This is a genomic window from Nitrosomonas sp. Is37 (assembly GCF_033063275.1).
Classification (GTDB): Bacteria; Pseudomonadota; Gammaproteobacteria; order Burkholderiales; family Nitrosomonadaceae; genus Nitrosomonas.
Genome location: NZ_JAWJYP010000001.1, coordinates 57672 through 171135, shown reverse-complemented (window position 1 = coordinate 171135; position 113464 = coordinate 57672). Strand labels below are relative to the sequence as shown.

General features: G+C 45.7%; 123 protein-coding genes, 1 other RNA gene, 2 pseudogenes and 1 riboswitch (2 of these 127 only partly in view). Of the genes and pseudogenes, 81 read left to right on the top strand and 45 right to left on the bottom strand.

The genetic code is table 11. The annotated features are described in order from the left end of the window. Positions 1-17: pseudogene (locus R2Q26_RS15400) on the bottom strand (DUF6978 family protein); it reaches 307 nt to the left of the window's first position. Between the two features lie 546 nt (positions 18-563). On the opposite strand from R2Q26_RS15400, the gene R2Q26_RS00835 reads away from it, so the two are divergent. The 4 genes from R2Q26_RS00835 (at position 564) to R2Q26_RS00820 (ending at position 4408) form a co-directional block, all read left to right on the top strand. Then, complete coding sequence (locus R2Q26_RS00835) at positions 564-1514, top strand: CoA ester lyase (protein ID WP_317534510.1); 951 nt, start codon at positions 564-566, stop codon at positions 1512-1514. A 48-nt stretch (positions 1515-1562) separates the two neighbouring features. Further along, the gene (locus R2Q26_RS00830; protein ID WP_317534509.1) at positions 1563-2744 is read left to right on the top strand and encodes a malate--CoA ligase subunit beta; all 1182 of its coding nucleotides are present in this window, start codon (positions 1563-1565) and stop codon (positions 2742-2744) included. Between the two features lie 11 nt (positions 2745-2755). Next, a complete protein-coding gene (sucD, locus tag R2Q26_RS00825) occupies positions 2756-3643 on the top strand; it encodes a succinate--CoA ligase subunit alpha (RefSeq protein ID WP_090571955.1) in 888 nt (295 codons plus the stop codon). A gap of 147 nt (positions 3644-3790) precedes the next feature. After that, positions 3791-4408 (top strand): YqhA family protein, encoded by a 618-nt coding sequence (locus R2Q26_RS00820; protein ID WP_317534508.1) that lies wholly within the window; start codon positions 3791-3793, stop codon positions 4406-4408. Here the strand turns inward: R2Q26_RS00820 and R2Q26_RS00815 are convergent. The 8 genes from R2Q26_RS00815 to R2Q26_RS00780 all read right to left on the bottom strand — a co-directional run bounded on the left by R2Q26_RS00815 (position 4397) and on the right by R2Q26_RS00780 (position 9833). Continuing rightward, a complete protein-coding gene (locus R2Q26_RS00815) occupies positions 4397-4909 on the bottom strand; it encodes a nicotinamide-nucleotide amidohydrolase family protein (RefSeq protein WP_317534507.1) in 513 nt (170 codons plus the stop codon). The two genes, R2Q26_RS00820 and R2Q26_RS00815, sit on opposite strands and share 12 nt — an antisense overlap. Before the next feature lie 88 nt (positions 4910-4997). Beyond that, positions 4998-5543 (bottom strand): phosphatidylglycerophosphatase A, encoded by a 546-nt coding sequence (locus R2Q26_RS00810; RefSeq protein WP_317534506.1) that lies wholly within the window; start codon positions 5541-5543, stop codon positions 4998-5000. After that, on the bottom strand, positions 5524-6495 hold the full coding sequence (gene thiL, locus R2Q26_RS00805) for a thiamine-phosphate kinase (RefSeq protein WP_317534505.1): 972 nt from the start codon (positions 6493-6495) through the stop codon (positions 5524-5526). The genes R2Q26_RS00810 and thiL overlap by 20 nt, the downstream gene beginning before the upstream one ends. 63 nt (positions 6496-6558) lie before the next feature. Continuing rightward, positions 6559-7053, bottom strand: coding sequence for a transcription antitermination factor NusB (gene nusB, locus R2Q26_RS00800; RefSeq protein ID WP_317534504.1), 495 nt, complete (start codon positions 7051-7053; stop codon positions 6559-6561). Between the two features lie 10 nt (positions 7054-7063). Continuing rightward, positions 7064-7543: a 6,7-dimethyl-8-ribityllumazine synthase gene (gene ribH, locus R2Q26_RS00795; RefSeq protein ID WP_090571961.1), complete on the bottom strand. Its 480-nt coding sequence runs from the start codon at positions 7541-7543 to the stop codon at positions 7064-7066. Positions 7544-7594: 51 nt separating this feature from the next. Continuing rightward, the gene (gene ribBA / locus R2Q26_RS00790) at positions 7595-8710 is read right to left on the bottom strand and encodes a bifunctional 3,4-dihydroxy-2-butanone-4-phosphate synthase/GTP cyclohydrolase II (protein WP_317534503.1); all 1116 of its coding nucleotides are present in this window, start codon (positions 8708-8710) and stop codon (positions 7595-7597) included. 2 nt (positions 8711-8712) lie between these two features. Continuing rightward, positions 8713-9321, bottom strand: a complete 609-nt coding sequence (locus tag R2Q26_RS00785) for a riboflavin synthase (RefSeq protein ID WP_317534502.1) — start codon at positions 9319-9321, stop codon at positions 8713-8715. A gap of 284 nt (positions 9322-9605) precedes the next feature. After that, positions 9606-9833: a hypothetical protein gene (locus tag R2Q26_RS00780; RefSeq protein WP_317534501.1), complete on the bottom strand. Its 228-nt coding sequence runs from the start codon at positions 9831-9833 to the stop codon at positions 9606-9608. Between the two features lie 210 nt (positions 9834-10043). Here R2Q26_RS00780 and typA point away from each other — a divergent pair, with 210 nt between their 5' ends. The 8 genes from typA to glgA all read left to right on the top strand — a co-directional run bounded on the left by typA (position 10044) and on the right by glgA (position 18920). Then, positions 10044-11858: a translational GTPase TypA gene (typA, locus tag R2Q26_RS00775; RefSeq protein WP_317534500.1), complete on the top strand. Its 1815-nt coding sequence runs from the start codon at positions 10044-10046 to the stop codon at positions 11856-11858. Positions 11859-11887: 29 nt separating this feature from the next. Further along, positions 11888-12583, top strand: a complete 696-nt coding sequence (locus tag R2Q26_RS00770) for a DsbA family protein (RefSeq protein WP_317534499.1) — start codon at positions 11888-11890, stop codon at positions 12581-12583. A gap of 359 nt (positions 12584-12942) precedes the next feature. After that, entirely contained in the window at positions 12943-13092 is a 150-nt protein-coding gene (locus tag R2Q26_RS00765; protein WP_317534498.1) for a hypothetical protein, read from the top strand. Positions 13093-13567: 475 nt separating this feature from the next. After that, the gene (locus tag R2Q26_RS15395) at positions 13568-13783 is read left to right on the top strand and encodes a DUF4372 domain-containing protein (protein WP_411182301.1); all 216 of its coding nucleotides are present in this window, start codon (positions 13568-13570) and stop codon (positions 13781-13783) included. A gap of 520 nt (positions 13784-14303) precedes the next feature. Continuing rightward, a complete protein-coding gene (gene hslV / locus R2Q26_RS00755) occupies positions 14304-14825 on the top strand; it encodes an ATP-dependent protease subunit HslV (RefSeq protein WP_317534496.1) in 522 nt (173 codons plus the stop codon). Between the two features lie 31 nt (positions 14826-14856). Further along, complete coding sequence (gene hslU / locus R2Q26_RS00750) at positions 14857-16185, top strand: ATP-dependent protease ATPase subunit HslU (RefSeq protein ID WP_317534495.1); 1329 nt, start codon at positions 14857-14859, stop codon at positions 16183-16185. A 33-nt stretch (positions 16186-16218) separates the two neighbouring features. Next, on the top strand, positions 16219-17397 hold the full coding sequence (locus R2Q26_RS00745) for an acetyl-CoA C-acyltransferase family protein (RefSeq protein ID WP_317534560.1): 1179 nt from the start codon (positions 16219-16221) through the stop codon (positions 17395-17397). A 32-nt stretch (positions 17398-17429) separates the two neighbouring features. Further along, positions 17430-18920 carry a glycogen synthase GlgA gene (gene glgA, locus R2Q26_RS00740; RefSeq protein WP_317534494.1) on the top strand — a complete coding sequence of 497 codons (1491 nt, stop codon included), beginning with the start codon at positions 17430-17432 and terminating at the stop codon, positions 18918-18920. A gap of 16 nt (positions 18921-18936) precedes the next feature. On the opposite strand, the gene rsgA is transcribed toward glgA, so the two are convergent. The 3 genes from rsgA to R2Q26_RS00725 are packed head-to-tail and all read right to left on the bottom strand — an operon-like array spanning position 18937 to position 21454. Beyond that, positions 18937-19854 (bottom strand): ribosome small subunit-dependent GTPase A, encoded by a 918-nt coding sequence (gene rsgA / locus R2Q26_RS00735; RefSeq protein ID WP_317534493.1) that lies wholly within the window; start codon positions 19852-19854, stop codon positions 18937-18939. Next, entirely contained in the window at positions 19851-20189 is a 339-nt protein-coding gene (locus R2Q26_RS00730; protein ID WP_317534492.1) for a 4a-hydroxytetrahydrobiopterin dehydratase, read from the bottom strand. Before R2Q26_RS00730 ends, rsgA begins: the two co-directional genes overlap by 4 nt. Before the next feature lie 8 nt (positions 20190-20197). Further along, positions 20198-21454 carry a M48 family metallopeptidase gene (locus tag R2Q26_RS00725; RefSeq protein ID WP_317534491.1) on the bottom strand — a complete coding sequence of 419 codons (1257 nt, stop codon included), beginning with the start codon at positions 21452-21454 and terminating at the stop codon, positions 20198-20200. A 240-nt stretch (positions 21455-21694) separates the two neighbouring features. On the opposite strand from R2Q26_RS00725, the gene orn reads away from it, so the two are divergent. The 7 genes from orn (at position 21695) to R2Q26_RS00690 (ending at position 31214) form a co-directional block, all read left to right on the top strand. After that, positions 21695-22240, top strand: a complete 546-nt coding sequence (gene orn, locus R2Q26_RS00720) for an oligoribonuclease (protein ID WP_317534490.1) — start codon at positions 21695-21697, stop codon at positions 22238-22240. 36 nt (positions 22241-22276) lie between these two features. Beyond that, positions 22277-24832 carry an alpha-glucan family phosphorylase gene (glgP, locus tag R2Q26_RS00715; RefSeq protein ID WP_317534489.1) on the top strand — a complete coding sequence of 852 codons (2556 nt, stop codon included), beginning with the start codon at positions 22277-22279 and terminating at the stop codon, positions 24830-24832. 946 nt (positions 24833-25778) lie between these two features. Next, positions 25779-26816 (top strand): cytochrome c oxidase subunit II, encoded by a 1038-nt coding sequence (gene coxB / locus R2Q26_RS00710; protein WP_317534488.1) that lies wholly within the window; start codon positions 25779-25781, stop codon positions 26814-26816. Between the two features lie 21 nt (positions 26817-26837). Beyond that, entirely contained in the window at positions 26838-28826 is a 1989-nt protein-coding gene (gene ctaD / locus R2Q26_RS00705) for a cytochrome c oxidase subunit I (RefSeq protein ID WP_317534487.1), read from the top strand. A gap of 1 nt (position 28827) precedes the next feature. Continuing rightward, positions 28828-29418, top strand: coding sequence for a cytochrome c oxidase subunit 3 (locus R2Q26_RS00700; protein WP_317534486.1), 591 nt, complete (start codon positions 28828-28830; stop codon positions 29416-29418). A gap of 63 nt (positions 29419-29481) precedes the next feature. Then, on the top strand, positions 29482-29880 hold the full coding sequence (locus tag R2Q26_RS00695; protein WP_317534485.1) for a hypothetical protein: 399 nt from the start codon (positions 29482-29484) through the stop codon (positions 29878-29880). A gap of 5 nt (positions 29881-29885) precedes the next feature. Further along, positions 29886-31214, top strand: coding sequence for a cytochrome c (locus R2Q26_RS00690; protein WP_317534484.1), 1329 nt, complete (start codon positions 29886-29888; stop codon positions 31212-31214). Between the two features lie 272 nt (positions 31215-31486). Here R2Q26_RS00690 and R2Q26_RS00685 read toward each other — a convergent pair whose 3' ends face one another. The 9 genes from R2Q26_RS00685 to R2Q26_RS00645 form a co-directional block, all read right to left on the bottom strand. Beyond that, entirely contained in the window at positions 31487-32380 is an 894-nt protein-coding gene (locus R2Q26_RS00685; RefSeq protein WP_317534483.1) for a cation diffusion facilitator family transporter, read from the bottom strand. A gap of 687 nt (positions 32381-33067) precedes the next feature. Beyond that, entirely contained in the window at positions 33068-33922 is an 855-nt protein-coding gene (gene panC, locus R2Q26_RS00680) for a pantoate--beta-alanine ligase (RefSeq protein ID WP_317534482.1), read from the bottom strand. Positions 33923-34058: 136 nt separating this feature from the next. Next, entirely contained in the window at positions 34059-34850 is a 792-nt protein-coding gene (panB, locus tag R2Q26_RS00675; RefSeq protein WP_090569932.1) for a 3-methyl-2-oxobutanoate hydroxymethyltransferase, read from the bottom strand. Between the two features lie 21 nt (positions 34851-34871). Next, entirely contained in the window at positions 34872-35540 is a 669-nt protein-coding gene (locus R2Q26_RS00670) for a deoxynucleoside kinase (protein WP_317534481.1), read from the bottom strand. Then, positions 35522-36031 (bottom strand): 2-amino-4-hydroxy-6-hydroxymethyldihydropteridine diphosphokinase, encoded by a 510-nt coding sequence (gene folK, locus R2Q26_RS00665; protein ID WP_317534480.1) that lies wholly within the window; start codon positions 36029-36031, stop codon positions 35522-35524. Before folK ends, R2Q26_RS00670 begins: the two co-directional genes overlap by 19 nt. Positions 36032-36035: 4 nt before the next feature. Next, positions 36036-37433, bottom strand: coding sequence for a polynucleotide adenylyltransferase PcnB (pcnB, locus tag R2Q26_RS00660; protein WP_317534479.1), 1398 nt, complete (start codon positions 37431-37433; stop codon positions 36036-36038). Between the two features lie 539 nt (positions 37434-37972). Then, positions 37973-38263, bottom strand: an RNA gene (rnpB, locus tag R2Q26_RS00655) — RNase P RNA component class A. A gap of 47 nt (positions 38264-38310) precedes the next feature. Further along, positions 38311-39633: a TolC family outer membrane protein gene (locus tag R2Q26_RS00650; RefSeq protein WP_317534478.1), complete on the bottom strand. Its 1323-nt coding sequence runs from the start codon at positions 39631-39633 to the stop codon at positions 38311-38313. An 89-nt stretch (positions 39634-39722) separates the two neighbouring features. Then, the gene (locus tag R2Q26_RS00645; RefSeq protein WP_317534477.1) at positions 39723-40388 is read right to left on the bottom strand and encodes a protein-L-isoaspartate O-methyltransferase; all 666 of its coding nucleotides are present in this window, start codon (positions 40386-40388) and stop codon (positions 39723-39725) included. Positions 40389-40452: 64 nt separating this feature from the next. Further along, positions 40453-40626, top strand: a riboswitch (TPP riboswitch). Positions 40627-40657: 31 nt separating this feature from the next. Between R2Q26_RS00645 and thiC the strand changes: the two genes are divergently transcribed. Then, positions 40658-42544 (top strand): phosphomethylpyrimidine synthase ThiC, encoded by a 1887-nt coding sequence (thiC, locus tag R2Q26_RS00640; protein ID WP_317534476.1) that lies wholly within the window; start codon positions 40658-40660, stop codon positions 42542-42544. A gap of 55 nt (positions 42545-42599) precedes the next feature. Then, entirely contained in the window at positions 42600-43421 is an 822-nt protein-coding gene (locus R2Q26_RS00635; RefSeq protein ID WP_317534475.1) for an undecaprenyl-diphosphate phosphatase, read from the top strand. 230 nt (positions 43422-43651) lie between these two features. On the opposite strand, the gene R2Q26_RS00630 is transcribed toward R2Q26_RS00635, so the two are convergent. Next, the gene (locus tag R2Q26_RS00630; RefSeq protein ID WP_317534474.1) at positions 43652-44104 is read right to left on the bottom strand and encodes a rhodanese-like domain-containing protein; all 453 of its coding nucleotides are present in this window, start codon (positions 44102-44104) and stop codon (positions 43652-43654) included. 156 nt (positions 44105-44260) lie between these two features. Here R2Q26_RS00630 and R2Q26_RS00625 point away from each other — a divergent pair, with 156 nt between their 5' ends. Then, complete coding sequence (locus R2Q26_RS00625) at positions 44261-44944, top strand: zinc metallopeptidase (protein WP_317534559.1); 684 nt, start codon at positions 44261-44263, stop codon at positions 44942-44944. Positions 44945-45125: 181 nt separating this feature from the next. After that, positions 45126-46148 (top strand): NAD(P)-dependent alcohol dehydrogenase, encoded by a 1023-nt coding sequence (locus tag R2Q26_RS00620; RefSeq protein WP_317534473.1) that lies wholly within the window; start codon positions 45126-45128, stop codon positions 46146-46148. A gap of 362 nt (positions 46149-46510) precedes the next feature. Here the strand turns inward: R2Q26_RS00620 and xerC are convergent, their stop codons facing one another. Next, complete coding sequence (xerC, locus tag R2Q26_RS00615) at positions 46511-47425, bottom strand: tyrosine recombinase XerC (RefSeq protein WP_317534472.1); 915 nt, start codon at positions 47423-47425, stop codon at positions 46511-46513. Then, complete coding sequence (locus R2Q26_RS00610; RefSeq protein WP_317534471.1) at positions 47406-48101, bottom strand: DUF484 family protein; 696 nt, start codon at positions 48099-48101, stop codon at positions 47406-47408. The genes xerC and R2Q26_RS00610 overlap by 20 nt, the downstream gene beginning before the upstream one ends. A gap of 700 nt (positions 48102-48801) precedes the next feature. On the opposite strand from R2Q26_RS00610, the gene R2Q26_RS00605 reads away from it, so the two are divergent. From R2Q26_RS00605 to R2Q26_RS00585, 5 genes are all read left to right on the top strand, one after another. Then, positions 48802-51468, top strand: coding sequence for a hypothetical protein (locus R2Q26_RS00605; RefSeq protein ID WP_317534470.1), 2667 nt, complete (start codon positions 48802-48804; stop codon positions 51466-51468). 298 nt (positions 51469-51766) lie between these two features. Next, a complete protein-coding gene (locus R2Q26_RS00600) occupies positions 51767-51973 on the top strand; it encodes a hypothetical protein (protein ID WP_317534469.1) in 207 nt (68 codons plus the stop codon). A gap of 111 nt (positions 51974-52084) precedes the next feature. Continuing rightward, positions 52085-52231, top strand: coding sequence for a hypothetical protein (locus R2Q26_RS00595; protein WP_317534468.1), 147 nt, complete (start codon positions 52085-52087; stop codon positions 52229-52231). Further along, the gene (locus R2Q26_RS00590) at positions 52224-53759 is read left to right on the top strand and encodes a class I SAM-dependent methyltransferase (protein WP_317534467.1); all 1536 of its coding nucleotides are present in this window, start codon (positions 52224-52226) and stop codon (positions 53757-53759) included. Before R2Q26_RS00595 ends, R2Q26_RS00590 begins: the two co-directional genes overlap by 8 nt. A gap of 218 nt (positions 53760-53977) precedes the next feature. Then, positions 53978-54187, top strand: coding sequence for a hypothetical protein (locus R2Q26_RS00585; RefSeq protein ID WP_317534466.1), 210 nt, complete (start codon positions 53978-53980; stop codon positions 54185-54187). 234 nt (positions 54188-54421) lie between these two features. Here R2Q26_RS00585 and R2Q26_RS00580 read toward each other — a convergent pair whose 3' ends face one another. The 5 genes from R2Q26_RS00580 to R2Q26_RS00560 all read right to left on the bottom strand — a co-directional run bounded on the left by R2Q26_RS00580 (position 54422) and on the right by R2Q26_RS00560 (position 57627). After that, positions 54422-55243: a sulfite exporter TauE/SafE family protein gene (locus R2Q26_RS00580; RefSeq protein ID WP_090569903.1), complete on the bottom strand. Its 822-nt coding sequence runs from the start codon at positions 55241-55243 to the stop codon at positions 54422-54424. 7 nt (positions 55244-55250) lie between these two features. Continuing rightward, positions 55251-56597 carry an FAD/NAD(P)-binding oxidoreductase gene (locus R2Q26_RS00575; protein WP_317534465.1) on the bottom strand — a complete coding sequence of 449 codons (1347 nt, stop codon included), beginning with the start codon at positions 56595-56597 and terminating at the stop codon, positions 55251-55253. Positions 56598-56615: 18 nt separating this feature from the next. Next, complete coding sequence (locus R2Q26_RS00570) at positions 56616-56921, bottom strand: beta-lactamase hydrolase domain-containing protein (RefSeq protein ID WP_317534464.1); 306 nt, start codon at positions 56919-56921, stop codon at positions 56616-56618. Continuing rightward, positions 56893-57339 (bottom strand): ArsR/SmtB family transcription factor, encoded by a 447-nt coding sequence (locus tag R2Q26_RS00565; protein WP_411182300.1) that lies wholly within the window; start codon positions 57337-57339, stop codon positions 56893-56895. The genes R2Q26_RS00570 and R2Q26_RS00565 overlap by 29 nt, the downstream gene beginning before the upstream one ends. 66 nt (positions 57340-57405) lie before the next feature. Beyond that, positions 57406-57627, bottom strand: coding sequence for a DUF6691 family protein (locus tag R2Q26_RS00560; RefSeq protein WP_317534463.1), 222 nt, complete (start codon positions 57625-57627; stop codon positions 57406-57408). A 321-nt stretch (positions 57628-57948) separates the two neighbouring features. Between R2Q26_RS00560 and R2Q26_RS00555 the strand changes: the two genes are divergently transcribed. Together R2Q26_RS00555 and R2Q26_RS00550 are read left to right on the top strand one after the other, a co-directional pair. Continuing rightward, positions 57949-58095, top strand: a complete 147-nt coding sequence (locus R2Q26_RS00555) for a hypothetical protein (RefSeq protein ID WP_317534462.1) — start codon at positions 57949-57951, stop codon at positions 58093-58095. 84 nt (positions 58096-58179) lie between these two features. Continuing rightward, the gene (locus R2Q26_RS00550) at positions 58180-58563 is read left to right on the top strand and encodes a surface-adhesin E family protein (protein ID WP_317534461.1); all 384 of its coding nucleotides are present in this window, start codon (positions 58180-58182) and stop codon (positions 58561-58563) included. 61 nt (positions 58564-58624) lie between these two features. Here the strand turns inward: R2Q26_RS00550 and R2Q26_RS00545 are convergent, their stop codons facing one another. The 3 genes from R2Q26_RS00545 to R2Q26_RS00535 all read right to left on the bottom strand — a co-directional run bounded on the left by R2Q26_RS00545 (position 58625) and on the right by R2Q26_RS00535 (position 61388). Further along, complete coding sequence (locus tag R2Q26_RS00545) at positions 58625-59926, bottom strand: aminotransferase class I/II-fold pyridoxal phosphate-dependent enzyme (RefSeq protein ID WP_317534460.1); 1302 nt, start codon at positions 59924-59926, stop codon at positions 58625-58627. A 12-nt stretch (positions 59927-59938) separates the two neighbouring features. Next, positions 59939-60898, bottom strand: coding sequence for an L-threonine 3-dehydrogenase (locus R2Q26_RS00540; protein ID WP_317534459.1), 960 nt, complete (start codon positions 60896-60898; stop codon positions 59939-59941). A gap of 190 nt (positions 60899-61088) precedes the next feature. Then, entirely contained in the window at positions 61089-61388 is a 300-nt protein-coding gene (locus tag R2Q26_RS00535) for a hypothetical protein (RefSeq protein ID WP_317534458.1), read from the bottom strand. A gap of 81 nt (positions 61389-61469) precedes the next feature. Between R2Q26_RS00535 and R2Q26_RS00530 the strand changes: the two genes are divergently transcribed. The 10 genes and pseudogenes from R2Q26_RS00530 to R2Q26_RS00485 all read left to right on the top strand — a co-directional run bounded on the left by R2Q26_RS00530 (position 61470) and on the right by R2Q26_RS00485 (position 65757). Next, on the top strand, positions 61470-61739 hold the full coding sequence (locus R2Q26_RS00530; RefSeq protein WP_176969705.1) for a hypothetical protein: 270 nt from the start codon (positions 61470-61472) through the stop codon (positions 61737-61739). Between the two features lie 102 nt (positions 61740-61841). Beyond that, a complete protein-coding gene (locus tag R2Q26_RS00525; RefSeq protein ID WP_317534457.1) occupies positions 61842-62366 on the top strand; it encodes a hypothetical protein in 525 nt (174 codons plus the stop codon). A gap of 81 nt (positions 62367-62447) precedes the next feature. After that, positions 62448-62918, top strand: coding sequence for a hypothetical protein (locus R2Q26_RS00520; RefSeq protein WP_317534456.1), 471 nt, complete (start codon positions 62448-62450; stop codon positions 62916-62918). Next, positions 62905-63114, top strand: a complete 210-nt coding sequence (locus tag R2Q26_RS00515; protein ID WP_317534455.1) for a hypothetical protein — start codon at positions 62905-62907, stop codon at positions 63112-63114. The genes R2Q26_RS00520 and R2Q26_RS00515 overlap by 14 nt, the downstream gene beginning before the upstream one ends. Continuing rightward, positions 63104-63259, top strand: coding sequence for a hypothetical protein (locus R2Q26_RS00510; protein ID WP_317534454.1), 156 nt, complete (start codon positions 63104-63106; stop codon positions 63257-63259). The genes R2Q26_RS00515 and R2Q26_RS00510 overlap by 11 nt, the downstream gene beginning before the upstream one ends. Positions 63260-63373: 114 nt before the next feature. Then, on the top strand, positions 63374-63580 hold the full coding sequence (locus R2Q26_RS00505; protein WP_317534453.1) for a hypothetical protein: 207 nt from the start codon (positions 63374-63376) through the stop codon (positions 63578-63580). A gap of 491 nt (positions 63581-64071) precedes the next feature. Next, positions 64072-64275 (top strand): hypothetical protein, encoded by a 204-nt coding sequence (locus R2Q26_RS00500; RefSeq protein ID WP_317534557.1) that lies wholly within the window; start codon positions 64072-64074, stop codon positions 64273-64275. A 468-nt stretch (positions 64276-64743) separates the two neighbouring features. Continuing rightward, a complete protein-coding gene (locus R2Q26_RS00495) occupies positions 64744-65118 on the top strand; it encodes a hypothetical protein (protein ID WP_317534452.1) in 375 nt (124 codons plus the stop codon). A gap of 345 nt (positions 65119-65463) precedes the next feature. Further along, positions 65464-65550: pseudogene (locus R2Q26_RS00490) on the top strand (transposase); the annotation flags it as partial. An 81-nt stretch (positions 65551-65631) separates the two neighbouring features. Next, positions 65632-65757 (top strand): hypothetical protein, encoded by a 126-nt coding sequence (locus tag R2Q26_RS00485; RefSeq protein ID WP_256329437.1) that lies wholly within the window; start codon positions 65632-65634, stop codon positions 65755-65757. A gap of 433 nt (positions 65758-66190) precedes the next feature. Here the strand turns inward: R2Q26_RS00485 and R2Q26_RS00480 are convergent, their stop codons facing one another. Then, positions 66191-67387, bottom strand: a complete 1197-nt coding sequence (locus tag R2Q26_RS00480) for a porin (RefSeq protein WP_317534451.1) — start codon at positions 67385-67387, stop codon at positions 66191-66193. 873 nt (positions 67388-68260) lie between these two features. Continuing rightward, entirely contained in the window at positions 68261-68719 is a 459-nt protein-coding gene (locus tag R2Q26_RS00475; RefSeq protein WP_317534450.1) for a hypothetical protein, read from the bottom strand. 436 nt (positions 68720-69155) lie between these two features. Here R2Q26_RS00475 and R2Q26_RS00470 point away from each other — a divergent pair, with 436 nt between their 5' ends. Together R2Q26_RS00470 and R2Q26_RS00465 are read left to right on the top strand one after the other, a co-directional pair. Then, the gene (locus R2Q26_RS00470; protein ID WP_317534449.1) at positions 69156-69416 is read left to right on the top strand and encodes a hypothetical protein; all 261 of its coding nucleotides are present in this window, start codon (positions 69156-69158) and stop codon (positions 69414-69416) included. A gap of 506 nt (positions 69417-69922) precedes the next feature. Continuing rightward, the gene (locus R2Q26_RS00465) at positions 69923-70114 is read left to right on the top strand and encodes a hypothetical protein (protein ID WP_317534448.1); all 192 of its coding nucleotides are present in this window, start codon (positions 69923-69925) and stop codon (positions 70112-70114) included. Positions 70115-70819: 705 nt separating this feature from the next. Here the strand turns inward: R2Q26_RS00465 and R2Q26_RS00460 are convergent. Then, a complete protein-coding gene (locus tag R2Q26_RS00460; protein ID WP_317534447.1) occupies positions 70820-70972 on the bottom strand; it encodes a hypothetical protein in 153 nt (50 codons plus the stop codon). Positions 70973-71355: 383 nt separating this feature from the next. On the opposite strand from R2Q26_RS00460, the gene R2Q26_RS00455 reads away from it, so the two are divergent. The 6 genes from R2Q26_RS00455 to R2Q26_RS00430 all read left to right on the top strand — a co-directional run bounded on the left by R2Q26_RS00455 (position 71356) and on the right by R2Q26_RS00430 (position 74940). Then, positions 71356-71670 (top strand): transposase, encoded by a 315-nt coding sequence (locus R2Q26_RS00455; protein WP_317534446.1) that lies wholly within the window; start codon positions 71356-71358, stop codon positions 71668-71670. Between the two features lie 338 nt (positions 71671-72008). Further along, the gene (locus R2Q26_RS00450; protein WP_090571870.1) at positions 72009-72245 is read left to right on the top strand and encodes a hypothetical protein; all 237 of its coding nucleotides are present in this window, start codon (positions 72009-72011) and stop codon (positions 72243-72245) included. A gap of 117 nt (positions 72246-72362) precedes the next feature. After that, the gene (locus R2Q26_RS00445) at positions 72363-72590 is read left to right on the top strand and encodes a transposase (protein ID WP_317534445.1); all 228 of its coding nucleotides are present in this window, start codon (positions 72363-72365) and stop codon (positions 72588-72590) included. A gap of 382 nt (positions 72591-72972) precedes the next feature. Further along, complete coding sequence (locus tag R2Q26_RS00440; protein ID WP_317534444.1) at positions 72973-73620, top strand: MotA/TolQ/ExbB proton channel family protein; 648 nt, start codon at positions 72973-72975, stop codon at positions 73618-73620. Continuing rightward, on the top strand, positions 73607-74008 hold the full coding sequence (locus R2Q26_RS00435; protein WP_317534443.1) for a biopolymer transporter ExbD: 402 nt from the start codon (positions 73607-73609) through the stop codon (positions 74006-74008). Before R2Q26_RS00440 ends, R2Q26_RS00435 begins: the two co-directional genes overlap by 14 nt. Before the next feature lie 38 nt (positions 74009-74046). Then, entirely contained in the window at positions 74047-74940 is an 894-nt protein-coding gene (locus R2Q26_RS00430) for a hypothetical protein (protein WP_317534442.1), read from the top strand. Positions 74941-75090: 150 nt separating this feature from the next. On the opposite strand, the gene R2Q26_RS00425 is transcribed toward R2Q26_RS00430, so the two are convergent. Together R2Q26_RS00425 and R2Q26_RS15390 are read right to left on the bottom strand one after the other, a co-directional pair. Beyond that, positions 75091-75318, bottom strand: a complete 228-nt coding sequence (locus R2Q26_RS00425; RefSeq protein WP_317534441.1) for a transposase — start codon at positions 75316-75318, stop codon at positions 75091-75093. A 14-nt stretch (positions 75319-75332) separates the two neighbouring features. Further along, complete coding sequence (locus R2Q26_RS15390) at positions 75333-75614, bottom strand: phage integrase N-terminal SAM-like domain-containing protein (RefSeq protein ID WP_411182299.1); 282 nt, start codon at positions 75612-75614, stop codon at positions 75333-75335. 199 nt (positions 75615-75813) lie between these two features. Here R2Q26_RS15390 and R2Q26_RS00420 point away from each other — a divergent pair, with 199 nt between their 5' ends. Next, positions 75814-76467, top strand: coding sequence for an isochorismatase family protein (locus R2Q26_RS00420; RefSeq protein WP_317534440.1), 654 nt, complete (start codon positions 75814-75816; stop codon positions 76465-76467). Here the strand turns inward: R2Q26_RS00420 and R2Q26_RS00415 are convergent. Continuing rightward, on the bottom strand, positions 76414-76842 hold the full coding sequence (locus R2Q26_RS00415) for a hypothetical protein (RefSeq protein WP_317534564.1): 429 nt from the start codon (positions 76840-76842) through the stop codon (positions 76414-76416). The genes R2Q26_RS00420 and R2Q26_RS00415 overlap by 54 nt on opposite strands. On the opposite strand from R2Q26_RS00415, the gene R2Q26_RS00410 reads away from it, so the two are divergent. From R2Q26_RS00410 to R2Q26_RS00390, 6 genes are all read left to right on the top strand, one after another. Continuing rightward, positions 76731-77234 carry a class I SAM-dependent methyltransferase gene (locus R2Q26_RS00410; RefSeq protein ID WP_317534556.1) on the top strand — a complete coding sequence of 168 codons (504 nt, stop codon included), beginning with the start codon at positions 76731-76733 and terminating at the stop codon, positions 77232-77234. The genes R2Q26_RS00415 and R2Q26_RS00410 overlap by 112 nt on opposite strands. Positions 77235-78147: 913 nt before the next feature. Further along, positions 78148-78369 (top strand): HNH endonuclease, encoded by a 222-nt coding sequence (locus R2Q26_RS15385; RefSeq protein ID WP_411182298.1) that lies wholly within the window; start codon positions 78148-78150, stop codon positions 78367-78369. A gap of 135 nt (positions 78370-78504) precedes the next feature. Next, entirely contained in the window at positions 78505-78885 is a 381-nt protein-coding gene (locus tag R2Q26_RS00405) for a hypothetical protein (RefSeq protein ID WP_317534439.1), read from the top strand. 642 nt (positions 78886-79527) lie between these two features. After that, a complete protein-coding gene (locus tag R2Q26_RS00400) occupies positions 79528-79716 on the top strand; it encodes a hypothetical protein (protein WP_317534438.1) in 189 nt (62 codons plus the stop codon). Between the two features lie 94 nt (positions 79717-79810). Then, the gene (locus R2Q26_RS00395; protein WP_317534437.1) at positions 79811-80614 is read left to right on the top strand and encodes a hypothetical protein; all 804 of its coding nucleotides are present in this window, start codon (positions 79811-79813) and stop codon (positions 80612-80614) included. Positions 80615-80769: 155 nt separating this feature from the next. Further along, positions 80770-81756 (top strand): zinc-binding alcohol dehydrogenase family protein, encoded by a 987-nt coding sequence (locus R2Q26_RS00390; protein ID WP_317534436.1) that lies wholly within the window; start codon positions 80770-80772, stop codon positions 81754-81756. Positions 81757-81818: 62 nt separating this feature from the next. Here the strand turns inward: R2Q26_RS00390 and R2Q26_RS00385 are convergent, their stop codons facing one another. Beyond that, on the bottom strand, positions 81819-83147 hold the full coding sequence (locus R2Q26_RS00385) for a TRAFs-binding domain-containing protein (protein ID WP_317534435.1): 1329 nt from the start codon (positions 83145-83147) through the stop codon (positions 81819-81821). A gap of 296 nt (positions 83148-83443) precedes the next feature. Between R2Q26_RS00385 and hemP the strand changes: the two genes are divergently transcribed. From hemP to rfbD, 8 genes are all read left to right on the top strand, one after another. Then, positions 83444-83629: a hemin uptake protein HemP gene (gene hemP, locus R2Q26_RS00380; protein ID WP_090568779.1), complete on the top strand. Its 186-nt coding sequence runs from the start codon at positions 83444-83446 to the stop codon at positions 83627-83629. A 173-nt stretch (positions 83630-83802) separates the two neighbouring features. Then, the gene (locus R2Q26_RS00375; protein WP_317534434.1) at positions 83803-84480 is read left to right on the top strand and encodes a DUF2325 domain-containing protein; all 678 of its coding nucleotides are present in this window, start codon (positions 83803-83805) and stop codon (positions 84478-84480) included. 1145 nt (positions 84481-85625) lie between these two features. Continuing rightward, positions 85626-85961 carry a hypothetical protein gene (locus R2Q26_RS00370; protein ID WP_317534433.1) on the top strand — a complete coding sequence of 112 codons (336 nt, stop codon included), beginning with the start codon at positions 85626-85628 and terminating at the stop codon, positions 85959-85961. A 152-nt stretch (positions 85962-86113) separates the two neighbouring features. Then, positions 86114-87025 carry a hypothetical protein gene (locus R2Q26_RS00365; RefSeq protein WP_317534432.1) on the top strand — a complete coding sequence of 304 codons (912 nt, stop codon included), beginning with the start codon at positions 86114-86116 and terminating at the stop codon, positions 87023-87025. Positions 87026-87463: 438 nt separating this feature from the next. Beyond that, on the top strand, positions 87464-88441 hold the full coding sequence (locus R2Q26_RS00360) for an acetyl-CoA carboxylase carboxyltransferase subunit alpha (RefSeq protein ID WP_317534431.1): 978 nt from the start codon (positions 87464-87466) through the stop codon (positions 88439-88441). Continuing rightward, positions 88401-89762: a tRNA lysidine(34) synthetase TilS gene (tilS, locus tag R2Q26_RS00355; protein ID WP_317534430.1), complete on the top strand. Its 1362-nt coding sequence runs from the start codon at positions 88401-88403 to the stop codon at positions 89760-89762. The genes R2Q26_RS00360 and tilS overlap by 41 nt, the downstream gene beginning before the upstream one ends. Positions 89763-89806: 44 nt before the next feature. After that, positions 89807-90862, top strand: coding sequence for a dTDP-glucose 4,6-dehydratase (rfbB, locus tag R2Q26_RS00350; protein WP_317534429.1), 1056 nt, complete (start codon positions 89807-89809; stop codon positions 90860-90862). Beyond that, complete coding sequence (gene rfbD / locus R2Q26_RS00345; protein WP_317534428.1) at positions 90859-91755, top strand: dTDP-4-dehydrorhamnose reductase; 897 nt, start codon at positions 90859-90861, stop codon at positions 91753-91755. The genes rfbB and rfbD overlap by 4 nt, the downstream gene beginning before the upstream one ends. Before the next feature lie 7 nt (positions 91756-91762). On the opposite strand, the gene R2Q26_RS00340 is transcribed toward rfbD, so the two are convergent. Further along, on the bottom strand, positions 91763-92713 hold the full coding sequence (locus tag R2Q26_RS00340) for a S49 family peptidase (protein ID WP_317534427.1): 951 nt from the start codon (positions 92711-92713) through the stop codon (positions 91763-91765). A 352-nt stretch (positions 92714-93065) separates the two neighbouring features. Further along, positions 93066-93734, bottom strand: a complete 669-nt coding sequence (locus R2Q26_RS00335) for an OmpA family protein (RefSeq protein WP_317534426.1) — start codon at positions 93732-93734, stop codon at positions 93066-93068. A gap of 141 nt (positions 93735-93875) precedes the next feature. On the opposite strand from R2Q26_RS00335, the gene R2Q26_RS00330 reads away from it, so the two are divergent. The 5 genes from R2Q26_RS00330 to R2Q26_RS00310 all read left to right on the top strand — a co-directional run bounded on the left by R2Q26_RS00330 (position 93876) and on the right by R2Q26_RS00310 (position 97271). Beyond that, the gene (locus tag R2Q26_RS00330) at positions 93876-94130 is read left to right on the top strand and encodes a Rho-binding antiterminator (RefSeq protein WP_317534425.1); all 255 of its coding nucleotides are present in this window, start codon (positions 93876-93878) and stop codon (positions 94128-94130) included. Between the two features lie 506 nt (positions 94131-94636). Then, the gene (gene hpf / locus R2Q26_RS00325; protein ID WP_317534424.1) at positions 94637-94969 is read left to right on the top strand and encodes a ribosome hibernation-promoting factor, HPF/YfiA family; all 333 of its coding nucleotides are present in this window, start codon (positions 94637-94639) and stop codon (positions 94967-94969) included. Between the two features lie 260 nt (positions 94970-95229). After that, a complete protein-coding gene (locus tag R2Q26_RS00320; RefSeq protein WP_317534423.1) occupies positions 95230-95700 on the top strand; it encodes a PTS sugar transporter subunit IIA in 471 nt (156 codons plus the stop codon). Next, a complete protein-coding gene (hprK, locus tag R2Q26_RS00315) occupies positions 95687-96634 on the top strand; it encodes an HPr(Ser) kinase/phosphatase (RefSeq protein WP_317534422.1) in 948 nt (315 codons plus the stop codon). The genes R2Q26_RS00320 and hprK overlap by 14 nt, the downstream gene beginning before the upstream one ends. A 22-nt stretch (positions 96635-96656) precedes the next feature. Continuing rightward, on the top strand, positions 96657-97271 hold the full coding sequence (locus tag R2Q26_RS00310) for a flavin prenyltransferase UbiX (RefSeq protein WP_317534421.1): 615 nt from the start codon (positions 96657-96659) through the stop codon (positions 97269-97271). 45 nt (positions 97272-97316) lie between these two features. On the opposite strand, the gene R2Q26_RS00305 is transcribed toward R2Q26_RS00310, so the two are convergent. From R2Q26_RS00305 to R2Q26_RS00290, 4 genes are all read right to left on the bottom strand, one after another. Further along, positions 97317-97943 carry a 5-formyltetrahydrofolate cyclo-ligase gene (locus R2Q26_RS00305; protein WP_090568826.1) on the bottom strand — a complete coding sequence of 209 codons (627 nt, stop codon included), beginning with the start codon at positions 97941-97943 and terminating at the stop codon, positions 97317-97319. Between the two features lie 11 nt (positions 97944-97954). After that, entirely contained in the window at positions 97955-99022 is a 1068-nt protein-coding gene (gene mutY / locus R2Q26_RS00300) for an A/G-specific adenine glycosylase (protein WP_317534420.1), read from the bottom strand. 73 nt (positions 99023-99095) lie between these two features. Next, positions 99096-102428: a DUF748 domain-containing protein gene (locus tag R2Q26_RS00295; RefSeq protein ID WP_317534419.1), complete on the bottom strand. Its 3333-nt coding sequence runs from the start codon at positions 102426-102428 to the stop codon at positions 99096-99098. Positions 102429-102539: 111 nt separating this feature from the next. Further along, positions 102540-103007, bottom strand: coding sequence for an FKBP-type peptidyl-prolyl cis-trans isomerase (locus tag R2Q26_RS00290; RefSeq protein ID WP_317534418.1), 468 nt, complete (start codon positions 103005-103007; stop codon positions 102540-102542). A 199-nt stretch (positions 103008-103206) separates the two neighbouring features. Between R2Q26_RS00290 and R2Q26_RS00285 the strand changes: the two genes are divergently transcribed. The 13 genes from R2Q26_RS00285 to bamA all read left to right on the top strand — a co-directional run. Beyond that, entirely contained in the window at positions 103207-103659 is a 453-nt protein-coding gene (locus tag R2Q26_RS00285; RefSeq protein ID WP_317534417.1) for a YbaN family protein, read from the top strand. Positions 103660-103954: 295 nt separating this feature from the next. Further along, positions 103955-104077 carry a hypothetical protein gene (locus tag R2Q26_RS00280; RefSeq protein ID WP_317534416.1) on the top strand — a complete coding sequence of 41 codons (123 nt, stop codon included), beginning with the start codon at positions 103955-103957 and terminating at the stop codon, positions 104075-104077. 239 nt (positions 104078-104316) lie between these two features. Beyond that, complete coding sequence (locus tag R2Q26_RS00275) at positions 104317-104625, top strand: c-type cytochrome (RefSeq protein ID WP_317534415.1); 309 nt, start codon at positions 104317-104319, stop codon at positions 104623-104625. Between the two features lie 164 nt (positions 104626-104789). Next, the gene (gene fnr, locus R2Q26_RS00270) at positions 104790-105533 is read left to right on the top strand and encodes a fumarate/nitrate reduction transcriptional regulator Fnr (protein WP_317534555.1); all 744 of its coding nucleotides are present in this window, start codon (positions 104790-104792) and stop codon (positions 105531-105533) included. A 256-nt stretch (positions 105534-105789) separates the two neighbouring features. After that, the gene (rpsB, locus tag R2Q26_RS00265; RefSeq protein WP_317534414.1) at positions 105790-106515 is read left to right on the top strand and encodes a 30S ribosomal protein S2; all 726 of its coding nucleotides are present in this window, start codon (positions 105790-105792) and stop codon (positions 106513-106515) included. 179 nt (positions 106516-106694) lie between these two features. Then, positions 106695-107591 carry a translation elongation factor Ts gene (gene tsf / locus R2Q26_RS00260; protein ID WP_090568849.1) on the top strand — a complete coding sequence of 299 codons (897 nt, stop codon included), beginning with the start codon at positions 106695-106697 and terminating at the stop codon, positions 107589-107591. 23 nt (positions 107592-107614) lie between these two features. Then, complete coding sequence (gene pyrH, locus R2Q26_RS00255; RefSeq protein WP_090568852.1) at positions 107615-108328, top strand: UMP kinase; 714 nt, start codon at positions 107615-107617, stop codon at positions 108326-108328. Between the two features lie 25 nt (positions 108329-108353). Then, on the top strand, positions 108354-108911 hold the full coding sequence (gene frr / locus R2Q26_RS00250) for a ribosome recycling factor (RefSeq protein ID WP_317534413.1): 558 nt from the start codon (positions 108354-108356) through the stop codon (positions 108909-108911). A gap of 4 nt (positions 108912-108915) precedes the next feature. After that, on the top strand, positions 108916-109713 hold the full coding sequence (locus R2Q26_RS00245) for an isoprenyl transferase (RefSeq protein ID WP_317534412.1): 798 nt from the start codon (positions 108916-108918) through the stop codon (positions 109711-109713). A gap of 38 nt (positions 109714-109751) precedes the next feature. Continuing rightward, complete coding sequence (locus R2Q26_RS00240; protein ID WP_317534411.1) at positions 109752-110573, top strand: phosphatidate cytidylyltransferase; 822 nt, start codon at positions 109752-109754, stop codon at positions 110571-110573. A gap of 4 nt (positions 110574-110577) precedes the next feature. Further along, positions 110578-111765, top strand: a complete 1188-nt coding sequence (gene ispC / locus R2Q26_RS00235; RefSeq protein WP_317534410.1) for a 1-deoxy-D-xylulose-5-phosphate reductoisomerase — start codon at positions 110578-110580, stop codon at positions 111763-111765. Between the two features lie 113 nt (positions 111766-111878). Next, entirely contained in the window at positions 111879-113246 is a 1368-nt protein-coding gene (gene rseP / locus R2Q26_RS00230) for an RIP metalloprotease RseP (protein WP_317534409.1), read from the top strand. Positions 113247-113248: 2 nt separating this feature from the next. Further along, on the top strand, positions 113249-113464 hold the beginning of the coding sequence (bamA, locus tag R2Q26_RS00225; protein ID WP_317534408.1) for an outer membrane protein assembly factor BamA. 2124 nt of this gene lie beyond the right edge of the window; only the first 216 of its 2340 coding nucleotides appear in the window; its start codon is at positions 113249-113251; its stop codon lies beyond the right edge, outside the window.

Genomic DNA, 113464 nt, shown 5'->3' with positions numbered 1-113464 from the left:
GTTAACAAAAGACTCATGAGTATATTTTCCTATTAGTTTGACAGGATTTTTTGATCACATTGACCTGGCACTCATATAAAGTTTCATAACCTTTACTGGGATTTTTTGCATCTAAAGATTTCGATAAGTTAGTATGGGGCTACATAGAAAATTATCCAAATCTTTCTGCTTTTATCAAATCAATAATCTACTGCAGTAAATACTTTTCTTCTTAGTTTTCGATGACAGCATATTCTTTGTTATCAACTATGGCTAGGCAGAATCACTTTAATAAATTCTATAGCACGATCTGTTTCTCCTTATGATTTGCTGTTGAAACTCAAATCCAACCCCAGCCAGTGATATAATTACGCTTAAATCAAACTACTAGACAACCTGATTACCCGGAAATACCAGCTTGAACGTACCAGAATCGCTAGAAACGAACACAGTCATTTACCCGCTTTACGCATATCATCACTTGTCTCAAAAGAAAAAATTCTAAACATGCTTCATCACTTCCACTTCCCGTTTTTGATTCAGCGCTACGGACCTATCGATTTATATTATTTATTGGAGGAGAAATGAGTCACACATTGTATGAAACCAAGATTCAGCGCGTGCAACGTTGCGAGCTGGCCGTGCCAGGTTCGCGTCCGGAAATGTTTGAAAAGGCGCTGAAAAGCGGGGTGGATTTCATCTTTCTGGATCTGGAGGATGCGGTTGCGCCAGACGATAAAATACAAGCTCGTAAAAATATCATCCAGGCGATCAACGATCTGGACTGGAAAGGGCATGGCATCACCCTTTCTGTGCGCATCAACGGGTTGGATACGCAATTCATGGTACGTGATGTGGTCGATCTGGTTGAACAGGCTGGCCATAAGATCGACACCATTCTGATTCCCAAAGTAGGTGTTTATGCAGATGTTTACATGGTTGAAGCCATGCTCAATCAGCTGGAAATGCAGCAAAGGCTGAAAAACAGAATCGGCATCGAGGCATTGATTGAAACTGCGCTGGGTATGGCTAATGTTGAGGATATCGCGCGCAATGGCGCTTCCGGGCGCCTGGAGGCACTACATTTTGGTGTGGCAGATTATGCAGCCAGCAATCGTGCCCGCACGACTAATATTGGCGGACTCAATCCGGATTATCCCGGCGATCAATGGCATGCGGCCATCAGTCGCATGACTGTGGCATGTCGTGCATTTGGCTTGCGACCGATCGATGGACCATTCGGTGATATACAGGATCCGGAAGGTTATAAACAGGCTGCACGACGGGCGGCTGCGCTAGGTTGTGAAGGGAAATGGGCGATTCATCCGAGCCAAATTGCGTTGGCCAACGAGGTATTTACGCCGCCTCCAGCCGAAATTGAAAAAGCCAAGCGGATTCTGGCTGCCTTGAAAGAAGCTGCTGCACAAGGTAAAGGTGCCGCTTCACTCGATGGTCGCTTGATCGATGCGGCTTCGGAAAGAATGGCTAACAATATTGTGAAAGCTGCTGAGGCAATTGCTGCCAAAAATAAATAACCAGAAGACAGGTTTTTAAACAGTTTTTTAAATAGAAGGGAGTAGGCATTGGATATTCACGAGTATCAAGCAAAAGAAATCTTGGCGGAGTATGGTGTCAAGATTGCCGAAGGTGGTTTGGCATATACAGTGGAAGAAGCGGTACAGCGTAGCCGGGAAATCGATGGCAATGTTTGGGTAGTTAAGGCGCAGATTCATTCTGGTGCACGCGGGAAAGCAGGTGGCATCAAAGTTTGTAGAACCCATGATGAAGTGGAGGCGGCAGCCGAAGCACTCTTGGGCAAGAAGCTGGTGACCCATCAAACCGGGCCGGCTGGCAAGATATGTAGCCGGCTTTATATCGAGGCGGGTACCGATATTGCCCGAGAGCTCTATCTGTCTTTCATGATAGACCGCAGCCATGAGCGCGTTATCATGGTGGGCTCTGCCCAGGGTGGTATGGAAATTGAAAGTCTTGCTGCCACTAATCCAAAAGCAATCGTTAAAATCCATGTAGAACCTGCAGTAGGATTACAGGATTTTCAGGCGCGGACCATGGCTTTTGCCTTAGGTCTCGGAGAAGATTTGCTCAACCACGCAGTTAAAACCATCAAGGGATGTTATCGTGCCCTGCGCGATCTGGATGCTAACATTCTGGAAATCAATCCGTTGGTCGTGACCAAAAGCAACGAGTTGATTGCGCTGGATGCAAAAATGAGTTTCGATGAAAACGCTTTGTTCCGTCGCCATAGAATCGCCGAATTGCGTGACAAGACACAAATTGATTCGCGCGAGGTTGCTGCAGCAGAGGCTAGTTTGAGCTATGTGGGTTTGGATGGAGATATCGGCTGCATGATTAACGGTGCTGGTCTGGCGATGGCCACCATGGACATGATTAAGTTGGCAGGTGGTGAGCCCGCCAATTTCCTGGATGTAGGCGGGGGTGCCTCGGCGGAGCGTACCGAGAAAGCATTCCGTCTGGTGCTGGCTGATGCAGGCGTCAAGGCAATGTTGGTCAATATCTTTGCCGGAATCAATCGCTGTGATTGGATTGCAGAAGGAGTTGTGCAAGCGGTTAGAAATATCGACATGAAAGTGCCGTTGGTGGTACGTTTATCCGGGACGAACGTCGAAGAAGGTCGCAAGATCATTGCAGACAGTGGTTTGCCGATCATTACCGCGGAAACATTGGCGGAGGCAGCAGAAAAAGTCGTTCAGGCACGCAACGAAATGGTTGCAAAACAAGGTTAAGGGAGAGCAGAGTGGCCGTTTTAATTAACGAGAATACGCGCATTATTGTGCAAGGGTTTACGGGTAGAATCGGTACCTTTCATGCGCAGGAAATGATCGAATATGGATCGAAAGTGGTAGGGGGTGTTACCCCAGGTAAGGGTGGACAAAAGCATTTAGGACTGCCGGTTTTCAATACTGTGAGAGAAGCAGTTGAACAAGTCGGTGCCGAAGCAAGCATCGTGTTTGTACCGCCAGCATTTGCCGCTGATTCGATCATGGAAGCAGCCGAAGCGGGCATCAAATATTGTGTCTCCATCACAGATGGTATTCCGACGCAGGATATGATGACGGTCAAGAGTTTTTTGCGCCGTTTCCCCAAGGAGCAAAGAATGATGCTAACAGGGCCGAATTGTTCGGGCACGATCAGCCCGGAGCGCGCTATGCTGGGTATCATGCCTGGTCATATTTATAGCCGAGGCAATGTAGGCGTAGTTGGCCGTTCAGGCACGCTGGGTTATGAGGCTGCCGATCAAATGCGGCGACTGGGGATTGGTATTTCGACTTCTGTCGGCATTGGCGGTGATCCGATCATTGGTAGCTCCCATCGTGATGTGTTGGAGAAACTGGAGCAGGATCCTGATACCAAAGTAGCGCTGATGATTGGTGAAATCGGTGGGCCGCAAGAAGTGGAAGCAGGTATTTTTGCTAAAGAGAATATGAGCAAACCACTCGTAGCCTATATTGCTGGGTTGACAGCTCCTGCCGGTCGACGAATGGGACATGCCGGTGCGATCATTTCTTCTGCGGGTGAAAGTGCTGCAGAGAAAGTGGAGCGACTGAAAGAACTGGGTGTCACCATCTGCCCAACGCCATCCTTGATGGGACAAACGGTGGCGTCAGTATTGGCTAAATTGTAAGTCAAATATTGTTTCCTAAGCTTACTGGCCAGATTTTGCAATTACTTTGTCATAAGTCTGGTCAGTTTTCTTGAATCTGACACAAGCATTCACACAATAAATGCACGTTATCGTGCGAAAAACTAAAGTTACTGAATTTCTGATGTTATGGACATTAATCAAAAGACTGAAAGAAAAAGAATTTCAACAACAGCCCGTTTTCTCTTTTTATCACGTTGGCTGCAATTACCGCTTTATCTAGGCTTAGTGCTGGCACAATGTATCTATGTTTTTCATTTCTGGGTCGAGCTGACCGATCTATTAGGTGCCATGATGGGTGACAAAGAATCGCTGAAGCATATTCTGCATATCGTTTCGCATGAAGATGATACCGATATACCCATGAAAATTACTGAAACAGCGATCATGCTGGTCGTGCTGGGGTTGATTGATGTGGTAATGATTTCGAATCTGCTGATCATGGTAATTATTGGAGGATATGAAACGTTTGTTTCACGCATGAATCTGGAAGGTCATCCCGATCAACCTGAATGGCTATCGCATGTTAATGCTTCTGTCTTAAAAATCAAACTCGCTACCGCCATCATTGGTATTTCGTCTATTCACCTGCTTAAAACTTTTATCAATGCCAGTGCCTATGATGAAAAGACATTGATTGCCCAAACTGTCATTCATATTGCTTTCTTGCTATCCGCAATTGCAATTGCCTTCACAGATCGCCTGATGGCGGCGGCGGAGCCTAACAATGCAGAATCAGGCGAGTGAAGGTGGCATATTTTCTAACAGCTTGATAATACCCAGTAAGGCGGCTCCAACAGCTTGCCGCCTTACTGCTTCACGATCTCCTGAAAAAAAATGGGTTTCGCTGCGTGCGAGCCCTTGCTTGGATGCCCAAGCAAAGCATACCATTCCCACAGGTTTTTCCTTCGATCCACCTGTAGGGCCGGCAATGCCGGTTACCGCCACCGCTAGCTGAGCATCACTCATTTTAATGGCACCCGCAGCCATTTCTTGTGCGGTTTGTTCGGATGCTGCGCCATATTGAGTCAGGGTTGCGGGCTGCACTCCAAGCATTTGTTGTTTAGCGTGGTTACTATAGGTAATAAAACCACGATCGTACCAGGCTGAACTGCCCGCAACGGCAGTAACCGCTTGACCTATCCAACCACCTGTACATGATTCCGCACTAGCCAGCATAAGGCCCTTTTCAGCAAGTGCCTCACCCAGCTGCTCAGCATAAGTTAGCAGTATTTGATCATCGACCATAAAACCACCTCTAAAAATTCATTTTGTGGGTGAATCGCTGCGTGCTGCACTTTACCCCTGACCAAATAAACAAGTTGTTAGGTTAAGTCTAAAAGTAACTTTCGAACAATACGAGTGACTTCCAGCCAGCAAGGCAAAGTAAGGTATAGAATGCTGCCAGTAAATCATCAAACATCACCCCAAATCCACTGCGTAACTTGCGCTCAAAGTATTTGATGGGAGGCGGTTTAAGGATGTCAAAAAAACGAAATAATATAAACGCGGCTACATACCATAACCAATGATCAGGAATGAAATAAAGCACCAGCATGAAAGCGACGATTTCATCCCATACCATACCGTGATGATCGGGGGCACCTAATACCCGGCCAGTAATACCGCACGCCCAGATACCTAGAATAAACAGGATATCGATAACAAGTAACAGTGCGATCGGTTCGAGCAACGGTTCTAGGGTCCAGAATAATGGAAAAGCAACCAGTGTGCCAAAAGTACCGGGTGCCAGCCGGATTAACCCTACCCCGGCACCAAATGCGACAAAGTGGGCAAAGCGGCTATGAACAAACGCTAAATCAGGTTGCAAAGGAGGAAGTTTGAAATTGGATTGATAGGGTTCAGGTAAGGAAGTGGTCATAGCCTTTTTTCTCGTGTGTGATCGCGTTGCCGTTTGCATCAAGAATGAACAATCCTTTGCCCTGGGAAATTTTTCCAATGCGAGTAAGGGGAATAGTCAATTCCTGGGATAGTTGTTCTATTTCGATACGCTTTTCCTCGGGTGCCGTAAAACAGAGTTCATAATCATCGCCTCCTGCTAGTAAACAGTCAACTGCAAGCGATAAAGATAAGTATTTTTGCATGACCCATGAGCATGCAATTTTTTCTAAATGGATCGTGGCGGCCACATGAGAGCATTCCAGAATATGTCCAAGATCAGCCAGCAATCCGTCGGAAATATCGATGGCACTGTGCGCAAGATCGATTAATCGCTGCCCGAGTTCGACGCGCGCTACAGGCGTATCAAGTGCAGCTAAACACACAGCCAGTTCTTCTGGATCCAGTGAGATGCGTTGTTGCAGGTGAGCCAGCGCTAATGCGGCATTACCTAAATACCCGGAAATCCAGATATCATCGCCCAGCATGGCACCACTTCTTCTCAATGCTTTACCTTTAGGGACTTCTCCCATGATTTGTATGCCTATATTCAGCGGACCGCGGGTCGTGTCGCCACCAATGAGTTCCACTTGATATTTGCTGGCTAGCGTAAAAAAACCATCGATAAACGCTTCCAGCCAGCCGTTATTCATGTTGACCAAATTGGCAGGTAATGTCAGTGCGAGTGTGCTCCAACGGGGAATGGCCCCCATTGCTGCCATATCAGAGAGATTGACAGCTAATGCTTTTTGACCAAGCTTGCGAGGATCGGTATCGGCGAAGAAATGCTGATCTGCTACCAGCGTATCAGTAGAAATAGCTAAATCAGTCGTCGCGGTGTAGGGAATGAGAGCAGCATCATCGCCTATACCAAGTATCGCCCGATGAGTCGGTCGTGTGAAATAGCGACGGATAATATCAAACTCGGAACTCACGACCTATTTATGGAAAAAATTAATCAAAATTCATTATCGAAAAATAACATAACGAAAAGGAAGCTACACCGATTCAATTTTTTTCTTGGCTCGCGCCTGAATTTCTATGGAGCGTAATTGTGCCGCGAGCTTATCCAGCACGCCATTCACATATTTGTATCCGTCGGTTCCTCCATATGTTTTGGCGAGCTCTATCGCTTCGTTGATAATGGCACGATAAGGAATTTCCAGGTGATAAATGAGCTCATAGGTACTGAGTAAAAGAATGGAAGACTCAATAGGGCTGAGATCGGTCAGGGAACGATCAAGATATGGTTGTATGTGTTGTTCCAGCGTGGTTGCATTTTTAAGTACACCACGAAGTAACTCGGAGAAAAAAGATTCATCTACTTTGGGAAAAAGGCTGGTTTCACGTAATTGTGTTTCAATGAAACTTGCATCGCTCCCAGCGACACGCCACTGATAAATACCTTGTAGCACGAGTTCGCGCGAAAGATGGCGACGTTTCTTGTATTTAAAGCCGGGTTTTGATTGTGAAGTTGATTGTGCATCAGTCATGAACGAGTTCTTATGTCATTTCATCAAGTTTTGCCAGAAGATTGGCCATTTCGATCGCTGCGCGTGCAGCTTCTGTTCCTTTTTGGATCATGCGGGTGAGTGCTTGATCATCGTTGTCAGTCGTGAGTATGCCATTTACCATAGGAATACCCGTATCGAGCTGAACAGAGGTTAAGCCTCTGGCTGATTCATTTGCTACGATTTCAAAATGATAGGTATCACCCCGTATGACAGCCCCTAATGCGATCAAGGCATCAAACTGATCAGACAGGGCCATTTTTTGTAATGCTAGCGGGATTTCCAATGCGCCAGGTACGGTAGTCAATAACATATTTGATCCTTGGACGCCCTGTTTGGTTAATTCAGCAATACAAGCGCCAAGTAATCCTTCTCCTACTTCAATGTTAAAGCGGCTCATCACGATACCGATGCGGAGCTCGGCTCCAACGAGCCTGGTTTCAACTTCTGGGATATTGTCATAATACGCCATGCTTACTCCAGTAAGGGTACTAATGGTTGAAAAAATAGAAAAAATTAGATTTTATTGTAAAGCAGTTAGTTTATTTTGGGTTTCCAGATATCCCGTCACTTCCAGACCAAAACCCGTCATGCTGGGCATTTTGCGTGGCGTCGCAAGCAAACGCATCTTACCTACGCCAAGATCTTTCAGTATTTGGGCACCGATACCATGATCACGTAAATCTGTCTTGAACTGATGCTGGTGCTGTGTTTTGCTCTGTAAGAGCCGCTCTGTCAAAATGGTTGCATCTCCTTTGCGATGCAACAGCACGATTACCCCTTGCCCCGCCTCAGCAATGGCATGCATGGCATCATTGATGCTCCAGGAATGCGTACGATCATTGACATCCAGAACATCAATGACGGATAAAGGCTCATGCACGCGAACGAGCACTTCTTGATCGGGATGAAGTATGCCTTTTACCAGGGCAAGATGAGTAGTATTCGCTGTTTTATCATGGTAAGCAGTCAGATGAAATTCACCATAGATAGTTTGAATGGGTCGCTCAGCCACGCGTGTTACTAAGCTTTCCGTCAGACTGCGATGATGAATGAGATCCGCGATGGTACCAATTTTGAGTTGATGCTTGGCGGCAAATTCAATGAGATCTGGGAGGCGCGCCATTTCACCATCATCTTTCAGAATTTCACAGATTACTGCAGCAGGGGTCAATCCTGCCATATGCGCCAGATCGCACCCTGCTTCAGTATGCCCGGCGCGTACCAATACGCCCCCTTTTTGTGCCTTGAGCGGGAAAATATGACCGGGCTGGACAATATCTTCAGGTTTTGCGTCCACTTTAACGGCAACTTGAATGGTGCGAGCGCGATCAGCCGCAGAAATCCCTGTCGTTACACCCTTTGCAGCTTCAATAGAAACAGTAAAGTTGGTGCCATGGGATGAATAGTTAGCCGAAACCATCATCGGCAATTTGAGTTGATGGCAGCGTTCTTCGGTCAGCGTTAAACAGACCAATCCACGGCCATATTTAACCATAAAATTGATTGCCTCCGCTGTCACAAAATCAGCTGCCAGAACCAAATCACCTTCATTCTCACGGTCTTCTTCATCGATGAGAATGACCATTTTTCCAGCTGTGAAGTCTGCAATGATCTCATCGGTAGTGCTAATTGCCATATTTATTTAATTATAATTCCAGAAGATAGTTCCATCAGACGCGCTACATAGCGTGCTAGCATGTCCGACTCCAAATTTAATCGCTCACCCGGTTTAAGATATTTCAGGTTTGTTTCAGCTAATGTATGGGGAATGAGATTGATTTCCAAGATATCGTCATGGATACGATTGACGGTCAGACTGACACCATTGACCGTGATCGACCCTTTTACTGCAATATATTTTAACAGCGATGGCGGTGATTTGATCGTTAGCAGATAATTTTCTCCAACTTGCTCAAATTTTGTGACTTCACCTACCCCATCCACATGACCACTAACCAGATGACCGCCTAATCGATCCGTTAACCGCATTGCCTTTTCCAGATTGACATAATTGCCCACTTTATTCAGGCCATATGTGCAACGCAAAGTTTCCTCGGAAATATCGACAGTAAAAAAATCATTGGCTAATGAAGTCACTGTCAGACATACGCCATTAACCGCAATACTGTCACCCGCCTTGACATCACTCATCTCGAGCTTGCCTGGTGCAATCTGCAGGCCGAGCGCATTGGGTTTCTGCGTAGTCTGTTTAATTTCCCCGATTGCTTCGATGATTCCTGTAAACATCTTTTATTTTTCCACTATTGAGATTCCGTCATCTTGTTGACGATGTTTCTTAGCGAAACAATCCACAGCATACGCCATCCTGAAAGTTTTTTTCTATTCAGGCTTTCCAAACAATGTGGGCGACGCCAGCTTTATCAATACCGCGCACTATTGCTGAAATATTTTTCGCCTCCTAAGGGGTATTTATTCCCTTTGGCGAGATCTGCTTCGCCAGATCTCATGACTCTGCTTTTTTGCCATCAGTCAGGATCGCTTAATTATTCCATTTATTCTCAATTTATTAGCTAATTTTCTAAGCCGGGTGTTCTGGCAACAATCATTTCTGGCGCGATCTTTATGCGAGCTTCCCAAGATGTCAGAAGCACGTCAGAATCGCCTGCTTCCAATAGCTGCCAGACTGCATCACCCGGAATGGTTGCATCACAACAGGCAAGCACGGCTATCTGATCATTACGGTTAAGTTCGCGTAATTGCACGCAGATTTTTGGCGTGATCTCATTACTAAAAAGCACTCCGGCAATGCAGGAAAGACCCTCATCATAGTCTTGAACTCGATCCTCTGTTGATTCAAGAGATCAACGATTTCCTGAGCAGCTTGTTTCTGATAGCCACTCATCCAGTGAAGCCAGACTTTGATAATCATCTAATTATGTTACTGATTTGGTGGTATAATTATGCCCTTGTTCGCATCAATTTCAAGTTAATTCTTAGGTACTTATTATATGTCACGTCCACTCCGTAACATCGCTATTATTGCTCACGTCGATCACGGCAAAACCACAATGGTTGACAAGCTACTCCATCAGGCAGGAACGTTTGCCGCGCATCAGACTATTGCTGAACGCGTCATGGATTCTAACGATATCGAACGCGAGCGTGGCATCACGATCTTTTCCAAGAATTGCGCAGTCGATTATGAGGGCGTGCATATCAATATCGTCGATACGCCTGGTCATGCCGATTTTGGTGGCGAGGTCGAGCGCGTTTTGTCGATGGTGGATGGAGTGCTGTTGTTAGTGGATGCCGTGGAAGGACCTATGCCGCAAACGCGTTTTGTCACCAAAAAAGCGTTGGCGCTGGGGTTACGGCCGATTGTGGTCATTAACAAGATCGATCGTCCTGGTGCGCGTCCGGATTGGGTGATCAATCATACTTTCGATCTGTTTGATAAATTGAATGCGACAGAAGCACAATTGGATTTTCCAGTAGTGTATGCTTCAGCGCTCAACGGCTATGCCACATTGGATCCGAAACAAGTAAGCACCGATATGCGCCCGCTGTTCGAAACCATTCTCAAGCATGTGCCTGAACCCTCTGGCAATCCTGACGAGCCTCTGCAATTACAAATTAGCGCACTTGATTATTCGAGCTTCGTTGGACGCATTGGTGTGGGGCGGATTGCACGCGGACGACTCAAGCCTGCTCAGGAGGTGATGGTTATGACGGGTAATCAAACACCCAAGAAAGCGCGTGTCAACCAAGTGTTTGGTTTCCGTGGCCTTGAACGCGTGCCGCTGAGTGAAGCATTGGCAGGTGATATCGTGTTAGTGAATGGAATTGAAGAGCTCAGCATAGGCACTACCCTGGCAGATATCGATCATCCTGAGGCGCTGCCGATGCCGAAGGTAGATGAACCTACCTTGTCCATGACTTTTCAAGTCAATACTTCCCCCTTTGCGGGTAAAGAGGGAAAATTTGTTACCAGCCGGCAGTTACGCGAACGTCTGGAAAAAGAACTGCTCACCAATGTTGCGCTCAAGCTGGAGGAAACGGGTGAGACTGATTCTTTCCTGGTTTCTGGGCGTGGTGAATTGCATTTGACTATCTTATTGGAGAATATGCGGCGCGAGGGTTATGAGCTGGCTGTTTCACGTCCTAAGGTGGTTATTCGTGAAATTGATGGTGAAAAATGCGAGCCTTTCGAAGTGCTCACGGTGGATGTCGAGGAAGAAAATCAGGGTGCCGTGATGGAAGCGCTGGGTGCGCGTCGCGGTGATTTGCTTGATATGGTATCAGATGGAAATGGTCGGGTCAGACTGGATTATCGTATCCCTGCACGTGGTTTGATTGGCTTTCAGTCTGAATTCATGACTATGACGCGTGGTACCGGCATGATGAGTCATGTTTTCGATGAATACGCACCGATGCGACCGGAGATCGCAGCGCGCAGAAATGGCGTGCTGATTTCTGCCGAGCATGGCGAAGCAGTAGCCTATGCACTGTGGAAGCTGCAAGAGCGTGGTCGCATGTTTGTCAGCCCGGGCGATCCAGTTTATGAAGGAATGGTCATCGGGATTCATAGCCGCGATAACGATCTGGTCGTCAATCCGATCAAGGGCAAGCAATTGACCAATATTCGTGCCTCAGGTCATGACGAAGCCGTGGTGTTAACACCGCCGATCCAACTGACTTTGGAATCCGCCATTGAATTCATAGCCGATGACGAACTGGCAGAAATTACGCCAAAAAGCATTCGTATACGTAAACGCTTTCTGCTGGAGCATGAACGTAAAAGAGCATCGCGTACAGCCGCATAACCTATCTTTCTCTTGCGTTGCCTACCGGCATGAATGAGCGCACGTTGTGGTATATCGCTGATCCGATGTGCTCCTGGTGCTGGGGGTTTTCGCCAGTCATCGAAGCAATCAGGCATGAATATGGTGAGCGCTTGGCAATCAGGCTGGTAGTGGGCGGACTACGCCCTGGCACAGCCGACCCGCTTGCACCCGAGAAACGTGCAGAGATATTGCATCACTGGCATAACGTACAGCGTATCACCGGACAACCGTTCATGTTTGAAGGCGCTATGCCGGAAGGATTTGTCTATGATACTGAACCAGCTTGCCGCGCTGTGGTCAGCGCTTCGCTCATCGATTCATCGTATACCTTTCCGCTGCTAGCTGCTATTCAGCATGCCTTTTATGTTGAGCAGGCCAATGTGACGCAAACGGATACACTGACGCAATTGGCAGCGGTTGTGGGCATACCTGCTACGCAATTCTCACAAGTATTTGCCTCGGATGCGGTCAAACAAGCGACCCAACAGCATTTTCGTCAGGCTATCCAATGGGGGGTGCGAGGTTTTCCTACTGTTATCGGGCAAGATGTTGCCGGCCTTCATTTATTGACTAATGGCTATTGCACCATTGAAACCATGCGTCAGCGCATCGATGCCTGGTTAAATACTGCATCAGCTAGTGAGTGTAAGGGGGCAAGTCTTACATTTGACATTCTCACTCTCTCCTTCAGTTCGTTCGACTGACTGGCTCACGATCACGGGAGTTGTATCAAAATATTTATCCACTTGTCTATGTCAAATGTAAGGCCTGACCCTAAGGTGCTTTAACCTAAATTCCTCAGTTGGAATTTAGAATGAAAATAGCTGTAATCTAATACTATCAACGGTTCACAGCCAAAAATGTTAACTGCTCCTCAGTTACAGTAAACAAGCTGAGAGCAAGGTGTGGCAACACTTTCAGCAGATTTTGATTATTTCACTAAAATCTCATCTGATTGGTAATGCCATGGATCTTTCAAAGAACCTTAATCAATAGGGTTCTTGAGCGATTTAGGAGTCTTCAACTGAGGAATTTAGGTTTAAGGCTTGACCATGAGGTATTTGTGGCTACGTATCATAAATGTACTTCATTGCACTATGCAATGACTGACACTTTTTGCTTAATGACTCAACTGGCAGCGAGTGTTGGCATCCATGCTGTTCCATTCTCGCAAGTATTTGCGACGGATGCAGCTAAACAAGCAGCACAATAGCATTTTCGGCAGTCCATCCAGTGGGGGCGTGAGAGGTGATGTCAAATGTAAGGCCTGAACACCGTTATTCTTTAACTTACATTTCACAACTGTTGGAAAGATTGTGCGATCAGCAAAAGCAAGTAATGGGAAAACAGATGGGTAGTTATTACTGCGTGCCGCGAATCTAGACCTGACCCTGACTCGGTGGTGTAAAACCATTCTTCTTCATATTCATTTATGGCTACGTTTCATAAATGTACTTCATGCACTATGCAATGACTGGCACCTTTTTCTCGCTTGTCTTCTTCGTCAATTACAACCACTACCTGATTATTTGCGTGTAAATCAATTCCACAGTAATGTTGCATGTCAGTCTCCTCGTCGTTATTGGAGCAACCAGTTTAACAACTGGCTGCGAGGAGGCTGGCTAGAGGATTATCAGGTTTGATTTAGAAATGGAATAATACGGTTTTGTCGCAACTGCTTAAAATAGTTGGTAGATGAATTTGAAACGATCGCTTCTGCTCATCATCTAGGCCAAAAGTTGCGTAAGAGAAGTCGGTGGGCACAGCTTGTAGCCATGGTATTTGTGCAGCTAAGTGGGCGGGCAAGTGCAAATGTACGGGCGATCCTATACCCCGAGTCCGTTCAATTCTGCACCCCCACTCGTATGCTTCTTCAGAACCCTGCGCCACTAGCTGTTGAGTAGTAATCATCGATTGATCCAACAAGCTGTATGCTGCTCTCGAAAAAGGTGTCAGTCATTGTATAGTGCATGAAGTGCATTTATGATGCGTAGTGCCGGTCCGAAAGCCATCTGTCCCAATAAGAAACAAGGGATTGCATCTAATTTTAGGAATGTACCTCCGGGTCAAGCCTTACATTTGAAATTTCCGTTCCCTCCTTTCAGTGAAGCAGTTTTGTATCCATCGTATATAAAGTTGTATTGTATTAACTTGCTCTTGCCATAATAGGATCAAGTCTTCCTTGATATGCATCCTTTTCCTTTTCTTAGCTATAACGAATGATTGCATTCTGTATAGAAATCCCTGCGGTACTTGTTGATCGAAATGAGGTGACAGAAAAAAGTTGAATTAAAGGTTGATACATCCCATCTTTGGAATAATCGATTATTTTTGCCAAAGTAAGCGGTTCTCATTATTTCAACTACGTGTCACTTTTGAATCAGCGTTATAATTAATACTTTATTTAGATACAGAGTAGTTGATATGACCACCATAGTATCCGTACGACGGGGCAAACAAGTTGCATTGGGGGGCGATGGCCAAGTAACGCTCGGTGCGGTCGTTGCCAAAGCCAGCGCGCGCAAAGTGCGTAGGCTTTATCATGGCAAGATTCTGGCGGGGTTTGCTGGCGGAACAGCCGATGCGTTTACCTTGTTTGAGCGTTTTGAAGGCAAATTAGAGAAACATCAAGGTCACCTCTTGCGCTCTGCGGTTGAACTTGCCAAGGATTGGCGCACCGACCGTATTTTGCGGCGCCTTGAGGCGATGCTGGTAGTGGCCGACGGTGAGGCTACACTGGTTATCACCGGTGCGGGTGATGTGATTGAACCTGAGCAAAGTTTAGCTGCGATTGGCAGCGGTGGCGCCTATGCCCAGGCTGCAGCTCGGGCGCTGCTGGAGAATACGGATTTGTCTGCCAAGGAGATTGTTGCCAAAGCCCTCACCATTGCGGGTGATATTTGTATTTATACCAATCAGACTCACGTCATCGAGTCGTTCGATTAATTTGATTCATTCCTTCTAAGAAGCTATTACTATGTCACAAATGACGCCACAGGAAATCGTTCACGAACTGGACAAGCATATCATCGGCCAAGTTAGCGCCAAGCATGCCGTTGCGATTGCACTCAGAAATCGCTGGCGCAGACAGCAAGTGGCTGAGCCATTGCGGCATGAAATCACGCCCAAGAATATCCTGATGATTGGTCCCACCGGTGTTGGCAAAACAGAAATTGCGCGACGGCTGGCGAAGCTCGCAGATGCGCCGTTTATCAAGGTGGAAGCGACTAAGTTTACAGAGGTGGGTTATGTTGGGCGCGATGTCGATTCCATTATTCGCGATTTAGTGGAATCCGCCATCAAACAGGGGCGAGAACGGGAAATCAGAAAAATGCGTCCGCTTGCGGAAGATCGTGCCGAAGAACGGATTCTCGATGTTTTGTTACCGCCTGCACGTGATCTCGATTTTCGGGCAGAGAGCGAGGATAGCAGTGCAACCCGGCAAAAATTCCGCAAAAAATTGCGTGAAGGCGACCTGGATGACAAGGAAATAGAAATCGAAGTCGCTATGCAGCAGGCGAGCATGGAAATCTTCGCACCACCGGGAATGGAAGAACTCACTTCACAGATTCAGGGCATGTTCCAGACGATGGGAGGAGGTAAAAAGAAAACACGCAAACTCACGATACGTGAGGCCAGAAAAATCCTGATCGATGAAGAGGCTGCCCGCCTCATCAATGACGAAGAGCTGAAGCTGCGTGCCGTGCAGAATGTCGAACAGAATGGCATTGTGTTTCTCGATGAAATCGACAAGATCACCAGCCGTTCTGAGGTATCGGGCGCTGATGTTTCGCGGCAGGGGGTGCAACGCGATTTATTGCCGTTGGTTGAAGGTACCACGATTTCCACCAAGTATGGCATGATCAAGACCGATCACATTCTATTCATTGCCAGTGGCGCATTTCATCTCTCCAAGCCTTCTGATCTGATTCCCGAGTTACAGGGGCGTTTTCCGATCCGGGTTGAATTGGGGAGTTTGAGTGCAGCTGATTTCGAACAGATTCTCACCAATACCGATGCTTGCCTGACACGGCAATATCAGGCGCTTCTGAAAACAGAGGGGATTGAGCTGAGCTTTTCAGAGGATGCCATCAAGCGATTGGCGGAAATTGCTTATTTTGTCAACGAGAGAACTGAGAATATCGGGGCCAGAAGACTGCATACCGTCATGGAAAAACTGTTGGAAGAAATCTCTTTCAACGCGAGCAAGCGCAGCGGCGAATCGATCGTCATCGATGCTATTTATGTTGATTCGCGTCTCAAAGAGCTCTCTCAGAGTGAAGATTTGGCCAGATATGTGCTTTAGAAGTAGTTTCCTGGAAAGGGATTTTTCGTGCCAATACATGAGGTTGTGATACTCAGTGGTGTGCGCACCGCAATTGGAGATTATGGCGGGGCGCTCAAGGATATTGCTCCTGCTGCTTTAGCAGCAAAGGTGGTGCGCGAAGCTGTTGCACGCGCGAGCGTTGACCCTGCTGAGATTGGTCATCTGGTTTTTGGTCAGGTGATCCACAGTGAGGCACGCGATATGTATCTTGCCCGTGTAGCAGCCCTGCAAGGAGGGTTGCCGCAATCAACTGCCGCCCTGACGCTGAATCGAGTTTGTGGCAGCGGTTTACAAGCTATTCTATCCGCTGCTCAAGCGGTCTTGTTAGGCGATACTGAGATCGCGGTTGCAGGTGGCGTTGAATCGATGAGTCGAGCAGGTTATTTGTTACCAGCACTTCGCTGGGGGCAGCGCATGAAAGATAGCCAAGCGGTGGATATGATGGTCGGCGCATTGACTGATCCGTTCGATCAAGTTCATATGGGTGTGACAGCTGAAAATATCGCCAAGAAATGGGGAATTAGCCGCGAAGAGCAGGATCAATTTGCCATGGAGAGTCATCGGCGTGCAATAACTGCAATCAAGCAGGGTTACTTTAAAACGCAGATCCTGCCAATTGAAATCCCCACGCGTAAGGGAATTACGTTGTTCGATACCGATGAGCATCCGCGCGAGCAAATTAGTCTGGAAAAACTGGCTGGGCTTTCCAGCGTTTTTCAGGAGAATGGCACAGTCACCGCAGGTAATGCTTCAGGTATCAACGATGGTGCAGCCGCTATGGTGCTTATGAATGCGCGAAGTGCTGAACAAAAGAATCTGAAGCCATTGGCGCGCCTAGTTGCTTATGGTCATGCTGGGGTCGATCCAAGCTATATGGGGATCGGGCCGGTCCCGGCTGTTAAGCAGGCGCTGAACCGGGCCGGGCTCAAGCTTGCCGATATGGATGTGATTGAATCCAATGAAGCTTTTGCTGTTCAGGCCTGTGCAGTTGCACGTGAACTCGGATTTGATTCAGCCAGAACGAATCCCAATGGGGGTGCCGTGGCATTCGGGCATCCGATTGGGGCAACCGGTTGCATTTTATCAATCAAGGCAGTCTATGAGCTGCATCGGACAGGTGGGCGCTATGCTTTAGTTACGCTATGTATAGGTGGAGGGCAAGGGATTGCCGCGATTTTTGAACGGCTTTAATCGCTGCACTTGCAACCGTTTATTCAGCAAACATGCCACCTTCTTCCCGTCATGGTCTTCAAGTACTGTTTATTACACCAGAAGTCTATCCATTGTGTAAGACCGGTGGTTTGGGTGATGTCAGCGCCGCATTACCCGCTGCTTTGCGTGAATTGAACGTAGATATTCGTTTGTTATTGCCTGGCTATCCCTCCGTTATGTCAGGACTCAAATACAAACGAAAAGTGGCAGAATTCAATGATCTACTCCATTTTCCACCTGCTACGCTATGGTCAGCCAAACTGTCAGTCAACCATTCGAAGAATGTACCGGTATACATCATCGACTGCCCTGCGTTGTATCAACGTGAAGGCGGAATTTATCTTGATACCGCTGGACAAGGCTGGTCGGACAATGCATTGCGTTTTGGCTTGCTCTCAAAAATAGGTGCCATTCTGGCAAGTGACGCCAGTCCGCTGACTTGGTTTCCTGAGATCGTACATTGCAATGATTGGCAAACTGGGCTGACTCCTGCTTACCTTCATTTTCATCCTGGAAAAAAAGCGGCTACCATCATGACTATCCATAATCTTGCCTTTCAGGGTTGCTTTCCGCCAGATACAGTCGCTCAACTAGGATTACCTGCCGTCAGTTTTAATATGAACGGTGTGGAATATTACGGTAATCTGTCGTTTATCAAGGCTGGGCTTTATTATGCTGATCGTATCTCGACAGTCAGTCCTAGTTATGCCCGGGAAATCCAGCAGGCACCGCTTGGCTTTGGTTTACAAGGGTTACTGGCTGCACGCAGCCAGCATATTTATGGCATTGTCAACGGTATTGATACGATGGAATGGGATCCTGCCACTGATTCTCATCTCAGCAAAAACTATTCCAGCAACAATCTGACTGCTAAAAAGGCCAACAAGCTTGCGCTCCAGCAAGTCATAGGACTTGAAGTCGATAGCGATATTTTGTTGTTTGCTGCTATCAGTCGTTTCACCGAACAAAAAGGCTATGATCTCATACTGGAGATTGCACCGCAGCTTGTGCAGATACCGGCGCAACTGGTGTTGCTGGGAAGCGGAAATGCCATCCTGGAAGAGCGTGTGATCAAGCTGGCAGATACTTATCCTGGCAAGATTGCCGCGCACATTGGGTTTAACGAAGCGTTATCTCACCTGGTTGAGGCTGGTGCTGACAGCTTCCTGATGCCGTCACGTTTTGAACCCTGTGGTCTGAATCAGATGTATAGCCAGCGTTATGGCACGCCTCCGCTGGTACATGCTACAGGCGGGCTGATCGATACAGTGGTGGATTGTACGCCCGCCACACTGGCGGATGGCAGCGCTAGTGGATTTCAATTCCATGACATGACTCCCGAGGCATTTCTAGTCGGTATCCAGCGTGTTGTGGCAGCCTATCGTAATAAGCCAGTTTGGCGGCAGTTGCAGAAAAATGGTATGCGCAAGGATTTTAGCTGGCGAGCCAGTGCGATGGCATATCTTGAAATTTATCAATCGTTGCTGATGGGGTCAGCTTGATGACAAGTGAAGCGATTTACCACGCCTTCTGATTTTCTGCCAATGTCATCAGTTTGTGGTAGACAGCTAGACGCCGTGCATTGATTTTCCCATTCTGAGCTGCTAGCAACAATGCACAATCCGGTTCCGTTATGTGCCGACAGTTATGGAAGTGGCATTGTCCTAAATAGGGGCGGAATTCAATGAAACATCCTGCCAGCTCCCTACTATCAATATGATGCAAGCCAAATTCCTGCAAACCTGGTGAATCGATAACGCAACTTTCCGCATCAAGACGATAGAGGCGTGTATGCGTTGTGGTATGCCGTCCACTATCGAGCGCGGTGGAAATTTCCATGGTGGCGCGTCGAGCATCTGGGATCAACGCATTGATGATAGTTGATTTGCCCATACCGGACTGGCCAGTCAGCACACTGATCTGACCTTGCAGATAAGATCTAAGCGGTGCAATATCTTGGGCGGCACTGATGGATAGCATGGGATAACCAAGGAATTGGTAATACGATAGCATGGTGGCAGCCGCACGTGTCTGTTCCAGCAAATCAGCTTTGTTTAACAAGATGAGCACTTTGATATGTTGATTTTCCGCTGCAATCAGACAACGATCAATTAATTCTTCACTGAAACTGGGTACTGCAGCAACCACGATAATGAGCTGGGTGACGTTAGCAGCAATCAATTTCTGACGAAATACATCACTGCGATACAACAAATTTGAGCGCGGTAAGATAGTTTCGATGACACCCTGGCCTGGTGTGGTAGGCAGGATTTCAACATGATCGCCACAGGCGATACCGCCTTTCTTGCCACGCATGACACAGGTTAACACTGAACCGTTGCTTGTTTTGACTTCGTATTGCCTGCCGTAGGTAGCAATGACCTGACCTACGACTGGCTGAGTAAGTTTTTTAGAGAAAGGACGTTTTGAGCTCAAATTTTAAATAACCAATCAATTTTGGCTGCGCAAATGAAATCATTTTCAGACAGCCCGTTGATGGCATGTGTCATGTACTCAACATGACATTTGTTATAGCCTACCATCATGTCTGGGTGATGGTCCTCACGATGGGAAAGCCACGCTACTGCATTGACAAATGCCATGGTCTGATAGTGATTTTTGAATTCAAATGTCTTGCTGATTTTATTGTTCGCAAGCGACCATCCTTCCAGCTGTTGCATCAATTTGTTTGCTTCCTCTGCAGTAAGAGGCAGTACGCCACCTTCGCAGGGTTTGCATTGCTTGTTCGTTAGATTACAGATATCAGTCATAAGTACACCTATGCGGAAATGAATTTCTTGAGATGTGCAACACGAATCGCAGCCGGAGGGTGCGAGTCGTAGAAAGTAGAATGTAATGGATCAGGTGTGAGCGTTGCTGCATTATCCTGATAAAGCTTCACTAATGCACGAATCAAATCAGCTGCGGAAGCATTCTGCGCTGCATATTCATCTGCTTCGAATTCATGTTTACGTGAATAGAGGCTAGACAGCGGATGCAGTAAAAAAGTGAAGGCCGGCATGATCAGAAAAAAGAGTAACAGCGCCATTGCCGTTGAGGGAATGGATGCAACAGAAACACCTAATCCTTGATAGAACCAGTTCTGCTGCATCAGATAACCTAATAGCCACAAAAAGGCCAAGCTCACGATGAATGACCAAACGATACGTTTAATGACATGATGACGTTTGAAATGACCAAGCTCGTGTGCGAGGATCGCTTCTATTTCCGGTGCTTCAAGACGTGACAACAATGTGTCGAAAAATACGATGCGTTTAGTTTTGCCAAAACCGGTAAAATACGCGTTGCCGTGACTGCTGCGGCGTGATCCATCCATGACGAACAGACCGCTGGATTCAAAGCCGCACTTATGTAAAAGTTGTTCGATACGCGTTTTGAGAGAAGCGTCTTCTAACGGCGAGAATTTGTTGAACAACGGCGAAATCCAGGTCGGATAAACGGCCAGAAGGAAGAGATTGAAAGCTACCCATGCCAGCCAGGCATAAAGCCACCAGTTATCACCCATTTTCTCCATCAGCCATAAAATGCAGAGCAGCAATGGCGCACCAAGCAGAAGACCTAATGTATATTGCTTGATGAGATCTGAAAAAAACATAGCCGGTGTCATCTTGTTGAAGCCAAATTGCTGCTCAATGACAAAAGTCCGGTAATAACTAAGTGGAATTTCTATTACACTTAACAGTAAAACCGTGCTGATAATGAGCGCCATGCCATGAGGGATCGGATCGATAAACCAGTTCGTCCAGAAGTTTGCGAGGGTATTGAGTCCACCTCCTAGCGTGAGCACCAATAGCAGAAGAACATGGATTAAGGTACTGGGATAATCCAGACGGGTTCTGGCGCAGGTATAATCAGCAGCTTTTTGATGGGCGACAAGATCAATTTGTGAGACAAAATCTTGCGGAACATGGTCGCGATAGATGCGGACATGACGGATATGGCGCATTGCTAACCATAGCTGGGTGAAGGTGGTCAGTAATAATGCAGTAATAAATACAGCAGTAAAAGTTTGCATAATTAAAATAGCATAGAAAATATGATAGATTAACTTTCAAAGCTTGTGAAAACAAGCGCAGCGAGTTTCGCTAAAACGAACAAAGCAAGTTTCGACAGAACGAAAAAAAAGTTACGACAAAAAAATCCCAATTATCGGAACAAGTCATGCTGATTTGTTCACAAGCACTTACCTCTCATCAAGTGACGGGTAGTTTTCAATATGACAAAATCAATTTCTTAAAATTCAAGAAAGCTCATTATGGCACAAGATAGCAATAACCTCATCTGGATAGATATGGAAATGACGGGTCTGAACCCTGATCACGATCGTATTATTGAAATCGCTCTGGTCGTGACCGATTCACAATTAAATATGGTAGCAGAAGCCCCGGTATTAGTAGTGTCACAACCGATCGCCATACTGAACGGTATGGATAAATGGAATCAATCGACTCATGCTAAATCTGGACTGATTGATAAGGTGAAAGTTTCCAGTATTACAGAAGTACAAGCTGAGGCGATTATGCTCACTTTTTTGAAAGATCATGTTCCCTCTGCAACCTCACCGATGTGTGGTAATTCGATTTGCCAGGATCGACGCTTTCTTGCTCGTGCCATGCCACAATTAGAAGCTTATTTTCATTACCGTAATCTGGATGTCAGCACAATTAAAGAGTTGGCGAAACGCTGGAAACCCGGAATCATGGCGGGGTTGAACAAAGAAAGTAAGCACGAAGCGCTAGCAGATATTTATGATTCAATTAAAGAATTAAAATATTATCGTGAGCATTTTATCAGCGCTTGACAGTCTTAGTATTTATCTTGTCAAGGAGAACAATCGATGATTACCAAAACAACATTCACTGTCACGGTTAATCCCAAAATACCCGCTCGTCTGTCCCGCATGGAAGAATTGGCCAATAATCTTTGGTATAGCTGGGATCGTGAAACACGCACTTTGTTTTCTCGCATTGATCCACGTTTGTGGGAAGCAGTCGGGCATAATCCTAAAGCTTTTCTCAAGCGAGTCGATGAGTCGTTACTGTACAAAGCTGCATCTGAACAAACGTTTCTTTCCAGTTATAACAGCGTGCTGTCAGCCTATGATGCTTATCATGCAGAACCCTTACGCTACGACCATATCGAAGGCTTCAGTTCACCTGATCGGATTGCTTATTTTTGCTTTGAATTTGGTTTCCATGAAAGTCTTCCAGTTTATTCTGGTGGGCTCGGTATCCTAGCTGGAGACCACTGCAAAGCGGCAAGTGATTTATGTTTACCATTTGTTGCAGTCGGACTGCTATACCGGCAAGGTTATTTCTTCCAGACCATCGATGCTCAGGGTAATCAGCATGCAATTTATACTGATTCAGATTTTGAAGTTCTGCCGGTGGAGCCAGCTTTGCATGATGATGGCTCAGAAGTCCATGTGCAAGTCGCCTTGTCGGGACGCAAGGTGATGGTAAAAGTTTGGCGAGCCATCATAGGTCACGTCAATTTGTATTTGCTGGATACGGATTTACCGGAGAATCCCGAGAATGATCGCCTGATCACCCATCAGCTTTATGGTGGAGATAAAAAGATGCGTATCGAGCAGGAAATCATTCTGGGGATTGGTGGGGTTTGTGCATTACAGGAAATGGGGATTAAACCAACCGTATGGCACAGTAACGAAGGGCACGCGGCATTTATGATGCTGGAGCGGGCGCGCAATCTGATGCGGCAGGGACTGGATTTCGCCAGCGCGGTAGAGGCAGTGGCGGTCAATACCGTATTTACCACGCATACTGCTGTACCCGCAGGACATGATCACTTTTCCAAGGCCATGATGCATGACTATTTTGCTGGATTTTGTCACGATCTAAAGATCTCCTGGGAAGAATTCATGGCAATGGGACATATGCCTGGTAGTGATGACTTTAACATGACCGCGTTGGCTGCCCATATGTCACGCACGCTTAATGGTGTTAGCAAGATCCATGGTGATGTATCCGCTCGTATTTGCCGTGATCTCTGGCCTCAAATTGAGCCAGAGGAAAATCCGCTCACTTATATCACCAATGGCGTGCATGTACCGACTTTTTTAGCGCAAGAGTGGTCTGATCTATTCGATCGATATCTTGGCTATGAATGGCGCAACAAAATGTGTGACAATGAATTCTGGTCACTTGTCGATACAATTCCCGATCATCTGTTCTGGAGTATGCGGCAGACACTCAAATCACAAATGTTTTATGGTATTCGGGCACGCCTGACTGAGCAGAATAGACGCAATCGCGGCTCTGAGGCCCATCTGGATCGACTTCTTAAATTGGTTGATCCGATCAATCCCAGTGCACTGGTGTTGGGCTTTGCGCGCCGCTTTGCGACTTATAAACGTGCAACCTTGTTATTCGAGAATCTCGACTGGTTGAGAAAAATCCTGCTCGACCCAGAGCGGCCGGTATTACTCGTTTTTGCAGGCAAGGCGCATCCTGCAGATATTCCTGGCCAGGATTTTATTCGAAAGATTAACCAGGTATCACGACTGCCGGAATTTGAAGGGCGGATATTGCTGGTTGAAGGTTATGATATGCGCCTTGCCCGAAGGTTGGTGGCTGGCGTGGATGTTTGGCTCAATAACCCCATTTATCCCCTCGAAGCAAGTGGCACTTCCGGCATGAAAGCAGGGATCAATGGCACAATCAATCTGAGCGTGCTCGATGGCTGGTGGGAAGAAGGTTATGACGGAAAAAATGGCTGGGCAGTTAAACCAGTGTCGGATGATACTGACGCAGCATTGCGTGACAAAGATGAGAGCCAGTCGTTTTACGAGATTCTGCAGGATCAAGTCATTCCCATGTATTATCGTCGCGGCAAATTCGGCTATTCCGCAGAATGGGTCAAAATGGCTAAATATTCAATGACTTCCCTGTTGCCGCGCTACAATGCGACGCGCATGGTGAATGAATATATCAAAAAATTTTATGCGCGCGCTCATGCACAAGGTGCGCATTATGCCAAGGATAATTTTGCAAACGCCAAAAATGTTTCTGCCTGGAAAGCGAAAGTAAGCGCAGCGTGGGGAGGTGTTTCACTACAGCGACTGGATACACTGTCTAAGCGGATTGATTTCGGCAATATCCTAAATTTCAAAGTGACAACTAAATTAAACGGTTTGCAACCTGATGACGTGGTGGTGGAACTGTTAATTTGTCGTCAATACAAGAACGTGAGATTGAACAGCTTCAAGCATTTCCGTTTCGATTTTGTGGGAATGAACAAGACGCAGGAGCACTTGTTTGAGCTGAATTATGTGCCTGAGTTATGCGGCATGCAGGAATACTATCTGCGCATGTATCCCTATCATCCGCTGCTGACTCATCCACTGGAGATGGGTATGATGGTGTGGGTATAGAAATCTTGCGCAAAGGGCTATTTCGCAAAATGGTGCTGCTCAGAGGTTATGAAGAAAATCGGAGCAAGCACCCAAAGCACAAGGCGGGCGGAACGCAGCTACAAGAGAGCGAGTCTGATGAGCTTCGATAAAACGAAATTTTAGCGAGACTGCGTTTTAGCGTAACCACATAGCAAATAAACAGGCGAGAAGGGAGTATCGCTCAGCACAGCGATTGGAGTGCGCAGTAGATTTATTCACATCTCTCTGATATCAGTGTCGGTCAGATCGGCACCATAATATAGATTTCATGTCTACACAATATGTGCCTCGCCTGATATCCTATCCCTTCATATTAAATGCCTCTTCAGTGCTGATCTGATGCAAAGCCAATAAATTTAAAATGGTTTAGGATGATTGTTGCTATTTTAAATTCTTTTAATTTATTTCAGATTTTTTCCATCAGGAGAATTTTCTAATGGAAAATCTGGAATAAATTTTATAACTCATCTTTTGAGTGTCTCCATGTCTTATTCCATTTCTAAATCAAACCTGACTTTGTCGGCTTCACCTTGCCGTATTATTTATGCTGTCTGCGGCTCGCCTTCGTGTCATCTTTGATTTAGAAATGGAATTAGCACCTTTCCTGCCATTTGCGATAGAGCAAATTCCATCCCCCTCATCTAAGGAATCCAGCTTGATTCATGCATCAAGCATAACTGAGAGATGAAAATTGTATGCAATTGCATTATTGCCTGCTTTATTTGTTACCCATTAGCATTAAAAACAAAGCTAGATTGGTGTGCTCAATTCTAGATTGGTGTGCTCAATTGCTCCTCCACCACCTCAAGTATCGAACAGAGAATTGAGGTGAAACGTTAAGTCATTCTAATGCTGAAAGTTCTCTTAAATAATTGATATGTATAAATAATTAATTAAGATCCTATTAAAAAATAAGGGAATAAACATGGTGCTTTTAGCTCGCATAATTATAACGACATTAAGCATGATGACGTTCATTCCTGTGTTGATCATTCCCACAGAAGCAGTGGAAGCAGCGGAAGCACCTTTGAATTATTTTTTACATAGTTATGGGCCGGCTGCCAAGCCAACAATGTATTTAGGCTGGATGCTTGCTGGTTTGTCGATAGCCATTTGTCTTATTCTTACCCTGCTTTTGTTAACAGCTTTGATCCGTAAACGGCCCCAAATTGATCGGCGCGCAATTGGCAGTGAAGGTAAAGGGATACGCTGGATATACATAGGTACAGGAATTTCCACTCTCGTCCTATTCGGATTGGTAATTTATTCGTTAATGGTTGTGAACAAAGTTGCGAAGCCTCCGCAGACAACGATGCTTGCCTTTACCGTTACAGGGTATGGATGGTGGTGGAAGATCGAATATGAACATGATGATCCTGCGCAACGATTTGTCACTGCAAATGAACTCCATATTCCTGTGGGACAACCTGTTCGTATGAAGCTCAAAAGTGCAGATGTTATTCATGCTTTTTGGGTGCCGAAGCTAGCTGGAAAAACACAAATGGTACCGGGTCTGATAAATCAGCAATGGATTCAGGCGGACAGGTCAGGCATTTATACCGGGCAATGCGTTCAGTTTTGTGGTGTTGGACATGCGCATATGGGTCTGGAAGTTGTCGCAGAAAGTGCTGAGGATTTCGAGAGATGGCTGATTGCGCAAAGAAAAATCGCAACATCTTTTGCTACATCAGATGAAAAGCTAGGATACGAATTGTTCATGGAACAATGTGCTGGCTGCCATACGATCCGTGGAACTGACGCTCAGGGTGAGCATGCACCTGATCTGACTCACCTTAACTCACGTCATCGAATCGCGGCAGGATTGTTAATGAATACTCCTGATCATTTGATGCAATGGGTCATTAATGCCCAAAAACTTAAGCCAGGGTCACGCATGCCAAGCTTTGCTTTGTCAGAAAAGGAAGCTTCAGCGCTTGCGTCATTTTTATCGACATTGGATTAGAGGAATATGGCTATCTCTAACATGACACATAATCCTGGGGATGAGCGCCTTGAACGCGTTCCGGACTTCGGTCGCGCACCAAGTGGTTCGGATGAAGAGATGCGACTGGCAAATATATGGAGATCAGAATCAGGTTGGCGCGGCTGGCTTTCTACGGTTGATCATAAGACGATTGGTCTGCGTTATCTTGTTACTGCATTCATATTTCTGCTGATAGGGGGCATTGAGGCGCTTATCATTCGTGCGCAGCTCGCTTTGCCAGATCAAACTTTATTGGCACCAGAACAATATAACCAATTATTCACGATGCATGGCATAACGATGATTTTTCTTTATGCCTTGCCAATATTGTCTGGATTTTCCAATTATCTATGGCCGCTATTGCTAGGTTCTCGAGATATGGCTTTTCCGCGCCTTAATGCGCTCTCTTATTGGATTTTTCTGTTTGCGGGTATTTTCATGTATATGAGTTTCCCGCTAGGGTTGGCACCCAATGCAGGCTGGTTTAATTATGTTCCTATTTCCGGTCCTATCTATAACACAGGCCCTAATATCGATGTGTTTGCGCTAGGTATGGTTCTGTTGGGAATTTCAACGACTGCTGGATCGGTAAATTTTGTTGTTACGCTATTCAGAATGCGGGCACCTGGCATGACAATTAATAAAGTGCCCATTCTAGTCTGGGGTACACTCGCGGCATCAGTAGCTAATCTTGTTACTATCCCCGCAGTCAGCCTCGCATTTTTTCTACTGTGGATGGATCGCCAGCTTGGTACCCAGTTTTTTGATCTTGCTAATGGTGGTAAGCCACTCTTGTGGCAGCATTTATTCTGGATCTTTGGCCATCCGTGGGTTTATTCAATCGTCCTTCCTGCCATGGGCATAGTGTCTGATGCGTTGCCAACATTTTGTCGACGGCCTCTAGTAGGCTACGCGGCGGTGGCGCTTGCCACCATGGCAACCATGTTGATAGGTTTTGTAGTATGGATGCATCACATGTTTGCTACGGGATTGCCCACTGTCTCCTTATCATTATTTGGTGCTGCCAGTATGGCAATTTCAATTCCGAGTGCGGTTGCTGTGTTTGCCTGGATTGCCACTATCTGGGTGGGAAGGCCGGTATTCAAAACACCATTTTTATTTTTTGCCGGCTTTGTCATTCTGTTTGTGATCGGTGGCTTGTCCGGTGTGATGGTGGCGGCTATATCACTCAATTGGCAACTTAACGAAACATACTTTGTTGTTGCTCACCTGCATTATGTTTTGCTTGGTATTAATGTATTTCCGGTAATAGGGGGAATTTACTACTGGTTTCCAAAATTCACTGGCCGCATGATGAATGAGAAATTAGGCAAATGGAACTTTTGGGTCATGTTCATTGGCTTTAATATAGGATTTTTTCCAATGCATATAGCCGGCCTGCTGGGCATGCCGCGACGTATCTACACATACTCATCCCGTATGGGATGGGATAGTGTCAATCTGATTACATCTATTGGCTCCTTTATCCTGGCGATTGGAATCCTTATATTTCTTATTAATGTCATTATTAGTCTTAAACGCGGAGAAAAGGCGAGCTCAAATCCTTGGGATGCTGCCACGCTCGAGTGGTCGATGTCTTCACCACCGCCCCCTTATAATTTTGCTGTTATCCCTGCTGTCGCTAGTCGCCATCCATTGTGGGAAGATCGGTTAGAAGAAGGCATAAGGCGATCCAATCTTGCTGAAGGATATTTATTGATCAAGGGACACGAAACATTAGGTACTTCACCTATTGATGCGAAGCCGCTGGTTATCTTTAAAATGCCGGGTGATTCCTATACGCCATTTTTTGTTGGGCTATTTGTATCATTGCTATTTCTCGGTCTGCTGCTCCATTGGTGGAGCTTTACAGGTTTAATGGCGGTAGCAAGCTGCATTACCTTAATTATTTGGATGTGGCCGCAAAAAACACTCAAGCAACGCACAGAATCAGGCACTACTCATCCTTTCCAAGGAGATTCAAAATAACATGAATTCATTCGATCATCATTTTTTACCGGTAGGGAGTGTCGGCAAACTATCAGCAGGATGGTGGGGTGTTTTGGCATTGATTGTGACGGAAGGCGCTTTGTTTGGGTACTTACTGTTTGTATATTTTTATCTGGCGGCTCAAACGGATGAGCAATGGCCTCCGGAAGGATTGCCCAGTCTGATTGTGCCAACTATAAATACAGTCATTTTACTCGTTAGCAGTGCTTTTGTTTGGGCGAGCGAACGTTGCATTCGACTAAGGCAAATTCGCTGGAGCATCGGAATAATGACGTTGGCAATAATATTTGGTATTTGTTTCGTGATGATTCAACTGATGGAATGGGGCAATAAAATTTATGGTTTAACATCGAATTTGTATGGGTCATTATATTTCACGATCACGGGATTTCATTTATGCCATGTGATTGTCGGTATTGTGGTTTTAATGTTATTGCTGATTTGGCTATCGCTAGGTTATTTTGATGATAAGCGGCATGCCGCTGTCACAATTGGGGGTGTTTACTGGCACTTTGTTGATGCTGTCTGGTTATTTGTGTTTACTACGTTGTACCTCTCTCCATATTTATAGGAAGTGAAAGTGTTCTACCAGGAGCAAGCAAGATATCTGTTAACCTGAAAATATTTAGACTTTATGAGTCCATACAAAACATTGCTAGCGTTATTCGGTGCACCAGTGGCGTGGATCACGCAGATGCTTTTATGCGAATCACTAACATCGTTTGCATGTTATCCGCATCAAATCCCGCTTTCTGCTCCTCAGTGGGCAGATTTGCCGGTGATACTTACGGTAATTTGTGTGGTCTGCCTGGCGTTTGGTCTAATCTCTGGTTATATCGCATGGAATTTATGGCAACGAACTCACCGCTCGTTAGCTGAGAGTAGTTCGAGCGAACAGGTTATTAAAATTAATGGAGGACAGTCACAATTTTTGGCGATGCTAGGAATCATGTCTAGCTTCATTTTTATCGTGGCGATTTTATTTACGAGCTGCGCTATTTTATTAGTGTCGCTTTGTAGCGAGTGGACTTGATTCAGATGATATCAATAACATCGTTCACTAATATTATTAATAAAGCACCAGGCAAATTTGCACGCCATTCCTGGATTATTTATGCAGTTGCTATGATTGCTGCAAGTGTTCAGGCTGCGGATCCTGAGATGATTGCTCGTGGTGCATATCTTGCCAAAGTCGCTGATTGCGAGAGCTGTCACACAGCTGGTCCTGATCATGCCCCTTTCAGCGGTGGTTTGCCAATTAATTCACCCTTCGGGATTATTTATTCGACTAATATCACGCCCGATCCTACCACGGGTATCGGCCAATATAGTTATGAAGACTTTAGCAGAGCTGTTAGAGAAGGTCTTGCAAAAGACGGTAAGCGCCTTTATCCAGCGATGCCTTATCCTTCGTTTGCAGCGGTGCAGGACAGTGATATTCAAGCCTTGTACGCTTATTTCATGGAAGGGGTGGAACCTGTCCCCCATATTCCTCCCCAGACTGAATTGCCTTTTCCTTTTAATCAGCGCTGGACGCTGAGGTTCTGGGCGATGGCATTTGCAACTCAAAAACCGTATGAACCGCGTGCCGATCGAAATGAGAAGTGGAATCGCGGTGCGTATTTAGTGCAGGCACTAGGGCACTGTGGAGCCTGCCATACGCCACGCGGTCTGGCATACCAGGAAAAAGCATATTCGGAATTGTCATCTGATTATTTGAGTGGTTCAGAGGTGGATAATTGGTCTGCAGCGGATCTGACTGGCAATTTAGCGTCTGGTTTGGGCAGATGGTCTGAAGCAGAAGTTTCTACATTTCTGGAAACAGGTCATAGCAGATTAGGGGTTGCATTTGGCAGCATGGTAACCGTTATTGAAAACAGTTTGCAACACTTACGGAAGGATGATTTGGATGCTGTTGCCCATTATCTTAAATCGCTTCCAGTCGGGAGAAAGAGCAGATCGTACTACAAACCGCTAATCTCACAGGATCAACTAATCTTGACCAAGTTAGAGGTAGGAGTCAATAAATTTGAACTTCCTGGCACAGCGGTGTATTCAGGATTTTGCGTCAAATGCCATCAAGATAATGGAATGGGCAAACTTCCAAGAATTCCACGGTTAAGTGGTAATTCGATGGTTCTTTCCGAGAATCCGGTTTCCATTATTCGTCAGGTGCTGGAAGGAGGAAAAGGTCCCTTAACGAAAAATGGACCTAAACCAAAAAAAATGCCTAGTTTTGCCAAAAAATTATCTGATCGCGAGATCGCAGATGTTCTGACCTTTGTGCGCAATAGCTGGGGTAATACAGCGCCTCCAGTTACACCGCGCGAGGTATCCATATTACGAAAGGAAGTGTTGCGAGAATAATTGCCTCTGGGGAGTAGAAGAATTTTATAATGAAATAAATTATCTAATTTTAATTTTTAATATAAATATCAGTTATAAGAGAACATAGTATTTTATAAATAAATAATACTGTGTTAGAAATCATTTACTTTTCTATTAGGAATTAAAATTAGACCTTGCTGGTCAGTTCTGTTATGTCTGCCCCACGGAACTCTGGGCCAGGAATAAATCTGTCAAGCAGGCGATGATCGCACGGGAATAAGCGTAGTGATATCCTAGTCATCTGCACATGATCAGCAGCCCTCGGAGCGCACGGCACGCGTAGGGGTTTCGGGTTGCAAGGTCACATGATCTATGCCATAGTGCTCCAGCAGCATATGACGCAAATCGTTCAGAATACTGTCCCATTGATTGAGATCTTGCAGCACCACATGGGCTGATAGTGCCAGTCGCTGCGATGATAATGACCAGACATGCAGGTCATGTACCGACAACACTCCTGGCCGCGCTGCCATCTCGGTGCCAATGGCAGTCAGCGACAGCCCCAGTGGAACACCTTCCATCAGGCCATGCAGCACTTCACGCAGCAGGCGCAAAGTGGAGTACAAGATAAACGCCACGATGAGCAGCGAGAGCAGTGGGTCGATCAGGGTCCAGTCGGTGAAGACGATCACCAGTCCAGACAACATGGCTATGATGGATGCCAGCAGGTCGCTCAGAACGTGTAATACAGCGGCACGTTGATTCAGATCAGTCTCACCATGTCCCCCCAGCAGGTACAATACGAGCACATTGAGTACTAAGCCGATAAATGCCACGGTAGATACAACCTCTCCTTTCACAGGCAGTGGTTGCTGCACACGTTCAACGATATTAATCACAATGACGCTCACCACCACCAGCATAAGCAGACCATTGATCAAAGCTGCAATGAACTCCGCACGCCCTAATCCGTAAGAATGACGCGGCGTCGGTTGACGTTGCGTTAACCAAGCCCCAAGTGCGGCGATAAGCAGAGTGCTGGTATCGGTCAACATATGACCTGCATCGCTTAGTAGCGCCAACGAATTCGCCCACCAGCCTACACTAGCTTCTATCGCTGCGTACGTGAGCGTGATAGCTGCGGAGAAATATAGACCGCGTTGGTCATTCTGGAGAAGAGGGTGTTGGTGATCGGGCTGTGTCATACCACTTCGCTATTCCGCAGGAGCCTGTCTTTTAGGACATTGCAGCGATGGCAGCTAATAACAATTCAGCAAAGATCAAGGTGACTGGCTTTTCCATGAGATCGGTACAAATAGCTAACTTAGTTTTCTTGTAATGCATAATCATAATGCTGCCGTAGCTATCGTTAAGTTTGGAGATGATTTCACATTCCCGCGTAGGACTATTCTATTTATTGGACATTCTCGACGCATGTTCGTAATCTGGGCTCCTTTCGGCAGTACCCCGAGCATAACAGGAAGGGTGTTTACGAAAAATAAGCACCCTTTTTAGATTCAATTAATATTGATACTTCAATAGATTATCGAAATACACTGGTTAAAAAAATACGTGCAACTACTTAGAATATCCGGTTTTTTCATATTCATTTAGTCATATTTTTTCAAGAAAAGAAAGGCACAAATCTTTTCAGATGAAAAATTCAGAGCCACTATGAGGAATAAGGAATAACAAAAAAATAGCCATTATCTGTCTATTTCGTTATTGATCAGATCAGTTAAAGTTTTAATCACTCTTGGCTTTTGAAGGAAAGTTACATAGTAAGTAGACGCTACCATGAGCAGCACAAAGTAACTAAGGAGTCTTGAACCATAATATCTGGACAAGCGAGTTACTGTGCTAGGAGGGTACTTGCAGAACTGCCCCGCAACTTATTCAGAGCTTTCCGGATGCGAGGGAATCGAAATTTCCAGATTATCAATCAAGCGGGTCTGGCCCAGCCAGGCTGCACTGAGGATGACCAGATCAGTGTCACCGGTATTAGCTGGTAGAAGCGTTTCACGCTGCTGCAGAGCAATGTAATCGACTGTCCATCCCTGTTTGGCAAGTTCACATTTTGCACATTCTTCCAATAGTCGGAAATTATGATCGTCTTGTTCTATTTTTTGTTTCACCTGAAACAAAGTGCGAAATAAATAACTGGCCTTCTGTTTTTCCAACTCGCTCAGATAGCTATTGCGTGAACTTAACGCAAGACCATCTTCCGAACGTACTGTCTCACCTGCCATGATATTGATGGGCAGATTCAATTGCTGCACCATTTTTTGCATCAGATACAGTTGCTGATAATCTTTTTTGCCAAAAACGGCCAACTGCGGCTGAACGATATTGAACAATTTCAGTACCACAGTCGCCACTCCGCGGAAAAAACCGGGGCGAAATTCTCCTTCCAGCGTATCAGCAACGGCAGGAAGCAGTAATTGGAATTCCTGGGGAGTGGGATAAAGCGTTTTTTCGTCAGGTAAAAATACGATATCCACTCCAAGCTTCTCCAAAAGATGGCAATCGGCTGTCTGGGTACGCGGATAACGATCAAAATCTTCATGCGGAGCAAACTGCAGGCGATTGACGAAAATACTGACGACAGTGCAGCTTGCCTGCTGCTGGGCAATCTGCACCAATGATAAATGTCCCTGGTGCAAATTGCCCATGGTAGGTACCAATGCAATGGACGATTCACGTTTTAGACGAGTACGTAACGAAGCAATGCTAGTAATGATTTCCACGGTTAGCGCTTTAGGAGAACTGAAATTAATTGTTATTCTATTTCTAAATCAAACCTGACTTTGTCGGCTTCTCCTTGCCGTATTATTTATACTGTCAGCGGCTCGCCTTCGCATCATGTTTGATTTAGAAATGAAATTAGAAGGTATGCTCTGCTGCTGGGAATTTTCCTGTTTTAACTTCTTCTACATAATGCTCGATTGCTGCCTGGATGCTATCTGCGTCTGTCATGAAATTTTTGACAAACCGCGGTTTGCTGCCCGGATAAATTCCCAGCATGTCGTGCAGCACCAGTATCTGAGCAGAGCAATCTACCCCTGCGCCAATACCGATGGTAGGAATAGAGAGCTCCCGGCTAATTTTAGCAGCCAAGGCAGCTGGTATCGTTTCCATTAACAACATGCCTACCCCTGCTTCCTGCAGTAAAATGGCGTCGCTCAGAAGTTGTTCAGCTTCGTTAGCTGTTCGTCCCTGGACTTTGTAGCCCCCTAACTGATGAACTGATTGCGGCATCAAGCCGATATGAGCACACACAGGGATACCTCGCTGGGTAAGAAAGTCGATGGTGTCAGTCATAATGTGACCTCCTTCAATCTTGACCATCTGTGCACCTGCAGCCATGAGTCTGGCTGCATGCATGAATGTTTCTTCAGGGGATACCTGGGAGGTGCCAAAAGGCATGTCGACCATGATGAATGCTTTGTTTGATCCACGCACCACGCACTGGGTATGATAGATCATATCATCCAGCGTGACGGGTAATGTGGTGGTATGACCTTGTATGACATTTCCTAATGAATCACCTATCAAAAGAATATCGACGCCGGCATTTTCCAGTAGGACTGCAAAGGTCGCATCATAGCAAGTGAGCGCAGCAATCTTATTGCCTGCTGAGTGCATTTTTTGTAAGGTATCTCGAGTTATTCTCATGACGGTTTGGTCCATAACGACTTACAGATATTCCCTAAGACCACAGTTGAAATATTCCCGCGCACCTCTCATCTGGCTGATACGCTGAAGCAACAAGTTGAAATCAGCCGTGTTGTTGGCAAAATTGAGATTCTCACTATTGACGATGATGACAGGCGCTTTTTCGTATTGATGGAAAAACTGTGTGTAGCTACTAGATAATTTATATAGATATTCTTCGGATATATTTTTCTCATATGCACTGCCACGACGCTTGATGCGCTCTAACAGCTTTTCTGGTGAAGCCTGAAGATAAATGACTAGATCAGGAGAAGGCGCTTGGAGCTGCATTTGAGAATAAATTTTCTGATAGAGATCATATTCAGATTTGTTCAGCGTCATTCGAGCAAATAATTGATCTTTCTCCAGCAAAAAATCACTGATCATTGGTCTTGAAAGGACATCTGCCTGCGTCACGTATCGGAATTGATCGATGCGTTGCAGCAAAAAGAACAGTTGTGTAGGTAATGCATAGCGCAAGCGATCGTTATAAAATTTTTCGAGGAAAGGGTTTTCTTCCGGTCGTTCCAGCATTAAGGCGCATTCCAGGCGGTCTGCCATATTCTGGGCAAGACTTGTTTTGCCGGCGCCAATCGGGCCTTCGATAGCAATATAGTGATATTTTTCCAGTATCATGATGGTGAAATACATTCAAGTCGTTGTTCAGTACATGCGGCCAATAACTCACTAACCAATCCCTGGCCGGGAATTTTACAATCACGTTCGATTTCCATAAGTGGCTGTAATACGAACGCGCGTTCATGCATGCGAGGGTGTGGCAAAACCAAACCTTCCTCATGACATTGCAGATCATCATATAATAATAGATCGAGGTCTAGGGTGCGCGGAGCATTGGGATAAGTTCGTATACGCCCACAACGTCGTTCGATTTCAAGTAAAGCCCTGAGGAGAGCCTGCGGCATAAGCGCTGTTTCGATGTGTACAACTGCATTGATGAAATCAGGTTGATCAACCACTCCCATCGGTGCACTGCGGTACAAAGAAGATTGCTTTATCAAGCGGGAATCAGGAAGCTCTGCTAGCAGTGAAATGGCTTGTCTGATTTGAAATAAAGGGTTTTCCAAATTGCTGCCTAACCCAATAAAGGCCTGTCCGGCTGGTTTGGTCGAGATGGATGGCATCAGATCATTTTTCCGTGTTAGCCGCCAAATTGGCGACGTCGCTTTTTTTATGGTCTGCAGTTCCCGCTGGTTTGCGTCGACGGCTTTTTTTGCGTCGTTTTGGTGTAGTCTCCTTTAATAGCATCGCTTCGCGGGTAGCGGCATCAGCATGCTGGAAAGTTTTCCACCACTGTCCCACTTCCATATCAACCTCACTACTTTCACAGCGCAACATGATAAAATCATACGCCGCACGGAAACGTGGATGTTCAAGCAGGCGAAATGGTCTATGTCCTGCTCGCGCCAGAAAGCGCGGCTGTAGTATCCAGATATCATAAATGATTGCATCCAGTCGCCGTGGGATGGCGAGCTGCTGACGTTGTAATGTCAGTATTTCAACCATGGCCAAATGGAGTGCAGGCATAGGCTTTTCTCCAGTTGCCTGGTGCTTATTCCAGGCTGCAAGCACTTCATGCCAGAGCAGGGCTGCAAACAGGAAGCCTGGTGAGACGGGTTTGCCCTCTTGCACACGCTTATCGGTATTTTCAAGCGCCAAAGTAATAAAGCGTTCACCCAGGGGTTGCTCAAGAATGACATCAAGCATGGGAAGCAACCCGTGATGAAGTCCGCGCATACGTAAATCCAAGACGCAAGCAAGGGAGTGGCCAGACATCAATAGCTTTAGCATTTCATCGAATAATCGGGCTGCTGGTACATTCTGCAACAATGGTGCCAAATCACCTATGGGTGCTGCAGTCGCATCATCAAGCTGGATATCAAGCTTGGCTGCCAGCCGAACTGCCCGTAACATGCGCACCGGATCTTCCCGATAGCGTTGGGTAGGTTCACCAATGATGCGCAAGCGTTTCGCCTTGATATCCTCATAACCGTTGAGATAATCAAGAATTTCTTCGGTGGCGGGATTATAAAATAGTGCATTGACAGTAAAATCCCGCCGCATCACATCTTCTTCTTGACTACCAAAAATATTGTCATGCAGCAAGCGCCCGTGTTGATCTGCATGGTTCTCAGTAGCTATTCCCATGCTGCCATTAACAGAGCAATTGGCACGAAAAGTGGATACTTCCACAATTTCGCTGCCATAGACGACGTGTACCAGGCGAAAACGTCGTCCAATGATACGAGAACGACGGAATAACGTACGTACCTCCTCGGGAGTAGCATTGGTTGCTACATCAAAATCCTTGGGCTCCAGCCCCAGCAATAAGTCACGAATGGCGCCGCCGACTACAAATGCGGAAAATCCGGCTTGTTGTAACAGTGCAGTCACCTTTAATGCACCTGAGCTAATTTGCTGGCGACTAATGCAGTGTTCCTTGCGTGGTATTGTGCGCAACACTGGGTCAGTGTTGATAGTAGGTGAATTGCGCGTGAAAATACGTCGAAAAAATTTATGGATCATTGCAAGATGCTGAAAGGATCAGTCACGGATTATCCTAAAAACCATAGTTGAATGGGAGTATAACGAGGTGATTCGGGGCGAGGCAAATCTGCTCCCCCTGCAGCGAAGTGCATCGCTGCATTCGCCGCTGGCGCGACGTACCTTGCATATCTTAGTGATATTACCATGCAGGTAAGCGAGAAATTTTCAAAGATGTCTTTATCTGGCATGGGTTTGGTTTGCTAATCAAGCATTCAACTATGATTCTAGGATTATACACTTGGTGATGTATTCAGATTAAATGGTTCATTTCATTTGCATTAAAATGAGCCAGTTGACATTGACCAAGAGGTTGTTATTCCATTCCTAAATCAAACCTGACTTTGTCGGTTTCTCCTTGCTGTATTATTTATACTGCTGGAGTCCGTCTTTTCTTCATTTGTTTGATTGGAAATAAAATTAGAAGCGAATAACAGCGGAATAAACTGAAAAAAGAAAGAAAGTCTGGTGGTGATTCTAAGCAGACATGTGATCAAAAAATAATCGAGGTAATGTGGGAATAAGGAAGCTGACCGATAAGCCGGATTCTGTCGTGGACAGTCATTCCTCTAGATACACAGTTACCTGTGTACTCAAGCAACCTACCCGCAGGCTCAGCGAGCAGCGTCATAGCCTGCCTATTTGGTCTTGCTCCGGATGGAGGTTACCGCGTTTCACCGTAACTTAATACGCTCGTCTCTGTGGCCCTGTTCCTCGCCTCGCGACGGCCGGCCATTAACCGGCATCCTGCTCTCTGGAGTCCGGACTTTCCTCTCCCTGTTTGCACAGGCAGCGACTGTCTAGTCAGCTTCTTTTTTATTTTATCAACTTCTCACGCCAAGAAGCATAAATTTTAATACTACAGCAGTCCATTGATTTCTTTTAATACTTCTTCATCTAATTCCCCGGCTTCGGCTTTCAGTCGTAATCGCGACATCAAATAAGTGTAATATGCCTGCGCCAAATCTCTGCGTGCGGCAAAGAATTGCTGTTGAGCATTTAAAACATCCACTTCTGTCCTGATACCCACTTCCCTTCCTAGCACAGTGGAATCCAACTGGCTCTTGCTAGTTGTGAGCGCCTGTTTTTGAGCTTTGAGCAGGGCAATGCCGTTGGTCACATTCAGAAATTGCTGTCGTACCTGCAAGCCAATGGTTCGCCGGGTATTTTCCAGATCCTGGCGTGCTTTGTCCCGATTGGCTAACGCTTCGCGAATGCGAGATTGCACCGAAAGTCCCTGGAATATGGGTACATTAAGCTGAAGACCTATCGTTTTCGATTCTAAATTGACGCCAACCCCGGTGATCGCACCGCCAACGCCTTGTTGATTGCTGTACTGCGCGACCAGATCAAGCGTTGGGTAATGACCTGCCTTCGCTTTTTTGATTTCCTGCTCGGCAAGATCGAAGGCGATTTGCTGTATTTTGAGGGAGAAGTTTTTCTGCTCAGCAACGGCTACCCACTCTTCCATGTTCTCGTAGGGCAGGGTAAGCGAAGCTGACACTATTTTGTCTATGCTGGTGCTGATCAACTGATCTGGAAATCGATTGATGATCCCTTGCAAGGTGCGCTTGTTAACTTCGAGAGTATTTCTGGCTAAAATTTCTTGCGAGATCGTCAGATCGTAACGAGCTTGCGCTTCATGCGTGTCTAAAATCGTGGCGACACCCACCTCAAAGTTGCGCTTGGCTTGTTCCAGTTGCTCACTGATGGCTTTTTTCTGGGATTCCATAACTTCAAGATTGGCCTGGGCAATTAGCACATCAAAATATGCCTGCGATACGCGCAATATCAAGTCTTGGGCAGCTAGAACAAATCTTGCATCAGCTTGTGCAACCTGATTCTTCGATTGCTCATAGATGATAAAATTTTCAATGCGGATAAGAGGTTGGGTGGCTGCGAGTGTTATGCCACGATTTTTGATTAATCTCTCCGGACCGAAGTTAGTATCGATAAACTGATTCTGACCTGTTCCAGTCAAATTAATGTTAGGGAGCAATCCTGCCCTGCCTTGCGGCAATCTTTCCTGCGCTGCGATGTAGGCAGCCCGCTCGGCACCATATTGCGCATCCTGCTCCAGCGCTTCACGGTAAACATCCATGAGGTTGGCTGCTTGCACGGGTGTTTGCAAGCTTATACCGATAGCAGCAAGAATGACAACCAGGTGCCACAGATTTTTCATGAGTACTTTTAGCAAAATTCTTCCAGATAGGGAGCTATATTAATACCTTTCTCCTGTGAAAAATAAGCTATTGTATTCGATCGAATGCATTAAAAAGTAAACCGTTTAGGTTGCAGGGTATTTCTCAGAGGGACTGTGCAGGTTTCAAACAGCATCTTTGTATGGTAGACGCCAGGCGCCACACATGTGACAAGTGTTGCTTCCATCAAAGGTTCTTCGCCGACAATCGCAAACAAGCGTCCCCCGGGATTAAGGCTTTTTTGGAAAGCTTCGGGTAATACTGGTGTGGATGCGGTGAGGACGATGACATCATAAGGGCCGTGCTGAGGCCAGTCCTGGGCTGCATCGCCTTGTTCCAAGGTGACATTAGTAATGCCATGGGTCTGGAGATTCATTTTTGCTAATGTGCAAAGTTCTGGCACAATTTCAACGCTGTAAACATGGGCACCAAGCTCTGCCAGTAATGCTGTCATGTAGCCACTGCCGCTGCCTACTTCGAGAATTATGTCGGTTTTTTTGATATGTAATTCCTGGAGGATGCGCGCCTCCATTTTGGGTGTTAGCATGACTGCACCATGATCCAAAGGGATTTCCATATCCGTGAAGGCAAGTGAGCGATAAGCTGCTGGCACGAATTCTTCGCGTCGCACTTTGTAAAGTAAATTGAGAATTGTCGGATCCAGAACATTCCACGTCCGAATTTGTTGTTCCACCATATTGAAGCGGTTTTGTTCGAGATTGGTGTCGAGTTTCATAATCGTTATTTTTATAAATGAAATAATCAGGCTTGCAATTATTTCATATTTCTATTAGTTTCACAGCTTCAGCTAGGGGTCCGCACTTGGAGGTTATCTAGAGAGCCAGTGGAGAAATTGTGGTACGCAGTAGACTTATTAGCAAAACTACATTTTTCCAGGTTCCAAGTGTTGGTGAGACAGTCCCTTAATACCTGATGCGGATAACGCCGCCGTAGGGAAGCTAGGGATATTCCGCTTGCTCCTTACGGTATTTTGAGGAGCATAATATGAGTACAAAGTTAGAAAAGTTTACCAGCGAAACTGCGCAGGTGGATGAAGCTGCGATCAGGCCGCTGCCTAATTCGCGCAAAATTTACGTGCAGGGCACTCGTCCTGACATTCAGGTTCCTATGCGGGAGATCAGTCAATCGGATACGGCTACCAGCAGTGGTACAGAAAAAAATCCTCCCATTTATGTGTATGATACCTCTGGACCCTATACTGATCCTGCTGTCAGAATCGATATTCGTGCCGGATTATCCCCCTTGCGTGAAAAATGGATCGAGGAGCGTGGCGATACTGAACTACTTTCAGGGCTGACGTCAGCTTACAGTCGAGAGCGCTTGGATAATCCGAAGCTCTCGCAAATGCGCTTCAATCTCAAACGCCCGCCGCGACGCGCCAAGACAGGCGCCAATGTGACCCAGATGCACTATGCGCGCCGTGGCATGATTACCCCGGAAATGGAATATATTGCGATCCGGGAAAATCAGCGTCGGGAAATGATAGATGCGCAAAGCAATGAATTACTCGTTCGCCAGCATACTGGCCACGATTTTGGTGCCGCGATTCCCCGCTTTATTACTCCTGAGTTTGTGCGCGATGAAGTCGCGCGCGGACGAGCCATTATTCCTGCCAATATCAATCACCCGGAATCCGAACCGATGATCATCGGGCGTAATTTTTTGGTCAAAATCAACGCTAATATCGGTAATTCTGCACTGGGCTCCAGCATTCAGGAAGAAGTCGAAAAAATGACCTGGGCGATTCGTTGGGGAGGCGATACGGTCATGGATCTTTCCACCGGTAAAAATATCCACGAAACGCGCGAGTGGATCATTCGTAACAGCCCGGTACCGATCGGTACGGTGCCTATTTATCAGGCATTGGAAAAAGTTGACGGCAAAGCAGAAGAACTGACGTGGGAAATATTCCGCGATACCTTGCTTGAGCAGGCGGAACAAGGTGTGGATTATTTCACCATTCACGCTGGGGTGCGTTTACCGTTTATTCCCATGACAGCCAAGCGCATGACCGGAATTGTTTCGCGTGGCGGCTCGATCATGGCCAAATGGTGTCTTGCGCATCACCAGGAAAGTTTCCTCTACACTCATTTTGAGGAAATCTGCGACATTATGAAAGCATATGACATCAGTTTCTCGCTTGGAGATGGGCTGCGGCCGGGCTCGATTTACGATGCTAATGATGAAGCACAGTTTGCAGAATTGAAAACATTGGGTGAGTTGACGCAGATTGCCTGGAAACACGATGTGCAGGTCATGATCGAAGGGCCAGGTCATGTCCCCATGCATTTGATCAAAGAAAATATGGATCTGCAGCTTAAATATTGTCAGGAAGCGCCTTTTTATACTTTAGGGCCGCTTACGACCGATATTGCTCCAGGCTATGATCATATTACTTCTGCCATTGGTGCCGCCATGATCGGCTGGTATGGTACCGCCATGCTATGTTATGTAACTCCCAAAGAGCACTTGGGATTGCCTGATAAAGATGATGTCAAGGACGGTATCATTGCCTATAAGATTGCAGCCCATGCGGCTGACCTGGCTAAGGGGCATCCCGGTGCGCAGATTCGTGACAATGCGCTTTCCAAGGCGCGTTTCGAGTTCCGCTGGAATGATCAGTTTAATCTCAGCTTGGATCCGGACAAAGCCAAACAATTCCATGATGAAACGCTGCCACAGGAAGGGGCTAAACTTGCCCATTTTTGTTCGATGTGTGGTCCCAATTTCTGCTCAATGAAAATTACTCAGGATGTACGCGACTACGCAGCTCAACAAGGCATTAGCGAGGACGAGGCACTGAAAAAAGGCATGGACCAGAAATCCACTGAGTTCAAGGAAAAAGGCGCGGAGATTTACAGTAAATTATGATTGTCTGCTCATATCTTTCGTCATTATTTTTTGAATCTTTGAACAGAAGGCCGACATGGATTGGCCGATACTGATCAAGGCGCTGATTCTTGGGATTATTGAGGGATTGACTGAGTTCCTGCCGATTTCTTCCACGGGTCATTTGATCCTGGTGGGTGATCTGCTTGATTTCAATGATGATAAGGCCAAGGTTTTTACTGTGGCCATTCAATTGGGGGCGATACTGGCGGTATGCTGGGAGTATCGCGCCCGACTGACGGCAGTCGTGACCGGCATAGGCTCAAAAGAATCGAATCGCTTTCTGTTAAATTTGCTGATTGCTTTTTTGCCTGCTGCTATCCTCGGTTTTTTATTCATCAAAACGATCAAATATTACTTGTTTCATCCCTTATCCGTTGCCTTGGCGTTGATCATGGGGGGCATATTAATTTTATGGGCAGAGCGTCGTAATCATGTGGTAGATGTTGAGCAGGTAGAGGATATGGACTGGAAACATGCGTTGAAAATTGGCTGTGCCCAGTGCCTTGCCTTGATTCCGGGTACTTCCCGTTCGGGAGCCACGATCATTAGTGGTTTGTTTTTTGGCTTGTCACGCAAGGCAGCAGCCGAATTCTCCTTTTTTCTGGCGATCCCGATTATGTTTGCCGCTACCTTTTACGATGTTTATAAGAGTCGCGATCTGCTGCAAATGGAAGATCTGAGTATGTTTGCAGCAGGCTTTATTGCCTCGTTTGTGAGCGCATGGCTGGCAATCCGTGGTTTATTGCGCTATATCAGTCATCATGATTTCACTCTCTTCGCATGGTATCGCATCGGATTCGGCATCATTATCCTGGTAACGGCTTACACCGGACTTATTGCGTGGTCAACAAGCTGATTTAAATGCAGGGCACAATAGTCATGGAGTATTGCGCCCTATGTCCCATATCCCGTATGTCGGGTAAATGTTAAATCAGGTGCAATGCGCTGCGCGTATTGCACCCTACAGTTGCTGTTAAAAATGCTAATAGGCTGTTTTCGATTAAATAATATAGTTACCAATATAGCGTTCGGCCTGAGCCGCTAATACCATACAAGCTTGTCGAACAGTCGAAGGCCAACAACCTGCTAGCTTTGTACCCAAGGCAGATCAGCCGCCTTCCAGCCACCTTTACGGCCGCGATGGCCTGTTTCATCCTTATCGCCTTCAAAACCCTCCAGAATGTTGTAGCAATTAGGGAAATCTGACTGGGTGGCGATGGTAGCCGCATAATCTGAGCGCCCGCCGCTACGGCAAAGAAACATAAGCACATCGTCTTGCTCTACTTTTTCAGCTACCTGATCAATGAAATTTGGATTAGATTGCATGCTCGGGTAAGTTTTTAACTCGACTTCGATTGCGCCAGGAATGCGACCAACCCAATCCAGTTCAGCTTTGCAGCGAACATCAATCAACTTGGCATTGGGAATTTCCTGTAACAATGCGAACGCTTCGGCAGGTAATAAAGCGCCTTTGTAAGATAAACCCATCTCTTCGGCACGTTCATGTGCTTTTTCCAATATCTTGCTTGCGTTTTCCATGTGTCTATTTTAATCGGTAAAATGAGAAGTGTAATCAAAGTGAAGCGCTGAAGCAAAAAAGCTATAAATCTTTATCTGAACTGATACTGTCAAGGCGAATCTCATATAATGTATCGTACAAATTAATTTTCTTTGTTTGTATTCTGAAAAAACGTGATGTTCTATCTGATATTGATCATTCTACTGGTTGTTTTAGTGGTTGGGCCTTCTTATTGGGTCAAACATATCATGGAGAAATATAGCCAGCCGGATGATCGCTATTCTGGCACGGGTGCACAATTGGCCCGTATCTTGCTTGATCAAGCAAATTTACAGCAAGTCAGGGTCGAGACCACAGAGCTGGGCGATCATTATGACCCTCTTGAAAAGGTAGTTCGCCTTACCCCGGATAAATTCAATGGCAGATCGCTCACCGCGATTACGGTAGCTGCACATGAAGTAGGACACGCCCTTCAGGATCGGGATGGTTATTTGCCGTTAAAAATGCGCACCAGGCTAGTGCAACTGGCTGCGCCAGTGGAAAAACTAGGGGCGGGGATTCTCATGTTGGTGCCGCTCGTAGTGGCATTGGTCCGTGCACCCCTAGCCGGCGCATTATTTTTAGCCGGCGGGTTGCTAACGTTAGGCACTTCAACGTTGGTGCACTTGCTGACTCTCCCGATGGAAATGAATGCAAGTTTTGTGCGTGCTCTACCTCTCTTGGAGCAAGGAAATTATCTCAAACAGGGTGACGCACCACATGCCCGTAGATTACTCAAAGCGGCAGCCTGGACTTATGTTTCCGCTTCGCTTATGACATTACTCAATATCGCACGCTGGTGGGCGATTATTCGAAGATAACGATAGGGTAGAAATAAACGCTTTTCAGCAAGAGGATCTTTGATAGCAATGGTATCTTGATATAGATGAAAATTCTGCTTGCCGGATTTAACGCTCATCATATTTACCTTCCGACAAGTGAAGGGTGGTCTAATGGATTCTTTTTCTTTAACGATATAATCTGAAAGCAGGGAGGATATTGATGACTAATAATATCAGCGGATGGGCTGCGCGCGGTGCAAAGCAAAAACTCGAGCTATTTACTTATGATGCTGGCCCGCTAGACCCGGAAGAAGTTGAGGTTGCGGTCGAATTTTGTGGTCTATGCCATTCTGATCTTTCAATTATTAATAATGATTGGGGATTATCGCAATATCCCGTTATTCCGGGACATGAAGTGGTGGGCCGTATTGTTGCGGTGGGTGAGCACGTCAAACAATTGAAGATTGGGCAGCGCGTTGGCATTGGTTGGAATGTTAATAGCTGCATGCATTGTCATGAATGTTTGACGGGTCACCATAATCTTTGCCTACAAGCGGCACCGACCATTATCGGACATCATGGTGGTTTTGCAGAGCGAGTGCGCTCCCATTGGTTGTGGGCCATTCCGTTGCCTAGTACGCTGGAAATGTCTTCTGCAGGGCCGCTGCTATGTGGTGGCATTACTGTCTTTGCCCCGCTGAGTACCTATGGTGTAAAACCGACAGATCGGGTTGGCATTGTTGGCATTGGCGGCCTGGGTCATCTTGCGTTGCAATTCGCCCGCGCCTGGGGTTGCGAGGTTACGGCATTTACCTCGAATCTTTCAAAAGCGGAAGAAACCCGGGGGTTCGGCGCGCATCACATTGTTTCCAGTCGTAACAGCGCGGAAATTCGCAAGGTAGCCAATTCGCTCGATTTTCTGATGGTTACGGTAAATGTGCCGCTTGACTGGTCATTACTGCTCAAAACACTGAAACCGAATGGTCGTATGCACGTGGTTGGTGCCGTGCTGGAGCCGATGCCTATTCCAGCATTCGAGCTGATCATGGGGCAAAAAAGTGTTTCAGGCTCACCCACCGGTGGACCTGCTATTATAGCTACCATGCTGGATTTTGCTGCACGACATCATATCTCCCCGCAAGTCGAGCATTTCCCGCTCAATAAAGTCAATGATGCTATCGCGCATCTGGAGGCAGGTAAGGCAAGGTATCGGATCGTACTGGATCATGTCGGTCCTTTCTGAGTTATTTGCTTAAGCCCCCAGTGCCAGTTAACTTCTATTCATGGTGAGCTTGTCAAATGGTTAGATTTTCTGAATGCTGGCCTTCGACTGTTCGACAAGCTCACAGCTCAGGCAAAACGGTGGTGTAAAGGTTGGCCTTCGACTGTTCGACAAGCTCACAGCTCAGGCCGAACGGTGTATTGGTAAGGTTTTTTAATCATTCGCGGTGAACCAGTCGAACCGTAAAGCCCCGTTAAACCATTCCCGTTCGCGGTGAGCTTGTCGAACCGCAATGCTGCGTGAATGGGAATCACAGCAGGCTAAGATCAAGCGACTCGGCTCATTGGCATCAATGAATATTGATCAATTTTTACTGGGATGGTTTAACCACGATTATTTTTTCGTTTGGCACGAGGGTGTGCGCTATCGTAGATCATTGCAAGGTGCTGAAAATCGAGGTGAGTATAGACTTGAGTGGTACTGATGCTGGCATGCCCCAGCATTTCCTGTACTGCGCGCAAATCTCCACTGGATTGTAATACGTGAGAAGCAAAAGAATGACGCAGGGCATGAGGATGTGCGTGATTGCTGAGATTCTGTTGTATAGCACGGGTTTTTAAGCGATACTCGATTGCACGGGGGCTAATTTGGCTGCCTCGGCGCGACAGGAAGAGCGCGGTTTCTCCTGGTTTCAGCGTCCCTTCACGCTGCTTTAGCCAAGCTTGCAGCGCTTGCAATGCATAACTTCCGACTGGCACTATCCGCGTCTTGCTGCCTTTTCCTCGAACCCGCACGGTGCCCTCAGCAAAATCGATATCCTCGGGTCTGAGCTGCGTCAATTCTGCTAGCCTTAAACCTGAAGAATAAAATAACTCAAACATGGCGCGATCGCGCACGCTTAGTTGATCTTTCTGATCGAAAGCCATCAGCTTCGCAGTTTCATCTGGAGATAGCGCGTGCGGCAAGTTTCTGGGAGATTTGGGGACCCGCATGCCATTGCAGGGGTTATCGGCATAGCCACGATGACGGATTAAATAGCGATAAAAACCTCGCCAGGCAGATAGCATTCTTGCAAGGCTTCTACCAGAGAGTCCGTTTCCATGAAGTTTAACGATGAAATGTCGAATATCATGCGCGCGCAACTGATTTAGAGGTGTTTTTTCAGAAAGCTGCAGTAAAATAGCCAGATCTCGTGCATAGCTTTTTTCTGTGAGCGCTGACAGTCTGCGCTCATCCCTCAGATGTGCAAGGTATGCGTTGACCAGGACTGATTTGTCGTTAGGAGTGGGGGAGTTCATGCACCTGGGTCTCAATATTCCACTGTTCGAGACAAACAAGAGCGCCTGCAATCAGCTCGCTTAACCGTTCCAGATAAAGTGTGCCCATATCAGGATAAAACCGTTCCGGTTCAGGACTGCCCATTACCAGTAAACCAAAGGTATGTTTCCTGCGTAGCGGGATCATGGAAAAAGACCGTAATTGATGCGCATCACGTCCAAACCATTGTTTGATTTCGTCTGTTAGATGCGGGCCGCAATAAGGTTTTGCCATGCTTTCAACAGTGGTGCGCATCGTTTCGCTGACCGGCGCAAATTCAGGGCGTCGTTTATCGCCTGCAGAATCGCATGAAAACCACAAGCGTACTGCCGCATGCTGAATGGAAAAATTTTCACGCAGATTGTCATTCAGCCCATTTAGCATTTCATCCAATGAATTGAATTCCATCAGCGCCACCGTCAGTTGGTGCATTTTTTCGCCAATCAAATCGTTATTTTCGCCGATACTGATGAGTTCATGCAGTTTTTCCTGTAGTTGGCGGTTTTTTTCGCGCAGCAAAACCATTTGGCGTTCATTGATCGAAATTGCTCGGCCATCGTAAGGATGTGGAATTCTGATTTCCGCGAGCAACTCAGCATATTCGACAAAAAACTGCGGATTTTTCCGCAGATATTGCGCAACATTTTCCGGTTTCATAATGATATCCTGATCGATTCAGATTCATGGAACAAAAACGTGGATATTAGCGTATAAATTTATAAACTACATATAATTCTGAATCGCTCCACTGGCAGACTTATTTGGTCCATGGGCAATTACAAGAATTGAATTGCTCCTACTACAGCCGTGATGCAGATAACAAGCGATTAATGTGAGAAAAATCACACCTCTTTCTGTCATAAGAGCACACAATAAATAATATTGCCTGACTAAGTAAAATGAGGCAAAGTAGGCACTTTTTGATTTTTAGGTGTGCGTCTATTACTCGGAAGAATGAGTCTGTTATTCGGAAACAGATGCTGTATTGGGGCGTCAATCTCTCCGCTGCAATATTCAAATTAAATTCTTACATTTTCATCTTTTAACTATTTATTATTAGGTTGTTTTTTTGCTAAGGTATTGTAAGAATCGTTGTAAATTAACAACACAACATGTTTAAAAATGTTTGTTTGCTTGCATGCGATAGAATTTTTAGGCAGAATCGTTCACACTTGTCAACTGTGGCGATTTCTGGTGGCGAGGCCATAGTCATTGTCATGAAATATGTAAACAGCAGGAACGCGAAAAATGACTTTTAACAGCTTGCAAGGACTATTTGTTTCATATTCAGCGATTTCGTGACATATGGTTTTTTGTCAGAAGTTTTTTTAACTCTAATTAATAAGGAACACTCGTTATGGCTATTACTCCTCAACAAAAGGAAAACATACTTGCGCTGACAGTGGCTACGTTCAACGCTGCTCCTGGCTCCGTATTTCTACAAGATTTTGCTAAAGCGGTCGAGGCTGGTATGTCTTTTGAAAACCTGGCGGATGAACTGGTGGCAACCCGTCAATTCAAGCAAGATATTCTCCATGGCGCCGTTACCAATCAAGAAATTGCAGCTGCACTGTTGAACAATTTTGGTTTGACAGCAGGCAATACCGACCCGGCCAGCCCAGATGCGCAAGCAGAAGCCTTTTTCATTGCGCGGCTCGAGCAAGGTGTGGACCTAGGTGATATCCTTCTCGAAGCATCTAATTTCCTGCTGGGTACTGTACCTCAAGAATTTCAACCTACGGCTGATCTGTTCCAACACAAGATTCTGGTTGCAGATCTTTTTTCTGTTAAAAATGACGGTACTACTGTCGCTGGTTTACAAGCAGTCCTGGCAGACGTGACTGCTGCAGGACCTTCAACAGAAGCGGAAGCGACACAATTTTTGATAGATCACCATTTCACGCCACCTACAGGTCAACCAGGTGGGGTTCATACGCTCACTATTAATCAGGACAATATTCTCGGTGGAGCTGGCGATGATACCTTCAATGCTGAAGCTCAGCAGAATGGAGCTGGCGCCCTGATCAATACATTGCAAAGCGTGGACACGCTTGATGGTAACGGCGGCAATAGTGATACCCTCAATGCGACTCTTTCTGAGGGCATTATGGTTGCGCCAACGCTCAAAAACATCGAGAATATCAATTTACGTTTTGCTGGCATAGATAATCTGAATCTGTCTACTGCCACAGGTGTTAATACTGTGACGCTTCACGATAGCACTTTTGTTGGTACGGTAAGTGGCCTTGGATCGATCGCCAATCTGGCAGTTAAGAATCAAAATCAAGATGTTAAATTCGATGACTCTGCTGCTGCCACACTAGCGCTTAGTTTGGATACTTTTGGCAAATCGGGCACGCCCAATAATGTAGATCTGGGTTCTGTAGCAGCCGCCAAAGCGACTACCTTAAATGTAACCGCCAACAATGCGTTTGCTACGATCAATTCAACGACTGCTGATGCTATTAAAACTTTGTCGGTTGCTGCTTCTGGTACGAACACGTTATCGCTGGTTGATAGTGGTGCGACGATTACTACTGCCACGATTACCGGAGCAGGTAGTGTCGATCTGACTGGTACTGCCTTTACAGGTGCGATGACCGCGTTCGATGCATCTAAGAACACAGGTGGTGTCAAGGCTATTATCGCAGGTACCAAAGCTGTAGCTGTATCCGGCGGCGATGGTGCAGATACCTTCCGTCTTGATACAGGTAACGTGGCTGGCTCTTCTGTTGCGCTCGGTAAAGGTGATGATAAACTCTTTGTGGGTGCTCAGCTGAAGGACAAATTCGACAAGGGTGTCGACGGGGGTGATGGTACTGACATCATTAACATCACCGATGGTGTTACTTTGACCGCCGCAACATCGAAATTCATCACCAACTTCGAAACGCTGGATGTTTCGGGTGGTACAGGCAACTATGATGTATCGTTGAATAATTTTGCCACCGTGCAAATCGACGAAGCCATCAGTGGTCCGTTGTTTGGTGCTGTTGATTTCACGAATGCACCCGATACCTTCGCGCTCAATATTGCCAGCAAAGCTAATGATGCTGATTTTGCGGTAGGTAATACGATTACTGTTACCGGTAAGGATTACACAGGCACCTCTGCCAAGGGCGATGCTGAAACCTTTACCCTGGTAGCCACCATCAATGATGGTAACAAGGATGATGTGGCCAATGGTAATATCAACGCTGATACTGTTACAGCGAATGGTGTTGAGAATCTGGTAATAGACGCCAATGTGGGTACCCTGGATGGCGGCAGTAAAGCGCTGGGTGCTTCCGCACACACTCTGACGGCCAAGCTCGTGGCTGATAAGGCTGAAACCCTGACCATCAAAGGCGATGCATCTGTTGACCTGTTAGGTGTAACCACTATTGGGATAGTGAACAAAGTTGATGCAACCGCCTCAAAAGGCAATGTCACCATCGATTTCTCAACTCATCTTAAGAACGTTGCTTACAACGGTGCTGAGGGTGTTGATACCTACACTTCTAGCACGGTTGGTGATGTCATTTACACTGGCAAGAGCGGTGACGTTGTGACTTTGACCGCAGTTGGTTTACGTGATACCTTTGTTCTGAAGGCTGCGACCGATTCTCAAATCACGGATACCTCTAAGGATGGCAAGATCACCATCGGGACGGTAGGATCACCATCATCTGACACCGGCTTTGATAATGTGAGTGGATTTGTTATTGCTCCGGGAGTGAACAGTGACCGTCTTGACGTCACTAATTTGGGCTTCAGCGGGGCGCAGCGCGGTGTGGTTGATGTGACCTCCCAGATCAATGCTGCTACAGATCTGACCAGCATTGCGGATCTGTTTGGTTCACCTGCAGGTGATCGTGGCGTAGCTTTCAGTGTAATTGATTCTGATAATGCGGATCCTCTTAATCTTCTTGACACCTTCGTGTTTATCGATGCCAACAAGGATGGTAACTTTACCGCAGCTGATGATTTGCTTGTTAAGCTGACCGGCGTAGCTTCACTATCTGAAGCAGACATCAACTTCTAATCTATCTGAAGATGTCCGACTATCTTGATTTGGTCGGATAAGAAGCTAACCAACCCCGCTCTCTACACAGGAGCGGGGTTTTTTTGTGGCGCATTGTTTAAAAAACTTCTGGTTTTCGTAAGGAAAGATAATGACTGATTGGACTGCCGGCTACGTGGCTGATATTAGTCCGCGTAGGGCGCAATAACCATCGGGCATTGCGCCGTATATGGAATAACACCAAGCCTACTAAAAACGAACCGCCAGCGGAAGTGGTTTCTCATTGTCTACTGGCTAATCGTGACGCTATAATTTGTTCATGAACAATGATCAGTTAAAACATATTGCTGCCGTCCTCCATGTCATGGCGATTGGCCTGTTTGCAGTATTTGGCTATACGGGTTTGGTGGCTCGGCCGGTGGAATGGTTGCAAATAGGGTTTGCTGCACTGGGTTTTTTGAATATCGAATGCCTTGCCGTATGGATATTGTCCTACATTCGCAGGGATAACGAAGGAGGGCGATGAAATGACAACCGAATTGATTGCATTGCTGATTTCACTGGCAGTCATCAACCTGATCGGCTTAAGCCTGATCTGGTATATCAAGCATCACCACAATAATTGACAGCCGCGTAGATGAACACTGTTTCATATCCCTACACACGGCAACGGCGATGGCGTGCAGCCCGCGTAGAATGTGCCGACGGAGGAGGCGCATCGTTCGTGTTGGTTACTCCCTCAGAACACTATCCATCATTTATGAATAGAGAGAGTTATGACTGACTGGACTGCCGGCTACGTGGCTGATATTAGCTATACTTATGGCTACTACCCAGAGCTTAACCCTTTGCGCCTCAGTCTGCCGTTTTTAACGACCGGGGTAGATTTTCCAGAGATTGAGACGGCCTGCGAGTTGGGCTTTGGTCAGGGAATGAGCATCATCATGCACGCGGCTGCCTCAACCAAGTGCTGGTATGGTACGGATTTCAACCCGGTGCAGGCTGGTTTTGCGCAGGAAGTATCGGCTGTGTCTGGCGCAAATGCTCATCTGTATGATCAGGCATTTGCCGAGTTTTGTGCCCGGTCCGATTTGCCCGATTTTGACTATATTGGTCTGCACGGTATCTGGAGTTGGATTTCAGACGAAAATCGGGCTGTCATCGTCGATTTTATCCGCCGCAAGCTGAAGGTGGGAGGAGTGCTCTATATTAGCTACAACACCCAGCCGGGTTGGGCAGCGATGCTGCCGATGCGGGAGCTGTTGGCGGAGCACGCGGAAGTAATGGGCGCCAGCGGCCAGGGAATCATCAGCCGCGTTGATGCTGCGCTTGATTTTGCCGAGCGCATGCTTGCCACTAACTCGCTTTACGGGCGTACCAATCCCCAGGTAGCCGAGCGTATCAATAAGATGAAGGAGCAGAACCGAAACTACTTGGCGCACGAATACTTTAACCGTGACTGGCACCCGATGTCCTTCACGCGCATGCGCGATTGGCTGACATCTGCCAAGCTGAGTTATGCCTGTTCTGCCCATTATACTGACCATGTCGACGCGGTGAATCTGTCAGAAGTGCAGCAGCAATTCCTGCGCGAAATTCCCGATGCAATGTTCCGGGAAACGGCACGCGACTTTATGTGCAATACCCAGTTCAGGAGGGATTACTGGGTCAAAGGCGCGCGACCATGCGATCCTCTCGAGCGTCTTGAACGTCTGCGGAGTCAACGTGTGATACTGCTGAATCTGCGAGAAGCGATCAAACTGAAAGTCAGCGGCTCGCTGGGGGAGGCCACGTTAAATGAGGATGTTTATGCACCCATTCTAGATCTACTGGCTGACTATAAGCCGCGAACATTGGGACAGATCGAGCAGGCCGTGCAGAGTAAGAGACTCACCTTTGCACAGATTTTACAGGCGGCAATGATCCTGATTGGCAAGGGCGATGTCGCAGTGGTGCAGGAAGATACGGTAGCGTCAAAAGCTAGACGCAGCACTGACAAACTCAACCTGCATTTGATGAACAAAAGTCGTAGCAGTAATGATATAGCCTACTTGGCCAGTCCCCTCACAGGCGGCGGTGTCTCGATCAATCGTTTCCAACAACTTTTTCTGCTAGCTCGTCACCAAGGAAAAGAATCCCCCCAGGAATGGGCGCAGTTTGCCTGGCAATACCTTGCCGCATTGAATCAACGGCTGACGAAAGAAGGTAAAACCATTGAGTCTGTGGAGGAAAACTTGGCGGAACTCACACGGCAGGCTGGCGACTTCGCCGAGAAACGCCTACCTATTCTGAAGGCGTTGCAGATTGCTTGAGTTAGTTTCCGAGTAGGATGTGCTCACGTAAGGAGGCGCATCGTTCGAGTATATCGTTCACGATATAAGTGGTATCGTTAATTCTGGTGCAAGATGGTGTGTTGATAAATTTGCCCCTATAGCGATATACGCATCGGCGTTGACGTCTTGCCTGTCTTGCGTTGCAAAACCCAATTTTCCTTTTTGATTTTGTAAAAATATTGGTGTAAGCTGGCTGTATGAAGTTTCCAGTATTCAACAAGGAGCAACGAGAAGGTTTGGCTAAAGTATCAGATAATGTTGCTACCGCATCAGTTGTTGCGGCCTTACTGGGCGGCTTGATTGATAAGAAAGTGACTATCGTTGGTGTATTGGCACTGATATTTCTGGCGAGCATGTTCTTGATTGTTTCCTTTATTCTGCGTAAAGGAGCAGATGATGGCGATTGAATCTATAATTGGATTGGCAGTGTTTGCAGCTATCATGTTATTAGTAGCATGGTATGCTGATAAGCATCGCTCAAGCAAATAGATAGCTCGGTTTTGTAGAGGCTGCCGATACGAGTATTTAAAATGAAACCACTCTGGGCTGCAGAGGATTTGTTTGTCTCGCTTCCAGGATGGTAGCTTGTAGGGTGTGCTGACGCAGGAGGTGCAACGTTCGAGATAAATTACCCCGCGCTGCTATAGAAAGATTGTCCAAACCACTTTAGCGATCATGCCTAGAGCGATACTGCCAGCGAGGATAGCGAAGCCTTGCTGTAATCTGGGGCCGGCAAAACGAGCGGCAAATGTTCCACCGAGCAGCATGCCTGCGATAGTACCAACACAAAAGGGTATGGCGATCGACCATTGCATGGCACCAATGAGTATCGCCGAAACAACGCCAGTAGTAGCAATTAATGCGGTGATCGCCAGCGAGGTCGCCATTATGGACAATATGGGAAGATTGGTGATTTTCCCGAGGACGGGCACGATCACGAATCCACCTCCTACGCCCAGCAGACCTGACAGAAAACCTGCTGCCGTGCCTGACAATGCTAATGCTCTGAAACATGGCATGGTCCAAATTAAACGTCCGCTGGTATCATCTAACTGGCAAGGAGGAGCGGTATGCTGAGCGCTTATCTCATTTTTACCTTCGTGCATGCTTTGGCGTAACATATGCTGGGCAACAAAGGTGAGTACGCAAGCAAACAGTAATGTCAATGATATATTGGGTAAGTGCTGTGCAAGCCATATCCCTGCTGGTGAAGCGAGTGCGCCTATCAAAGCAATGAAACCGGCTGTCCGGTATCTGACTCTGTTTTGCCTGAATGCGAGCAATGTACCGATCGCTGCCGACAAACTGGCCGCCAGCAAACCAATGGGAGCAGCTTGGGCTACCGTCAGGTTCAGGCTGAACATGAGCAATGGCACCGCGATGATAGTGCTGCCAGCCCCTGTCAAGGCGAGTACGGTGCCAGTAAATAAACCTAGCAGAATGCTGATCAAGTTAGTATCCATGAGCTGCTCAGCTTACACCTGTTGAACGGGTCAGCCATTCACGGCCTTTCAACATGCCGTTCCAGTACAACCATGGGAACACTTTGACTTTGAGTAACCACGCAAATCGGCTGGGTGCAGTCGGATCGAAGAACGGAAAAGGCGGCAGCAACTTGCCGCCAAAACCAAACTCGGCCAGAATCACCTTGCCCTTCTCCACGGTTAGCGGACAGCCACCATAGCCATCATAAATATCGGGGAGTTTTCTGCCCTCTCTGGCTGCAAGCAGATTATCGGCCACAATGACGATTTGCTTTCTGGCTGCCGCTGCTGTTTTGGTATTAGGCGAGGAGCACGCATCCCCCAGTGAGAAAATATTGGGGTAACGCGTATGTTGCAAAGTTTTGGGATTGACTTCACAAAATCCGGTTGCATCTGCCAGCAGGCTGTTACTCAGAAAATCAGGTGCGACCTGGGGAGGCGTCACATGCAGCATATCAAACGGTTTTTCTACGAGTGTGACTTTGCCTTCACTATCCTTAATTTCGAAAGTGGCAATTCTGTTGGGGCCATCGACTTTTATGAGGTTGGAGTTGAAGACCAGTTTGGCGTGATAGCGCTGCACATATTTCATCAGTGACGGCACAAAATCAGCGACCGAAAACAGTACTGCAGCGGCGCTATTAAATTCGACTTCGATATTGTCCAGCACACCCTGGCGCAGCCAGTGATCGCATGACAGATACATGGGTTTGTGCGGTGCGCCAGCACATTTGATCGGTATGGGAGGCTGGGTAAACAGAGCCTTACCTCTTTTGAGATTTTGCGTCAGCGACCAGGTGTAAGGTGCCAGCTCGAATTGATAGTTGGAAGTAACGCCATTTTTGCCAAGCGTTTGCTGGATACCTTCGATTTTTTCCCATGCCAGACGAATGCCTGGGCAAACGATCAATTGGCGGTAACCAATCGAGCGACCATCGACCAGATGGACCAGATTATGGTCTGGATCGAAGCCGTTCGCTGCTACCTGTATCCATTCTGCTTTCGGCGGAATGACGTCAGACATGTTCCTCACTGTTTGCGCGATGTCATAAGCACCCCCGCCGACCAGGGTCCAGGCCGGCTGATAATAATGCTTATCACTAGGTTCGATAATAGCGATGCGTAAGGAAGGCTGACGATGCAACAGACTGGCAGTGACGCCAATTCCTGCAGCTCCCCCTCCTATCACAACGATATCAAAAGCATTGCCCCAATTGCAGGCAGGAATCAGCGGAAGCAGCTTTTCCTCGGAGGGGGGTGGTAGCTGAGTTGTTGCAGGAGCTTCGCCTGTTCCTGCTTCACCTTTAGGTTTTTCTTGTTTTTGTCCCGTCATTTCATACAGCGCTTTCGATCAGTTGCTGCTTTTGCAGAAAGCGAGCATAGGTCTCGGTAATTCAACCAGCAGTTTGTTGAATGCATCGCTCTTTTCAGTCGAAACTGCCCCGATCTCGACCGGCAGATAAACAAACTGGAGACCAAGCGAGCGTGCTGTTTGTTCCAGTTGTGCGCTGGTGGGCTGTGTCTCACCGCCCTCATAATCGGGACGATTGCAGATAACAGATTTATAACCTGCTGCAGCGATTTCTGCCAAATCATCCACGCTGATCTGGCCGGTAACAGACAGTTTTTCATTCAGTTTGGTCGTGATTATGCTCATTTTTTTCTCCTCTAGAAGGAGTCGGTTTCTTCAGCTTAAGGTGACTACTTTTTTGCTGAGGGTGAGGATTATTATCGGTGCAATAAAGGTGATACAGCGTTTGCATGATTTGTAATGCTGCCCGACTTGCCAGGTTGTAATAGATATATTTGCCCTTGCGCTCAGTATTCACGAGCTTTTCTTCACGCAGAACGGTAAGTTGCTGTGACAGGGTCGGCTGCCGTATTCCCAGCGACTGCTCTAGTTCGCCCACATTTTTTTTACCTTGCATGAGCTTGCAAAGAATGAGTAAGCGATCCTCGTTAGCCAGCGCTTTCAGCAAGGCGCATACTTGTACAGCGGATGCCCGATTTGACAGCATGTCAGTCAAATCAGCATGATTTTCTATTTCTTTTAAGATTGATTGATTGCTCAGCATAAAAAAATATTCAAATTTTCTTGTTTAAAAGTTGCAAAAAATGCTTTGTATGAGGTGCATGACAGTTTATCCATCCTGTTGCCTGGCATAGTGGGCACGGTATCGTTCCAGCAGCTCAAAAATACCCATACCGAGCAACGTGGCTGCGACAAATACCATGCCATGCAAGTTGCCTGCTCCAACCAGCACCAGCCCGGGATCCGGACAGATACCCGAGATGCTCCAGCCGATGCCAAATGCCAGACTGTCGAGAACCAGGCGCTTATCGATCACACGAGAGATGGGCACCCCGCTGCAGCCTGAATAAACCACCAACTATGCCGCAAATACCGGCGATCCGTCCGCAAGCAACAACAGAATAGCGGTCGCGATATTGATCACCATGCCGCCAGCTAATGCAGATGCTGGTGTGAAATATGTCCAGTCGATAGTCATGATAATTCTCTATGATCTATCTTTACATATAATAAGAATTAATATTATGTTGATAAATATACTATAGTCAATTTATATGAATCTATTTGGGCTGAGAAAAAGAGAGAATCATGCAGCCAAATATCCAATCATTCTTTGATCCTGCTACCTGGACTGGGACCTACGGGGTGTTTGATGAGCGAAGCGGAAGTTGTGCCATTACTGACCCCCGTGCTTGGTTACGATCCAATAGCAGGTAGAGCGAAAACGGTTTCTGCCGATAAATTGATCACAATCATTATTGAGCAGCATCTGACTGTGAACCAAACGAAAGCAAGGTAATAAGTTACTCTGATAAAATAGAGCGTATTATTCAGTTCCTATCCGCGAACTGTTTCAGCGCGGCATCAAAATCAAAGAGACATTATGAAAAAAATATTTTTGCTGGCCTTTCTTATGTCTGCTGTAGCACCTGGGCAGGCAGAATGGGTGAGAGTAGCTGCAGGAGCAAAGCAAGGGGAGAGTCATTATTTTGATCCAGAAGCCACCCAAAAAAATGGTCATTTCAGAAAAGTCTGGGCGTTATCCAGTTATGATCAAAAGCAACCAGGTGGATATCAATCTGTCAAAAGTTTATATGAGCTTGATTGCAAGGAAGGAAAAGCTCGCTCCTATACGATGCTGCTTTATCCAGATCCCAATGCAGCAACCAGTGTGATCGGTGCTCAGCATGATAAGTCAAAAGATTGGTTTAGCTATGCAACCAACTCCTTTCTCGATCACATAGCTAAAACGGCTTGCGGAAAATAATTTTGTCCATTTTTGCCATTCAGAATTAGCTTCATTGCGGAGAAAAGCCAAGCCAGAAAGGCTATGAACGAGAACGCGAATAAGCCAGAAAATTTTTCAAAACACTTAGGAGGTAATCGATATCTCCAGTGGTGTGGTTGGCGTTAATTTGGAAGCGAATTTCTTCGTCTCCTTTGGGAACGACTGGGTAATTTAAACCGGTCGCTAAGATGCCATTCTGAAAAAGGTATTCGATCAGAAGTGCTGTTTGCTGGGTGTCGCGCACGACAAGCGGGGTTACCGGATGTTCGCCAGGGATGGTTTCGAAACCCAGTTCAGTTAGGCCATTTTCAAAGCGTACCGCCAGCTCGCGCAATCTTGCTAAGCGTTCCAGTCCTTCCTTGCTTTCCAGTATCTCCAGAGAGGCTATGGCGGCCAGTGCCTCGGACGGGGTAATCGGATTTGAATACACATAAAAAGGGGAGATTTCCCGCAGATAATCAATCACAGGGGCGCTGGCAACCACGTAACCGCCATTTACACCTAATGCCTTACCCAGCGTGGCAATCAGTATATCGACTTTGCTTTGAGTGTATTCTTCGGTTCCACGTCCAGTTTCACCAAACGCGCCTACGCCATGTGAATCGTCAGCAATGGTAATAATGCCGTCTGCAAAATCCTGTTCATATTTCCGGCAAATCGCGACAATTTCATCCAGTGGCGCACAATCGCCACGCATACTGAAGATGCCGTCGGTGATGACCAGCACTCGCCTGATCTCGGACCCGCCTGCGGCATTTTTGCCAGAAGCATAAGTACTGAGAATACGCTCGAGTTCTGTCATATCGAGATGTTTGAAAATCTCTTTTTTGGCTGGATAGGACAGGCGAATGGCATTGATGATGCAGTTGTGATTCAGTTGATCGCTCACTACCAGCGTATGTTCATCGATTAATGCGGGAAGTACCCCCATCACAGTTGTATAAGCTGCACTGTAAATCATGGCGGATGCACGTCCGTGAAATGCTGCCAGGCGCTTTTCAAGTTCGACATGCGGTTGGTATGTGCCTGAGATAAAACGGACGGCACCTGGGCCGGTACCAAAATGTTTGACTCCTTCTTCTTCTGCGGCCATCACCTTAGGATGTAACGTAAGACCCAGGTATGAATTGGAGTTCATCAGTAAGTACGCCCTTTCATCCCCTGCTAAAAAATAACGCGGTCCAAAGTTTTCATCTTCTGCGGAAGTAGGCAATCTGCCCTCTTTTATCCAACCGGGCAGGGCGATTTTTGCAATCACTTTTTCTGCCCCTTTTTGAGCACCTCTTTCTTTCAATTCGGCCAGCTTCAAGGTGCAATACACATTCAATTGTTCAAGAGACATTTCGGCTCCTTATCAAGGTTTAACACTTAGCTTTTTTGTTAGACGCTCGATCATGTCCTTTGTCATGGCCGCAAGATCATATTGGGGCTGCCAGCCCCATTCTTTCTGTGCGGCTTGATCATCCAGATGGTGTGGCCATGAATCAGCGATGGCTTGCCGAACCGGGTCGATCTGATAGTGCATAGTAAAAGCAGGTATGTGTTTCTGAATTTGCGCGGCCAGTTCTTCGGGAGCAAAACTCATCGCAGTGATATTAAAGGCATTACGATGTTTTAATTGCTGCGGTTCAGCTTCCATCAGCTCAATGGCAGCCCGCACGGCATCGGGCATATACATCATATCGAGAGTTGTGCCTTTATTTAAAAAGCATGCGTATTTCTTTTGCTGAATGGCCTGGTAAAAAATTTCGACGGCGTAATCGGTAGTTCCTCCGCCAGGTAGTGTTTCATACGAGATCAATCCAGGGTAGCGAACGCCGCGGGTATCTACCCCAAAGTGGGTGAAGTAATAATCACATAAAAGCTCGCCAGCTACTTTGCACACCCCATACATAGTATTGGGGCGCTGAATGGTATCCTGGGGCGTGTTGTCACGTGGGGTGCCTGGTCCGAAAGCGCCGATCGAACTGGGAAAGAAAACAGCACAGCCATAAATGCGGCTTATTTCCAAAACATTTTGCAGGCCTTCCATATTGATTTTCCAGGCAGTCTGCGGGTTTTTTTCAGCAACGGCTGATAACAGGGCAGCCAGGTGAAAAATGGTATCAATGCGGAAGTCCCGCACAATTTTTGTAAGCGCATCAATATCGGTCACATCAAGGGAGGTGTAGGGCCCTTCTTCTACAAAGCCTTTTGGCGGTGTTCTTTTATGTCCAGCCGCGACAACATGATCGGTGCCGTATTTTTTTCGCAGCGCAGGAACCAGTTCAGAACCAATTTGCCCGGTAGCCCCGGTTACCAAGATTCGATTCATAAATTCCTATTTTTGAATTTTAGGAGTAGTCAGAAAGAGACCGTTGCCAAAAAAACTTTTGTTGGGCAGTACAAAGCGGCCCTGATGCCTACCATTATCTCTCTATCTTGAGTTGTGTTGTCAAATAGTGAGCCTATGGGTCAAGTGGTTTTGTTTACAACCGCACTCCTCCATGCGAACCAGACGCCTATTATTGCGCCGATGAAATTAAACATAGCATCACTGAAACTAGCGTATCGACCGGGGGTATCGGCCTGATGCCACTCAAGCAGCGCACCGTAGATGCCGCCATTATCACGACTAGAGTCAATCCAATTCGAGGGAGAAGATACGGAAACAGGCAGCGTTGGAGCGTCCACGCAAGCAAAGCATAAGCCGGAATATGCAGCATATTGTGAACAGTCGGAGAAAAACCAGGAAAATACTGAATGATGGTCGGATTATCAGGCGGCTTCCCCGGTATCGAAGAGATGGCATACAAGCCGATCATTACGCCAGGTGGCTAGACGAAAGATAGAATAGTTTTTATATTTCTGGTGTCCATTATATGTACTATCCAGGAAAATGCGTAATGGCTGCTATCTTGCCAGCGTTGATAGGCATAGGAAAAATAAACACAAAAATAAGGACTCAATCTCCCTCCCATCCTATTCGGATGCTGTTTTTTGTGAAAGAGAATGAAACGCTTAATTCAGGCAAGATCAGATTGCCCGGTACGATAGCTGTAATGCTTGAGCCTGAGTTTATCTCGCACCTGGTTCAAAAGTTTTGGTTTATCCATCGTATTTGTGGATCTAACAAAGTTTGTTATGATGAAAGCCAAATTGATTCAATTCTATAAAAAATAAGGGGATAGCATGCAGCTTGTCGTGTTAGATTTCATTTCTGACGTAATAGATTGCGTCATCTCGGAGATCTAATTCTAGTTAGGCGTCCAGACGCTATGCGCATCACCACTGAAGTCGGCACGATTGAACTGGTGAACGAACCGGTCTATTCGTTTGGTTCTGCTGACAACGTTCGCGGCTACCTATTCACCAAGAACCTCGCTACACAATCCATCCATGGCATCTTGCTCAACGGCGAGCCCGTGGCAGTTCTTGGATGCGACGGCAGCGGCAGTGTCGTGCATGAGCATTCAGCCGTGTACACAAATGGGTTCCTCTATGTCGCGGTAGGCAACTGCGTTGTTTGCATTCAGCTTAATCCGTTCGCGTTCAAGTGGTCCGTTCAGGCAGATACAGCCACCTGTTTCGGTGTCTACTTCGAAGGTCATCGTCGCGCACTCATCTCTCACGGTGAGCTGGAGATTGCACGTCTGTCCGAGAGCGGAGAGGTTCTTTGGAGCGCCTCCGGCGCAGACATCTTCACAGAAGGCATCTCGCTTCTACCGGAGTGCGTCGAGGCAGTCGACTTCAACGGCAATGTCTATCGCTTCAATTACGAGAATGGCCAACAAAGCACCTAACCCTTCCATCGGGCGAACGGCTTCGGGCTGGCTTCGCCAGCCCGAAGCCGCCGCTTATGTCAAACGTTAGGCGCCTTAGCCATGTCGCGCTTCATGCTCGATAGACAAGTCCTGGTTCCGCCCGGCTACGCGGAACGCTCCTGTCTGCTGGTCAAGTACAGGCTGCCTTGGTTGCGGCACTGCTTCGTGCTTTGCCACGAACCACGTAGCGTGGCATCGGTTGCTAAGCCGGCGGAGCTCATGGCGTTCTTCGTCGCACAGGCCGAGCAACTGGCGCTTGGCACAGTCAATGATCCGCAAGCTTTCATGCTCGTTCACAGCGGCGCGTCGATCCGAAAGCGGCCAAACCTGCATCTGCACGTATTCGTCGTGCAGCACCGTTGGCAGAAGGCGTGGGTCTACACAGTCCTAGGTGCAAAGAACATCGCACTCGCAGTGCTCTCAACCGTTCAGGGACTTGTAGCTCCTCGGTCGGAGCCTAACCCTTCCATCGAGCGGACGTTCCGCGGCCGGCTCCGCCGTCTGCGGAGCGCCGCTCATGTCAGGCGTTAGCCGTCATGAGAACGTATCCGATCTTGCGACCAGATGGCTCTCTTCGCGGGTTCGAAATTACGAGCACTTGGCTTACGTTCCGGCTGCTGTTCAAACTACTGCGCTCCGTGCCCGGCGTAACCGACGTTCGTCGGAATTGGTTCAAAGACGATCGAGTGACGTTCAAGTTCCACGGAAAGGTCGCGGTGGTAAATGAGCCGTGGGGCGACAACAGCCGATACTGGGTTGGTCTAGAGGATCCAGACGCATCACCCGAGATTGATATCGCCCCTATCCACGATGCGTTTAGGCGCTACAACGGATTCCTGGTTGTAACGCTTTGGCCGATACGACAAAAATGACGGCTAACCCGCCGTTCAACCCGACCGCCGCAAGCGGGCTTCGCGCGCTTGCGGTTCCTCTCGTCGCTTCGCTCCTCGGCGGAGGGTTAACGGCAGCGTTAACCCTTCTAAATCATGTCACTTGCAATCCGCTCCGAATGCAAAAGCGATGAAGGTGCTATTGACGAAGTGACTCGTCAAGCGTTTGCCTCTCATCCCTATAGCAGCCACACCGAGCACTTCATTGTTGATGCTTTGCGTGAGGCCAACGTCCTTACCATTTCGTTGGTTGCCGAGCAATCCGGTCAGGTGGTCGGCCATATCGCCTTTTCACCTGAATGAAAAGGTGTCAGTCATTGCATAGTGCGTGAAGTGCATTTATGATATGTAGTCATAAATGCGTATGAAGAAGAATGGTTTTATGGCACGTCCGATTAGATTGGAATTTTCGAATGGTTTATACCATGTTATGTCAAGGGGGAATAGATTGCATCATTTTGGAGTGTTAATTCTAATTATGTTTCCACGTGAACAGATTCGAGATCCATGAATATCCGAGAAGCCAGAAGAGAAGACTTCGACCAAATTTGGCCAATCTTCCACGAGATCGCTGCGGCCGGTGAAACCTATGCGTACTCGCAGGACATCACCAAGGAGCAAGCCCTAAAGCTTTGGATAGATGGTCCAAGAAAGACCTATGTGTTCGAGGAGGACGGGAAGATCCTTGGCACGTATTACATCAAGACTAACCAAGCGGGTCCGGGCGACCATGTCTGCAATTGCGGCTACATGGTTTCATCAGCGGCCAGGGGGGGCGTGGCCTCGCCACCGCGATGTGTGAACACTCCCAAAAAATCGCGAGAGAGCTTGGGTACAAGGCTATGCAGTTCAATTTCGTGGCGTCCAGCAATGAAGGCGCAGCAAGGCTCTGGAACAAGCTCGGCTTCGCTACCGTGGGCCGATTACTGAAGGCCTTTTATCATCCTTCCAAGGGCTATGTTGATGCGTTGGTCATGTACAAGTGGCTGGAAACATAACCATCGCTTCCAGTCGACGTCCCTGCCGCAGGGGCGAAGCTCCGAAGGTAGAGCCGCGGCTGAAGCGGAGCGTTATATGCACAGGGTCAAATCTTGCATTACGACAAATTTTGAGCTATTTCTCGTCTCGTTGGGCCGGCATTTGCCATTGTTAACAGTTTGTTGAAGGCAATCACCTGGATTGTAAGCCAGAAAAGGTTAGGGCCCGAATAGGCAACCACAGATTTGACCAAACACTTGGATACAAGACAGTACTGAGATGCTTCTGAGGCAGCCTGGCTGCCAGGGTGAAACAGCCGGTTTATTTTCACTTGATCCTGATGGGTGACTGGTGCGATTGACATCATCATAATTTGAAGCAAAGGGTGTGAGGAATTTCAGCAAGAATGTTCAGCATTGGTGTTATTGATTGTTATCTTATCGCCGAATAGCGAAAACTTTGTTCGTACTCTTGATTTAAGGCGGCTAATGGGTGATCCCGGTAGTGCATTGAATAAAATGCATGCTTATCAAGCATGCATTCATATTTCGAGTTTGTTTCGAGATTGCCCTGCCGGATTAGCATGGTCCGGCAGGGCTTATCGCATCCAAAGCAGTGCAGCAGAATTTCACGCTGCGCGCCTGCCGACAAATCAGTTCGAAGTGCCAGCAAAGTATACTGATAAAATAATCAAAGTCGCCATTACGCCGAATATGACTGCGATATTGATACCAAAATTTCTAAGTGTTTTAGCGTCTGTTGTCTTTTCTAATGAACTCATATCTCTATTTACTCCTATATTATGTGTAAACATAAAAAATATGAACCGAATCAGGGTTTGCTTCATTGATCTAGATCAATGAAAAATATGAACCAAATCAGGGTTGGCTTCATTGATCTAGATCAATAAAATGCTAATTGTAGGTCTCAGTGACTTTAGCTGTTTGGTCCCACAATACATTGAAAAAGCTAGGGAAGCAGTGCGGAGAAATAACTCAGTACAGAGATAGTGATATAGATGTTTAGGAATGGCTAAAAGAGAAATTAGAAAAAAATCAATTAAAGCTAAAGCTCGCGTAGGGTGTAATCATTATTGAGCCGAATGAAAAATATTCGGTGCAATACGCTTTACTGATTGACACCCTACTTACTGGAATCTGGGGCACTACACACACTGAGTGACAATCTCTAATGGTCGCATCCTCAGCATGGCGGCAGGCGAGTTTATCGGCCGCTTCATGCAGCATATCCTACCCAAAGAGTTCAAGCGTATACGTCATTATGGCTTGATTGGCCAGCGCGCAAAGCGGTCAAGCTGGCTGCTGCGCGCTGCGCTGGAGGCGCCAACGCCTCAGCTATCAACGGTGGAAACGTTCATGCGCCGGGTGATACAACTCGAGTGGATGAATTGCCCGCACTGCCGCGAAGGGCGCTTCGTGGTGGTAGAGGTCATTCCCCCTGCTTCGAAGCAGCGATGTCCACCCCGCCGGGGACCACCATGAGACATGGTTCTTTCCACTTGCGCTCTACTTGGCGGCCAAGTGCTTGGGGTCGCCGAGAAGGCATTCGCTTATACAGGCTGAATGACTCAGCAATGGACCGATCCGGACAAAAATCGAGGAATGAACGTGCCAGTCCAGCTACGTTGGAATGCTATACTTTAGCCCACCAGATACCCACTCGTCACAACTGTCAGTTGACTTTCACTTCCACAGCCTTACAATCCCCATAAGCAAGATGCAATGACTGACACCTTTTCTTACAACGCTTGCACTATCGGTAAGCACTTATCTGCTGCAGAAAGCTGTGGACTGTGGATTGAAGGAGGAAGCCATCATTCTGTTTAGTTTATTGGAAAAAATCTTTTCTCAAACCATCATTTATCCAATCGGAAACCCTGAATAATTACTTACTCAGGGTTTCTTTGAGTTATCGTCAAAATAGATGACGTATGCCTACTGTCCAGGTATCACGATCACGATCAACTGTGTTGTTTTTATCTATTACATTTACATGCTGATAGCCGCCAAACAGATTGGTGCGTTTACTTAAATCATAAAGTGCGCCCACAGTAAAGCTTTTGGCTTTGCGACTTGCGAAAACGTCAGTATTATTTGCATCTGTCATTCCCCCCTGAGCGACCAGAGTTGCATTTCCTATTCTGTATTGACCACTAGCAAACCAGATGCTGCCGTCACCACCAGGGTTCATTGCAGTATTACATTGCCTGGTAGACTCATTGCCTATCTCACCCAAGGCAGCTGCATCTGAGCATGTCGCTGCGCCCAATGCATTGCTGATAAAGTCATATTGACCTTGAAGACGAAAGTTTTTGTAAGACCATGCTCCGCCGATTCGCACTACTTCCTCGGTTTTTAAATTAACTGCCGTTATTTTTTTTTGAGCGGAGCTAACATTGTCCCTAGAGTAGCCACCAAATATTTCCAGTTTATGATCTTGAATTTCCATGGCATATTTAGCAGCAAACTGAACATCCCATTCACCATCCTTGCCACCTGTGTTCCCTTTTGTAATGCCCTGACCGCCAAGAATGCCTCCAAGATTTGCTTCTAGTGTGTTTGCATTGCCAGGCATTAACAGAACTGCAAAGGAAAAGCCATTGAAAGTTGCCGAGTCAAAACGCGCCACGCTATTTACAGCGGTAAAGGATCCTGAACCAAGGCCATTGGCGCTTGCGATCATAGTGCCACCACTGCCAGTAGCTTGAAGCGTGGTATAGACAAATGGATCAATCGTCCAGCCACCAGCAAAATCTGCAAAGGGGGAATGAGTGCGACCAAATTTTAGTGTGCCAATTGAATCTTTGGATATCCCGACAAACATTTCTCGACTTCCTATTGGTCCACCGTTGGTATTGAAACCAAAATCTATCATGGTAACTACTTTAAATCCGCTTCCCAAATCCTCAAATACACGCAGGCCCCATGAAGAGAAAAAGGTTGGATCATTAACAGTTGTCTGGCTGGAGAAACCTTCGATATTGATACCGCTATATTCAGCCTGAATTCGGCCAACGATTGACAAATCTGCGCCATATGCTGATGTAGCGATAGTAGATGAAAGTAAGCCAGTTAATGCGATGGAAATTAGTTTGTTATGTTTGTTATTCATGATGAATTACCTACGAATGACGGTACCGCAAAATTGCGGTTAATTTTAAAAAGTGATAAATGAGCACCCTGTCTTAGGAGTCTGTCGGACTTGAGCAATCGTGGCGAGCCATGTGAGATAGCGCGAGCAGATTTTCACAATTCTGAGGCCGAATGACCTACAATCCTTGTTTCTTTAGTGTATGCAGCGGCATATCCAGCGTACGACGCGATGCATCAGAGATACCAATATCCAGTGGCATTGGTATTGGTGATTCCAGAATTGGGAATGTTATGGCGCGTCGTATAAGTACTTGGAAGCACCTCTCGACGTTTAAATCATCATTAAGTCCCTTGACACTACTGATCTAGACAGGATTGTATTAAATAGCACTTAGCTACGCACAATGGCAGCATGTGCACTTGTGATATATGTGATGATTGATTGGGTTTAAAGCGATTTTAGAGCAGTATTCATGCCAAAATATATTTTTGAAACCCGATTTTCACCTTTAGCCCAAGCTGGATTGCTGATAAAAAATGAGTAAATTTTATTTTGCAGCATCAAATGATTCCTTCTGATTAAATATAGCCTCATCAAATCATTGCCTTATTCATTGAATTTGTGCGTCTTTTTAGTCTCTTCAGCTTAAATTCCTCGTTCCTTAGTGTGTTAGGATGTAATGATAACGATTATTATTATTTTTATCAATATTTGATTGATAATCATAATCATTATCATTATTAATACGTACAGTTATTAACAGAACTACATGGGAAATTCTCTGTTACTCTACTGATCTAGACAGGTTTGTATTAAATAGCGCTTAGCTACGCACAATGGCAGCATGTGCACTTGTGATATATTTGTGATGTATGTGATGATTTATAGGGTTTAAAGCGATTTTAGTGCGGCAGCAAGGATATCGATTCCCAGACATATACTTCCCTTATTCAGTAACATACTATATGCGCTGCGATATTCTTCAGCAGTTGGCACTGCAGTAAGAGAATTAGCGTTCTCTACCAGTCCAAGAAACAGATTCAAGCCCTGTTTTTTTTCTAAAATCGTTTGTATTCTTTTGGGTGTTATCGTCCATACTTGAGAAGGAACATTATAGGAAGTACCGCTACGGTCATTCTCTCTCAAGCTTTTAAAAAATGGATTATCAAGATTAATAAGACTCGCTGTATTATAAATTGCATTTTTACTATGACTATCAGTCGAAGTAAGTGTATTCGATAAGCGATCGGAGTTGCTATTACTATCCATAAATGCTCGCCTATCTGCGGATAATGACGCTAGCAGCATAGGTAAGGCTGCTCTCAATTTGATAATTTCTTTTTTAAGCACTTTGTATTCCTCTATTGAGTATAAAATTTGAATGAAGTTAAAACTTCAAAAAACTTGATCAAGTAGAATTATCATTAATTACTTTAATCAGGACTGAAGGCTATCGAATTACTTAATATCCTTATTGACAACCAATATTGGTGCTAATAAATAAATCGATAGAGTAATCATTAAGATATAACTCATTATATTTCTAGCAATATTCATGCCAAAATATATTTTTGATGTTTAATTAATTACTTATATAAAGTCTGTAGAGTAACCTATGTAGGATACAGTGAGTAATTGTCGCCCATACTTAACTATTTTTTGATTGTTGGATATAATTAATTGATTTTGAAGGAAATATTTCGTCTCCAATTAGAGACATATTAAAAAGGTGTCAGTCATTGTATAGTGCATGAAGTGTATTTATGATCCGTAGTGATAAATAAATATGGAAAAGAATGGTTTTATTGGTGAAGTACAAAAATATATTAGTTTGAAGCAAAGTGATAATATTCATACTACTAAGCGATCGAAGAAACCGCCCAAGCAACTAATAGACGAAATTGTTGCCAGCGTTACTGGTAGAGGAGAGGCAATGAATGCGATATACAAAACGGAACATTACATAATGTTTGAAATTGCAGCGTATTTTAATGTTCATTATAGTACTGTTAATCGGTTAATTCGTTCATTTTGCAAGATGCAATGACTGACACCTTTTCAATCAACTATATCTCATCCTTTGAGAATCCCTTATCGACTCTATTTAAGTGCAGAATGCTCTAGACCAACAAGAGACGCTGCGCCGTTGTGCGGAAGACGACAGTTTTGCGCTTGTGATCGCCATGTATGCTGAGGGAGAACCTGTGAAGGTATGTCCCGACTACGTTGAGGCGCAGCAGCGCCAGTGGAGTGAGATAGTGTAAGATCTCGACATGTCTTCATTTCAGGGTTCGTGTTTATCAGTCGGATGGACACATCTGGGATGTTCTTGGCAAATCGATAGCCAGCGTAACTTACTTTGGCCTAGAGTGGGACAAGGATGGTTTTCTTGAATGGAAAGAGAAATCAGGCAAGAAAAATGCGTACTTCATCGAAAGCGATTTCTCGTCAGCGATTAGGGTCATCGAGAATCGCCTCATGTGAACCTAACCCTTCGTTCCAGCGGACCACCTTCGGCGTCCGCTGAACTCAAACGTTAGCGCTAAAGGGATAATGTCAGACAAAGAAGACAAGGCGCCAGATCGCATCATCGATTTAACGGCGAAAAAGACTGAGAATGAATGGGCTTATGCGGCTCATGCGTTCTATGAAACGGTCACACCCTTGTGGTTTAAATGGGTCGGGTGGACAATCGCCTTAGGTGGCTATCGTACTTGGCGGAAAAGACTGGGAGCGCACCATTAAAGGCGATCGAATCGATATCGTATTTTCTATTAAGTTTCTATTTTGCATATTTCTTCGCATCTTTCAGAATCGAACCCTTCCACTCTTGGGCGAAAAGCGGAACGTCAAGAATGGGGCGCTTTTTTGCGTTGCTACCCTTTTTTATTCTGGTTATTACTATGTGGTGGGGTACTCGAGAACTCATAGAACATGTGGTGGAGCAGGTTAAATTGGTGAAATGAGAGTGCTAATAACCACATCGAGTCCGACGGCTCATGCGGAGCGTTAGGTGGATCCGATGATAGCTAGCAGACCAGACTACCAAACCCCTCATAGGAGACGAAACCAATGAAGATTGCCGAAGCAGTTGGCTACTACACGTATCGGAGCTTTCTCAATCGGCCGGTCGGCGCGCCGAACGATATCCTATATATATAAACCTAAATTCCTCAGTTGGAATTTAGAATGAAAATAGCTGCAATCTAATACTATCAACGGTTCACAGCCAAAAATGTTAACTGCTCCTCAGTTACAGTAAGCAAGCTGAGAGCAAGGTGTGGCAACACTTTTGGCAGATTTTGATTATTTCACTAAAATCTCATCTGATTGGTAATGCCATGGATCTTTCAAAGAACCTTAATCAATAGGGTTCTTGAGCGATTTAGGAGTCTTCAACTGAGGAATTTAGGATAAAGGTATCAGTCATTGCATAGTGCACTTCATGCACTATGCAATGACTGATACCTCTTCACAAATAGTCGCAATCACAATCCAGATCGCATTAATGGATTCGCCTTGCTGAAGGGCAATGACGCCAAAAGAAAAGGCACCTGCAATGGCTAATACCAACCCGCCAGTATGCTTAATAAAATGATTCATAATTCTTCCCTATAAAAATAGCTACATTGATTTGAAACTTGATGCTTATCCTATTTTTAATTTTACTTTACTGGTAGAAGAATAATGTTGAAGTCACAAAGCTGACTCGGTTATTTCACTAGAAAAAGGTATCAATCATTGCGTAGTGCATGAAGCGACTGATACCTTTTCTTTGCCGGCATAACTGATAGAGGAGAGGCAATGAATGCGATATATAAAACGGGACATTACACAATGTTTGAAATTGCAGCGTATTTTAATGTTCATTACGGTACTGTTAGTCGGTCAATTCGTTCATTTTGCAAGATACAATGACTGACACCTTTTTTTGCTGGGGTTATTGTTAACGGTTATGGTAACCATTGCCAGTGTGCAGGACCGTGATGGTGCTCGCTTACTGTTGCGTCATCTGGCCGGGTAGTTGCAAGAAACTGCAGAAGATTTGGGTGGATGGTGGTTATGGTGGTCGCCTTGTAGATTGGGTTACAGAACGGTTCAAATTCTGTCTGGTAGTAGTGTTGCATCCCAGGGAAACCAGAAAATTTGTATTGCTGCCCCGTCGTTGGGTAGTCGAGCGCACCTTCAGTTGGCTGAACCATTCTCGCCGACTCAGTAAAAGCTATGAGCGGCTCACACGTACCGATGAAACCTGGGTTTACATCGCCATGACTCGTATTATGTTGAGGCGACTAGCTTAAAACAGCAGTTTCCAAACAGCTTCTTAGGTGATAATGCTTTTATTGGTGAGATACAGAAACATATTAATTTGAAACAAAGTAACAGTATTCATATTACCAAGCGATCGAAGAAATCGCCCAGGAAACCAATGGACGAAATTGTTGCCGACATTACTGAGAGAGGAGAGGCAATGAATGCGATATATAAGACGGGACATTACACAATGTTTGAAATTGCAGCATATTTTAATGTTCATTACAGCACTGTGAGTCGGTCAATTTGTTCATTTTGCAAGATGCAATAACTGACACCTTTATTATCAACTTGGCTGAAACAAAATAGATAAAGGTACTTTCAAATGGCTTCGTTTGCAGATTCCTACCCAACAATTACGCGCTGGATCGAAGAACAAGGTTGGATAGAAATTGGAAGAGATGAATACAGTAGTTCGTTGGTACGCGCGCTTGATCCAGGTGGTATGTTCTGGGAAAGTGATTCAAGTGTTGATTCAATTGACGATGCATTGCAAGAGCTAGAGAAGGAATTGATGGGTTGGTTCAGGAAAAATAAAATAGGTAAATCTTGCAACCCATAAGAGCGTGCAACACAGCGTGCATAGGATGGCTGGGGCAAAAGGTGTCAGTCATTACATAGCACATGAAAATGCATTTATGATACGTAGCCATCAATGAATATGGAGAAGAATGGTTTTATGGCACGTCCGATCAGGCTGGAGTTTTCGAATGGTTTATACCATGTTATGTCAAGGGGGAACGGTGGAGCAGCTATTTTTGCTGAAGATAAGGATAGACAGCAGTTTCTTGATTTATTAGCAGAGCTGATAACACGCTATGAAGCAATATGTTATGCCTACTGCCTGATGGATAATCACTATCATCTTTTGCTAGAAACGCCCAAGGCAAATTTATCTCAAATATAATGTTCATTACAGTACTGTTAGTCGATTAATTCGTTCATTTTGCAAGATGCAATGACTGGCGCCTTTTTGACACCTTTTTGACACCTTTTTTGACACCTTTTTGCATTCAAGGTTGAGGCGAGAAAGTTGACCTCAGACAAGGCCAAACGTTACCTCAACTCGCAACAGTAGTAGATTCCTGATCTACGTTCTCAGTTTCGGATTTAAATGAAGAATGCTAGCTCAAAAATGGCCGCAGCATACTTTGTGCGAAGAAATGTCTGTAAAGTACGCATTGATCGCACAGGAGATCTATGATTATCCGGTGTCAGCGGCTTAAACTTAAGGCAACGACCGTTTTGAATCACACGTTATAAAAACATACCCAATCTGGAGTTTATGAATGGAACACCTTAACCAAGCCTGGATCATGTTAAAACTGGGTGGAATCATTATTTTGCCGTTATCTTTGCTGGGCGTCATCGCGTTGGCGATAATGCTCGAAAAAGCATTTGTTTACTGGCGCTTCGCCCGTCTCTCGAACGATTTGTTGAATCTTATCGAAACCTATGGTTTCAAGTGGGAAGATCTGGAAAAAATCCTGTCAGGACTGGATAAACGCCACTATTACAAGCGCTTCTTTGAAGTGGTGATTTCCAATCGGCACCAACCATCCTGGTGGACTGAATCACGCGCAGCGGATGAAGCCCAGTTAATTGAAAGTTCATTGTCCCGCCGACTCTGGGCGCTGGAAACAATCGTGACAGCCGCGCCGCTACTGGGGCTCGTGGGAACCGTTGTCGGCATGATGCGCGCCTTTCAAGTTATCGGCAGCGAAGGCATCGTCAACCCCACTGCGGTGACAGGTGGCGTTGCCGAAGCGCTCATTGCAACCGTTATTGGTCTGATTATCGCGCTGGTTGCGCTGTTTGGATTCAATTACTTCTCACGTCTACAATCACAAACCATGGATGAAATGGAACGCCTCGGTACGCGCCTGATCGATCATATTCGGTTGGATCAAAAGGAAAGCACCCATGAAACTGCGTAAATCCAGAACACCCCGAAAAGGTTATATTCAGATTATTCCCATGATTGATGTCATGTTCTTTCTGCTCGCGACATTTATGCTGGCTTCGTTATCCATGCAGAATCTGGATTCCCTGCAAGTCAACTTACCTGAAGGACAAGCTGAGAAACTCAGTGCCGAAAAACCGGTGACTTTAACGCTGACCAAGGACAGTGAAATTTTTATCAATAAGGAATCCGTTACCCTCGATACCTTGGCTACCACGCTCAAACCGCTGCTTGAGGATGCTAAGCAAAAATTGATCGTATCAGCGGATAATGAAGCGCCACAGGGTATTGTGGTTCAGGCGATGCTCAGGGCGCGGAATGCGGGCGTGCAGCATTTTCTGATCGCGGTCCAGCATAAGTAATTCCTATATCCCTTAATAGATTGATAAAGTCCGTAGCGATGAACAGCTCCAGAACAAGGGAAATTCGTCTCTGGTGGCCGCTGCCGCTGGCGGCACTGCTTTGGCTGATCGCCATCTGGGCGGTTGGTTTTTTCCTAACGGAACCAGAAATTAAAGTCAATATTGATATCCCCGACGCAATCGAAGCGGAATTTCTGGAGCTTCCGGAACTCGCGCAGCCACAGGAGCCCGTCCCGCCGCCACCCAAAGGCAGCGAGACGCAGCCCCAGAATGAAGCGCAACAAGCAAAAATAGCACCGGAGCTGGTAATGCCGCCGCCTCCACGCCCCCGGCCTCTCGCTCCACCCAAGCCACCGCCTGTCAAGAAGGATGCAATTGAAACGGCAAAAGTTACGCCGCCCAAAAAAGAAACCAGAACTGAGGTTCCACAAAAAAAGGATACCGCCGCATCGGCCGATTTATCGGAGTATATTAATCAGAGAAGAAGACAACAAAGCCGCCCGGCTGGTATTTTTGATGGAATTGAGAACAACAAAAATATTAACCCGAAGCCACAGCCCTCAGCGGAAGAGATCAGGATGGCGACAGTCAAACGCAACCTGCAAATACCCGGTACCAGTGGCGTTTTTCAGATTATCAAAATTGGCCCACGCTATGCGCAATTCACGTTTCGCGCCTGGACAACTGGCGACAGCAATCCACGGCGGGAATTAATTGAAGTGAAAGCAGGGCCGGACGGCGATATTGAACGTGCAATCATACGCAGAATGATCCAGCTGATTCGTCAGTATCATCAGGAAGATTTTAACTGGGAATCACCTCGCCTTAATCGCGTCGTTGTCCTGTCCGCACGCCCAGGAGATAGCGAGGGGCTCGAAAATTTTTTAATGCGCGAGTTTTTTGGAGAACCTATCCCGCCTTATTTGCGCTAAGCATCACCGTTCAGCTGAGTTGGTCTTTTTTAGGACCCAATAAGTGAAGCGCATTGCGCCAGAAAATCTGTGATGTTTGCTCAAAAAGGTGTCAGTCATTGCATCTTGCAAGATGAACGAATTAACCGACTAACAGTACTGTAATGAACATTATATTTGAGATAGATTTGCCTTGGGCGTTTCTAGCAAAAGATGATAATGATTATCCATCAGGCAGTAGGCATAACATATTGCTTCATAGCGTATTATCAGCTCTGCTAATAAATCAAGAAACTGCCGTCTATCCTCATCTTCAGCAAAAATAGCTTCTCCACCGTCCCCCCTCGACATAACATGGTATAAAACATTCGAAAATTCCAGTCTGATCGGACGTGTCATAAAACCATTCTTCTTCATATGCATTTATGGCTACGTATCATAAATGCGCTTCTATACAATGATTGACACCTTTTGCATCTTTTCTGACATCTTTTGACATCTTTTTTGATCGTGCTTAAAAATGAACGCAAATATAGGAAGCTATCTTTTTTCCTCCCTCGTATCCGGCTGCTGATTGTTGTGAAAGAGAATAAAAAACGCTTAATCCAGACAATATCAGATTGCTCGGTACGATAGCTGTAATGCTTGAGCCTGAGTTTATCCCGCGCCTGGTTCAAAAGTCGTGGTTTATTCATCGTATTTGTGGATCTAACAAAGTTTGTTATGATGAAAGCCAAATTGATTCAATTCTATAAAAAATAAAGAGATAGCATGCAGCTTGTCGTGTTAGATTTTATTTCTGACGTAATAGATTGTGTCATTTCGGAGGTTTAGTTCTAGTTAGGCGGCTTGAGACGCATGTAGGAGTTACCCAATTCTGAGGGAGTACACGCTATGAGCAAAACTAAGACGATAGACCAGTCCCAGAGCGGCCGGAGCCGCACCTACGAGCGCCTCACACCTGAGAGCACCGTACTCTTGCTTATCGACCACCAGGTCGGGCTCGTTTCGGGCATTCGAGATCTCACGCCGGACGAGGTGCGCCACAATGTCGTCGCGTTCGCCCGCGCCGCGCGCGTCCTCGGCGTCCCGGTTGTGCTCACCTCGACTGCGCCCATGATGTGGGGCCCGACTCTGCCTGAGCTCACGGAGGCACTGCCGGGGGTGGACAACATCGAGCGAAGCGTTGTCAACGCATGGGATGAGCCGCGAGTCCGCGATGCTGTCAAGCGAACCGGGCGGCAGAAGCTCCTGATCGGCGGGATCACAACGCACGTCTGCTTGGCGTTCCCCGCCATGTCCGCTGTGGCTGACGGATATGACGTTTATGCACTTTTGGATGCCTCGGGCACTTGGAGCGATCTCCTACAACTGACTGCGATCGATCAAATGAGGCAGGCGGGCGTCACGATAACGTCAGGAGCGGCGGCGTTCGTAGAGATGCTGCACGACAACGCCAGCCCTATCGCTGGCGAGTTCTACGCGGCGCTTGACCTACCTGCCACCCGCTACATCCTCCAGATCACCCAAGGGGGCAAGTCTGCCTGAAACTAGCCCGACTCCGCGGATGGCTTCGTCGAGTGGCGGTATGAGCAACTGAGGCGATCGATAGATCGGTAATATGAGCCGCCTAACCACAGCGTGCAGCGGACGCCCAGACGGGCGCCGCTGACGCTGACCGTTAGATGGCAGTAGCATCAAATTAGAGATCGATGAATGAAGTTTTTGAACAGACTTTTCATGCGTGCATTTGGTCGTCCGACGGGTGTGTTGGGAAGGCTCGGTGGTACTATCATGGCGCGCACGAACGCGTGGATCGCCCGGCGGGCCATCGAATTGCTCGACGTCAGCCGAATGACAGAGTGCTGGAGATCGGATTCGGCCCAGGTGTTGGGATTGAGCTCCTGGCCGATTCCGTTTCATTGGGAAAGGTCGCTGGCATCGATCCGTCCGAAGAGATGCTGGAACAGACCAAGGATCGCAACGCTACGGGCATTGCAACGGGCAGGGTTGAGCTTCTGCGAGGCTCGGTCGAGCGCTTACCGTTCGAGAAGGCCATGTTCGATAAGGCCCTTGCGATCAATTCGATGCAAGTCTGGCCTGATGCTCTCGCAGGGCTGCAGGAGACCAGACGTGTGTTAAAGCCAGGAGGAACAGTTCTGCTCGGTTTTACGCGCTATTCTGGACAGCAGAAGGAGGGGCTGACAGAAATACTCATGGCGGCGGGCTTCGCGGACGTGCGGATGGTTGACGTAGATGGTGGGTTCTGCGTGTTCGGTACAAACCTTGTTGGAACCGAGGAGGCTGCCATCTAACACGACGATGCACCTGACGGCGCTGCGCGCCGCAGGTGATCGCCGATCCGTTATGCAGCGTGGATGTAGACTATGGCGACAGACATACGCCAACTCGCTCCGGATGATGTTTCGCTGATGAGGGCCCTGCTGAGGACCTTCTGTGAGGCGTTTAAAGACGAGCCACACCTATGCCGCAAGCCAGCCCAGTGACGGCTACCTACGGCGGTTGCTCGGTGGTGACTCGTTTATCGCGTTGGTCGCCCTTAAGAGCGGTGTTGTGGTCGGCGGGATCGCGGTCTACGAGCTCAAGAAGTTCGAGCAAGAGCGCAGTGAAATCTAGAGAGAAAGGTGTCAGTCATTGCATAGTGCATGAAGTGCATTTATGATCCGTAGCCATAAATGAATATGGAAAAGAATGGTTTTATTGGTGAGGTACAAAAACATATTAGTTTAAAACAAAGTGATAGTATTCATATTACCAAGCGATCGAAGAAATCGCCCAAGAAGCCAATAGACGAAATTGTTGCCGGTATATTACTGATAGAGGAGAGGCAATGAATACGATATACAAAACGGGACATTACACAATGTTTGAAATTGCAGCGTATTTTAATGTTCATTACAGTACTGTTAGTCGGTTAATTCGTTCATTTTGCAAGATGCAATGACTGACACCTTTTCGTTCATTTTGCAAAATGAAATGACAGACACCTTTTCTGGACACCTTTTCCTTTGCTCAGCAATACACTCGTCACAACTGCCAGTTGACATTCCCTTCCGCAGCCTTACAATCCTCATAAGCGCTACTTTCCCGCTAGTTTAGTTCAACAAGGTTTATCCGCCGCCGATAGAGCAGCGGCTATTGCAAACTTGGGGAAGGCGGCAAATAAACGCTATTCGTTAGAACTCATCACCTCCGAGCGCCTTAGAAATGTCTGACACCTGCATACTCTGCCTTGAGTCAAGTGAGCCGCTGACTGAAGAACACATCTTTCCAGAAGCCGCTGGGGGAAGCATTTCCAAGTATCTGCTCTGCAAGTCCTGCAATGACAAGCTAGGCCACTGGGTCGATGCCCCCTACGTAAACCAAAAACATATTCAACTAGCCCGCGCTACCTACAAGATTCTAGGAAAGACGGGAAAGGTACCGTAGCCATTTTCTGACACGTACTCCATTGACGATTCAGAATCAACGCTGAAGATAAAGCTAGATTCGAATTTTGCCCCAAGGGTTGTGCCCCAAGCGCCAAAGGTATGGATTACCGAAAACGGAGAAATTAGCCTTAGCTTGTCCCGTGATGTAAGGGACATAAAGGACATCCCGAAAGTTATCAGAACTATCCTCTCCCGATTCTTCAAGTCAGAAGAGGGTATGGGCCTTGGATGGTCGGAGGAAGAAAAGGAAAGAACGATCCAAAAATCCATTGAAGGGGCCAAACAAGTTTCGCTCAAGTCCGAGCAAATACAGTCATCCTTGGGCGGCAGCTGGACGATTGATCTCAAGGCACTATTTGTTGAGCACGTTAAGTCATCTATGAAATTTGCTGCTTTGAGTTCGGTAATCATTTCCGAGATAGCGCGTCCGGGCAACGACTCCGAATGTTTCTTCTGGCCCAATGCACTGATGACCCGGAGCCGTGGGAGTGGATTGATGTTGCCAAGCATCTAAACGTTGCCCCGCAGGTACCACCCGACCTTGATGGCTTCATCAAGTACCTGACCGACAATAACTCGCACACGTACCATGTTGCTGTAGTTACACCTGCCGGTGTGGTTTGTTCAATGCTTGTGGTATGGGCGTCATTTTCCACACCAAAGACCTTGAACGAGTAACCGCTGTCTCAGATGTTGCGAAGGTCTATCTGAGCAGCATCAACGGAGGTAGATCGGGGATATTCACTCTCGGCGAGTTGTTCGCCAATGCCAAATGAGTTCTAACCTTTCGTTGCAGGGGACGCTCCGCCTATCGGCGGCGCGCCCCTGAACTCAAACATTGGGCCTAAGAGTGGTAGACATCAACGCCTTTCTGGCAGAGCGACAGCGAGCGGCGGAAGAGTGCGCGCGCTTAGACGGATTCGTTGCTCGATACAAGAAAGCAATGCCGCCTATTAAGGCCATATGGGACACAAGCAGCGGCTCAATAAGCTTCAATGACATTAATACGAGCATCATCTCATCCGGACTCTGCATCTACACTTGTCATCTTCAAGACCTGTGGGCCGGCCTCTACAAGCCATCTGTATATGAGGCTACGACCCTATGGAGCAGCATGCATGACGCAGCATAAGATCGCGAAAGTCATCGTGCATGGGTGAACAACACGGCGCTATCGCCCATATTTCTCGTGAAGCACCTGAACTGTGATCTCGGGTTAGTAGCCGATGGTAAGCATCGGCTTACCGTTTCACGCGTCATAGGCGCAGGCGAAGTTCCGTTTATGGTTGAGGTAACAAATGATTCCTGGGCGAGTCGTGCATTTCCGTCAGCAATTCGTGTCTGACTGGCCCAACCATCGCTTCCAGCCGACCGGCCACTCGTTGCGCTCGTGGCCGGCGGTTGAATCGGGGCGTTAGGCCTTCAGCAGACGTATAACTATGGCATTCAGAGCAAAAAAACGTATCTCTGAGCGCAATGCTTACAACATGGTCGTAGCCATGGCCCTGCATGGAAATCACTATAACGACATTCACGGAAACATTCGTTCAGTGTCCGACATAAGAGCTCACTACGCCCAGAACGGTCGCGATTTCAAACATGTTGTTGCGGGTTGCAGAGACTTTTCGCAGAGCGTACCGCTCTACGAGAATCTCCTCGGTGCGCAGTGGACGGCGGAGGGCGTAGCTGTTTCACGGCCTAGTCACATCACAGGCGAGTATGAGTCAGTGATTAGCGGAGATGGCGTGTACAACGAAAGCGATTACTGGGCGAACTTCGAGATCAGCAAAGAAGACTTCGATAGCGCTATCAGCTCCGGTCGCTGGGAGCGCTTTTTGGCTGCGGTGAACGCGGGAATCGCTGCAGTGGAGGCGTTTCTTAACCATCAGTACATGGTTCGGTTGCGAGTAGCAGGTGACGATCCTGCCCTTAGGGATAATCTCGAAACAAAGATGAAGACGTGGCCCATGAAGCTTTCAGGGCACGCATTCGATCTGTCCAGTCGCCCATGGGCAGCGTTTTCTAAGCTCAAGAAGCTGCGCGATGACGGCTTCCAGCACCGAAAATCGACTGCAACCGGCATCACGCGTAATGAGCACCTCGCCCTGTTGAACGAGTACAAGCACGCTGTGCCAAGGCTCCTTCTCAATCTTCACGTTCACTTTGGAGTACGCTGCCCTAGTGCCATCATCCGCTATGCGTATCATCCAGAAATCGAGCTGGAGTCACGCAAGGACGCCTAACACAGAAAAACGGGATGCTACCCTTTAAGCAGAAGATAACTGAAGCCAAATTAACTTTAATACTTAGCTTTATTCTGACTTTATGGATAGAATATTTAAAATGTATTACCCATTAACTCTCAACTGAAAAATTCATATTTATATCTTTATATTATATGCGTGCACTAGGTATTAATGCCCAACAGACTTTTGAATTAGCTGAGCTTCCTGAACCAATCTTTGGCGATTATGATTTGCTGGTGCGGGTGAAAGCGGTGGCAGTTAATCCTGTCGATACTAAACTCAAGGCTAGTATCAAGCCAGATCAGATCGGATTGAAAGTACTTGGATTTGATGCCTGTGGTGAAGTGCTGGCGATAGGTACACGGGTTGAGGGCTTCGCAGTGGGTGATCGCGTATTTTATGCTGGTGATGTCATACGCACGGGATGCTTCGCCGAACAACAAGCCGTAGATAGCCGCCTGGTCGCTAAAGCACCGCAAAGTCTGTCTGATCTGGAAGCGGCGGCCATGCCGTTGGTCGGATTGACTGCTTCCGAAGCCTTGTTTGACCATTTGGGTTTCAGCTTGGATGCAGCTAGTAATCAAGGCAAACGCTTGCTAATTATTGGTGGTGCAGGTGGAGTAGGTTCGATGGCGATTCAATTGGCTAAGCAAGTGGGGATAGTGGTGATTGTGACTGCTTCCCGCGCTGAGAGTCAAGCTTGGTGCAAGCAATTGGGCGCTGATCAGGTGATAGACTATAGTCAGCCGTTACGCCCTCAACTTGTGCAAGAAGTGGATAGAATTTTGTGTACTGCCGATACCGATAGCCATCTTGATAATATGGCAGCTTGCATCCGTCCCTTTGGTAGGATCTGTGCCTTGGTCAGTCCTCGTCAGCCGATGGATATGAATCGTTTTAAAAATAAAAGTGTGGGTTTCCATTGGGAGTTCATGTTTACCCGAGCGATGTTTAACACGCCAGATAAATCGCAACAAGGAGTCTATCTACAGCGCTTGGCAGAAGCCGTTGATGCAGGTGTTGTTCGCTCCATCCTGACTCATCAGGGCGGACAACTCAGTGTTGAAACGCTGCAAGCTGCATTTGAGCAAGTTGCTAGTGGCAGGATGATTGGAAAAATAGCGTTAAAAGGTTTTTAAGCTATGCTTTAGCTCCTGAGAGTTTGTAAAAACGAAGTTTTTACAAAATGAAGTTTCGCTGATTATTTGCTTGCTTGGTCTATTAGCGCGGCTTCGATTTCCTCTTCCCATCCGAGCAACCCCCCTTTCTTTTTGCGGGCGTTACTAATCAACCGTAGATTCCGAGCAGTGGTTTCGGGTTCCCATGATTCCCGCACGGCGGCGAGCGCATCTCCCAAAGCATTCGAAGCTGCTTCTTCATCTTTCGCCAGTACGGCGAGCTCAAGGCGTGTGGCATAATCCCAGTAGTCGGGTTTGCCAGCGGCAATGCGCCGTTCGACCGCATAGGCGACTACAGGTAGCAGTTTTGCCTGGCGAGGATCGGCTGACTCAGCTATCTCCATCAGCGTAACCGCATTGATGCCGGGGTAGGCATCGCGCCAGTCTGCTTCAAAGCCTTTCAGATAAGCATCGATAGCTTTCTTGAGCAGACCTTTGGCGCGTATGGTTTCGCCCACTTGGACAGCAGCCTCCCACCGATCTTTGTAGACGCGGCCCAGAATACCGTAAGTCTCGCTGCTTGGGCCACGTTTGTTAATTAACTCGATCAATATCTTCTCTGCCTCATCTCCATGACCCGCTCGATTGAGAGCAAGTCCCAACTGCTCCTGCACCATAACGGTGTTGGCGAGCGGCGGTGACATTTTCGGCACCAAATTAATCATCTCCTGCCAGCCTTTAACTGCCCGGTAGGATAGAAACAGATCAATCACCACGCCAGACTCGGTATCTGCAATTGTGCCAAGGCTATGCTCAATCGTGCGTACCGCATCCAATCCCTGCTTGCGAGCTTCAGCCAGTTGTTTTTTAACCTGTTCCGAATAGGTAACACGCTCACGGAACACATCCGTCTTGAGATGCTGGATATCCGGGAAGCCATCCACGAGCTGATAGATGGGACTATCCGTCATATGCTTGCGTGCTTCTTTGAATCGATCTGTCAGAATTGGAGCAATTGCTGCGACATTGTCAGGCTTGCCATCTGCGCCGATGTCATAAGGTATGCTACGCAGCGGTGCAACATCGAAGGGAAGCTGGCCTGTGCTCTTGGCGAAAAGTAATACTGTCGAAGAAGGCCGCACAGCATGGCGCAATCCTAGTTCGTAGAAAACGTTGGCATTGGCTGTGGTGAGATCTGCGATAGCGTATTCGCATAATATCAGGCGTTCGAACATCGGTTTGTGGATGATGCCACCGGCCATTTCTTCGTCGGCTCGTATTGGTTCGAGATCGGCTGCCAGGATGGTCGGTTCGATCAGGTCATGATAAACCGCATCAAAATCAATCATCTTACCGCTAGTCGTTGGTTTTTGCCCAAACGGCATGAGTACAAAGCAGAGCGGGTTGGTCATGGTTTTTTTCCAAGCTAGTTAAATATGTAAAGTCTCATCTTGCTGTTTATTTAATATTCTTGATGCGTTCAGAATATGAATGTTATTCATAATAATTACCATCAATGGGGTAATAATTAATTCATTTTAGCGGATTCTTGATCGGAGTGACTGTCAAGCACATCAAAACCCGGCACTATAACGCTTTGCGGGTTGAATAAGATATTTGGCAAATATTTTTAACAAGCACTTGCGTTGCTCATTTATTTGTGTATAATGAGAATCATTCTCATTAACAATATTGAATATTAGATGCTATGAATAGGTCAGATATTAATTTGCAAACTGTCACGGAATCACATTCTTTGCCCATGCGCGATCCTTACAAGCCAATCAACAGTGATAGCTTGTTTGTAGTGGGTGATGAAGTGCTTATTCAGCACCGTGGCGAGCAGTATCGGTTGCGCCGAACACGTAATGACAAGCTGATCCTGACGAAATAATTGGTAGAAAGCGTGTTTGACGACACAAAGCTAAAGATTAATAAGCGGATAATCACTTTTCTCATCAGTCGCTGGAAGTACTCTCTCCTCTGCCAGTGACCATTTTAGCCAGCCAGCCTATTTTCTTCGAGGCAAGCCAGCCAATTTTTCTTATCAATTTAAGGAGTATGGGAATGGATAATCCTTCTGGCAATGTGTTGCGCGATTATTATCTTCGCTCTTCACCCCTCGCAAAATACTGTATAGGTATTCCTGAGAAGAAATTTGATTACATTAGCAAGCTACTTTGGCTAAAAGATAGATTACGTGCATGGCTGACCAGTTTTAGAGCAGTTTCTCATGCTGGGATCCGGCAAGAACCAGAACAAGAATCAATCTCGAGGATTCATAGCCATTTTCCTGGGAAGAGAATCTATACAAAAGCAAACACGAGGCCGGAAACAGAGTGGGTTCCCTTGATCAAGGAAAAGCAAACAATCAAATCTAATGCCAGTCAGGAGATCGCCAGAGGGGGCAATAATAACCATAGCCTTGCCGGACAAGCTGTTTTGTGTGTAGGAGGACGTGCAACCCTCTACCCAGATTATCTTCAGCTGGTAGAAGCTGCTGGCGGACGTTTCATAGCCTATCGCGGCAGTCCTGAAAATAACAGAGATCATTTGTATACATTGCTGGATCGCGTCAGTATGGTAATTTGCCCGGTTGATTGTGTCAGTCATGATGATTATTTTGCTGTTAAACGTTATTGCAAGCTGTCTGGCAGATTGTGTGTATTCCTGGAGCGTTCCAGTTTGCCTGCTTTTAGTCAGGGTTTGAGAATGCTTATTTTACAATTACATGGAGATAATTAGTCGAAGTAACGCATGCGTACTAAATATCAAATTTGAATCATTCTTATCGTGCTGCTAGCTATTGGCACGATGTTCGTTTTTCCTCCTCAGGCTCAGGCTAATAATGTCAGAGAGTACTGGATTGTTGACGAGAAGGTGAACTGGAGTTATGCGCCTAGCAAAAAAATCTGATTGAGTTAGATGGTGATCTTGGTGTCTGGGGGCAAACATTGGTCTATACCAAGTATCGCTACATCGGTTATACCGATAGCAGTTATACCACCCTTTTTGTCGCAACCTGAGTTGGCAGGCATCCTCGGTCCCAGATATCATCAAAGTACATTTCTTTAAATAAAACAGTCCTCTCGCTTTCCATTCATTCCCATGATGTGTTCTATTATAAGAACAGCTAAGGTGTAGATAGGGAGGTAAAGGCGCAAGCATCCCGCCGGGAGAGTAATATACTTACACTTGGATTGCAGACGAAGGGGCTGGCCGCAGATCTCCCTCGCAACCAAGGTGTGCAATTTAAATAACTGAATGCAGACGCCTTAAAGAAAAATGATAATGAGGTGACTGCAGCACGCGACAAGATCAACAATAATTTTTCAGACCAATACATCCATTTAATTATTATCCGCTTTGCTCACGCGCTTTGGTACTGATATTTGGGACAGTTTACGTGATTTCAATTATTTGCGGTGTAATCAACTCAAACTTCCACATCACTCGCTCCTAATTGACGACAAAATAAGTATTTTAAAAACATGATGTTATACATTATGTTTAAAAATACGTCGCAAAATGGAGACAAAATAATTCTTTAAGAAACATAGTGTTATATATCATGCATATATCATGCATAAAAAATAAGTTAATTAGTGGCGACATTTCCCTCATATTTTTCTTATAAGATACTATATAACAAATTGATTAATAATGATTATATTTTGTGGCATGAATCCTGCTTGTATAAAAGCAGCTTTTATAGGTATTTAAATGTAAAAAAGCATTTGCTTTACCTTTCTAGCCATGGCTTTTCTCAAGGCAAGATTGTTTATCTGTTTGGTTGAGAAAAATCAATTATTATCATTTACTTACAAGAGATACAAGGGGATTAACAAGTTATGATGGAGATATCGTCATATCAAAAGATAGTGAGTGTGATGATTTTCTTCACAGCAATACTGGCTTTTCTGTCTGCAAGCAACACCTTTGCTGGTAATAACGAGATTAATTTTGCCTACACCGATCATTCGGGGCATTGGTTTGATACAGGCGCAGAGGCAGATCTAGCGACGACTAATACGGTAGTTAAGATGTTGTCATGTGATCCAGATTGCCATGAGGTGCAATACGGCGCCAGGAAAGGAGGAGGCTACTGCGCTTATGTGTCAAGCAAGTTCTCAAACAGAATATTGGTGGTTGATCCTGATCCAAGGCGCAACGTAATCCGATTCCTTAAGGAGTTCGGGAAATTTTATGGAAGCATATTACTTTAATTTTTAAAAAGGGGGTAAATCAATTGACAGTACTAGTTTTTGGTGATCCGGAACTAAATCCAGCGCTGGGTGGGGAACAAAAAGGTAAAAGTAATTCATTAATTGGTCTAGATAATTTCGGTCTCAACGTGCTGGTTGGAGATACTGCGTTTATGTACGATTCTTCTCTGGGTGGCGACGACACACTAGAGGGTGGCAACAACAGTATCGGCGGTTCTGTTTTTAATGGTCTGGCTGGCGATGCTCTTGAAATGTATGATTATTCGCTAGGCGGCCATGACACGTTATATGGCGGTGACCTTCAAGCGGGTGTCAATGGCAATATCACTAATTATCTTCTTGGCGATGCCATTACCATGTACGATGCGTCTAAAGGCGGCGATGACGTGATACATGGTGGTAACAACGGTAACAACGATGGTACGGGGATTGTAGAGAATTATCTTTATGGTGATGCCATAGAAATGAATGGTTCTACCCTTGCTGTCCTTGTTCAGGATCATTATGGCAAACCTGATGACCACCACCATGTTTCCCATCATGTTGAGCATCATGTTGAGCATGATAATGGTAAAAAACATGGTAAAAAACATGTTGAACACCATGTTGAACACCATGTTGAACACGAGGATGATGACGACGATCATGACCACAATCATGATGACGATGTCGTTTTCATAAACGCCTCTCCCCTGGGCGGCAACGATATCCTGATCAGTGGGAACAACGCAATAGATCACATGTATGGTGATGCCGGTAATGCTCTTGCTGGCGGTGAAGATACCTTCGTCTTCAATGATGAAGTTGGTACCTTTTTTGGAGACGATATTATTTACGATTTTCGCCAGTCGGATGGTCTTCATGGCGACCAAATTGAAATAGATTTTGCTGACGTGGATTTTACTGATCTCGTATTCACAGATGATTTTGTTACTGGTGATCAGATCATTACTGTTCATGGAGATCATGGAGACCATGGCACAATCACCCTGGTAGGGCTTGCCGGAGCCCATTTAACGGTAGGTCATGCCGGAGACCCAGGAGACTTTGACATCATCATTTAATCCTGATTTCATCCGTTAATACTGAAATGAGATCTGACAGATATCTGGTTAATTTGGCATTTGTTAGATCAAGTCTGAATTAATACGGCTTTATACAAAATATATTTCCTCCATTTACTTATACTTCCTCTATTTACTTCCTTCCCTGCCGATTCGAGGCGCTACTCCCTTGCGCATCGGATCGGCTCCTCCTTTGGGGGGAATCTCCAATACTTGAGATAGATGAATAAGTTGATGTTGTAAGCGCTAGCTCCAAAAATCCAAAAAATCGCTGTGCTGATATTCTGTTATCCTTAGCTGCTACGCGTGTGTGCAGATACTTGATATGAAAAACTTTCTTACGGCTCAAGACCCAAGTGATTTGCTAGTATGTGGAAGCATGCAGAAATACCTTCAGATCCTGTATCATCCTGCTTTTAGAGTTACACGCAAGCTTTCATGAAAACGATTTTTCTGGATTTTGAAAAAGGTATCGAGGAATTTGAGGAAAAGATCGAGCAGCTGCGCTTTGCCCAAGATAATTCAGCACTGGATATTTCAGCTGAAATCGCTAAATTACAGGCAAAAAGCCAGGCATTGACCAAAAGTGTCTATGCCAAGCTCACCCCTTGGCAGATTTCTCAAGTGGCACGTCATCCACAGCGTCCCTATACACTTGATTACATACAGCACTTGTTCACTGATTTTGAAGAGCTGCATGGAGATCGCCATTTTGCAGACGATCACGCGATTGTGGGTGGATTGGCGCATTTTAACCGACAGACTGTGATGGTAATCGGTCATCAAAAAGGCCGTGATACTAAAGAGAAAATTTATCGTAATTTCGGGATGCCCAAACCAGAAGGTTATCGTAAGGCATTAAGGTTAATGCGCCTCGCGGAGAAATTTTCGCTCCCACTGGTTACTTTTATTGATACGCCTGGTGCCTATCCGGGAATCGATGCGGAAGAACGCGGACAATCTGAAGCAATCGGGAAAAATCTCTACGTGATGGCTGAACTGAAAGTGCCTATCATATGTATCGTAATCGGCGAGGGTGGTTCAGGCGGCGCGCTGGCTGTTGCTGTCGGGGATGCCGTCATGATGCTGCAGTATGCAACCTACTCGGTTATTTCTCCAGAGGGGTGTGCTTCAATTCTCTGGAAGAGTGCGGATAAAGCGTCCGATGCTGCAGAAATCATGGGTATCACCGCTGATCGCCTGAAAGAAATGGATCTAATCGATGTCGTTATCAATGAGCCACCTGGTGGTGCACATCGCGATTACGCTGCCACCATGCATTCGGTCAAAAGTGTCTTACAGGATGCCTTAAGAAAACTGCAGGTTCTGCCACATGAAGTGTTACTACAGAAGCGTTTTAATCGATTAATGGGTTATGGCAAATTTAAGGAAGTTAAGGCCGAACACCATTCTTGAATGGGTTGAAGACATCCTGCGTGCACATGTTAGCGGGAATGATCACTTAGTTGTCGCGCTAAGTGGTGGTGTTGACTCGGTGGTACTGTTGCATTTGCTTCATATGCTTTCAAGGTTGATGATGTTCAGGCTTTCCGCTGTGCATGTCGAACATGGGATTAGTCCTTATGCTGCTCAGTGGAGTGATTTCTGCCAGAATCAATGCAGCGCATTAGGTATTCCCATTCAGATTTTTCGTTTAAAAGTTCAGAAAGTACCTCAGGTTAGTCTTGAAGCCGCTGCCAGGCAGGCGCGTTATCAGGTATTTAAGGGCATTGAGGCTGACTATATTGTGCTGGCGCATCATCAGGATGATCAAGTTGAAACTGTGCTGCTACAGCTTCTTCGTGGTGCGGGCGTTAAGGGTCTGGCAGGAATGCCAGTTATCAGGAAGCTTACTTCAAAGGGTGCGATCCGCCTATTGCGCCCTCTACTAAATGTTTCACGCGAAACCATCATGCAGTATGCACGACAGCATCATCTAAGCTGGGTAGATGACGAGAGTAATAGTGACACGACATACAATCGCAATTTTCTTCGGCATGCCATTTTCCCACTGCTGGAGCAGCGCTATCCTGCTTACCGGGAGACATGCTCACGTGCCAGTTATCATCTTGGCGAGGCGGCTCAATTATTGGATGAACTTGCTGAGATTGATAGCAAATGTGCTATGACAGCAGGTAATCTCCACATTGATGGCTTACGTCAGCTCAGTTTTTTCCGTGCAAAGAATTTATTGCGCTATCTGTTCTCGCAGTACGGAGCAATTCAGCCCAATACCCTAAAACTTGAAGAAATCTTGCGACAATTATTGTCAGCGAGAACCGATACTAAACTTTATCTTGTTTTTGACGAAATAGAGATAAGATGCTTCAAAGGCTTGGTTAGAATTCAATCAAAACGTATGCAGTCGGAGATAAAAGCGCCCTTTGTCTGGCGTGGGGAGTATCGCTGGGTTCTTGAATCCTTGGGGGGGATGATTGAATGCGTTCAGCAGGAAGGTGTCGGAATCAACCCGGCTAAGCTGATTAAGAAACCTGTCACCGTCCGCTTGCGCGCGGGTGGAGAGCGATTTCAGCCTGACTGCAAACGCCCTCGCCGCAGCTTGAAAAAGATCCTGCAAGAAGCCTCGCTGCCACCATGGGAGCGCGGTACCCTGCCGCTACTTTTCAGTGGCGAACACCTTGTCTGGGTGCCTGGCATTGGTGTGGATTGCACTTTCCAGGCATTGCCGGGAGAATTGGGATTGATGCTGACATGGCGGCCTAATAAGTTCGATTAAGCTATTAAAATTACTACATTTCAAACAATTTTTCGGGAAAAGACATGATTCTTGTTACAGGTGGAGCAGGATTTATTGGAGCAAATTTCGTACTGGACTGGCTGACACAATTGGATGAGCCCGTAATTAATTTAGATAAATTGACTTACGCGGGCAATTTGCAGAATTTAGCTTCATTAGAAGGAGATTCGCGGCATATCTTTGTACACGGTGATATTAATGATCAACAGAAAATAACAACATTGCTTAGGCAATATCAGCCTCGTGCCATCATCCATCTGGCAGCAGAAAGTCATGTCGATCGCTCCATCCATGGACCAGAGGAGTTCATTCAGACAAATATTGTTGGTACCTTCAGGTTATTAGATACTGCCTATCGTTACTGGAAAGAGCAAGAAGGGAAAACTCAACAGGCTTTCCGTTTTCTTCATGTTTCAACGGATGAAGTGTATGGTTCTCTCTCTAAAGATGCCCCTGCTTTTACGGAAGTGCACCGTTATCAGCCAAATAGTCCTTATTCAGCCAGTAAGGCCTCCAGTGATCAACTGGTTCGTGCTTATCATCACACCTACGGCTTACCTACTCTGATTACGAATTGTTCCAACAATTATGGTGCGTTTCAGTTTCCGGAAAAGCTCATACCCTTGATGATCGTGAATGCGTTAGCAGGTAAATCATTACCAATCTATGGAGATGGTCAGCAGATCCGTGACTGGCTTTATGTGAAGGATCATTGTAGTGCTATTCGTCGTGTGCTGGAGGCCGGTACCCCGGGAGAAACTTACAATATTGGTGGATGGAATGAGAAACCCAATATAGAGATTGTGCATACCATTTGTAATTTGCTCAATGAGCTTCGCCCCGCTGATTATCACAAATTAATCAAATATGTGGCAGATCGGCCAGGTCATGATCGCCGTTACGCAATTGATGCACGTAAAATCGAACGTGATTTAGGCTGGAGACCAGTCGAAACGTTTGAAACAGGTATTCGTAAAACCGTCAAGTGGTATCTGGATCATCAGGATTGGGTTGCCAGCGTACAATCTGGTGAGTATCGAAAATGGATTGAAACCCACTATCAGGAGCATGTCGGATGAAGATACTGTTATTCGGCAAAAATGGGCAAGTCGGTTGGGAGCTGCAGCGTAGCCTCCAGCCGCTTGGTGAGGTGGTAGCATTGGATAGATCCAGTCAAGAATATTGCGGTAATTTGACTGATCTGGCAGGGATCGCGCAAACCGTACGAGCAGTTGCGCCGGACGTCATTGTTAATGCTGCTGCGTATACCGCTGTAGATCGAGCTGAAAGTGAACCCGATCTGGCGTATCAGATCAATGCTGAAGCACCGGCCATTCTAGCGCAGGAAGCGCAGCGTATGAATGCTTGGTTGGTTCACTACTCTACAGATTATGTCTTTGATGGGAGCGGGGATAGGCCATGGAGCGAATCTGATTTGCCTTCCCCCTTGAATGTTTATGGCCAAACCAAACTCCAGGGGGAAGAGGCTATTCGCAGTGCTGGCTGCCGACATTTGATTTTTCGGACAAGTTGGGTTTATGCTGCGCGGGGCAACAATTTTGCCAAAACCATGCTGCGTCTGGCGCAAGAGCGTGATCAGCTCACTATCATCGATGATCAAATTGGTGCGCCGACAGGAGCCGATTTACTTGCCGATGCTACTGCGCATGCAATTTCGATGGCATTGAAACAGCCTGAGGTAGCAGGGCTTTATCATCTAGTCGCAGGTGGGAAGGTTTCGTGGTATGGTTATGCTCGCTTCATACTCTCTTTTGCAAGAGAGCACGGGTGGGCGATCAAGACTCAATCTGAGGCTATTCTGCCAGTGCTCAGCAGTGCCTTTGCCACAGCTGCAAAACGACCGCTGAACTCTCGCCTGGATACTGAAAAATTCCGCTGTGCTTTTAGGCTGAATATTCCTCACTGGCAAATAGGTGTTGCCCGGATGCTGACTGAGGTACTGGAGAAATAAGGAAAAGTTATCGGAACTCCCATCTTTCCTTAGTTCCCATTAGCAAATCGGCGGTCATTTTGCCGAAACGCTTGGCAAAATGCTCAGCAAATCCTTCCTTAGTTGTATAATCAACGATGCGCTCAACCTGGATGACTTCTCTGGCAACATATTCGGCGCTGCCGAGCGCATCTACCAACCCAAGGTCTATGCCCTTTTCACCTGTCCAGAGCATGCCACTGAAAATTTCTGGTGAATTCTTCAGACGCTCACCTCTTCCTTGCTGAACCACCTGAATGAATTGTTGATGAACTTCAACTAGCATTTGCTGGGCATGCTCTTTTTGTTTTGGATCAGCGGGTGAAAAAGGATCCAGAAAGCTTTTATTTTCCCCTGCTGTGAGCAGGCGTCGTTCAATACCCAGTTTTTCGAGGGTGCCCGTAAAACCAAAGCTATCTAGGACGACACCGATGGAACCAACAATACTCGCTTTATCCACAAAGATTTTGTCGGCTGCCACCGCAACGTAGTAACCTCCAGAGGCGCAAATATCCTCTACTACGGCATAAAGCGGAATTTGCGGGTGCTCCGCTCGTAACCGTCGAATTTCGTCATTGATATAACCTGCTTGTACTGGGCTGCCTCCCGGGCTATTGATTCGTAGGATAACTCCCGCTGTGTTTTTGTCTTTAAAAGCTTTTTGTAAAGCTGCGTTAACATTATCAGCGCTTCCCATGCCGTCAGGCTTGATTTCGCCACGTAAATCAACGAGCGCCGCATGTCTCTCGGAAATTCCGACGGTTTCTTCCCCGAGCCAACCCAATCCCCAGAAAAGCAAAGCATAAAGGTAAATAAAAGTAAGTGATTTAAAAAAAATACTCCAATAACGCGTGCGACGTTGCTCCTGCAAGGATGAAAATACTAGTTTTTCGAGCGTTTCCTTTTCCCAGCCTTCTTTACGATTTGTTGAATCTGTCATGGTTTCTTAAACTCTTTAGAATTATGTTTCTGAAAATGGAAATAAGTATTGTTAGAATATTTTTGAAATTTTACAAATATTTTAAGCATTAAATAGCATGACGAGCTTTTAAGGAGACCCTGAATAAGTGCCGCTACAAGCTGGTTAGTACGTTATGTTGCGCAAAGAAATGTGCAAAGTTCGTTTTAACGAGACTAACTCTGCTCGTTTTAGCGAAACTCGCTTTGCTCGTTTTCTCGTTTGTTGCACTCCGTTTTCCTTACACTTCAACTTGCTCGGTAACCTATTCAGGGTCAGGGTATCCTTAAGGAGCAACCAAATCTTGTTCACTTCACTGCGACTTTAAATCCTATCATTGGGTTAAAGTCGGGGATGACTGCTGCTCCATGACAAAAATTTCAACGCGTCGGTTTTTAGCTCGATTAGAAGACGTATCGTTTGAAGTGATGGGTTGATGGGAGCCACGACCATCAATCTGGATACGTTGAATCGGTACACTACGACTGACCAGGTAATCACGCGAACTTGCAGCACGATTAACTGATAAAGGATTGTTAATGGCATCAGTACCGGTATTATCAGTATGCCCCACAATCATTATGGTCGTATTAGGATTATTAAGTAAGCTGGTCGCAAAGCTATCGAGAATTGGTCTGAAATTGGACTTAATATCTGCGCGCCCGGTATCGAACGAGATATCACTCGGAATATTGAGCATCAGACGATTATCAGGGGTTTGCGACACCTGCACCCCAGTGCCGGCTGTCGCTGCTTCCATTTGTCTTTTTTGCTCTTCCATTCTTTGTGACCATATGTAACCTGCTCCAGCACCCAGTACAGCGCCTGAACCTGCACCAATTGCAGCGCCTTTACCACCACCTATGATTGCACCAATCACAGCTCCCGTGCCCGCACCAATGGCGGCGCCTTGTGTGGTACCGCGTTGTGTCTCCGTCATGGTGGCACAGCCACCAAGCGTCAACGAAGTTGCAAGAGTTGCGATTGTCATTCTAATTTTCATAAATATCTCCCTCATGAGTAAACTGTACTGTAGCAGAAGAAGTAAAAAATTCAATCTTCGATATCTTATCCAGGGCGCTATTATTTCCTGTGGATAGCGTTAAAATCAGTTCTTCATTACTTTTAAAAGGTTCAAATACCTATGGCACAACAGATCATCGAATGTGAACTGCACGATTATATTGAAGTAGCTTGTATGTACGGCTATCAAGTCAAACTCATTTTAAAGAATCAGCAAATATTTGAAGGCAAAGCGAAAGATATTGTGACAACCGCGGAAAAACGTGAATTTTTGATTATTGATAATGAACAGGGGTCACAACAGGTTGAGCTGATACAGCTCGAAAAAATGCAGGTACTGACACCAAATGCACAGTTCAAAGAAGTTGTATTTTGATGGCTATTTTGCCAGGTAACCCACAGGATTACTTCTTTTCACCAGATTATCTCTTGAACTATTTTAAAACTGGAAATTAAAAAAGCTTAAATATCGATAACTAAAATAAACAATATAATATTAATAGATATTCATAATCAAAGTTGAGTTCTGTCAATTATCATTGATGCTCTCAGGTATGGAAATTGTGGCGTGATATTGCACCACTTTGTTTCATCCTGGCGATGTCTTTTATCGTCTACTTTATTTCTGTATCTGGTATGATCGCTGCTCACAAAACTTTGTAAAGAGTCTCTATAATGAATTGTCTTTATTCTTGATGTTTTGTCGGTAATAGTTATATAACGGATATAACCTATCAGCAGAGCGAACTCAAAATAATCCTGGCGAAGTGTGCAAATTTGGTATTACCGAAGGATGATTGTTGTTCAAGATTCAAGCCTTGAAGTCTTACAAAAAAGATATTCAATGCTTGGTGTTTAGATATTACATAAAAAGGAGACATAATGAATCTGATTCTTACCGGAAACCACGTAGAAATCACGCCTGCCCTACGCGATTATGTGAATTCTAAAATGGACAAGATTAGCCGGCATTTTGATCATGTGATTGACGTGAATGTCATTTTGTCGGTAGAAAAACATCAACAAAAAGCTGAAGCCAATGTTCATCTCCGCGGCAAAGATATTTTTGTCGAGGTAGAGAATTCTGATATGTATTCTTCGATTGATAGCTTAGTGGACAAGCTTGACCGGCAGATTCTTAAATATAAGGAAAAAAACATGGAGCGTCGTAATCATGAGGCGCTAAAAAATCAGGAATTTGACAATCCTGAGTAACTATCAAGTTAACTTAATAGAAAGTTGTAGTGCCAGAAATTATCCTGCTTTATCACAAGACCTAGGTTGACCTAGGATAGGGAAGGTTAAGAGAATAGAAATTATGACATGTCGAGATGATCGCAGATATGTTGGCAATACAAGCTAATTTTTCTACCCAGTTATAAAATCCCACCTAACTACAATTTCTACTCCGATGTAAAAGATAATTTCAGGTGGAACTTACTATTTGTGTTTATCGAGAGTAATTTCATTTTTTTATGAATCTTATTTCACAATTTTTACCTGAATCAAACGTGATCGTTGATCTGGATGTCGCTAGTAAAAAGCGTGTCTTTGAACAGGCCGGATTATTGTTTGAGAATACAATACACATTGCACGTAGTCAGGTCTTTGATAGCCTGTTCGCGCGGGAAAGGCTTGGCTCTACTGGCTTGGGTCAAGGTGTGGCGATTCCACATGGTAGAATCAAGGGACTTCGTGAAGCTGCTGCAGCTTTAGTCAGAATGAAAGAAGCCATACCCTTTGATGCACCAGACGGTTTGCCAGTCAATATTGCCTGTATCCTGTTAGTGCCTGAAAAGGCAACTGACAAACATCTGGAAATTTTAAGCGAGCTGGCTCAAATGTTTAGTAATAAAAATTTTCGTGAAAAATTGCTTCAGAGTAAGAATGCAAAGGAGATTCATCAACTCATTACTGGCTGGACACCTGATCATGTCTCAAATTAGCGTTAGTCAGCTATTTGAGGACAATAAGGCTAAATTATGCCTGACCTGGGATTGTGAGCAGGATTATGGCGGCAAGCAGCTTGATAATGATGTTATTGCTAAATCTGCACAAGGACTGATTGGCCACCTTAATTTTATTCATCCTAACTGGATACAAGTACTGAGTAGTTTTGCTGTTGATTATCTCAATCAACTTGATCCTTCTTCATTGCAGAGAAAATTCCAGCAATTAGCTCAAAGTGACCTAATGTGCATGATTGTGGCTGATGGTTCTTTAGTTTCTGATGCATTGAGATCATTCGCCGCGAGCACACAAACACCAATACTTTGTTCAACCTGTTCGAGTTTGGATGTAATTTGGGTATTGCGTTCCTTTCTGTCTAAAGTGTTGGCACCGAGTATCAGCAAACATGGTGTTTTGTTAGATGTTCTGGGAATGGGTGTGTTGATAACGGGCGATAGTGGAGTGGGTAAAAGCGAATTGGCATTAGAGCTGATCAGTCGCGGTCATGGACTGGTGGCAGATGATGTCGTCGAATTACGCCGTATAGGGCCAGAAACGCTGGAGGGTTCTTGTCCGCCAATATTACGAGATTATCTGGAAGTGCGTGGACTCGGCATGCTGAATATTCGGACTATTTTTGGAGAAACTGCGGTTCGTCGGCGCAAGAACATGAAATTGATCGTTCATTTGGAAAAATCCAGCGGTTCAGATATCAGTTCATTTGAACGACTTCCTCTAAGCAACCTTAATGAGAGTATTTTGAATGTAAACATACGCAAAGTGATTATTCCCGTTGCTGCCGGGCGAAATCTGGCGGTATTGGTCGAAGCTGCAGTCCGGAATTATATTTTGCAGTTGCGCGGAATTGATAGCACCCAGGAGTTTATCAAGCGGCATGAGCAGGAAATGACGGATAATGCCTCAGATTAATATTTGAGATTCTTTTCTTGAGATGAGTGTTGCGCAAACGATTACCCTTGCCTTTACAGGAGCATCCGGCATGCCTTATGGCATTCGTCTGCTAGAAATATTATTAGCTCAAGGCGTGCATGTTTATTTGCTGTATTCACAAGTGGCACAGATCGTTGCCCAGCAGGAGATGAAATTGATGCTCCCTTCGCGCGCGCAAGAAGCGGAAGCATTTTTCAATGACTATTTCAATGCAGAAAAAGGATTGCTGAAGGTATTTGGGCGAGAGGAGTGGTTTGCACCCGTTGCCTCTGGTTCCAATCCAGCTGACGCAATGGTGATTTGCCCTTGTACGATGGGCACCTTGTCAGCTGTTGCTTCAGGTTTGAATCAGAAGTTAATCGAACGTGCGGCAGATGTCATGCTCAAGGAGAAGCGTAAACTTATTTTGGTGCCGCGTGAAATGCCTTTTTCTACGATTCATCTCGAAAATATGCTAAGGTTGGCACGTTGTGGTGCCATTATCCTACCGGCTAATCCCGGGTTTTATCATCATCCCCAGAGCATACAGGATATCGTTGATTTTGTAGTAGCACGTATCCTTGATCATCTTGGTGTCGCGCATACGTTAATGCCACGCTGGGGTGAAGAAAGTTAGTGAATTGGTGCTGTTCTGGTAAAAAGGACTTCACCAGACCGGCCGCTATTTCAACGCATTCCTCATTGCGCACATTTCCTGGGAGATTGGCTGGAGTTTATGGTCAATCAGGCAATAGATTGTTTTTTCAGTGATAACATAATCCATCGCGATATCGTGTTCATGGGGATAAATGGTCGGCAGATGGAGCTGTTCAAATGCGGTGCCGATGGTTAGCGGCCGAGGGTGGATCGCAGACAGGGTGCGATCAAAAAATCCACTACCGTAACCTAATCGGTAACCTTGACTATCAAAGCCTATCATGGGAATAACTGCGGCGTTGACGATTACTTGTTCGGTATCATGGGGGATAGCGATGCCGTAAGCATCTTTTCTCATCGGGGCTTGTGGCCACCACTTGCGGAATCTTAATGGTTGATGCGGACCAATCACTTCGGGTAGCGCTAACGTCGCACTACACGTAGATAAATATGCCATTACTGGTGCTGGATCGTATTCGCCTAGGTAGGGTGAATAAAATCCTACACAGCGTTGTTGCAAGATGGGAAAACCTTGTATGAGCGAAGCAGTAATCGCTTCGCTCCAGATGGCACGCTTTGCATCTGGAATTTGTTTTCGGCACGTGATCAAACGTGCGCGTTGTTGTTTTCGCCACTCTCGCCAGTCATTCATAAGGTGATATTCTAATGGGCAAGAAGCGGTTGTTGGAAGTCAGTTTTTAATAAAATTTTTCTGACAGGCGCTGGAAGAGCTAATTGCAATGCGTTATCGATGGTTAGCCAAATTTCATTATCTGTTTTTTTATGAGATCGATTGATCACTTGTAGTAATTGGGTATGAATGCGCAGTTTAAAGTGAGTGAAGGTGTGATCAAGTGGAGGTAAGTCAGTGAGAGGTAATGCATCAATTTCCATAGACTGCGTGCAGTAAGTTTGATTATTGTTATCGATCTGCCTTTCTGGTAAACACCATAACCCACCCCAGATGCCAGGGCTTGGTCGTTTCTCAAGCAAAATCTTGTCCTGATCGATCATTATCAAAAAAGTAGTTTCCTTGCTGGGTAATGGTTTTCTGGGCCTGGGAGTAGGCAAGCTGGCTACCCGATTTTCCGCGAAAGCAACACAGTTTGGTTGTAATGGGCAACTTAGACATTTGGGCTGATGACGGGTGCAAACGGTGGCGCCCAGATCCATCAGTGCCTGGGTATAAGCAGCCATTTGCTGTTTGACACCTGCTTGTGGAAGGAGCTCTTCTGCTTTCTGCCACAATAGCGCTTCTGTTTTTTTCTCGCCCGGATAACCGATGATGCCGAAGTAACGTGCAAATACCCGTTTGACATTCCCATCCAGTATCGCGCAGCGTTCACCATAAGCGAAGGCAGCGATGGCAGCAGCTGTAGAACGTCCTATCCCTGGAAGTTGCTGAATTTCTGCAGCATGTCGAGGAAACCTGCTTTGATAATGTTCTGCCATCAGGCAAGCCGCTTTATGTAAATTACGGCCACGCGAGTAATAACCGAGGCCGCTCCATAAAGCGAGCGCATCATCAACCGGTGCTTTGGCAAGGTATTCGATATCTGGGAAAGCTTCCATAAAACGCTGGTAATAAGGAATTACCGTCATCACTTGTGTTTGTTGCAACATGATTTCTGCCACCCAAATGGCGTAGGGATCATTCGTTCCCTGCCATGGAAGGTCGTGCCTGCCATGCTGTATCTGCCAAAGAATTAGTGTGTTAGCGAAGGTGGACATAATTTCAAAAGAAAAAAGATATGATGTGCTGTTTCTGGTTGAACATACTGACAGTAGAAACAGTTAGGGTTCGTTACTTAATGGAAAATTCTACTCGATTGTTCTGTTTCTGATCATCGTTCGTAGACTCTACCTTTGTTCCCAGCACAAATACGCGTTCGCTTGGAATACCTCCTTGCTCAATCAGCCAATAGAGGACGGTGCTCGCTCTTTGTTCTGCAAGTTCATGCAGTTCATCATCGCTGATCGTTGTGTTAGCGAGGATCAGTTGTTCCATTTCTCCTACTGGTAAGCTTTTGGTCAATCCGATAATATTTTTGGGTTTCTTAAAATCAGTTTCCTTGTAAACGCGAGTGAGATACTGAGTGTATTCTTTTTCATTCAGCTCGATTTCCTCCAGCGAGCCAATAGTCTGCCCTTCTTTTACACTTGCTGAAAGCTTTTGCGCTTTGATTCTTCGATCGAGTAATGCTCGTTTGAGCTCTTCCTGGTCGTTGATTGGATCTGCAAAGCCGGTTATTTCAAGCTTGAGCGCAGGACGATCCAGCAAGGCGGTTGAGAGTGTCTGGAGGCGTTTTTCTGCTTCGGATTGAAGTGTGGCATACCCTGATGGGAAATTGATTTCTGATAACTCTTCTCCATCATTGAACAAAGAACCCAGTAGAGTAAATGGGGCAGTGACAGCTTTGGTAATCAAATTTACAAATGCTGTCCAGATAATGCCTGTCAAACTGAACTCGGGATCGTTGATTGATCCCTTGAGTGGCAGGCGAATGTCTATTTCGCCATGTCTATTCTTGAGAAGCGATATGGCAAGATGGAGCGGCAGTGACACAGCCTCGGGGCTATCTGTTTTGTCACCGAGAACAAGTTGATCCAAAAAGATTTTGTTTTTCGCTTTCAATTCACCTTTTTCAATATGATAATTGACATCAAGCGAGAGTTTACCTTTCTCAATGACATAACCAATGTATCTGCCAGAATAAGGGCTAAACGTTGGCAAATCGATCCCCGTTACGGTTGACACGATATCGAGAGAGAGCTGTCCACTGAATGGGTCAATCATGCCTGAGATATGCAGCGGTGCAGATCGATCAAACAAGCCCTGAATATCTATTTTTCCGGATTTATCTGGATGAAGTGGCCCAATTTGCCCTTTGAGTCTAGTCAAATTAGCGCGGTAATTAGGTTTAATGAATTGATCCGCAAAATTGATATCGCCGTTTCGTAAAACGATTTTATCGATATAAACGGGTAAGGGTGCATTGTCGGCAGGCACAACAGGAACTGTCTGACTGACTGATCCAGTCGAAATGGAGGCAGGAATGGGAGTGGGATCTTCTTGACGGGCAAGACTGTGAAGATTAAGTTGCTTATTCGGTAATAAGGTTACACGCGCATAAAAATCAGTGAGATCAACAGATGCAATGTCGACTCGCAGTGGTTCGCTAATAAACTGAACACCCGTCAGATCGATATTTTTCCAGCGAAGCAGCCTGGATGCCTTGTTCTTATCAAGTATATTGAAGTTAGTCAGCTGTCCTTTACCGTTCAGGGCTATTTTGAGTGGTTCTCCACTTGCCTTGATATTCCCCTGGAAAGAGAAATCGCCCTGACTAAGAAGCGTATTGAATCGGTCACTTGCCCAACCCTGCAAAGGTACAAGATCAACATCTTTGAAATCAAAGGCAAGATTAGTTGTCAGAGGAGCCCATGCAAGAGTACCTCTGGTATCAATGCTGCCACGATGATTAATTGTTGCTTGCAACACCAGATCCAGTGGTTTGATGCCGCTCAGGTCAATGTTATTAATAACCAAATTCAATGAATCAATATTCATTGGCACTATTTTTGCCAGGGTATGATCTTCGAAACGTACCGATGCTGCGTTCAGTTTTACTTGACCGATTTGGGTTGTCCAAGCTTTGCTGGTTTCTGTGTTCGTAAGGGTGGTAGCCGATTCTGTCGTCACCTTGCCTTGATCGATGTTAGTTTCTGCAATGCCAGTTTTTGTTGGATAAGCAGGCTTGTGATTAGGAATGGGAACAGTCGTTTTTGTTGAAAGCGCAACAACTTTTTCTGATTCACTGGATGCATCGGTTCTATTGGCAGGTTTTTTATCCGGAATAGGAATGACGAATTCGGAAGTTTGGATTGGTCGGGGCGCTGATGACAATGTAGCTTCGGGAGCAGTATTTTCGGACGGTGATACGAATATAAATAGTTGAGCTAGGTCAAGTTGACCATCAGCTTGCCGGCGTATCAATGTCTTTGCCTCATTCAGTATAACCGCACCTAGCTCAATATGCCGTTGCGCACGATCAATCTTGATTGTATCGATATTCAGTTTCGGCAGTTGCATCACAGGTTCCGTTTCACCGTGACGCGTGAGTTTTGCGTCCACCAGCGATATCGTTGTTTGCACGGGTTGAGGCTCGGTCAACACTGTTTCCCGCAATGTCACATCGAGCCGTTTCAACGCTACCTGATGCGGTGCTTGAACCGCTTCGTTGTCAATAGTCAATTCCTTGAGTGCAGCGCGACCGGATAGGCTAATGGTGGGTGCTTTGTCCACTACTTGCGTAAAGGCTAATGATAAATCGCTGTCAAGGTTTCCAGAAAGCAGGCGGAAACCGACCGGAATGGGTGAATATTCATCGATATCAGTCAGATCAATATCATTAAACTTAAGCGAGAGCGTTGCTTCACGCTTGTTAGTAAACGGACGCAACTTGCCTTCGAGTGCAAATGGAGCGCCATTGATCCTGGCACTGAGATGTGGTTCAACCAGATTGGTTTGTGCGCTTTTAAAGTTAGCGATAAATGGGATGCCCAGTTTGATTTCGTCAATATTCTGCTGGCTTTTTTTGAGCCGATCCTCAAACACTACGGCTCCTCCATAAATGCTGATGTTGCTGATGGAAAAGTGCGATTTGCCTTGTGCATCATCCGCTGAGTTGCCGGGCTGTGGTTTGAATTGCTCGATCAGATCGGAAATATTGAAACGATGCTTGTCCTCACGGACGAGGTGTAGTCTGGGCGCTGTTAAAGTCACCGTGCTGACAACGGGTGCAAGGTGCCTGATCGATTCGATGCTTAGATCAACATACAAACGATCGAAAGTAAACAGAATGTTGCCAGTATTGGCTTTTTCCGCTACCCGGAAGCCCAGTACGGTAAATTCTAGCGTATAGGGCTGAATGTCGATGGATTGAATGGTAACTAACCGATTTAGCTTCTCGGATAAGGTAACTTCAATCCTGGTTTTTGCATAACTGGGCAACCAATAATAGCCAAGCAATCCAAACAAAGCTATGGCCAGTATGACAGCACCGACGCTTACAACGAGGTACTTGCGCGTCACGAAACGACGTGCTGCTACAGGAGAAGTTGAAGAATTTCCCATGCAATCGTACCTCCAGAAACGAACCTGCAGGAAGCGGGTAACGCAAGTTAAGCAACTATGTTACTAGGTGCAGGTGATTATCTTACCTGCGTTACTTGGCTGGATTTTCTGTTATTGCAAGCCAATCAATTCAACATCGAAAATCAGCGTTGCATTCGGTGGTATCACATTGCCAGCGCCGTGCGCGCCATAAGCCATATTGGGTGGAATGATCAATGTGCGCTGTCCGCCAACTTTCATCCCCAGTACCCCTTGATCCCAGCCTTTGATGACACGTCCTGAACCCAGTAAGAATGAAAAGGGCTCCTTTCGGTCATGTGAGCTATCGAATTTTTTTCCTTTTTTATCAGGAGCCGCAGCATCGTAAAGCCACCCCGTGTAGTGAACGCGCACCGTTTTACCTACCACAGCTTCATCTCCCGCACCTACTTTGACATCGATTTTCTGCAATTCAGTGACTTCGGACGTGGCAGCATGCGGCTCTGAGGCGTGTTCTTTGTAGGCAACAGCGCTCAGCGGCAACAGTATTAAACTTAACAGAAAAAAGCTCAAACTCAATGAAATTTTTGTTCTAAACATGAAGACCTCAAAAGAAAAATCAAAAAATGTATTGCCTTTTATCAAACAGCAACGAGTATTATACTTGCTATGACTTATCCGTGATTGCGATCCATGCAGTTTCGTATATGAGGGTGTACAATAATTTATTTCAGTTCATATTGTGCCTTATTAATGGCATTCTGTTTTTGAAATTTTGTAATCCAATTTATTCATACAAATGCAATTAAACGAACAAGCAAATCAGAACGGAGATGGGGCGCATATCCTGCGCCTGCATCATTCTCTTTTTATGCGTTGGCTTTATTTTGGGGTCGGTATCCTAGCATTACTGATGGGTATATTGGGTATTTTCTTGCCTGTCCTTCCAACTACACCGTTTATCTTGCTGGCAGCGGCGTGTTTTGCACGCAGCTCAGAGCGTTTTCACGATTTTTTACTCAATAATCGAATTACAGGTCCCCTCATTTACGAGTGGTGCAAGTATCGGAGCATATCACGGCAGACCAAACGTTGGGTGTATCTTATAATGGCTTTGTCATTTGGTAGTTCTATCCTGATCGTGTCATCATATTGGCTTAAATTGATGCTAATTTTACTAGCGATCATATTAACAGCTCTAGTTTGGCGTATACCAGTCAGAGGTATCAATATTCATTCCAAAATAAATTGAGACAAGGATGATTTGCTAATGCTAATCCCCGATGAAGTGATTTCTTTTACTTCATTACCCAAAAAGAAAGTGGCTTTCTAATGAATTTGCTACTTATTGTTTTCATGCCATTCATTTGCGCATGTAGGGGAATAGTCTGAAATGAAAGTTATTTATCATTGCGCACTATAAGGCTTATTTTTGTCTGCCAGCTTTTTATTCGCTGGCTTCATATCGATTCTTTACAAAGAATGGTATTCGTCTTCATTCTATTGCTGTTTTACTCAGCGTGGCAGATTTCCTGGTAGGAAAAACTGTGCTGACAGGTGAGCGGGATCTGTTCTCTATTGATGGAGTGAGTCTGATCGTTGCCCTGATCATGATAACTGTAGCTATCGGCGCTGTCCTGCTTCATCAGCAACGCTTTATCTTGGTTTGAAATCGCTCGCAAAATTACCAGAGCAACAAGTTAGCCCATAGCATAATAAGCAGGAAGCTAAGCATGATCAGGACAGTTGAGGTACTATTTGATACCTCAATCATTTTTGAGATTTAGATAGTTTAATTTTTAGGCATGAAGAATTGAATTGTCGAAGTTGGTAAGCGTTGTTGGGTGCTTACTATGATAAATAGTATAATAAAATATTTAATTATCTAAGAGATTAATAGGAGAGAAGAATGAAGAAAAGACTATCTTTATTGTTATTAGGTTGTACGCTAATCGTATTGAGTGGCTGTTCGAGGGATAAATATATGCCAGTGGCAGGTGCAACGCCTGAGACTATTTTTAAGGAAGCTTGTGCGAAATGCCATTCTCCTGTAAATGGCAAAGTAATGGCACTGAGTCCTGAAATGGCAAATGTGGATGCAATTATTGACAGAGTGAGAAATGGAAAAGGTTTTGGCATGCCAGCTTTCCCTAATCTTATGGGTGATTCCGTAGAAGATCTGGCGAAGTATGTATTGGAAAATAGCGCAACTAAGTAAATTGCTGCCAGTTGTTATTTTTCTGTGGCAGAGATTCCTGCTCACATTATGAGCTATCCCCATGCCGCATAAGGATTTCTGAATGGTTTGCTTGTGCGGCATTTTTTGATTGATTAAAGCAGTAATTGAGGTTGACTCGATTCGTATTTAACCAGGAATTTGTCTTGTCTGATCACGCAAGAGCCAGAAATTACATTGTATCCCCAGTTGAATCGAAATGTACTACTTGTAGTTTGCGAGAGTTGTGTTTGCCAGTGGGCCTTGATGAAGATGAAACAGAGCTCCTGGGTGACTTGATTAATCACAAGTACAGGATTCGACGTGGAGAGCACTTGTTTCATGCTGGATTAGCTTTCAAGTCACTTTATGCTGTCCGCAATGGTTTTTTTAAATCTTGCGTACTTGACTCGGATGGTCATCAGCAGGTTACTGGGTTTTATATGACGGGAGAGTTATTGGGGCTAGATGCAATCAGCTCGGAAAAACACACTTGTGATACCGTTGCTTTAGAAGATAGCGAAGTTTGTGAAGTTCCCTTTCCAAAACTTGAAGAGATTAGCCGTAGTATTCCCTTGCTTATGCATCATTTTCATAAAATCATGAGTCGTGAAATTGTTCAAGATCACACCATAATGATGTTGATGGGTGGTAGAAAAGCTGAAGAACGGTTGGCTGCTTTTTTACTTAATCTGTCAGAACGTTTTGCCAAGCGTGGATATTCACCCACAAATTTTATTCTTAGAATGACGCGAGAAGAGATCGGCAGCTATCTGGGGCTCAAGCTTGAAACGGTTAGCCGTTCATTGTCCAGATTGCAAGAAGAAGGAATTATTACGATTAACAACAAGCACGTCAGATTAAACGATATTTATCGCTTGGGTCGCAAAATTTGTAGCTTCCCAGATTGATGGTGTGGTTTTGTAATTCCTTGTAATTCAGAATTTATTTGCCCCACAAGCAATGTTTTTGGTTAAACAGCTTTTCTTGAGAGTAGGCTAGAGCGTGTTATAATCGCCTCCGTGACAAGACTCTCAAAAATATAGAGTGAAGTCTGATTGCAATCAATATAGTTAATGTTAATAAATACACACACTCGTCATTGTAGGGTGCTTAGTAAGCAGAATAGCTGGAGACGAGTGGCGGTTTAACCCTAAAGGAAATTTTATGTCAGTAAATATGCGTCAAATGTTAGAGGCTGGTGTGCATTTTGGACATCAGACCCGCTTCTGGAACCCCAAAATGTCTCCGTATATTTTTGGGCAGAGAAATAAGATTCACATTATCAATCTTGAAAAAACCTTGGTAATGTTTGAGGATGCGATGAAATATTTGCGCAGACTTTCTGCAAACGGTGGCACTATCTTGTTTGTTGGAACAAAACGCCAGGCACGCGATATCATTCGTGAGGAAGCAACACGTTGTGGTTCTCCCTATGTCAATCAGCGGTGGTTAGGTGGGATGTTAACCAATTTTAAAACAATCAAACAATCGATCAAGCGTCTCCAAGATATGGAGGCAATGGTGCAGGATAGTTTGCTTGAAAAGCTAGTCAAAAAAGAGGCGCTCGATTTTCAGCGTGAACTCGATAAACTCAATAACAGCTTAGGTGGCATCAAGGAGATGAAAGGACTGCCTGATGCAATGTTTGTTATTGATGTTGGATATCAGAAAGGTACAATCACTGAGGCAACCAAATTGGGTATTCCTGTTGTGGGTGTTGTCGATACTAATCATAGCCCAACTGGCGTCCAGTATGTTATTCCAGGTAATGATGATTCAGGCCAAGCTATACGTCTTTATGCGCGCGCAGCAGCTGATGCTATTTTGGAAGGGCGCAATCAATCTATCCAGGAAATTATCGAAATGAGTAATTCTAGCGCTGAAAGTTGATTGAATTTAGCTAGAAATGTAGAAAGATAGTGATTGGAGCAGAAACAGAATTTGAAGCAGATGTTCATTTTCGATTCTGTTATAAAATAAAAAAAGTGATAAATGAATAAAATCATTATCTTCCTCTTTTATTTCGTCTTTATTAATCAATAATTAAGTTTTTAGTACTTGGAGTAAATATGGCGGAAATTACCGCGAGTATGGTAAAAGAATTACGTGAGCGAACAGGCTTGGGTATGATGGAGTGTAAAAAAGCCTTGGCAGAAACGAGCGGTGATATGAAAGCAGCGGAAGATCTGTTGCGAATCAAAAGTGGTGCCAAGGCAAGTAAGGCCTCTGGACGTATCGCTGCTGAAGGTGTTATTGGGGCTTTTATTTCGGCAGATAGAAAAAATGGCGCATTAGTGGAAATTAACTGTGAGACTGATTTTGTCGCAAAAAATGACGATTTCGTCAATTTTGCAAAAAGTTTAGCGCAGTTGATTGCAACAAAAAATGTGACTGAGATAGGAGCGCTTTCTACTATGACGCTCCCTAATGGAGAAACTGTTGAGGCATCCCGCCAGGCTTTAGTGATGAAGCTTGGAGAAAATATCAGTATTAGACGAAATGTTTGTTACACGGCAAAGGGCAATCTTGCGATTTACCTGCACGGATCAAAAATTGGTGTAATGATCGATTACACCGGCGGAGATGAAGCGCTAGGTAAAGATTTGGCAATGCATATTGCAGCAAGTAAGCCGCTATGTGTTTCTGGCGATCAAATATCACCAGACTTGCTGGAACATGAACGTCAGATTTTTACAGCACAGGCTGCAGAGAGTGGAAAGCCGGCCAATATTATCGAGAAAATGGTGGAAGGACGGATAGCGAAATATTTAGCTGAGGTGACCTTACTAGGTCAGCCTTTTGTTAAGGATTCGGAGCAAACAGTCGAGAAATTGCTTGCTAGTAAATCTGCCACGGCTAATGGCTTTACTCTTTTCGTGGTTGGCGAGGGAATAGAGAAGAGGTCTGACGATTTTGCTGCTGAAGTTATGGCGCAAGTTAGCCAATCAAAAGAGAATAAAGCATAGTAGCAATTCCTTCCTTTCAGCTTATGTCATCTGCTTATAAACGTATTCTGCTGAAACTTTCTGGTGAAGCCCTGATGGGCGATGATAAGTATGGGATTAATCGCGATGTGGTAGAGCATATCGTGACTGAAATTGCAGGAGCATGCCAGCTTGGTGTTGAAATAGCAATAGTTGTAGGAGGTGGGAATATCTTTCGTGGCATGAAATCTGCCGGTGACGGGATGGATCGGGTGACTGCGGATTATATGGGCATGTTGGCTACCGTAATGAATGCTCTGGCCTTGCAGGATGCGATGCGAAGGAAAAGTTTAATATCACGAGTGCAATCTGCGTTACGAATTGATCAGGTGGTGGAACCCTATATACGCAATAAAGCAATACGGTATTTAGAAGAGGGGAAAGTAGTGATATTTGCTGCGGGTACGGGTAATCCTTTTTTTACCACCGATACTGCTGCTGCTTTGCGTGGCATGGAGGTAAATGCTGATATTGTACTTAAAGCAACTAAGGTAGATGGTATTTATTCCAGTGACCCGAAAATAAATTCCAATGCGACGCGCTATCATCATTTATCCTTTGATGAGGCGATTACTAAAAATCTGCAAGTCATGGACGCTACAGCCCTGACACTCTGTCGCGACCAGAAACTACCAATTAATGTTTTTAGTATCTTTAAATCTGGTGCGCTTATGCGAATACTTATGGGGGAAGATGAAGGAACTTCGGTGAGTAATTAATGATTAAAATTAGGACGATTAATTTATGATCGCTGATGTAAAAAAATCTGCTGAGCAAAAAATGCAGAAGAGTCTGGAAGCACTTAAAACTGATTTTAGTAAGGTTCGGAGCGGTCGTGCTCATACTGGTCTATTAGACCATATTATGGTTGATTACTATGGAACCCCGACACCTATTAATCAAGTCGCTAACATTAGTTTACCGGATGCGCGTACCATTGGCGTGGTGCCTTGGGATAAAAAAATGCTAAATGCTATTGAAAAAGCCATTCGTGAATCTGAGTTAGGGTTGAATCCTATGACGGTGGGTGAAATGATACGTGTACCCATGCCACTGCTGACTGAAGAGCGGCGTCGTGAACTTACCAAGGTTGTAAAGAATGAGGCTGAAGCTGCTCGAGTAGCAATGCGTAATATTCGTCGAGATGCAAATGCTCAAATGAAAGAATTACTCAAAGAAAAACAAATCTCTGAGGATGATGATCGACGAGGTCAGGAAGAGATCCAGAAGCTCACTGATCGCTATATCGCTGAAGTGGATAAATTATTACAAGCCAAAGAAGCCGAATTGATGGCTGTGTAAGTATATGCCACAGAGCCTGAGCTCAACTCACCAAATTCCAGAAAAAAGTATAATTCCCAGACATATCGCCATCATTATGGATGGTAATGGACGCTGGGCAAAAAAGCGCTTTTTACCGAGAGTTACTGGGCACAGACAAGGCGTAGAAGCTGTAAGGGGTATCATTAAAGCGTGTATTGAACAGGGGGTGGAGTTTCTCACGCTCTTCGCTTTTAGTAGTGAGAACTGGCGCAGGCCTGAGGAAGAGGTCACATTCCTGATGCAACTTTTTGTTAATACACTTGAGCATGAAGTGGCCAAACTGAATGAAAATGGCATCCGCTTCAAGGTCATAGGTGATCTATCCAAATTTGATGCTAGAACTGTAGCGTTCATTCGTCAGGGCGAAGAATTAACTGCCAATAATACTCGCTTGATATTTACGGTTGCAGCAAATTATGGGGGGCGTTGGGATATCATGCAGGCTGTCCAGAAAATGATGATCCATTCACCAAATTTAATGGGAAATTTTGAAGAAGCGGATCTTGCCAAGTATTTTGCGATGAATTATGCACCTGACCCAGATTTATTTATTCGGACTGGTGGGGAATGTCGTATCAGTAATTTTTTGCTGTGGCAATTAGCCTACGCGGAATTATATTTTACTGATACACTTTGGCCAGACTTTGATGCGCATGCGCTTGATCTGGCGATAAAATCTTATCAACAACGAGAGCGTCGGTTCGGTCGAATCAGTGAGCAGTTGCAAAATATGCCTGTTGAAAAAGGAATAACCAAAATTGCTGCCAAGAAAAAATTCTAGTTTCTTTATTTTCTATTGCAGCGGGATGTAACCCGCTTATGCTTAAAACGCGAATCCTTACGGCTATTATTCTGATAGCTTTTTTTATACCAGCTTTATTTTATTTGCCAGCGATATTTTGGGCAATGTTGCTTCTAGGGCTGACTATTGTTGCATCCAGAGAATGGTGCAGATTAGCCAGATTTACAACCAATCAAACCATACTCTATTTAATTTTGACTACATTGTTAGGAGGGGAGCTGCTGCTAATGATGAGTGAAGCGGTTGCAAGCAATCCGAACAATACTAGCATGATATGGATCTATGTGATGTCCTGTATATTCTGGGGGGGTATTGTGCCAATTTTATTAAGGAGATCATGCCCGGTTAAAAGTACAAACTTATTAATGTTAATGGGCTGGCTAATACTCTTACCAACTTGCCTAGCTTTATATCAATTGCGAGCTATCGATCCCTGGTTACTGCTTGGATCCATGGGGGTGATCTGGGTATCAGACAGTGCCGCCTATTTTGTTGGTCGCTCGTTTGGTAAACATAAACTCGCCCCAGACATTAGTCCAGGTAAAACTTGGGAAGGTGTAGCTGGAGCCTTGGTAGTTGTTTTTTGTTATGCGTTAGTATGGGGGCAATTTATAGGAAAAGGGGACAATATCTTGGTAATCGGATTAATTTTATTATCCTTGGTGTTAGCTGGATTGGGAATTATAGGTGATTTATTCGAGTCGATGATGAAGCGGCAGGCTGGTGTTAAAGACAGCGGCAATATTTTGCCTGGTCACGGTGGTATACTCGATCGAATTGACGCACTCACTTCAACTTTGCCAATCGCCGTATTGGTATTTCTCATTTTTATTCATTAGACCTATGACAGTAATTCGTCACCTGACCATACTTGGATCTACGGGAAGTATTGGTGAAAATACGTTGGATGTAGTGGCGCGTCATTCTGACCGATTCCGCGTTGTTGCGCTCACTGCTAATGAAAATGTAAACAAAATTTTTGCGCAATGTCAGCGTTTTCACCCCCGCTATGCAGTCATGCTAGATGCAATCAGCGCTGAACAATTGGATAAAAAATTAAGAACTGCTAGTATTGATACGCAGGTATTGGCAGGAATTGAATCGCTGGAAAGGGTAGCTTCCTTACCTGAAGTAGATACTGTCATGGCAGCAATTGTTGGTGCTGCGGGCATCCGCCCGACGATAGCTGCAGCACACTCGGGTAAGAATGTTTTATTGGCTAATAAAGAAACGCTTGTGATGGCAGGTCGTATATTTATGGACATAGTAAAACAGTGTCGCGCCATCCTGTTGCCGATTGATAGTGAGCATAATGCCATCTACCAGTCATTGCCGAGACATTTTAATGGAGACCTCACTTCATCAGGTGTTCGCCGTATCTTGCTAACGGCATCAGGAGGACCCTTTCGACGGTTAGCCTTGTCAGATCTAGATCATGTCACACCGGAGCAAGCCTGTGCACATCCTAACTGGGTCATGGGAAGGAAGATTTCGGTGGATTCTGCTACGATGATGAATAAAGGCCTGGAAGTAATTGAGGCACATTGGTTATTCGATGCTGCGTCAGACAAAATTCAGGTTGTTATTCATCCAGAAAGCGTCATTCATTCCATGGTCGAGTATATTGACGGTTCAGTTCTGGCGCAACTGGGTAATCCTGATATGCGCACTCCAATTGCACATGCACTAAGCTATCCTGAGCGAATGGAAAGCGGTGTAAAGTCATTGGATATATTTGAAATCGCACAATTAAATTTTGAAGCACCCAATTTTGCACGTTTCCCTTGTTTGAGACTTGCCTATGACGCATTGTCTGCAGGTGGCAACATGCCAGCAGTGCTCAATGCTGCCAACGAAGTTGCCGTCGAGTCTTTTCTTGCTGGTCAAATGGCATTTACTGCGATTCCAGTCATGATCGAGCAGGCTTTGCAGACGATCAGTCGAACAGAGATTGCTACATTGGATGATGTGCTGGCAGCCGATTCGATGGCACGAGAAGTTGCACGAGAATGGTTGGCATACCAGACTTAGGGTTAGAGTGATTTTTTGTCAGAAAATAAAAACGATGAGTAATTGACGAGGTATAGTACGCTTTTCCCTCCTGAGTATTTAGAAACTTATTGTTGTCATTATATTTAATTGATATGTCACTACTTTTTACGATTCTCGCTTTTGTTGTTGCGCTTGGTGTATTAATTACTTTTCATGAGTTTGGTCACTATCTAGTTGCACGCTGGAGCGGTGTCAAAGTTTTGCGTTTCTCAATTGGTTTTGGCCAGCCATTATTTAAAAAGCGCTTAGGTAAAGATCAAACCGAGTGGGTAATTGCAGCGCTTCCCTTGGGGGGATATGTCAAAATGCTGGATGAGCATGAGGGAGAGGTTTTACCCCAAGAGTTACCGCGTGCATTTAACCGCCAATCTGTCGCAAAGCGTTTTGCAATTGTGGCTGCAGGACCGATCGCTAATTTTCTGTTAGCAATTCTCCTCTATTGGTTTCTTTTTATGTCAGGAGTGAGTGGACTGAAACCTCTACTGGGCCCGGTAAAGCCATCGACACCTGCCGCCTTTTCAGCTTTTAAGGAAGGAGAAACCATTGTAAAGATTGGAAATGAACCTGTTGCGACTTGGCAGGATGTTCGTTGGATATTATTAACCCATGCAATCGACCGTGATCCTGAGGTAACGGTGGAAACAGCTAATGATCGTGGAGAAATTTTCTGGCGGAAATTAGATTTAAGTAGCGTGGATACTGGTGATGTGGATGCAAATTTCCTGGAAAAAATTGGTTTGGTAAATTATCAGCCGATCATGGCACCTATTATCGGTCAGGTGATTACTAGCGGAGCTGGTTATCGTGCCGGATTGCATGTCGGAGATGAGGTTCTTGCAGTAAACAATAAAGATATTTCGAATTGGGAAGAACTTGTTAAAGAGATCCGCGCCAAGCCAGGACAGCCGCTTACTTTGGAAATCTTGCGAGATGGCAAGACAATGGATATTCCTATAACACCGGATAAGGCGATCGATGGTAATACAGAGATCGGAAAAATTGGAGTTGCACCTAAGATTGATCAGGAAGCGATAGCCAAGCTGCTGGTTAATGTAAGTTATCCTGCTGGAACAGCATTGCTGAAAGCGCTCGACAAAACCTGGGAAGTGACCTTCTTTACCCTACGAATGCTGGGAAAAATGGTGCTGGGTGAAGTTTCGTGGAAGAATATGAGCGGCCCTATCACAATCGCAGATTATGCTGGGCAATCAGCTAAAATGGGGATGATTGCTTATCTTGGATTCCTTGCTTTGATCAGCGTGAGCCTTGGGGTATTGAATCTATTACCTATTCCTGTATTGGATGGGGGACACCTAATGTATTATGTGATCGAAATTTTCAAGGGTGCTCCGTTGTCTGAAAAAGCCATGGCCATAGGCCAACAGATTGGAATGGCGGTATTATTTACCCTCATGGTTTTTGCTATTTACAATGATATCTATCGGCTTATTTCTGGTTAAGCATGAAATTCAAGTGTCTCGTCATACTTTATTGCTTGTTCTATTCGCTTGTTTGTGAAGCAATTGAACCATTCGTTGTAAAGGATATTCGTGTTGACGGGATACAGCGTACTGAAGCAGGAACGGTGTTTAGTTATTTACCTATAAAAGTAGGTGATATTCTAGACGAAACTAAAGCCGCTGCCGCAATAAAAACACTTTATGCAACTGGCTTTTTT

What these genes read in the sequence shown, in the direction of transcription:
- R2Q26_RS00835 (WP_317534510.1), top strand. Translation starts at nt 564, where the DNA reads ATGAGTCACACATTGTATGAAACCAAGATTCAGCGCGTGCAACGTTGC.
- R2Q26_RS00820 (WP_317534508.1), top strand. Translation starts at nt 3,791, where the DNA reads ATGGACATTAATCAAAAGACTGAAAGAAAAAGAATTTCAACAACAGCC.
- R2Q26_RS00815 (WP_317534507.1), bottom strand. Translation starts at nt 4,909, where the DNA reads ATGGTCGATGATCAAATACTGCTAACTTATGCTGAGCAGCTGGGTGAG.
- R2Q26_RS00810 (WP_317534506.1), bottom strand. Translation starts at nt 5,543, where the DNA reads ATGACCACTTCCTTACCTGAACCCTATCAATCCAATTTCAAACTTCCT.
- nusB (WP_317534504.1), bottom strand. Translation starts at nt 7,053, where the DNA reads ATGACTGATGCACAATCAACTTCACAATCAAAACCCGGCTTTAAATAC.
- ribH (WP_090571961.1), bottom strand. Translation starts at nt 7,543, where the DNA reads ATGGCGTATTATGACAATATCCCAGAAGTTGAAACCAGGCTCGTTGGA.
- ribBA (WP_317534503.1), bottom strand. Translation starts at nt 8,710, where the DNA reads ATGGCAATTAGCACTACCGATGAGATCATTGCAGACTTCACAGCTGGA.
- R2Q26_RS00785 (WP_317534502.1), bottom strand. Translation starts at nt 9,321, where the DNA reads ATGTTTACAGGAATCATCGAAGCAATCGGGGAAATTAAACAGACTACG.
- typA (WP_317534500.1), top strand. Translation starts at nt 10,044, where the DNA reads ATGTCACGTCCACTCCGTAACATCGCTATTATTGCTCACGTCGATCAC.
- R2Q26_RS00770 (WP_317534499.1), top strand. Translation starts at nt 11,888, where the DNA reads ATGAATGAGCGCACGTTGTGGTATATCGCTGATCCGATGTGCTCCTGG.
- hslV (WP_317534496.1), top strand. Translation starts at nt 14,304, where the DNA reads ATGACCACCATAGTATCCGTACGACGGGGCAAACAAGTTGCATTGGGG.
- hslU (WP_317534495.1), top strand. Translation starts at nt 14,857, where the DNA reads ATGTCACAAATGACGCCACAGGAAATCGTTCACGAACTGGACAAGCAT.
- glgA (WP_317534494.1), top strand. Translation starts at nt 17,430, where the DNA reads ATGCCACCTTCTTCCCGTCATGGTCTTCAAGTACTGTTTATTACACCA.
- R2Q26_RS00730 (WP_317534492.1), bottom strand. Translation starts at nt 20,189, where the DNA reads ATGACTGATATCTGTAATCTAACGAACAAGCAATGCAAACCCTGCGAA.
- R2Q26_RS00725 (WP_317534491.1), bottom strand. Translation starts at nt 21,454, where the DNA reads ATGCAAACTTTTACTGCTGTATTTATTACTGCATTATTACTGACCACC.
- orn (WP_317534490.1), top strand. Translation starts at nt 21,695, where the DNA reads ATGGCACAAGATAGCAATAACCTCATCTGGATAGATATGGAAATGACG.
- glgP (WP_317534489.1), top strand. Translation starts at nt 22,277, where the DNA reads ATGATTACCAAAACAACATTCACTGTCACGGTTAATCCCAAAATACCC.
- coxB (WP_317534488.1), top strand. Translation starts at nt 25,779, where the DNA reads ATGGTGCTTTTAGCTCGCATAATTATAACGACATTAAGCATGATGACG.
- ctaD (WP_317534487.1), top strand. Translation starts at nt 26,838, where the DNA reads ATGACACATAATCCTGGGGATGAGCGCCTTGAACGCGTTCCGGACTTC.
- R2Q26_RS00700 (WP_317534486.1), top strand. Translation starts at nt 28,828, where the DNA reads ATGAATTCATTCGATCATCATTTTTTACCGGTAGGGAGTGTCGGCAAA.
- R2Q26_RS00695 (WP_317534485.1), top strand. Translation starts at nt 29,482, where the DNA reads ATGAGTCCATACAAAACATTGCTAGCGTTATTCGGTGCACCAGTGGCG.
- R2Q26_RS00690 (WP_317534484.1), top strand. Translation starts at nt 29,886, where the DNA reads ATGATATCAATAACATCGTTCACTAATATTATTAATAAAGCACCAGGC.
- R2Q26_RS00685 (WP_317534483.1), bottom strand. Translation starts at nt 32,380, where the DNA reads ATGACACAGCCCGATCACCAACACCCTCTTCTCCAGAATGACCAACGC.
- panB (WP_090569932.1), bottom strand. Translation starts at nt 34,850, where the DNA reads ATGAGAATAACTCGAGATACCTTACAAAAAATGCACTCAGCAGGCAAT.
- R2Q26_RS00670 (WP_317534481.1), bottom strand. Translation starts at nt 35,540, where the DNA reads ATGTATTTCACCATCATGATACTGGAAAAATATCACTATATTGCTATC.
- folK (WP_317534480.1), bottom strand. Translation starts at nt 36,031, where the DNA reads ATGCCATCCATCTCGACCAAACCAGCCGGACAGGCCTTTATTGGGTTA.
- pcnB (WP_317534479.1), bottom strand. Translation starts at nt 37,433, where the DNA reads ATGATCCATAAATTTTTTCGACGTATTTTCACGCGCAATTCACCTACT.
- R2Q26_RS00650 (WP_317534478.1), bottom strand. Translation starts at nt 39,633, where the DNA reads ATGAAAAATCTGTGGCACCTGGTTGTCATTCTTGCTGCTATCGGTATA.
- R2Q26_RS00645 (WP_317534477.1), bottom strand. Translation starts at nt 40,388, where the DNA reads ATGAAACTCGACACCAATCTCGAACAAAACCGCTTCAATATGGTGGAA.
- thiC (WP_317534476.1), top strand. Translation starts at nt 40,658, where the DNA reads ATGAGTACAAAGTTAGAAAAGTTTACCAGCGAAACTGCGCAGGTGGAT.
- R2Q26_RS00635 (WP_317534475.1), top strand. Translation starts at nt 42,600, where the DNA reads ATGGATTGGCCGATACTGATCAAGGCGCTGATTCTTGGGATTATTGAG.
- R2Q26_RS00630 (WP_317534474.1), bottom strand. Translation starts at nt 44,104, where the DNA reads ATGGAAAACGCAAGCAAGATATTGGAAAAAGCACATGAACGTGCCGAA.
- R2Q26_RS00625 (WP_317534559.1), top strand. Translation starts at nt 44,261, where the DNA reads ATGTTCTATCTGATATTGATCATTCTACTGGTTGTTTTAGTGGTTGGG.
- R2Q26_RS00620 (WP_317534473.1), top strand. Translation starts at nt 45,126, where the DNA reads ATGACTAATAATATCAGCGGATGGGCTGCGCGCGGTGCAAAGCAAAAA.
- xerC (WP_317534472.1), bottom strand. Translation starts at nt 47,425, where the DNA reads ATGAACTCCCCCACTCCTAACGACAAATCAGTCCTGGTCAACGCATAC.
- R2Q26_RS00610 (WP_317534471.1), bottom strand. Translation starts at nt 48,101, where the DNA reads ATGAAACCGGAAAATGTTGCGCAATATCTGCGGAAAAATCCGCAGTTT.
- R2Q26_RS00605 (WP_317534470.1), top strand. Translation starts at nt 48,802, where the DNA reads ATGGCTATTACTCCTCAACAAAAGGAAAACATACTTGCGCTGACAGTG.
- R2Q26_RS00600 (WP_317534469.1), top strand. Translation starts at nt 51,767, where the DNA reads ATGAACAATGATCAGTTAAAACATATTGCTGCCGTCCTCCATGTCATG.
- R2Q26_RS00595 (WP_317534468.1), top strand. Translation starts at nt 52,085, where the DNA reads ATGAACACTGTTTCATATCCCTACACACGGCAACGGCGATGGCGTGCA.
- R2Q26_RS00590 (WP_317534467.1), top strand. Translation starts at nt 52,224, where the DNA reads ATGACTGACTGGACTGCCGGCTACGTGGCTGATATTAGCTATACTTAT.
- R2Q26_RS00585 (WP_317534466.1), top strand. Translation starts at nt 53,978, where the DNA reads ATGAAGTTTCCAGTATTCAACAAGGAGCAACGAGAAGGTTTGGCTAAA.
- R2Q26_RS00580 (WP_090569903.1), bottom strand. Translation starts at nt 55,243, where the DNA reads ATGGATACTAACTTGATCAGCATTCTGCTAGGTTTATTTACTGGCACC.
- R2Q26_RS00575 (WP_317534465.1), bottom strand. Translation starts at nt 56,597, where the DNA reads ATGACGGGACAAAAACAAGAAAAACCTAAAGGTGAAGCAGGAACAGGC.
- R2Q26_RS00570 (WP_317534464.1), bottom strand. Translation starts at nt 56,921, where the DNA reads ATGAGCATAATCACGACCAAACTGAATGAAAAACTGTCTGTTACCGGC.
- R2Q26_RS00565 (WP_411182300.1), bottom strand. Translation starts at nt 57,339, where the DNA reads ATGCTGAGCAATCAATCAATCTTAAAAGAAATAGAAAATCATGCTGAT.
- R2Q26_RS00555 (WP_317534462.1), top strand. Translation starts at nt 57,949, where the DNA reads ATGAGCGAAGCGGAAGTTGTGCCATTACTGACCCCCGTGCTTGGTTAC.
- R2Q26_RS00550 (WP_317534461.1), top strand. Translation starts at nt 58,180, where the DNA reads ATGAAAAAAATATTTTTGCTGGCCTTTCTTATGTCTGCTGTAGCACCT.
- R2Q26_RS00545 (WP_317534460.1), bottom strand. Translation starts at nt 59,926, where the DNA reads ATGTCTCTTGAACAATTGAATGTGTATTGCACCTTGAAGCTGGCCGAA.
- R2Q26_RS00540 (WP_317534459.1), bottom strand. Translation starts at nt 60,898, where the DNA reads ATGAATCGAATCTTGGTAACCGGGGCTACCGGGCAAATTGGTTCTGAA.
- R2Q26_RS00535 (WP_317534458.1), bottom strand. Translation starts at nt 61,388, where the DNA reads ATGATCGGCTTGTATGCCATCTCTTCGATACCGGGGAAGCCGCCTGAT.
- R2Q26_RS00530 (WP_176969705.1), top strand. Translation starts at nt 61,470, where the DNA reads ATGGCTGCTATCTTGCCAGCGTTGATAGGCATAGGAAAAATAAACACA.
- R2Q26_RS00525 (WP_317534457.1), top strand. Translation starts at nt 61,842, where the DNA reads ATGCGCATCACCACTGAAGTCGGCACGATTGAACTGGTGAACGAACCG.
- R2Q26_RS00520 (WP_317534456.1), top strand. Translation starts at nt 62,448, where the DNA reads ATGTCGCGCTTCATGCTCGATAGACAAGTCCTGGTTCCGCCCGGCTAC.
- R2Q26_RS00515 (WP_317534455.1), top strand. Translation starts at nt 62,905, where the DNA reads ATGTCAGGCGTTAGCCGTCATGAGAACGTATCCGATCTTGCGACCAGA.
- R2Q26_RS00505 (WP_317534453.1), top strand. Translation starts at nt 63,374, where the DNA reads ATGTCACTTGCAATCCGCTCCGAATGCAAAAGCGATGAAGGTGCTATT.
- R2Q26_RS00500 (WP_317534557.1), top strand. Translation starts at nt 64,072, where the DNA reads ATGTGTGAACACTCCCAAAAAATCGCGAGAGAGCTTGGGTACAAGGCT.
- R2Q26_RS00495 (WP_317534452.1), top strand. Translation starts at nt 64,744, where the DNA reads ATGGGTGATCCCGGTAGTGCATTGAATAAAATGCATGCTTATCAAGCA.
- R2Q26_RS00485 (WP_256329437.1), top strand. Translation starts at nt 65,632, where the DNA reads ATGCGCCGGGTGATACAACTCGAGTGGATGAATTGCCCGCACTGCCGC.
- R2Q26_RS00480 (WP_317534451.1), bottom strand. Translation starts at nt 67,387, where the DNA reads ATGAATAACAAACATAACAAACTAATTTCCATCGCATTAACTGGCTTA.
- R2Q26_RS00470 (WP_317534449.1), top strand. Translation starts at nt 69,156, where the DNA reads ATGGAAAAGAATGGTTTTATTGGTGAAGTACAAAAATATATTAGTTTG.
- R2Q26_RS00465 (WP_317534448.1), top strand. Translation starts at nt 69,923, where the DNA reads ATGTCAGACAAAGAAGACAAGGCGCCAGATCGCATCATCGATTTAACG.
- R2Q26_RS00460 (WP_317534447.1), bottom strand. Translation starts at nt 70,972, where the DNA reads ATGAATCATTTTATTAAGCATACTGGCGGGTTGGTATTAGCCATTGCA.
- R2Q26_RS00455 (WP_317534446.1), top strand. Translation starts at nt 71,356, where the DNA reads ATGGTGCTCGCTTACTGTTGCGTCATCTGGCCGGGTAGTTGCAAGAAA.
- R2Q26_RS00450 (WP_090571870.1), top strand. Translation starts at nt 72,009, where the DNA reads ATGGCTTCGTTTGCAGATTCCTACCCAACAATTACGCGCTGGATCGAA.
- R2Q26_RS00445 (WP_317534445.1), top strand. Translation starts at nt 72,363, where the DNA reads ATGGCACGTCCGATCAGGCTGGAGTTTTCGAATGGTTTATACCATGTT.
- R2Q26_RS00440 (WP_317534444.1), top strand. Translation starts at nt 72,973, where the DNA reads ATGGAACACCTTAACCAAGCCTGGATCATGTTAAAACTGGGTGGAATC.
- R2Q26_RS00435 (WP_317534443.1), top strand. Translation starts at nt 73,607, where the DNA reads ATGAAACTGCGTAAATCCAGAACACCCCGAAAAGGTTATATTCAGATT.
- R2Q26_RS00430 (WP_317534442.1), top strand. Translation starts at nt 74,047, where the DNA reads ATGAACAGCTCCAGAACAAGGGAAATTCGTCTCTGGTGGCCGCTGCCG.
- R2Q26_RS00425 (WP_317534441.1), bottom strand. Translation starts at nt 75,318, where the DNA reads ATGACACGTCCGATCAGACTGGAATTTTCGAATGTTTTATACCATGTT.
- R2Q26_RS15390 (WP_411182299.1), bottom strand. Translation starts at nt 75,614, where the DNA reads ATGAATAAACCACGACTTTTGAACCAGGCGCGGGATAAACTCAGGCTC.
- R2Q26_RS00420 (WP_317534440.1), top strand. Translation starts at nt 75,814, where the DNA reads ATGAGCAAAACTAAGACGATAGACCAGTCCCAGAGCGGCCGGAGCCGC.
- R2Q26_RS00415 (WP_317534564.1), bottom strand. Translation starts at nt 76,842, where the DNA reads ATGAAACGGAATCGGCCAGGAGCTCAATCCCAACACCTGGGCCGAATC.
- R2Q26_RS15385 (WP_411182298.1), top strand. Translation starts at nt 78,148, where the DNA reads ATGTCTGACACCTGCATACTCTGCCTTGAGTCAAGTGAGCCGCTGACT.
- R2Q26_RS00395 (WP_317534437.1), top strand. Translation starts at nt 79,811, where the DNA reads ATGGCATTCAGAGCAAAAAAACGTATCTCTGAGCGCAATGCTTACAAC.
- R2Q26_RS00390 (WP_317534436.1), top strand. Translation starts at nt 80,770, where the DNA reads ATGCGTGCACTAGGTATTAATGCCCAACAGACTTTTGAATTAGCTGAG.
- R2Q26_RS00385 (WP_317534435.1), bottom strand. Translation starts at nt 83,147, where the DNA reads ATGACCAACCCGCTCTGCTTTGTACTCATGCCGTTTGGGCAAAAACCA.
- hemP (WP_090568779.1), top strand. Translation starts at nt 83,444, where the DNA reads ATGAATAGGTCAGATATTAATTTGCAAACTGTCACGGAATCACATTCT.
- R2Q26_RS00375 (WP_317534434.1), top strand. Translation starts at nt 83,803, where the DNA reads ATGGATAATCCTTCTGGCAATGTGTTGCGCGATTATTATCTTCGCTCT.
- R2Q26_RS00370 (WP_317534433.1), top strand. Translation starts at nt 85,626, where the DNA reads ATGATTTTCTTCACAGCAATACTGGCTTTTCTGTCTGCAAGCAACACC.
- R2Q26_RS00365 (WP_317534432.1), top strand. Translation starts at nt 86,114, where the DNA reads ATGTACGATTCTTCTCTGGGTGGCGACGACACACTAGAGGGTGGCAAC.
- R2Q26_RS00360 (WP_317534431.1), top strand. Translation starts at nt 87,464, where the DNA reads ATGAAAACGATTTTTCTGGATTTTGAAAAAGGTATCGAGGAATTTGAG.
- tilS (WP_317534430.1), top strand. Translation starts at nt 88,401, where the DNA reads ATGGCAAATTTAAGGAAGTTAAGGCCGAACACCATTCTTGAATGGGTT.
- rfbB (WP_317534429.1), top strand. Translation starts at nt 89,807, where the DNA reads ATGATTCTTGTTACAGGTGGAGCAGGATTTATTGGAGCAAATTTCGTA.
- rfbD (WP_317534428.1), top strand. Translation starts at nt 90,859, where the DNA reads ATGAAGATACTGTTATTCGGCAAAAATGGGCAAGTCGGTTGGGAGCTG.
- R2Q26_RS00340 (WP_317534427.1), bottom strand. Translation starts at nt 92,713, where the DNA reads ATGACAGATTCAACAAATCGTAAAGAAGGCTGGGAAAAGGAAACGCTC.
- R2Q26_RS00335 (WP_317534426.1), bottom strand. Translation starts at nt 93,734, where the DNA reads ATGAAAATTAGAATGACAATCGCAACTCTTGCAACTTCGTTGACGCTT.
- R2Q26_RS00330 (WP_317534425.1), top strand. Translation starts at nt 93,876, where the DNA reads ATGGCACAACAGATCATCGAATGTGAACTGCACGATTATATTGAAGTA.
- hpf (WP_317534424.1), top strand. Translation starts at nt 94,637, where the DNA reads ATGAATCTGATTCTTACCGGAAACCACGTAGAAATCACGCCTGCCCTA.
- R2Q26_RS00320 (WP_317534423.1), top strand. Translation starts at nt 95,230, where the DNA reads ATGAATCTTATTTCACAATTTTTACCTGAATCAAACGTGATCGTTGAT.
- hprK (WP_317534422.1), top strand. Translation starts at nt 95,687, where the DNA reads ATGTCTCAAATTAGCGTTAGTCAGCTATTTGAGGACAATAAGGCTAAA.
- R2Q26_RS00310 (WP_317534421.1), top strand. Translation starts at nt 96,657, where the DNA reads ATGAGTGTTGCGCAAACGATTACCCTTGCCTTTACAGGAGCATCCGGC.
- R2Q26_RS00305 (WP_090568826.1), bottom strand. Translation starts at nt 97,943, where the DNA reads ATGAATGACTGGCGAGAGTGGCGAAAACAACAACGCGCACGTTTGATC.
- mutY (WP_317534420.1), bottom strand. Translation starts at nt 99,022, where the DNA reads ATGTCCACCTTCGCTAACACACTAATTCTTTGGCAGATACAGCATGGC.
- R2Q26_RS00295 (WP_317534419.1), bottom strand. Translation starts at nt 102,428, where the DNA reads ATGGGAAATTCTTCAACTTCTCCTGTAGCAGCACGTCGTTTCGTGACG.
- R2Q26_RS00290 (WP_317534418.1), bottom strand. Translation starts at nt 103,007, where the DNA reads ATGTTTAGAACAAAAATTTCATTGAGTTTGAGCTTTTTTCTGTTAAGT.
- R2Q26_RS00285 (WP_317534417.1), top strand. Translation starts at nt 103,207, where the DNA reads ATGCAATTAAACGAACAAGCAAATCAGAACGGAGATGGGGCGCATATC.
- R2Q26_RS00275 (WP_317534415.1), top strand. Translation starts at nt 104,317, where the DNA reads ATGAAGAAAAGACTATCTTTATTGTTATTAGGTTGTACGCTAATCGTA.
- rpsB (WP_317534414.1), top strand. Translation starts at nt 105,790, where the DNA reads ATGTCAGTAAATATGCGTCAAATGTTAGAGGCTGGTGTGCATTTTGGA.
- tsf (WP_090568849.1), top strand. Translation starts at nt 106,695, where the DNA reads ATGGCGGAAATTACCGCGAGTATGGTAAAAGAATTACGTGAGCGAACA.
- pyrH (WP_090568852.1), top strand. Translation starts at nt 107,615, where the DNA reads ATGTCATCTGCTTATAAACGTATTCTGCTGAAACTTTCTGGTGAAGCC.
- frr (WP_317534413.1), top strand. Translation starts at nt 108,354, where the DNA reads ATGATCGCTGATGTAAAAAAATCTGCTGAGCAAAAAATGCAGAAGAGT.
- R2Q26_RS00245 (WP_317534412.1), top strand. Translation starts at nt 108,916, where the DNA reads ATGCCACAGAGCCTGAGCTCAACTCACCAAATTCCAGAAAAAAGTATA.
- R2Q26_RS00240 (WP_317534411.1), top strand. Translation starts at nt 109,752, where the DNA reads ATGCTTAAAACGCGAATCCTTACGGCTATTATTCTGATAGCTTTTTTT.
- ispC (WP_317534410.1), top strand. Translation starts at nt 110,578, where the DNA reads ATGACAGTAATTCGTCACCTGACCATACTTGGATCTACGGGAAGTATT.
- rseP (WP_317534409.1), top strand. Translation starts at nt 111,879, where the DNA reads ATGTCACTACTTTTTACGATTCTCGCTTTTGTTGTTGCGCTTGGTGTA.